This is a genomic window from Paenibacillus sp. J22P59 (genome assembly GCF_059383895.1).
Map to the genome: position 1 here is coordinate 57,672 of NZ_JBXENX010000007.1, position 115,343 is coordinate 173,014.

The 115,343-nt window shown below is 47.0% G+C and carries 110 protein-coding genes and 1 other RNA gene (2 of these 111 cut by a window edge); 32 read left to right on the plus strand and 79 right to left on the minus strand.

Annotated elements, in window-relative coordinates; translation table 11 throughout:
* Positions 1–609 carry the 3' portion of a zinc metallopeptidase gene (locus AC50YO_RS13610; protein ID WP_494847686.1) on the plus strand. Its footprint begins 78 nt before the window's first position, so 609 of the gene's 687 nt are visible here — the last part of the coding sequence; its start codon lies off the left edge, out of view; the stop codon is at positions 607–609.
* Between the two features lie 59 nt (positions 610–668).
* On the opposite strand, the gene gltC is transcribed toward AC50YO_RS13610, so the two are convergent.
* Together gltC and AC50YO_RS13620 are read right to left on the minus strand one after the other, a co-directional pair.
* On the minus strand, positions 669–1,568 hold the full coding sequence (gltC, locus tag AC50YO_RS13615) for a glutamate biosynthesis transcriptional regulator GltC (RefSeq protein WP_494847688.1): 900 nt from the start codon (positions 1,566–1,568) through the stop codon (positions 669–671).
* Positions 1,569–1,600: 32 nt separating this feature from the next.
* Complete coding sequence (locus tag AC50YO_RS13620) at positions 1,601–2,332, minus strand: rhomboid family intramembrane serine protease (RefSeq protein ID WP_494847689.1); 732 nt, start codon at positions 2,330–2,332, stop codon at positions 1,601–1,603.
* A gap of 5 nt (positions 2,333–2,337) precedes the next feature.
* Here AC50YO_RS13620 and tpx point away from each other — a divergent pair, with 5 nt between their 5' ends.
* Positions 2,338–2,856: a thiol peroxidase gene (tpx, locus tag AC50YO_RS13625; RefSeq protein ID WP_494847690.1), complete on the plus strand. Its 519-nt coding sequence runs from the start codon at positions 2,338–2,340 to the stop codon at positions 2,854–2,856.
* Positions 2,857–2,923: 67 nt separating this feature from the next.
* Here tpx and AC50YO_RS13630 read toward each other — a convergent pair whose 3' ends face one another.
* From AC50YO_RS13630 to cshA, 4 genes are all read right to left on the minus strand, one after another.
* Complete coding sequence (locus AC50YO_RS13630) at positions 2,924–3,310, minus strand: DUF1499 domain-containing protein (protein ID WP_494847692.1); 387 nt, start codon at positions 3,308–3,310, stop codon at positions 2,924–2,926.
* A 113-nt stretch (positions 3,311–3,423) separates the two neighbouring features.
* Positions 3,424–3,606, minus strand: a non-coding RNA gene (gene ssrS / locus AC50YO_RS13635) — 6S RNA.
* Positions 3,607–3,653: 47 nt separating this feature from the next.
* Complete coding sequence (locus AC50YO_RS13640) at positions 3,654–4,430, minus strand: YesL family protein (protein ID WP_494847693.1); 777 nt, start codon at positions 4,428–4,430, stop codon at positions 3,654–3,656.
* Between the two features lie 98 nt (positions 4,431–4,528).
* A complete protein-coding gene (gene cshA, locus AC50YO_RS13645) occupies positions 4,529–6,160 on the minus strand; it encodes a degradosome RNA helicase CshA (RefSeq protein WP_494847695.1) in 1,632 nt (543 codons plus the stop codon).
* Positions 6,161–6,327: 167 nt separating this feature from the next.
* On the opposite strand from cshA, the gene AC50YO_RS13650 reads away from it, so the two are divergent.
* The 3 genes from AC50YO_RS13650 to AC50YO_RS13660 all read left to right on the plus strand — a co-directional run bounded on the left by AC50YO_RS13650 (position 6,328) and on the right by AC50YO_RS13660 (position 8,908).
* A complete protein-coding gene (locus AC50YO_RS13650; RefSeq protein ID WP_494847697.1) occupies positions 6,328–7,167 on the plus strand; it encodes a YitT family protein in 840 nt (279 codons plus the stop codon).
* A gap of 158 nt (positions 7,168–7,325) precedes the next feature.
* Positions 7,326–7,520, plus strand: coding sequence for a hypothetical protein (locus tag AC50YO_RS13655; protein ID WP_494847698.1), 195 nt, complete (start codon positions 7,326–7,328; stop codon positions 7,518–7,520).
* A 191-nt stretch (positions 7,521–7,711) separates the two neighbouring features.
* The gene (locus tag AC50YO_RS13660) at positions 7,712–8,908 is read left to right on the plus strand and encodes a putative glycoside hydrolase (RefSeq protein ID WP_494847700.1); all 1,197 of its coding nucleotides are present in this window, start codon (positions 7,712–7,714) and stop codon (positions 8,906–8,908) included.
* A 147-nt stretch (positions 8,909–9,055) separates the two neighbouring features.
* Here the strand turns inward: AC50YO_RS13660 and pfkA are convergent, their stop codons facing one another.
* The 7 genes from pfkA to AC50YO_RS13695 all read right to left on the minus strand — a co-directional run bounded on the left by pfkA (position 9,056) and on the right by AC50YO_RS13695 (position 15,357).
* On the minus strand, positions 9,056–10,024 hold the full coding sequence (pfkA, locus tag AC50YO_RS13665) for a 6-phosphofructokinase (RefSeq protein WP_494847701.1): 969 nt from the start codon (positions 10,022–10,024) through the stop codon (positions 9,056–9,058).
* 31 nt (positions 10,025–10,055) lie between these two features.
* Positions 10,056–11,135, minus strand: a complete 1,080-nt coding sequence (locus AC50YO_RS13670) for a tetraprenyl-beta-curcumene synthase family protein (protein WP_494848110.1) — start codon at positions 11,133–11,135, stop codon at positions 10,056–10,058.
* A 26-nt stretch (positions 11,136–11,161) separates the two neighbouring features.
* On the minus strand, positions 11,162–11,473 hold the full coding sequence (locus AC50YO_RS13675) for a hypothetical protein (RefSeq protein ID WP_494847702.1): 312 nt from the start codon (positions 11,471–11,473) through the stop codon (positions 11,162–11,164).
* Between the two features lie 213 nt (positions 11,474–11,686).
* Positions 11,687–12,403 carry a YebC/PmpR family DNA-binding transcriptional regulator gene (locus AC50YO_RS13680; RefSeq protein ID WP_494847703.1) on the minus strand — a complete coding sequence of 239 codons (717 nt, stop codon included), beginning with the start codon at positions 12,401–12,403 and terminating at the stop codon, positions 11,687–11,689.
* Between the two features lie 61 nt (positions 12,404–12,464).
* The gene (locus AC50YO_RS13685; RefSeq protein WP_494847704.1) at positions 12,465–14,189 is read right to left on the minus strand and encodes a methyl-accepting chemotaxis protein; all 1,725 of its coding nucleotides are present in this window, start codon (positions 14,187–14,189) and stop codon (positions 12,465–12,467) included.
* A 191-nt stretch (positions 14,190–14,380) separates the two neighbouring features.
* Positions 14,381–14,578: a cold shock domain-containing protein gene (locus AC50YO_RS13690; protein ID WP_494847706.1), complete on the minus strand. Its 198-nt coding sequence runs from the start codon at positions 14,576–14,578 to the stop codon at positions 14,381–14,383.
* Positions 14,579–14,655: 77 nt separating this feature from the next.
* The gene (locus AC50YO_RS13695) at positions 14,656–15,357 is read right to left on the minus strand and encodes a class I SAM-dependent methyltransferase (RefSeq protein ID WP_494847707.1); all 702 of its coding nucleotides are present in this window, start codon (positions 15,355–15,357) and stop codon (positions 14,656–14,658) included.
* A gap of 175 nt (positions 15,358–15,532) precedes the next feature.
* Here AC50YO_RS13695 and AC50YO_RS13700 point away from each other — a divergent pair, with 175 nt between their 5' ends.
* The 4 genes from AC50YO_RS13700 (at position 15,533) to AC50YO_RS13715 (ending at position 18,730) form a co-directional block, all read left to right on the plus strand.
* Positions 15,533–15,766, plus strand: coding sequence for a hypothetical protein (locus AC50YO_RS13700; RefSeq protein WP_494847708.1), 234 nt, complete (start codon positions 15,533–15,535; stop codon positions 15,764–15,766).
* Positions 15,767–16,116: 350 nt separating this feature from the next.
* Complete coding sequence (locus tag AC50YO_RS13705; protein ID WP_494847710.1) at positions 16,117–16,263, plus strand: hypothetical protein; 147 nt, start codon at positions 16,117–16,119, stop codon at positions 16,261–16,263.
* Positions 16,232–18,022 (plus strand): oligoendopeptidase F, encoded by a 1,791-nt coding sequence (gene pepF, locus AC50YO_RS13710; RefSeq protein WP_494847712.1) that lies wholly within the window; start codon positions 16,232–16,234, stop codon positions 18,020–18,022. The genes AC50YO_RS13705 and pepF overlap by 32 nt, the downstream gene beginning before the upstream one ends.
* A 156-nt stretch (positions 18,023–18,178) precedes the next feature.
* Positions 18,179–18,730: a hypothetical protein gene (locus tag AC50YO_RS13715; RefSeq protein ID WP_494847713.1), complete on the plus strand. Its 552-nt coding sequence runs from the start codon at positions 18,179–18,181 to the stop codon at positions 18,728–18,730.
* Between the two features lie 71 nt (positions 18,731–18,801).
* Here AC50YO_RS13715 and AC50YO_RS13720 read toward each other — a convergent pair whose 3' ends face one another.
* The 12 genes from AC50YO_RS13720 to AC50YO_RS13775 all read right to left on the minus strand — a co-directional run bounded on the left by AC50YO_RS13720 (position 18,802) and on the right by AC50YO_RS13775 (position 31,880).
* Entirely contained in the window at positions 18,802–19,479 is a 678-nt protein-coding gene (locus AC50YO_RS13720; RefSeq protein WP_494847715.1) for a stalk domain-containing protein, read from the minus strand.
* A gap of 452 nt (positions 19,480–19,931) precedes the next feature.
* A complete protein-coding gene (locus AC50YO_RS13725) occupies positions 19,932–20,963 on the minus strand; it encodes a hypothetical protein (protein ID WP_494847717.1) in 1,032 nt (343 codons plus the stop codon).
* A 219-nt stretch (positions 20,964–21,182) separates the two neighbouring features.
* Positions 21,183–22,040 carry a DUF92 domain-containing protein gene (locus AC50YO_RS13730; protein WP_494847718.1) on the minus strand — a complete coding sequence of 286 codons (858 nt, stop codon included), beginning with the start codon at positions 22,038–22,040 and terminating at the stop codon, positions 21,183–21,185.
* A 33-nt stretch (positions 22,041–22,073) separates the two neighbouring features.
* Entirely contained in the window at positions 22,074–22,802 is a 729-nt protein-coding gene (locus AC50YO_RS13735) for a glycerophosphodiester phosphodiesterase (RefSeq protein WP_494847720.1), read from the minus strand.
* A 27-nt stretch (positions 22,803–22,829) separates the two neighbouring features.
* On the minus strand, positions 22,830–24,098 hold the full coding sequence (locus AC50YO_RS13740) for a CapA family protein (RefSeq protein WP_494847722.1): 1,269 nt from the start codon (positions 24,096–24,098) through the stop codon (positions 22,830–22,832).
* Between the two features lie 80 nt (positions 24,099–24,178).
* Entirely contained in the window at positions 24,179–25,636 is a 1,458-nt protein-coding gene (gene hemG, locus AC50YO_RS13745) for a protoporphyrinogen oxidase (protein ID WP_494847724.1), read from the minus strand.
* Positions 25,637–25,652: 16 nt separating this feature from the next.
* A complete protein-coding gene (gene hemH / locus AC50YO_RS13750) occupies positions 25,653–26,600 on the minus strand; it encodes a ferrochelatase (RefSeq protein WP_494847725.1) in 948 nt (315 codons plus the stop codon).
* Positions 26,593–27,663: a uroporphyrinogen decarboxylase gene (hemE, locus tag AC50YO_RS13755; RefSeq protein ID WP_494847726.1), complete on the minus strand. Its 1,071-nt coding sequence runs from the start codon at positions 27,661–27,663 to the stop codon at positions 26,593–26,595. Before hemE ends, hemH begins: the two co-directional genes overlap by 8 nt.
* 202 nt (positions 27,664–27,865) lie before the next feature.
* Positions 27,866–28,588, minus strand: coding sequence for a hypothetical protein (locus tag AC50YO_RS13760; protein WP_494847727.1), 723 nt, complete (start codon positions 28,586–28,588; stop codon positions 27,866–27,868).
* Complete coding sequence (locus tag AC50YO_RS13765; RefSeq protein WP_494847728.1) at positions 28,588–29,166, minus strand: hypothetical protein; 579 nt, start codon at positions 29,164–29,166, stop codon at positions 28,588–28,590. Before AC50YO_RS13765 ends, AC50YO_RS13760 begins: the two co-directional genes overlap by 1 nt.
* Complete coding sequence (gene pilM / locus AC50YO_RS13770; RefSeq protein ID WP_494847730.1) at positions 29,163–30,263, minus strand: type IV pilus biogenesis protein PilM; 1,101 nt, start codon at positions 30,261–30,263, stop codon at positions 29,163–29,165. Before pilM ends, AC50YO_RS13765 begins: the two co-directional genes overlap by 4 nt.
* A gap of 15 nt (positions 30,264–30,278) precedes the next feature.
* Positions 30,279–31,880 carry a hypothetical protein gene (locus AC50YO_RS13775; RefSeq protein WP_494847732.1) on the minus strand — a complete coding sequence of 534 codons (1,602 nt, stop codon included), beginning with the start codon at positions 31,878–31,880 and terminating at the stop codon, positions 30,279–30,281.
* A 72-nt stretch (positions 31,881–31,952) separates the two neighbouring features.
* On the opposite strand from AC50YO_RS13775, the gene AC50YO_RS13780 reads away from it, so the two are divergent.
* Both AC50YO_RS13780 and AC50YO_RS13785 read left to right on the plus strand, forming a co-directional pair.
* Positions 31,953–32,444 (plus strand): type IV pilus modification PilV family protein, encoded by a 492-nt coding sequence (locus AC50YO_RS13780; RefSeq protein ID WP_494847733.1) that lies wholly within the window; start codon positions 31,953–31,955, stop codon positions 32,442–32,444.
* 18 nt (positions 32,445–32,462) lie between these two features.
* Positions 32,463–32,957: a hypothetical protein gene (locus AC50YO_RS13785; RefSeq protein ID WP_494847734.1), complete on the plus strand. Its 495-nt coding sequence runs from the start codon at positions 32,463–32,465 to the stop codon at positions 32,955–32,957.
* Here the strand turns inward: AC50YO_RS13785 and AC50YO_RS13790 are convergent.
* The 5 genes from AC50YO_RS13790 to AC50YO_RS13810 form a co-directional block, all read right to left on the minus strand.
* The gene (locus tag AC50YO_RS13790; RefSeq protein WP_494847736.1) at positions 32,954–33,721 is read right to left on the minus strand and encodes a prepilin peptidase; all 768 of its coding nucleotides are present in this window, start codon (positions 33,719–33,721) and stop codon (positions 32,954–32,956) included. The two genes, AC50YO_RS13785 and AC50YO_RS13790, sit on opposite strands and share 4 nt — an antisense overlap.
* Before the next feature lie 63 nt (positions 33,722–33,784).
* The gene (locus AC50YO_RS13795; protein WP_494847738.1) at positions 33,785–34,183 is read right to left on the minus strand and encodes a prepilin-type N-terminal cleavage/methylation domain-containing protein; all 399 of its coding nucleotides are present in this window, start codon (positions 34,181–34,183) and stop codon (positions 33,785–33,787) included.
* A 62-nt stretch (positions 34,184–34,245) separates the two neighbouring features.
* Complete coding sequence (locus AC50YO_RS13800) at positions 34,246–35,457, minus strand: type II secretion system F family protein (RefSeq protein ID WP_494847739.1); 1,212 nt, start codon at positions 35,455–35,457, stop codon at positions 34,246–34,248.
* Between the two features lie 21 nt (positions 35,458–35,478).
* A complete protein-coding gene (locus AC50YO_RS13805) occupies positions 35,479–36,522 on the minus strand; it encodes a type IV pilus twitching motility protein PilT (protein ID WP_494847740.1) in 1,044 nt (347 codons plus the stop codon).
* 27 nt (positions 36,523–36,549) lie between these two features.
* On the minus strand, positions 36,550–38,217 hold the full coding sequence (locus AC50YO_RS13810; protein ID WP_494847741.1) for a GspE/PulE family protein: 1,668 nt from the start codon (positions 38,215–38,217) through the stop codon (positions 36,550–36,552).
* A 284-nt stretch (positions 38,218–38,501) separates the two neighbouring features.
* Between AC50YO_RS13810 and AC50YO_RS13815 the strand changes: the two genes are divergently transcribed.
* Positions 38,502–39,713 carry an MFS transporter gene (locus AC50YO_RS13815; protein ID WP_494847743.1) on the plus strand — a complete coding sequence of 404 codons (1,212 nt, stop codon included), beginning with the start codon at positions 38,502–38,504 and terminating at the stop codon, positions 39,711–39,713.
* A gap of 84 nt (positions 39,714–39,797) precedes the next feature.
* Here the strand turns inward: AC50YO_RS13815 and AC50YO_RS13820 are convergent, their stop codons facing one another.
* A complete protein-coding gene (locus tag AC50YO_RS13820) occupies positions 39,798–40,427 on the minus strand; it encodes an O-methyltransferase (protein ID WP_494847745.1) in 630 nt (209 codons plus the stop codon).
* 122 nt (positions 40,428–40,549) lie between these two features.
* On the opposite strand from AC50YO_RS13820, the gene AC50YO_RS13825 reads away from it, so the two are divergent.
* Positions 40,550–41,686 carry a THUMP domain-containing class I SAM-dependent RNA methyltransferase gene (locus tag AC50YO_RS13825; protein WP_494847747.1) on the plus strand — a complete coding sequence of 379 codons (1,137 nt, stop codon included), beginning with the start codon at positions 40,550–40,552 and terminating at the stop codon, positions 41,684–41,686.
* 27 nt (positions 41,687–41,713) lie between these two features.
* The gene (locus tag AC50YO_RS13830) at positions 41,714–43,705 is read left to right on the plus strand and encodes an LTA synthase family protein (RefSeq protein WP_494847749.1); all 1,992 of its coding nucleotides are present in this window, start codon (positions 41,714–41,716) and stop codon (positions 43,703–43,705) included.
* A gap of 773 nt (positions 43,706–44,478) precedes the next feature.
* On the opposite strand, the gene AC50YO_RS13835 is transcribed toward AC50YO_RS13830, so the two are convergent.
* The 12 genes from AC50YO_RS13835 to AC50YO_RS13890 all read right to left on the minus strand — a co-directional run bounded on the left by AC50YO_RS13835 (position 44,479) and on the right by AC50YO_RS13890 (position 52,823).
* Entirely contained in the window at positions 44,479–45,915 is a 1,437-nt protein-coding gene (locus AC50YO_RS13835; protein WP_494847750.1) for a PDZ domain-containing protein, read from the minus strand.
* Positions 45,916–45,994: 79 nt separating this feature from the next.
* Positions 45,995–46,216, minus strand: a complete 222-nt coding sequence (locus AC50YO_RS13840; RefSeq protein WP_494847752.1) for a DUF1450 domain-containing protein — start codon at positions 46,214–46,216, stop codon at positions 45,995–45,997.
* A gap of 41 nt (positions 46,217–46,257) precedes the next feature.
* Positions 46,258–46,560, minus strand: a complete 303-nt coding sequence (locus AC50YO_RS13845; protein WP_494847753.1) for an iron-sulfur cluster assembly accessory protein — start codon at positions 46,558–46,560, stop codon at positions 46,258–46,260.
* A 39-nt stretch (positions 46,561–46,599) separates the two neighbouring features.
* On the minus strand, positions 46,600–46,830 hold the full coding sequence (locus tag AC50YO_RS13850; protein WP_494847755.1) for a hypothetical protein: 231 nt from the start codon (positions 46,828–46,830) through the stop codon (positions 46,600–46,602).
* Positions 46,831–46,906: 76 nt separating this feature from the next.
* Positions 46,907–47,800 (minus strand): M14 family metallopeptidase, encoded by an 894-nt coding sequence (locus tag AC50YO_RS13855; protein ID WP_494847757.1) that lies wholly within the window; start codon positions 47,798–47,800, stop codon positions 46,907–46,909.
* A gap of 151 nt (positions 47,801–47,951) precedes the next feature.
* A complete protein-coding gene (racE, locus tag AC50YO_RS13860; protein WP_494848111.1) occupies positions 47,952–48,761 on the minus strand; it encodes a glutamate racemase in 810 nt (269 codons plus the stop codon).
* A 147-nt stretch (positions 48,762–48,908) separates the two neighbouring features.
* Entirely contained in the window at positions 48,909–49,934 is a 1,026-nt protein-coding gene (locus tag AC50YO_RS13865; protein ID WP_494847758.1) for a copper amine oxidase N-terminal domain-containing protein, read from the minus strand.
* 147 nt (positions 49,935–50,081) lie between these two features.
* The gene (locus AC50YO_RS13870; protein WP_494847759.1) at positions 50,082–50,528 is read right to left on the minus strand and encodes a YtxH domain-containing protein; all 447 of its coding nucleotides are present in this window, start codon (positions 50,526–50,528) and stop codon (positions 50,082–50,084) included.
* Between the two features lie 43 nt (positions 50,529–50,571).
* Positions 50,572–51,015, minus strand: a complete 444-nt coding sequence (locus AC50YO_RS13875) for a DUF948 domain-containing protein (protein ID WP_494848113.1) — start codon at positions 51,013–51,015, stop codon at positions 50,572–50,574.
* Between the two features lie 155 nt (positions 51,016–51,170).
* Positions 51,171–51,872 (minus strand): helix-turn-helix transcriptional regulator, encoded by a 702-nt coding sequence (locus tag AC50YO_RS13880; RefSeq protein ID WP_494847761.1) that lies wholly within the window; start codon positions 51,870–51,872, stop codon positions 51,171–51,173.
* Positions 51,873–51,961: 89 nt separating this feature from the next.
* Positions 51,962–52,381: a DUF86 domain-containing protein gene (locus AC50YO_RS13885; RefSeq protein WP_494847763.1), complete on the minus strand. Its 420-nt coding sequence runs from the start codon at positions 52,379–52,381 to the stop codon at positions 51,962–51,964.
* Between the two features lie 154 nt (positions 52,382–52,535).
* On the minus strand, positions 52,536–52,823 hold the full coding sequence (locus AC50YO_RS13890) for a Dabb family protein (protein ID WP_494847765.1): 288 nt from the start codon (positions 52,821–52,823) through the stop codon (positions 52,536–52,538).
* A 103-nt stretch (positions 52,824–52,926) separates the two neighbouring features.
* Between AC50YO_RS13890 and AC50YO_RS13895 the strand changes: the two genes are divergently transcribed.
* Entirely contained in the window at positions 52,927–53,184 is a 258-nt protein-coding gene (locus AC50YO_RS13895; protein WP_494847767.1) for a hypothetical protein, read from the plus strand.
* Between the two features lie 47 nt (positions 53,185–53,231).
* On the opposite strand, the gene AC50YO_RS13900 is transcribed toward AC50YO_RS13895, so the two are convergent.
* The 6 genes from AC50YO_RS13900 to AC50YO_RS13925 all read right to left on the minus strand — a co-directional run bounded on the left by AC50YO_RS13900 (position 53,232) and on the right by AC50YO_RS13925 (position 59,764).
* The gene (locus tag AC50YO_RS13900) at positions 53,232–53,621 is read right to left on the minus strand and encodes a cupredoxin domain-containing protein (protein WP_494847769.1); all 390 of its coding nucleotides are present in this window, start codon (positions 53,619–53,621) and stop codon (positions 53,232–53,234) included.
* Positions 53,622–53,751: 130 nt separating this feature from the next.
* The gene (locus AC50YO_RS13905; protein ID WP_494847771.1) at positions 53,752–54,114 is read right to left on the minus strand and encodes a YhjD family protein; all 363 of its coding nucleotides are present in this window, start codon (positions 54,112–54,114) and stop codon (positions 53,752–53,754) included.
* A gap of 75 nt (positions 54,115–54,189) precedes the next feature.
* Entirely contained in the window at positions 54,190–54,597 is a 408-nt protein-coding gene (locus AC50YO_RS13910; protein WP_494847774.1) for a phage holin family protein, read from the minus strand.
* Positions 54,598–55,674: 1,077 nt separating this feature from the next.
* Positions 55,675–57,555 carry an ABC transporter ATP-binding protein gene (locus AC50YO_RS13915; protein ID WP_494847776.1) on the minus strand — a complete coding sequence of 627 codons (1,881 nt, stop codon included), beginning with the start codon at positions 57,553–57,555 and terminating at the stop codon, positions 55,675–55,677.
* On the minus strand, positions 57,552–59,279 hold the full coding sequence (locus AC50YO_RS13920) for an ABC transporter ATP-binding protein (RefSeq protein WP_494847779.1): 1,728 nt from the start codon (positions 59,277–59,279) through the stop codon (positions 57,552–57,554). The genes AC50YO_RS13915 and AC50YO_RS13920 overlap by 4 nt, the downstream gene beginning before the upstream one ends.
* Positions 59,273–59,764, minus strand: coding sequence for a MarR family winged helix-turn-helix transcriptional regulator (locus tag AC50YO_RS13925; protein ID WP_494847781.1), 492 nt, complete (start codon positions 59,762–59,764; stop codon positions 59,273–59,275). Before AC50YO_RS13925 ends, AC50YO_RS13920 begins: the two co-directional genes overlap by 7 nt.
* 291 nt (positions 59,765–60,055) lie before the next feature.
* Here AC50YO_RS13925 and AC50YO_RS13930 point away from each other — a divergent pair, with 291 nt between their 5' ends.
* Positions 60,056–60,541 carry a C40 family peptidase gene (locus AC50YO_RS13930; RefSeq protein WP_494847782.1) on the plus strand — a complete coding sequence of 162 codons (486 nt, stop codon included), beginning with the start codon at positions 60,056–60,058 and terminating at the stop codon, positions 60,539–60,541.
* A 294-nt stretch (positions 60,542–60,835) separates the two neighbouring features.
* On the opposite strand, the gene AC50YO_RS13935 is transcribed toward AC50YO_RS13930, so the two are convergent.
* Positions 60,836–61,765, minus strand: coding sequence for a manganese-dependent inorganic pyrophosphatase (locus AC50YO_RS13935; RefSeq protein WP_494847784.1), 930 nt, complete (start codon positions 61,763–61,765; stop codon positions 60,836–60,838).
* 249 nt (positions 61,766–62,014) lie between these two features.
* Between AC50YO_RS13935 and AC50YO_RS13940 the strand changes: the two genes are divergently transcribed.
* Positions 62,015–62,791 (plus strand): Cof-type HAD-IIB family hydrolase, encoded by a 777-nt coding sequence (locus AC50YO_RS13940; protein WP_494847786.1) that lies wholly within the window; start codon positions 62,015–62,017, stop codon positions 62,789–62,791.
* Positions 62,792–62,861: 70 nt separating this feature from the next.
* Here the strand turns inward: AC50YO_RS13940 and AC50YO_RS13945 are convergent, their stop codons facing one another.
* From AC50YO_RS13945 to AC50YO_RS13965, 5 genes are all read right to left on the minus strand, one after another.
* Positions 62,862–63,242 carry a VOC family protein gene (locus AC50YO_RS13945; RefSeq protein WP_494847788.1) on the minus strand — a complete coding sequence of 127 codons (381 nt, stop codon included), beginning with the start codon at positions 63,240–63,242 and terminating at the stop codon, positions 62,862–62,864.
* 87 nt (positions 63,243–63,329) lie between these two features.
* Positions 63,330–64,085 (minus strand): AraC family transcriptional regulator, encoded by a 756-nt coding sequence (locus AC50YO_RS13950; protein ID WP_494847789.1) that lies wholly within the window; start codon positions 64,083–64,085, stop codon positions 63,330–63,332.
* Positions 64,086–64,088: 3 nt separating this feature from the next.
* Complete coding sequence (locus AC50YO_RS13955) at positions 64,089–65,993, minus strand: hypothetical protein (protein WP_494847791.1); 1,905 nt, start codon at positions 65,991–65,993, stop codon at positions 64,089–64,091.
* The gene (locus AC50YO_RS13960; protein WP_494847792.1) at positions 65,983–67,587 is read right to left on the minus strand and encodes an SAM-dependent methyltransferase; all 1,605 of its coding nucleotides are present in this window, start codon (positions 67,585–67,587) and stop codon (positions 65,983–65,985) included. Before AC50YO_RS13960 ends, AC50YO_RS13955 begins: the two co-directional genes overlap by 11 nt.
* Positions 67,588–67,863: 276 nt before the next feature.
* The gene (locus AC50YO_RS13965; RefSeq protein ID WP_494847794.1) at positions 67,864–68,646 is read right to left on the minus strand and encodes an SDR family NAD(P)-dependent oxidoreductase; all 783 of its coding nucleotides are present in this window, start codon (positions 68,644–68,646) and stop codon (positions 67,864–67,866) included.
* Between the two features lie 147 nt (positions 68,647–68,793).
* Between AC50YO_RS13965 and AC50YO_RS13970 the strand changes: the two genes are divergently transcribed.
* The 3 genes from AC50YO_RS13970 (at position 68,794) to AC50YO_RS13980 (ending at position 71,961) form a co-directional block, all read left to right on the plus strand.
* On the plus strand, positions 68,794–69,654 hold the full coding sequence (locus tag AC50YO_RS13970) for a VOC family protein (protein ID WP_494847796.1): 861 nt from the start codon (positions 68,794–68,796) through the stop codon (positions 69,652–69,654).
* A gap of 145 nt (positions 69,655–69,799) precedes the next feature.
* On the plus strand, positions 69,800–70,483 hold the full coding sequence (locus AC50YO_RS13975) for a response regulator transcription factor (RefSeq protein WP_494847798.1): 684 nt from the start codon (positions 69,800–69,802) through the stop codon (positions 70,481–70,483).
* Positions 70,480–71,961: a sensor histidine kinase gene (locus AC50YO_RS13980; RefSeq protein ID WP_494847801.1), complete on the plus strand. Its 1,482-nt coding sequence runs from the start codon at positions 70,480–70,482 to the stop codon at positions 71,959–71,961. Before AC50YO_RS13975 ends, AC50YO_RS13980 begins: the two co-directional genes overlap by 4 nt.
* Before the next feature lie 65 nt (positions 71,962–72,026).
* On the opposite strand, the gene AC50YO_RS13985 is transcribed toward AC50YO_RS13980, so the two are convergent.
* Positions 72,027–73,253: a purple acid phosphatase family protein gene (locus AC50YO_RS13985; protein WP_494847805.1), complete on the minus strand. Its 1,227-nt coding sequence runs from the start codon at positions 73,251–73,253 to the stop codon at positions 72,027–72,029.
* 179 nt (positions 73,254–73,432) lie between these two features.
* Here AC50YO_RS13985 and AC50YO_RS13990 point away from each other — a divergent pair, with 179 nt between their 5' ends.
* Genes AC50YO_RS13990 through AC50YO_RS14000 form a run of 3 tightly spaced genes read left to right on the plus strand, consistent with a single transcriptional unit; the run spans position 73,433 to position 76,741 of the window.
* A complete protein-coding gene (locus tag AC50YO_RS13990; RefSeq protein ID WP_494847808.1) occupies positions 73,433–74,149 on the plus strand; it encodes a polyphosphate polymerase domain-containing protein in 717 nt (238 codons plus the stop codon).
* 3 nt (positions 74,150–74,152) lie between these two features.
* Entirely contained in the window at positions 74,153–74,863 is a 711-nt protein-coding gene (locus AC50YO_RS13995) for a DUF4956 domain-containing protein (protein WP_494847811.1), read from the plus strand.
* A 15-nt stretch (positions 74,864–74,878) separates the two neighbouring features.
* Positions 74,879–76,741 (plus strand): CotH kinase family protein, encoded by a 1,863-nt coding sequence (locus AC50YO_RS14000; RefSeq protein ID WP_494847812.1) that lies wholly within the window; start codon positions 74,879–74,881, stop codon positions 76,739–76,741.
* Positions 76,742–77,626: 885 nt separating this feature from the next.
* Here the strand turns inward: AC50YO_RS14000 and AC50YO_RS14005 are convergent.
* Both AC50YO_RS14005 and AC50YO_RS14010 read right to left on the minus strand, forming a co-directional pair.
* Positions 77,627–78,268: an NAD(P)-dependent oxidoreductase gene (locus tag AC50YO_RS14005; protein ID WP_494848114.1), complete on the minus strand. Its 642-nt coding sequence runs from the start codon at positions 78,266–78,268 to the stop codon at positions 77,627–77,629.
* A 450-nt stretch (positions 78,269–78,718) separates the two neighbouring features.
* A complete protein-coding gene (locus AC50YO_RS14010; protein WP_494847814.1) occupies positions 78,719–79,603 on the minus strand; it encodes an ATP-dependent DNA ligase in 885 nt (294 codons plus the stop codon).
* A 149-nt stretch (positions 79,604–79,752) separates the two neighbouring features.
* Here AC50YO_RS14010 and AC50YO_RS14015 point away from each other — a divergent pair, with 149 nt between their 5' ends.
* A complete protein-coding gene (locus tag AC50YO_RS14015; protein ID WP_494847816.1) occupies positions 79,753–79,959 on the plus strand; it encodes an alpha/beta-type small acid-soluble spore protein in 207 nt (68 codons plus the stop codon).
* A gap of 189 nt (positions 79,960–80,148) precedes the next feature.
* The gene (fabV, locus tag AC50YO_RS14020) at positions 80,149–81,339 is read left to right on the plus strand and encodes an enoyl-ACP reductase FabV (protein ID WP_494847818.1); all 1,191 of its coding nucleotides are present in this window, start codon (positions 80,149–80,151) and stop codon (positions 81,337–81,339) included.
* A 58-nt stretch (positions 81,340–81,397) separates the two neighbouring features.
* Here fabV and AC50YO_RS14025 read toward each other — a convergent pair whose 3' ends face one another.
* Together AC50YO_RS14025 and AC50YO_RS14030 are read right to left on the minus strand one after the other, a co-directional pair.
* Entirely contained in the window at positions 81,398–82,150 is a 753-nt protein-coding gene (locus tag AC50YO_RS14025; protein WP_494847819.1) for a DUF3891 family protein, read from the minus strand.
* 97 nt (positions 82,151–82,247) lie between these two features.
* Positions 82,248–84,023 (minus strand): stalk domain-containing protein, encoded by a 1,776-nt coding sequence (locus AC50YO_RS14030; RefSeq protein WP_494847821.1) that lies wholly within the window; start codon positions 84,021–84,023, stop codon positions 82,248–82,250.
* A gap of 202 nt (positions 84,024–84,225) precedes the next feature.
* On the opposite strand from AC50YO_RS14030, the gene AC50YO_RS14035 reads away from it, so the two are divergent.
* Both AC50YO_RS14035 and acnA read left to right on the plus strand, forming a co-directional pair.
* Positions 84,226–84,597, plus strand: coding sequence for a globin domain-containing protein (locus tag AC50YO_RS14035; RefSeq protein WP_494847823.1), 372 nt, complete (start codon positions 84,226–84,228; stop codon positions 84,595–84,597).
* A gap of 1,019 nt (positions 84,598–85,616) precedes the next feature.
* Positions 85,617–88,325, plus strand: coding sequence for an aconitate hydratase AcnA (gene acnA, locus AC50YO_RS14040; protein WP_494847827.1), 2,709 nt, complete (start codon positions 85,617–85,619; stop codon positions 88,323–88,325).
* Between the two features lie 56 nt (positions 88,326–88,381).
* Here the strand turns inward: acnA and aroC are convergent, their stop codons facing one another.
* Positions 88,382–89,437 (minus strand): chorismate synthase, encoded by a 1,056-nt coding sequence (gene aroC / locus AC50YO_RS14045; protein ID WP_494847831.1) that lies wholly within the window; start codon positions 89,435–89,437, stop codon positions 88,382–88,384.
* A 104-nt stretch (positions 89,438–89,541) separates the two neighbouring features.
* Between aroC and AC50YO_RS14050 the strand changes: the two genes are divergently transcribed.
* From AC50YO_RS14050 to AC50YO_RS14060, 3 genes are all read left to right on the plus strand, one after another.
* Positions 89,542–90,432 (plus strand): LysR family transcriptional regulator, encoded by an 891-nt coding sequence (locus AC50YO_RS14050; RefSeq protein WP_494847833.1) that lies wholly within the window; start codon positions 89,542–89,544, stop codon positions 90,430–90,432.
* Positions 90,433–90,549: 117 nt separating this feature from the next.
* Positions 90,550–91,476 carry an oxygen-dependent tRNA uridine(34) hydroxylase TrhO gene (gene trhO / locus AC50YO_RS14055; RefSeq protein ID WP_494847836.1) on the plus strand — a complete coding sequence of 309 codons (927 nt, stop codon included), beginning with the start codon at positions 90,550–90,552 and terminating at the stop codon, positions 91,474–91,476.
* A 1-nt stretch (position 91,477) separates the two neighbouring features.
* Positions 91,478–91,729 carry a YuzB family protein gene (locus tag AC50YO_RS14060; RefSeq protein WP_494847838.1) on the plus strand — a complete coding sequence of 84 codons (252 nt, stop codon included), beginning with the start codon at positions 91,478–91,480 and terminating at the stop codon, positions 91,727–91,729.
* Positions 91,730–91,800: 71 nt separating this feature from the next.
* On the opposite strand, the gene AC50YO_RS14065 is transcribed toward AC50YO_RS14060, so the two are convergent.
* The 4 genes from AC50YO_RS14065 to AC50YO_RS14080 are packed head-to-tail and all read right to left on the minus strand — an operon-like array spanning position 91,801 to position 95,955.
* Positions 91,801–93,141, minus strand: coding sequence for an LLM class flavin-dependent oxidoreductase (locus AC50YO_RS14065; RefSeq protein WP_494847840.1), 1,341 nt, complete (start codon positions 93,139–93,141; stop codon positions 91,801–91,803).
* Between the two features lie 30 nt (positions 93,142–93,171).
* Positions 93,172–94,023, minus strand: a complete 852-nt coding sequence (locus tag AC50YO_RS14070) for an ABC transporter permease (protein ID WP_494847842.1) — start codon at positions 94,021–94,023, stop codon at positions 93,172–93,174.
* Positions 94,016–94,891, minus strand: a complete 876-nt coding sequence (locus AC50YO_RS14075; protein ID WP_494847844.1) for an ABC transporter ATP-binding protein — start codon at positions 94,889–94,891, stop codon at positions 94,016–94,018. Before AC50YO_RS14075 ends, AC50YO_RS14070 begins: the two co-directional genes overlap by 8 nt.
* A gap of 26 nt (positions 94,892–94,917) precedes the next feature.
* Positions 94,918–95,955, minus strand: a complete 1,038-nt coding sequence (locus AC50YO_RS14080; RefSeq protein ID WP_494847845.1) for an ABC transporter substrate-binding protein — start codon at positions 95,953–95,955, stop codon at positions 94,918–94,920.
* A 413-nt stretch (positions 95,956–96,368) separates the two neighbouring features.
* Between AC50YO_RS14080 and AC50YO_RS14085 the strand changes: the two genes are divergently transcribed.
* Positions 96,369–97,787 (plus strand): DHA2 family efflux MFS transporter permease subunit, encoded by a 1,419-nt coding sequence (locus tag AC50YO_RS14085; protein WP_494847847.1) that lies wholly within the window; start codon positions 96,369–96,371, stop codon positions 97,785–97,787.
* A 116-nt stretch (positions 97,788–97,903) separates the two neighbouring features.
* Positions 97,904–98,848: a ribose-phosphate diphosphokinase gene (locus tag AC50YO_RS14090; RefSeq protein WP_494847849.1), complete on the plus strand. Its 945-nt coding sequence runs from the start codon at positions 97,904–97,906 to the stop codon at positions 98,846–98,848.
* Positions 98,849–99,026: 178 nt separating this feature from the next.
* On the opposite strand, the gene AC50YO_RS14095 is transcribed toward AC50YO_RS14090, so the two are convergent.
* From AC50YO_RS14095 to AC50YO_RS14160, 14 genes are all read right to left on the minus strand, one after another.
* Complete coding sequence (locus AC50YO_RS14095) at positions 99,027–99,452, minus strand: SRPBCC family protein (RefSeq protein WP_494847851.1); 426 nt, start codon at positions 99,450–99,452, stop codon at positions 99,027–99,029.
* Between the two features lie 214 nt (positions 99,453–99,666).
* Positions 99,667–100,746 (minus strand): efflux RND transporter periplasmic adaptor subunit, encoded by a 1,080-nt coding sequence (locus AC50YO_RS14100; protein WP_494847853.1) that lies wholly within the window; start codon positions 100,744–100,746, stop codon positions 99,667–99,669.
* 52 nt (positions 100,747–100,798) lie between these two features.
* Positions 100,799–102,157, minus strand: coding sequence for an ABC transporter permease (locus AC50YO_RS14105; RefSeq protein ID WP_494847855.1), 1,359 nt, complete (start codon positions 102,155–102,157; stop codon positions 100,799–100,801).
* Positions 102,154–102,867 carry an ABC transporter ATP-binding protein gene (locus tag AC50YO_RS14110; RefSeq protein WP_494847857.1) on the minus strand — a complete coding sequence of 238 codons (714 nt, stop codon included), beginning with the start codon at positions 102,865–102,867 and terminating at the stop codon, positions 102,154–102,156. Before AC50YO_RS14110 ends, AC50YO_RS14105 begins: the two co-directional genes overlap by 4 nt.
* Before the next feature lie 257 nt (positions 102,868–103,124).
* Positions 103,125–104,006 carry a PIG-L deacetylase family protein gene (locus AC50YO_RS14115; RefSeq protein WP_494847859.1) on the minus strand — a complete coding sequence of 294 codons (882 nt, stop codon included), beginning with the start codon at positions 104,004–104,006 and terminating at the stop codon, positions 103,125–103,127.
* 11 nt (positions 104,007–104,017) lie between these two features.
* On the minus strand, positions 104,018–105,055 hold the full coding sequence (locus AC50YO_RS14120) for a sugar phosphate isomerase/epimerase family protein (protein WP_494847861.1): 1,038 nt from the start codon (positions 105,053–105,055) through the stop codon (positions 104,018–104,020).
* Entirely contained in the window at positions 105,039–106,634 is a 1,596-nt protein-coding gene (locus tag AC50YO_RS14125; protein ID WP_494847863.1) for a response regulator transcription factor, read from the minus strand. Before AC50YO_RS14125 ends, AC50YO_RS14120 begins: the two co-directional genes overlap by 17 nt.
* The gene (locus AC50YO_RS14130; RefSeq protein WP_494847865.1) at positions 106,631–108,445 is read right to left on the minus strand and encodes a sensor histidine kinase; all 1,815 of its coding nucleotides are present in this window, start codon (positions 108,443–108,445) and stop codon (positions 106,631–106,633) included. Before AC50YO_RS14130 ends, AC50YO_RS14125 begins: the two co-directional genes overlap by 4 nt.
* 73 nt (positions 108,446–108,518) lie before the next feature.
* Positions 108,519–109,349, minus strand: a complete 831-nt coding sequence (locus AC50YO_RS14135; RefSeq protein ID WP_494847867.1) for a carbohydrate ABC transporter permease — start codon at positions 109,347–109,349, stop codon at positions 108,519–108,521.
* A gap of 25 nt (positions 109,350–109,374) precedes the next feature.
* Positions 109,375–110,247 carry a carbohydrate ABC transporter permease gene (locus AC50YO_RS14140; protein WP_494847869.1) on the minus strand — a complete coding sequence of 291 codons (873 nt, stop codon included), beginning with the start codon at positions 110,245–110,247 and terminating at the stop codon, positions 109,375–109,377.
* Positions 110,248–110,314: 67 nt separating this feature from the next.
* Positions 110,315–111,643 carry an ABC transporter substrate-binding protein gene (locus AC50YO_RS14145; protein ID WP_494847871.1) on the minus strand — a complete coding sequence of 443 codons (1,329 nt, stop codon included), beginning with the start codon at positions 111,641–111,643 and terminating at the stop codon, positions 110,315–110,317.
* Between the two features lie 228 nt (positions 111,644–111,871).
* Positions 111,872–112,867 carry a biotin synthase BioB gene (gene bioB / locus AC50YO_RS14150; RefSeq protein ID WP_494847873.1) on the minus strand — a complete coding sequence of 332 codons (996 nt, stop codon included), beginning with the start codon at positions 112,865–112,867 and terminating at the stop codon, positions 111,872–111,874.
* A gap of 1,381 nt (positions 112,868–114,248) precedes the next feature.
* On the minus strand, positions 114,249–114,788 hold the full coding sequence (locus tag AC50YO_RS14155; RefSeq protein ID WP_494847875.1) for a chromate transporter: 540 nt from the start codon (positions 114,786–114,788) through the stop codon (positions 114,249–114,251).
* A gap of 31 nt (positions 114,789–114,819) precedes the next feature.
* A protein-coding gene (locus AC50YO_RS14160; RefSeq protein ID WP_494847877.1) for a chromate transporter crosses the window boundary here: on the minus strand, positions 114,820–115,343 show its 3' portion. The gene runs 100 nt beyond the window's last position; only the last 524 of its 624 coding nucleotides appear in the window; its start codon lies off the right edge, out of view — the gene reads right to left on this strand; it ends in the stop codon at positions 114,820–114,822.

Sequence of the window (115,343 nt, forward strand, 5' to 3'; positions counted from 1 at the left end):
GGAACATTTAATAAATGGGCCGAGGTTCGTTCCATGAGCGGCATGACCGGATATGAGGCCGCTAGACGAATGCTGGATGCGAATGGCCTTCAGCATATCCCAATCGAGCCGGTACGAGGAAGATTAACCGACCATTACGACCCGATTCACAAAGTAGTCCGCTTGTCGGAGCCCGTCTATTATGAGAATTCGATCTCCGCCCTCTCCGTGGCTTGCCATGAGGTCGGACACGCGATTCAGCACAAAGAGAGCTACCCTATGCTCGTACTTCGCCACCGGATCTTCCCGGTCGTTAATATCGCATCTGGTATCGCACCATTCTTATTAATTGCCGGATTCCTATTCAGCGCGACTGGACTGATTGGTCTTGGCATTATCTTCTTCTCGGTTGCCGTAGCTTTCCAGGTTATTACACTGCCCGTTGAATTCAATGCCAGCAATCGCGCACGTGATTTGATGATTTCCGAAGGTTTCATCTCCAACGATGAAGAACGCGGCGTAGCCAAAGTACTGAATGCTGCCGCACTAACCTATGTAGCAGCAGCGCTCATCTCGCTTCTTGAGCTCATTAAGTACATTATGATCTTCACTTCAAGAAGCAACGATTAATCGTTAGTGAAAGAGCAACAAAAAAGCTGAGCATCTGCTCAGCTTTTTTTGTTGCTCTTTTATTTGTCCAATCGCTCATTGAAATATCGAATTAAAAAACCATGAAACACTTTTGCAACCAATGGAAGCTTTTCATTAGAACGATGAATAATGCCAATATTACGTGTCACTCGAGGATTTTGCACACGAACTTTGGCAGGCTGCAGAATGCCTGAATGCTGCAAGGCCATCTCAGGCAGCAGGCTCACGCCCATACCGGCCGCAACCAAGCCCCGTATCGTCTCTGTCTCCTCGCCTTCAAAGCCGATCTTAGGCGTAAACCCGGCTTCCTGACAAGCATCCCATACAATAGGACGGAGCGAATACCCTTCACTAAACAGAACGAACTTCTCATCCTTCAATTGACTCAGATCTATCGTCTCCTCACCTGCCAAGGCGTGATTAGGAGGCAGGATAGCATAGAGCTCTTCTGTCAGCAGCACCTCACCACAGACATGATCATGCTCGTCTGGAAAAGGCGAGATAAAGGCCAAATCAATTTCTCCCTTGACCATATCTCTAATTAGCGAAGGATACATGCCCTGCTTGAACCGGAATCTTACATTAGGGTGCAGCTGCCGGAATGCCGCAACAACCTGCGGAATCAATGATACCCCCAAGCTATGCGGAAAACCGAGCCTGATCTCCCCTTTTTCCGGGTCAAGAAACTCATGAATTTCAACAACTGATCGTTCCAAATCAGCGAGGATCACTTCCATACGTTTCAAGAACAGCTGTCCAACCGGCGTCAGCTGCAAATTACGCCCCTTCTGAAGGAATAGCTTAACACCAAGCTCCTCTTCGAGCTGATGAATTTGTCGGCTTACGGCCGATTGAGCCACATGCAGCTCCTCAGCTGCCTGTGTAACATGTTCTTTCTTGGCTACTTTTACAAAATAGTAGAGCTGCCGAAGTTCCATAATATCCCCTGAGTCTCCCCTGTACCCTCATACTAACGAAAACGTCGCTTCCTAACCATGGCACGATCCAGCAAGCCGTATAACAAAAACCCTGCCAGCAAGCCTCCGATATGTGCCCATAGGTTAATTGTCGACATCATAACAGAATATATGATACCAAACACTAAAATTGTGTAAACTGTTTTGCGCGAGCCTTCGTCAAGCCATGCCTTACGGAACACGGCCAAGAACAGAAAAGCTCCATATACACCGTATATAGCCCCGGAAGCCCCGACCGAATGAACGCCTGGCTCCTTGAGAAGAACCGCTACTAAACTGCTGAAAAAGTTCGCAAACACTCCACAGCATAAATAAAAAACGAAGTACTTCACAGGACGGAGCAAGCGTTCAAGCGGTGGTGCGAATACAAGTAGTGAAAACATATTGAAGAACAAATGCTGAAGTCCGCTGTGCATAAACATCGAAGTGACATACCGCCAAGGCTGTTCCATGCCATACGGATCATACGTCGTATCCGCATAGAACGAGCCGTATTCGTACAGATGCTCCCCCTCAGTCGTACTGCCGGTCACAGCAACGATAATAAAGTAAATAAGGTTAAGAGCAATTAAACCAACTGTCACCGGATAAGAACGCAAATAAACACGGAAACTTTCGTATCTCAAGAAAATCATATCATCACTAACCTCCCAATCATTGGACAATGCCATTTCATTACGATTATAATTAATTTGGTAATGACCATTCCATATAGAGGAGGACATATAATATGTCACAAGAACGTACTGGAGCTGCCACATTCAAAGGCAATCCTATAACTTTAGTCGGACCAGAACTGAAAGTAGGAGACCAAGCTCCTGATTTTACAATTAATAAATCGTTAGTTGAATCCGCTTCGCTTAAGGACTTCGCAGGCAAAGTAAAGCTAATCAGCGTCGTACCTTCCATCGACACAGGCGTGTGTGATGCCCAAACTCGCCGTTTTAACGAGGAAGCTGCTTCCCTAGGCGACAACGTTATTGTACTTACCGTTAGCGTAGATACACCTTTCGCTCAATCCCGCTGGTGCGGAGCTGCGGGCGTAGACAAGGTTGTTCTCCTGTCGGATTACAAAACGCATCAATTCGGAGAAGCTTATGGTGTATACATTAAAGAATTTGGCCTAGATATGCGCGCAATATTCGTTATCGACGCTAATGACAAAATTCAATATGTTGAATATCTGTCCGAAATGACAGAGCACCCGAACTACGAGCAAGCGATCAACGCAACTAAGGCACTGATCTAAATCTATCTGCACAAACAAAGCGAGTGAAGGGAAACCTTCCTCGCTTTATTTGCGCCTAATGCACCTGTTATGAAATTCGATAAGAGGCAAGTTTCTTATCCAGTGCACGATAGATATCAAGAATGACACGATAATTAGAACCTAGGTCACCTAGTGAGCCTCGTGAAGCAGAGTAAATATCGACTGCTGCATTAACAGGAGATACACTAATGACAGAGACGGTTATGTCCATCGTTCTACCAAGCGCTGTACGCTTCTCAAGCACGATTTCCCCAACCGATTGCACTTCATGGAGCACCTTATAGCCTTGCATTTTTTTTAAGGTGGATACAACCTCTTCCCAAGCTTTTTCTTTGGATAGCTTGTAGAAATGAGATTTGAGCAGTGGATCTTTGGCTTTGTCGCCTGTCTGTTCTTGACTGCGTAGCAGCCCGACTAGGGTCCGCTTCAACAACAATGATCTCCCCCTCCGACATCTATGTACGTCAACTGATATTGTAACATGATTAAGCCTATGAAAAAAGAGCTCTGCGCGACATTCCGCAACAGAAGCTCTATAATGACAATTGGATTCCCGCCTATGCCGTCCGACCTACAAGTTTCTGAACCCGCTTACGCAGGTGGGTGACCGCAGAAACGAATTTGAGATCCCTTATTCAGGGCGTGTCAGCCTCGTTACGATATTGATCTCCCGTGAAACAGCCATTGGTTCAAAACAATGAAAAGCCGAAACGAACATCGCAGGATGTATTGCTATTATAGACGTAACCGCCACAAAAGTAAACGTTATAGGCCTGTTATTTATTGGGCTTGTTATTATCTGTATCTGTAAGATCCGTAAATTCCACTTCATCAAGCTGATTAGCCTTCTCTTGTTGCTCTTGAAGCTTCAGATAGATGAGATGGAAATTCCAGAAGGAAAGATAAGCAACTATGCTTCCCATGAAGAAAACGACAAGAAATCCGAATTGAAAACTAATAAATACAACTGCCGCACACATTACAGCTGTCGACAATGAACGAAACGGGCGACCGATTGTAATCAAGATGGAATTCTTCAACAATTGAAACGTTTTCATATGGTAATGTACAGTCATTGAGAAAAAATTAAACGTCGATATAATCAATAACAATAAAAATGCGAGGAAAATATAAGAGACCCAAGCGATCTGTTTCTGATAGAATACAAAGTTCACAACCATGATTATGCATATCAGAGCATAAAAAAGTCCGCCAATCATGCTTTTTACATAATTCTCTTTGTACCCGCGGAAAAATGTTTTGAACAATGGTGCATCAAGCTCGCCCATTACCCACTTGCGGGCAACTGTGAACATCGCCGCTGTAGCAGGGAAGAAAAAGAACGGCGCTACAAGCGCAACCAAAGACATATTATAGATGAATTGGTATATATTATCGGCCGGTATCTCAGTCGCTGGACTTAAAAAAAACACGACTATAAGAATAAAAAGAAAAGGTATCGAACAGATAAGCCATAAAATATTAATGACTGACAAGCGCATAATCCATTCGGAGATACGGTAAAATCCTCCCATTAGACCTCTTGGTTCCACTCAATCTGCCTCCACTATTGTCAAATGGTTAGAAATAAAAAAACCGGCGAAGCCGAGGACGCCCGCAAGGCATCACGGACTTCACCGGTTAGTTCTACTTAGTTATTAACGAAATCATCGGAGCTCTTCGGACGACGCGGCTCGCTGCTGCGGCCTTCCGTACTGCTGCTGCGACCTTCGCTGCTGCGGCCTCTGTTAGCACCGTCACGGTTTTTGCCTTCATAGCCGCGCGAACTGCCGCTGCGTTTGTCATCGCGACCGCGATAACCGCCACCGCCAGTGCTGCTGCCGCTTCCGCCACGGTAACCGCCACCAGTGCTGCCACTGCGATTGCCACTGCCGTAAGAGGAAGAGCCGCTGCCAGAGAAACGACGACCGTTCGACCGAACATCCGGCTTGCGCTTTTTAGCGCGAAGCGGCTCTTCTGGCGTCAACTCAACATTGATATCCTTCTTCTCGCCTGTAAGCAGCTTGATTGCTGCTGCAAGCAAGTGAACGGAATCATATTGCTCAAGCAATTGGATAGCAATTCCTTTGTATTCGGAGAACTCGTCGCTTTGAACGACTTCAAGAATACGCTCAGCCGATACGCGTTGTTTGCCTTCGATCGCTTCTGCAATGCTTGGAAGCGGCTTCCGGTTAATACGCTGGCGAGTTACCTTCTCGATGAAATGCAGGTGATCCGTCTCACGCGGTGTTACGAATGACCAAGCAGTACCCTCTTTACCTGCACGGCCAGTACGGCCGATACGGTGAACATAGCTTTCAGGGTCTTGCGGCAAGTCAAAGTTAATAACATGGGTTACGCCGGATACATCTAGACCACGAGCAGCTACATCCGTTGCTACCAGCACATCAATGCTGCCATCACGGAATTTGCGCATAACATTGTCGCGTTGGTTCTGCGACAAGTCACCGTGCAGGCCATCAGCGGAATAACCGCGTTTTTGCAGGCCTTCACTTAGCTCATCTACACGACGCTTGGTACGACCAAAGATAATAGCAAGCTCAGGGGATTCCATATCAAGCAAACGGCTTAGGGCATCGAACTTCTGACGCTCATGCACTTCAATATAAGCTTGATCGATCAAAGGTGCGGTAATGTTCTTAGGAATAACCGACACATGCTCCGGATTTTTCAGGAACTGTTGTGCAAGCTTTTGGATGTTGGCAGGCATTGTTGCCGAGAACAGCAGCGTTTGGCGCTCCTCAGGCACTTGCTTCAGGATGGATTGAATATCCTCCATGAAGCCCATATCCAGCATTTCATCCGCTTCATCAAGAACAACCGTCTGCACATCTTCCAAACGAATCGTCTTACGGTTAATGTGGTCAAGCAAACGTCCTGGTGTACCAATAATGATTTGCGGCTTCTTCTTCAAAGCGCGAATCTGACGTCCAATTTCTTGTCCGCCATAAATTGGCAACGAACGAAGACCCTTGTATCGAGTTAACTTCCCGATTTCCTCGGCTACTTGAATAGCGAGCTCACGGGTCGGCGTCATAATTAATGCGACAATGCGATCCTCACTAGTCGGAATTTTATTAATTAGCGGTATTCCGAATGCAGCCGTTTTACCTGTACCTGTTTGCGCTTGGCCAATCATGTCGCTCCCTGACATAGCGATCGGGATGGACTTGTCTTGGATAGGGGTAGATTCCTCAAATCCAAGCTCGGTAATTGCCTGCAACACTTTCGGTTCCAGGCCAAATTCAGCAAATGTTTTCAAACTTTCTCATACTCCTTTTATCTGCAGCCTACTTAAAAAATATCCAAACCATTATAGCACATAACAATAGACGAATACCAGCAAAGTGAAAAAAGGCATACTAAGCAGAACAAATTAACGGTCTTGGCGCTTCTTTTGGCACTTCGGCCACATCAGGAGAAAAACACATGAAGTGGTATGCCTACCCTAACCTGTATACAGCTTTAACCATGACCCTCGGCTCGATGCTCATCGCGGCGGGCTTCAATTTATTTCTAATCCCCCACCAACTGCTAAGCGGCGGTTTATCAGGAATCGCCATGATGATCGGATATATAACAGAAGGTAATATTGGTCTTCTGTATTTCCTGCTTAATATCCCCGTCCTTGTCTGGGGGTGGTTCATTGTAGGACGCCGATTCATCCTATGGAGCATGTTCACTGTAATAGCATCTACACTGTTCCTGCAGCTCATTCCTGTCGTCGCACTTGCCGAGGATATTGTTCTTGGCTCCGTGTTTGGCGGAATTATTCTTGGCTTCGGAACAGGCCTGACTTTGCGCTATGGCGGTTCCTCCGGGGGCTTTGACATCATTGCCTCTATCGTGAACCGCAAGCGTGATCTGCCGATCGGCATGATTATTTTTGTGCTGAATGGATTAGTCATCGCAGCGCTAGTCTTATTTTCTCAAGATTGGAATCTGGCCCTGTATTCGCTTGTTTCCATCTTCAGCGCTGGTAAGGTGGTCGATCTCATTCATGTCAAGCATATTAAGGTGACCGCCTTCATCGTCACGACCAAGACAGAGGAACTCCTCAGCAAGCTGCTGATTCATCCTCGGGGAATTACGATTATTAAAACGAAAGGCGCATTCTCTTCTGCCGAACGGGACATGTTAATGACAGTTCGAACGAGGTATGAGTTGTCTGAGCTCCGCAAAACGATTCAGAGCGTAGATCCAAAAGCCTTCGTCAATATTGTGGAGACGGTCGGCGTTCTGGGCGACTTCTCCAAACCGAAGGAATAAAGGATGGATTGCTGCAAGCGGTATATGGTCAGATATGGAATCATATACATATCTCTATGTTTTTGCAAAAGTACCTGTTATAATGTGGTTATCCCGTTCGTTAAAAAGTTTCATGCCATATGATTTGCCCTGAACCTAGATGAAAGGGTGATGCTCAGGTGGATATAGAAACCGTTACGTTGTCACAAATTGTGGAGAGACTCGCACCAGAATTAGGCTCTTTTCTAACTCAGCGTGAATTAGCGATCAATATTGTACTGCGGGATGGACTCGCTGTATTAGAACCAGCGGATGCCATGGAAATCGTCCAGCACAGTATATGCGAGCATCAAAGAGAAGCTTTGTTGCAATGACCCTTCGGATAATCAAATTTCACAATTTTCATCCGCCTGCTGAGATCATTCTCAGCAGGCTTTTTTGTCTTCTGGACGCTTATATGAAACATTTCCCTAGTTAAAAACTAGAGCTTTAGAAAAAAATAAGTGTCATAGACGGCTATTCTGCTTTATAATTTGGTAAGAAAAGCTAGCGAGGAGAGAGCATAATGGATGTTATTTTTTCAACTTTGATGCTTTTGTATGGCTTATTAACAGGCACCGGGGAAGAAAATATTGCAGCTAAGCACATAGCCGCCTCTGTACTCAATACAGCAGCAGGACAGACTGTCGTGGAGACAGATCCTGCATTCGGAGGAACAACTTCATCGGAGCAGACAGAGCCTGGGGTGAAGCAGGACCCTCAGCCAGATGCCCCTGCCGTAAAGGGGATATATGTAACTGCACACAGTGCGGGCGGTGCAAGAATGGCGTCGCTTGTCAAGCTATTGGACGACACCGCTCTGAACAGCATGGTAATCGACGTCAAGGACGATAACGGCTACATAACCTACCCAACCCAGACGCCTGAATTGCTGGAACTCGGCACGCCGCAGAAATACATTCGGGATATCAACGGACTAATGACTACTTTACAACAGCATGAAATTTATCCAATCGCACGCATTGTTGTATTTAAGGATACCGTCTTGGCCCGTAAGCAGCCTGAGCTGTCCTTCCGTCACGAGGATGGAACCATATGGAAAAACGGACGCGGAGAGAGCTTCGTTAACCCTTATCGAGAAGAAGTATGGAAATACAATGTCACCATAGCGAAGGAAGCTGCTCGACTAGGCTTCAAAGAAATTCAATTCGATTATGTGCGCTTCCCGGAGGGCTTCGAGAACAAAGCAGACTCGCTAACATTCGATAAAAAAGAAGAAGAAAGTCGCGTAGACGCTGTAGCTGGCTTCGTCAAATATGCCCGGGAGCAGCTGGAGCCTTTGGGAATTCGAGTATCCGTGGATATATTCGGCTATGCTGCATCAGTTCCAACAGCAGAGGGCATCGGGCAGGATTTCGTCAAAATTTCCAATGATGTCCACGTCATATCTCCTATGGTCTATCCAAGTCATTACAGCACCGGCTGGTTCAAGCAAAAAGATCCGGATAGAAGCCCTTACGCAACGATTAAGGGAGCTATGGAGGACACCCATGAGAAGCTGGAGTCAACTGGTGATCTCAAGCCTATCATAAGGCCGTGGATTCAAGATTTTACGGCAAGCTGGTTAGGCAAAGGGCATTATATCAAATATGGCAAAATTGAGGTCGAATCCCAGATCAAAGCACTGAAGGATACAGGAATCGAAGAGTTTCTGCTGTGGAATGCAGGCAATAAATATTCCGCTGGCGTCAAATATGAATAAAGCCATCTGAAGGCGCAGGAGACTCTCTCCTGCCTTCTACGTAAGAATTCAACCTTGTGTACCAATCCATAGCAAAGAGGCCAGAGCAACCGCTCTGGCCTCTTTGCTTGCTATTTGCTTACCTATTGCATCATAGTCGTTGACGATTTACTGAGAAAGACGAATCGCAAGCTCATACATATCCATGTTGAACGGCTTTTTGGAATTAACAACCGTATCGATATCCGTTGTTACCAGCTCGCCGCGTACAATTCCGCATGCTTTGCCGGATTCTCCAGCGAGCAGCTGATGTACAGCGAAATCACCCAAACGGCTTGCCAGAATGCGATCGACAGCCGTCGGCGTACCTCCGCGTTGGATATGACCGAGAACGGTAACTCTTGGCTCAAGACCGCAGCCATTCGTAATTTCACGTGCTACGTCCTCGCCCTTGCCAGCTCCTTCAGCTACAACGACAATACTATGGCGCTTGCCCTTAGCAAAGTTAGCCTTCATTCGTTCGGATACCTCCGATAGATCTACCGGCACCTCTGGCACGATAATCGTCTCGGCTCCGCTTGCAAGTCCTGCATGAAGAGCAATGTCGCCACAATGGCGGCCCATAACCTCTACAACAGAAGAACGCTCATGCGAGGACATGGTGTCACGAATTTTATTAATAGCATCAACCACGATGCTGACAGCCGTATCAAAGCCAATTGTGTAATCCGTGAATGGAATATCATTATCAATCGTGCCAGGCAAGCCCATCGTCTTAATGCCAAGCTTGCTTAATTTATTCGCTCCTTGATAGGAACCATCGCCGCCGATAACAACAAGGCCGTCGATGCCGCGCGCACGCAGTACATCTGCACCGCGCTGCTGGCCTTCAGCCGTTGTGAATTCCTTGCAACGAGCTGTTTGCAGAAACGTGCCTCCACGTTGGATAATATCGCCTACACTGCGCAGATCCATCTGACGCAAATCATCGTTTAATAGGCCTTGAAAGCCGCGCTGTACACCGTAGACCTCAATGCCATTGTAAATTGCACTGCGCACAACAGCACGAACTGCTGCATTCATTCCTTGCGAATCGCCACCGCTGGTTAATACTGCAATTGATTTCACAGAAGTCATAACTCATTCCTCCAAAAAGTATAAATAATAGTTAAGCCTGTTGCCTTCGTATCCACATGCTGTTAACGAGGAAAAACAGACGGGTAAGCGGACTTTTTCTCATAAGCTTGCGGGTCACAATACGAACCTCTGACTGAGCCCTAACTTTGGGATCAGACAAATACAGCGCAAGCAGACCCTCTATAATAAGGCGATGGAAGCGATAAGCCGGCAGCTTCTTCACATCCTCGCGCGCACTGCTTGCAATAATCCCCATTCTCTCCACTAGCTGACTCTCGCTCTCATAGTAGCGGCAGAAATTCAAGTCACCGCCTTCAATATCCTCTGCTTGATCAATTAAATAATCGAGCAGGATATGCAGGCTGCAAACATGGGGGAAATAAATATCTTTAATTGCCGCTGCATCTTCCAGCGATAAACCTTCGTCGCTCGCAGCGACGAAGAGCATAAACATGCCCAAGGTTGACCCTGTTGCTGCAGCAAATTCATTCCATTGCAGATTCGGATAGCTGGACTGATGTTTATTCCACCAAGCAAGCAGCTGTGGCTCTCGCAATTCCTTGCGAATATGCTTGTACACCTGCAGATCCACGTATAACGACACGAGCTGCGTAATGCTTGGCTGAGCCATCGCGTAAGACGGCAATTGCGCAGCATGCAGCTGACAGGTCGATACAAGATGCTGCAAATATCCGTTATCTTCCTTTTCTTTATGTAACGCATAATAAGACTTCATTGGCGCATTTGGATCAATGGCATCCAGCATAGATTGATGCAGCAGACGGAAATCATCTGGATCAAGCGAGGTGCTTCGATCGCATAGGTTATCCAAATAATCGCTTATCGTCTGTAGCGCCACAATAAGCGGAATCAGATGATGTCTCTGTTCCAGATTGGCGCTGGCATACACAGCCCCGCCTTGACAGTGGAATTTCTTGCTTGTCATGCTGTCAAGCGCTTGTGTGCGCAGCTCAGGATCAGGAATCAACTCTGCTAAGCCTCTCAGCCTGCCAAGCTCTGCCTCTACTTCAGGCAGCACATATTTATATACCCGATGCATCAGCTTTAATGGGCCTTGAGGAGCGCTTCTGCCTAATAAAGTTGTAACCATCACGTTGCACCCTCCTATCATGGTGTTTATGAATGCGGGCGTGATGCTAGCTCCTGATTAATGCGATACCAAATATGCAAATCGTTAATACGGCTGGCATATTCCGCAATTGTCGAGTTAATACGACAGGATTCCTTGAAATTTTCTTCTTCACTCAGCGCAGTTTGCAGTTGGTTAATTATACGTTCAAATTCCATAATTCGATCAGGAATCGTACCGCGGATCATCTCCCATTGCTCTACCATATCTGATTGCTCGCTAGAATCGTAGTGCTCCCATTCCTGCTCTATGACTGGCAATGAGATACGAAGGCGTTCATTCCAAAGAAACATCTTCATAGTAACCCCCACACATAAATGTACCATTTCGACAAATAATAATCCAGCGTTAGATCTTCTGACATTTCGTATGTCATAGATTCTACCATCTACCCCATGGCAAGCTCTACGCTATTGCGATTGGATTCATTAATAGTACGCTTCTTTTCTGTATATATAAAGTCCCCCTGCAGACTAATGGCAGCCTGCTGGGGGACCTTCTGTGCAAGAAGCTTATTCGTTCATTTCGAAATTGGTATATACGTCCTGAACGTCATCATTATCTTCGAACGCATCCATCATTTTGCCCAGCTTGTCCGCATTCTCGCCTTCCACTGCTACCATCGTCTGCGGCAACCAGCTGATACCTGCATTCACAAAAGCATAGCCTTCCTTCTCCAGAGCCGACTTTACCTTCTCGTACTCGCTTGGCTGTGTAAGAATCTCGTAGCTATCTTCATTCACGATAAGATCCTCTGCACCCGATTCCAGGGAAAGCATCATCATCGTATCCTCATCTGTATCGTGCTGCTCGCGATCTATAACGAGAAGCCCCTTATGGTCGAACATATAGGATACACATCCGCTCTCACCCATGTTGCCACCACGTTTGTTGAAAGCAGAACGAACATCTGCCGCTGTCCGGTTACGATTATCTGTCAGGCAGCGAACCATGATGGCAACTCCGCCCGGGCCGTAGCCTTCATACATAATTTCCTCGTAATCAACAGCATCCCCGCCTGCCGCTTTTTTGATCGCGCGCTCAATATTATCATTGGGCATTTGCTCCGCACGAGCAGCGGTAATCGCATTCTTCAATCCAAAGTTCGAATCCGGGTTAGGTCCACCCTTGCGTGCCTGCACGTAAATTTCACGCGACAGCTTAACGAACTTGTTATTTTTAGCCTGATCGGCCTTTCCTTTGCGGTCCTTGAACAATTTAAATTTCATTGTAATTCGCTCCCCTGACAAAGTTTCCAATGATCAGTTTATCACTCAAGGACGCCTGTGGTCAAAGCTTAAAATGCGAGACCGACTGATTCAATTGTTCGACAACAGCCTTTAACTCTCCCGCTGAACCAGACATCTGCTCCATAAGGGCCAACTGCTCTTCCGTCGTTGCTGCGACGGATTGAATCGTATCTAAATTATTGGAAGCAGCAGCAGAGGATTGTTCCATCGAAGCCGCCACTTCCTCGGAGCTCGCTGACATTTGCTCCGTTATTGCTGAATTCTCATGGAGCTGCTCACTCATAATTTGGATAGCGTTAATAATCTCCGTCAGCCCTTCCTTCACTTTCATCATCGGGTCCATGCCCAGCTCCATCTGTTCAACGGTTGCTGCCATGTGCGAAGACGCTCCATTGATATCAAGCCGCGTTTTTTCAACCAGCTCATTAATCTCTTCTGCTGATTCCATAGATTGCGCAGCGAGCTTGCGGATCTCGCCAGCAACAACGGCGAAGCCTCGTCCTTGCTCCCCTGCTCTAGCCGCCTCAATAGAAGCGTTCAGAGACAAAATATTAGTCTGCGCCGCAAACGAAGTAATCCGTTCGGAAATTTGTCCGATCAGCTTCGACTGCTGCTCCAGAGAATGGATGTTGACCGCAAGCTCGGACATTACCTGCTTCACACCCAACAGATGCCCTACAAAATGATTGAGTTGTTCTCCACCTTCCTTGGAATGGACCGAGGTTGTTGTAGACTGATCAGCCATCGCTGCTGTATTGCTGGCAATACGCTGAATTCCAATGGTCATCTCCTCAATCGCTTTTGAGGTTTCCTCAGCGCTCCGTGCCTGTACCTCTGTCCCTTGCGTCACTTCTTGAATATTAGTAGCTACATGCTTAGAAGAAATGGAGGTCTCCTGTGTCGCTGTAAGAAGCTCCTCCGACGCTATTCTAACCTTAAGCGCATTGTCCAGCACGCCGCCGATGAGCTTTTTCATATTCATAATCATAGCGTCCGTTGCTTCCATAATATGGCCTAGTTCATCCTTCGCATATTTAGCCTCAGGTTCAACGGTAAGGTCACCCTTCATGACTCTAACCGTCTTACTTACCGCCCTTTTGAGCATGACGACGAAATTTCTCAAAATAATAAAGGCGAAGACGGCCATTACACCTGTGATAACGAATGCAACGACAATTGAGAAGATAGTTCTCAAATCATTAGCCTTCATTATATCTGTTGTACTTATGCTGACATGATTCTCAATTGTTTCGCTAAGCTCATCCAGCCCTGACCGGCTTTGCGCGAACAGCTCAGCAAGTTGCTTGTCATTCACATCATTGGTGCTATTGCTAATATTTTTCGTTGCTCCGGCAATCCATTGCTGCAAGTTCGTTTCGAAATGCGCAATGACCTCTCCATTCGTACGCTTGCTCGTTGGGTGAGCAAGCTCTAATAAGCCTGCTTGCGCCAGCTTACTTTCGGCTTCTTCCATCCGGGAGAAAGCCTGTTCTACATTTTCCTGTACGTCTTTCTTGGCTTGTGTAAGCTCAGCACCCGAGATGCTGCCTGACTCAATAAGCTGATAAGCCGTCAATGCCTGATACATATCACGATCAGCATTCACAACATTATCGTTGGATACGTATGCCGTATCATACAGCATCGTTTTGATGCTTTCCATCTCTTTGGAGTAGGACAGCGGCAAAAAAATCGTCGTAAACAGATAGAACAAAATCGGGATAGCCAATATCGTAATCAGCTTAGTCTTAAAGGTTAGTTTCATCATAATACTTCCTTTCAGCGTTAGAACGCTAATCTCTAAGCTATATATCGGCACTTCTCACGAAAAAATAATATTTTGTTACGTAATATATTCTTTCAATTATTTACACACATCGGCAGTGAAAAAGCGTACAAAAAACCCCTTCGGGTGCCCGAAGGGGTTGCGGTGCTCAATAAAAGTAAAGGCTATTCTTATAATTTCACAACGTTAGCTGCTTGCTCGCCGCGATTGCCATTTGTGATGTCAAATTCTACGGGTTGGCCTTCTTCCAATGACTTGAAGCCTTCGCCTTGAATAGCTGAGAAATGAACGAATACGTCTTCGCCGCCCTCAATTGAAATAAAGCCATAGCCTTTCTCCGCATTGAACCATTTCACTGTACCTGTCAAATAAATAACCCCCTAAAATGACTGTCGTTTCAAACGACGAGTACCTCTATTATATATTCCATATTTGGAAAAATCAATCATATCGAAATGTGCAGATACTCATTCGAACCAGGGATGAATGGAAGCTTGGAAGATCGGATCTCAGGCTTGCCTCCATACTCTATAATTGCTTGAAGCAGCTGCTCCATATCCGGATACGGCTCCCAGCGAAGCGAATAGATTGGATAGATTCGCACATCCCCGCCTGCCTGACAAACCCTCATTAGCTCCAGTACAGACTGTTTATGAAATTCAAAATTAAATTGATCGGCATAAAGAAATAAAAAATGGCTGCAAAGAACCGTTGAGAAGGTTCCACTGTCAAAGGACAGCTCAGGCAATGAGGCCGCTTGATAGCATTCCTTTCCCGCTGCCGTGCTCAAATGCTCGCTAAACCGAGCGAGCGAGGTTTCCCTTCCAGAACGATGCTGCTCCGGACTGCCATAGTAGCTCCAGTCGAAGGAATCGGCAAGCTTAACGATCTTGGAGGTAGAGACAGCAATTTCTCCCGATGCTTCCTCTATCCATTCCTGCGCGCTTCTAGCATACCTTGGATCAATAGCCTTGGCTTTATAACCGCGATTGTTCAATTCTGCCGTGAATGAAGAAGCGCCGCCAGCAACATCAAGCACCGTCCCCTTAGCCAAATCTGTCTCACTCAAATCGAACATTCGTACATACTCGTCATATCCTCGGCATGTCATTGCTACGCCTACCTGTTCATACGATTGCTTGTTCATCTCTTGCACTCTCCTCAGCTCATCTCAACTCGTCTCAACTTGTTCACAATCTGCATGATACGCTTGTCACACAGGAACAATATCCTGATTCTACCATCAATTATTATTGATTTCCACCCCTAATGTTGGCTATGATGAAGAGTATACGATTTTAGCAGCGAAGGGTGGAGCTACCATGTTCAAGAAACATGAAATATTCAAAACAGATAAATACAACATGCTGACCGTAGAGGTACAAGGCAAGACATTGGTGCTGCGTGAAATTTCCGATCAATGGGGCGAAGAATGCCATATTTTTATTAGCCGTCCCGAAATGATGCACTGGGCGGAGAACCGCTTCCGCAAAGCAGATTATGAAGGCCGTGAGGAAGAACTCGCAGCGATTATGGCTGCCTTTAAAGAAGTTTAATCATTTTTGTAAAAATTTTGAAGCGGGCGGGAGGATAATTTCCTTAATACGGCGAACTTAACGTTACGACGTACCGCATACGCTCATACAGGAGGCTTTCATCCAAGATGGATCCTATCCCCAATATTATTTTTATTATTGCTGCCTTCGCACTTGGCGGAATCTTGATCCTAAAAAAAGATTCCATAGCCCCTGGCCTGCGGCGCGGACTAGCTATTGTATCAATAGCATTTATCGCATTTGCTTTCTTTCTCATCGTCTATAGTTTTTTTTCGATGGGAAGCTGAGTATTTGAGATTGCACCAGACCATACTAGAACAAATTATGTTCTAGAGGTGATAGCAAATGAAATGGCTGCCCATTCTGTTGACATTGAGCTTGGTGCACGGCTCTGCGGTACCTATTACCGTCAGGGCGGTCTCGCTCCAAGCTGCACCATCCATAACCGTTCCGAGGAGGAGTTCAATGAATCACTTACCGAAGCGTTCCCAGACTGATGTAGAAACCCGTTGGAAGCTAGAGGATCTATTCGCGAATCAAGCGGCTTGGGATAAAGAATTTGCAGACGCCAAGAAGCTGATCAAAAAAGTAGAAGCCTTCCAAGGCAAGCTCGCAGACGTGAAGCAATTGAAAGCCTGCTTTGAGCTTGAGGATGAGCTGTCCCTCCATGTCGAACGATTATATGTATATGCGAATATGAAGCATCATGAGGATACGGCAGAGCCTGTCTATCAGGCGTTGTCTGACCAATCCAAAAAAATCAGCGTAGAGACAGGCGAAGCGCTGTCCTTCATTACACCTGAGGTGCTCTCCTTATCCGATGAAGCGCTGGATGCTATGATCAATAACAAAGAGCTTGCTGAATATCGGCATACACTGGAAGAAATGAGACGCCAGAAAGCCCATGTCCTATCCAAGAACGAAGAGGCTCTTCTCGCGCAGGTAGGCAATGTCAGCTCGGCTCCAGGAACGATTTTTAACATATTGAATAATGCAGATCTCAAATTCCCAACGGTCAAGAATGAGAATGGCGAAGACGTAGAGCTGACTCAGGGCCGTTACATTCAATTTCTGGAGAGCAAGAACCGTGAGGTTCGCAAGAATGCTTTCAACACCATGTATGATACATATGGCAAGCTCAAAAACACGCTGGCCACTACATTGAATGCCAACGTTACCAAAAATATTTTTTATGCTCGGGCACGCAAATATCCATCTGCATTAGATATGTCTCTGTATGGCGATAATATTCCGCAGAGCGTCTATACGAACCTGATTGACACGATTCACAAGCATTTGCCGCTCATGCATAGATATATGAATTTGCGCAAAAAGCTGCTAGGTGTCGATGAACTCCATATGTATGACCTTTTTGCTCCGCTAGTCGATGAATTCGATATGGAAATCTCTTATGCGGATGCGAAGAAAAACGTTAAGGAAAGCCTGAAGCCGCTCGGCGAGGACTACTTGTCCGTGCTGCAGGATGGCTTCGATAACGGCTGGATTGACGTCTATGAGAATGAGGGCAAGCGCAGTGGAGCTTACAGTTGGGGAGCATTCGGCACACATCCATATGTGCTGCTGAATCACAAGGATAATCTGAACAGCATGTTCACCTTGACTCACGAAATGGGCCATGCGCTGCACTCCTACTACTCCGACACGAATCAGAATTATCGGGATGCGCAATATACGATCTTCTTGGCGGAGGTTGCTTCGACGTTGAATGAAGCGCTTCTGATGGATTATTTGCTCAGCAAATCAACCGATCCGAAAGAAAAAATGTATCTTCTCACTTATTATGCCGACCAATTCCGGACGACCGTATTCCGCCAGACGATGTTCGGCGAGTTCGAGAAGATCATTCATGAGAAGACAGAGCAAGGCGAGTCGTTAACGCCGCAAGAACTTAGCAAAATCTACTATGATCTTAACCTGCTGTATTATGGGAAAGACATGGTCGTAGACAAAGACATTGAGATGGAATGGGCACGTATTCCTCACTTCTACAACAGCTTCTACGTCTACAAATATGCGACAGGCTTCTCTGCCGCAACAAGCTTCTCCAAGCAAATTCTGGAGGAGGGTGCGCCGGCTGTTGACCGTTATCTAGGCTTCCTGAAGAGCGGCGGCAGCGACTTCTCCATTAATATTCTCAAAAAAGCTGGCGTTGACATGTCCTCACCAGAGCCGATCGAGCAAGCGATGAGCGTATTCGAAAGCTTGATCGAACAGATGGAGCAATTGACGAAGTAATCCGTTCAATCGTATGGGCGGCAAGGATTAAGAAAAGGACAGCCGCGGCTGTCCTTTTTTTTATTTGTAACCCTTACTATTGCTGAAAGCCGCTAAATGATCTCATTTTGATTTTATTGGCAGTAGAGTCATGTATACTATAAATGAGGTGATAATATGATACGATTGGCTAGCTTCATAGTGATACTGACAACTCTTATGTTAGCTGCGGGCTGTACAACAGCTAACAACAGCAACATACCACTATCTAATCCAGAGCAAAGTGCGAACGGCTTAGTAATAACAAGCGAGGGACGAGCCCAATGGGATGAAGACAGCGATGCTTTGCCCTTTGAGGAGATTATTAGGAAGGCTCCGTTTGCCGTAAAGCAGCCTGTGATCCCATTCGTGGCAACTCATAAAGCCGCAAAACGATTTGATCATTCCTTTACTCTAATCGAATTAAATTACGCAAATGAAGAACAAGGACTTCAGTTAATTATTGCACAATCAAACTCCAAAGATAATTCTCCACCGAGAGGCGATCAAGGGCCTCAGCTACAGGATGGCACAGAGACCTGGATTCAAGGGGATTCCAGCACAAGTGCCTTATATTGGAAAAAAGAAGGCTTGACTTATGTTGTAGCTTCTAACCAAATTAAAGACAAAGCCTTCGTTCCCTTATATGATGCCTCTCAATTGGCCGAAATTGCCAATACCATGCTCTAAAGAGGAATCGCTATACAGAGAAAATAAGCCCCCTGCGCGTATACGGGCATTGAGGGCTTATTTGCTTAATCTTACTTGTAGATTGAAGTATCTAAAGGAATAATGAATCCGCCGTCAACAGCTTGAGTCACATTTATTGCGATGTTCTTTACTCCAGAAATAACTACCTCAATCGTCTGGAGACCACTATTAGGTGAAATTTTCTCTACTTTTTTAAGGAGCACATTCTTATCATTATCTGTAATTTCAAGAGACTCTACTTCCTTGCCGACTGCAGCGAATTGCAGAACAAGCTTCTGATATTTGCCGTTAGGGCTGAGGGCGGTATATTTAATATTGGAATGAGGTGCGCTGTACAGAACTTCCTTATAGCTCTTGCCGCCGTATTTGGTCAGTACAGGGTCCTTGGTATGCAGACTGGTGTTAAAATCCTCCTTCATTACGGGAACACCTGCCTGCTGTTCGCCAATAATCACCTCTTTGGCTTTCCCGTCATAATTCACCGGAATATCCAGTAGCTCAGAAACAGATCGTACCGGAAGATATGTAGTTCCTTTATAAGTTATGGGAAGCAACGCTTTACCATTGCTATCTTTGAGAGGGGTAATCTCCCCATTCACTCTGATTTTTAAATCTCCATTTAACAACGCTTTAATCTCTTGGAGATGTGAGCTTGCTAAAGCACCTGTGCCCATGCCAACCAAAAGTATCATGGTACCGCATAAAGTCGTAACAACCTTCTTCTTCATTTCTGTTTTCCTCCTCTTGGATATCTTCAAATCCAGAAACTACTGAAACACCGGTTATTGAGAAATAATTTCTGAAAGCTGACGCTACATATGGGATAGCCTCTGAATTTTTGGAGTTGAAGATTTTACCTCATTATATCATAAAGCCCAATTCTTCATTTCTATTACTCCGTTTTTCCAAACTGCTTGCTATTTCATTGAAGCAACGTTTTCCGTTAGCTTATTCTTTTGTCGTCCGTCGAAAGGGGATTTTGTTGGATAGATCAGTGCCCTTTACTCGTTCATGCGCTTCGATGATCTCAGGCACATTTTCTTTAGTAAGAATCAGTCCGCTTATTGTATTGCTGATAACAACTAATTCAGATTGATTAAACGTGTTAAGCTCGGAAATTAAATTTTGAATCCGCCTCTTAAAGCCTCTTATTAGTCCATCAACAGCTCACAGTGGAATCTTAATGCTCCTTGATTCCTGCTTTAAGACAGATTCCCCAGCCGAACACTGTTTCTTTACTTGTCAGCTCTGCCCGAATGGTATTGACACCCTTCTTCCAAATAACAGGCATCATTATATGATCTGAACGTATCCGGCCATCATTATTCGGCGGGTCCCACATCCAGAGTCCATGGTATACTTCCTCTTCGTTTATCCAAAGCCGCAGCTCATCACTATAGCCGAAGGAAATGCTAGATTCCGTTTCACTTGACAAGTTAAGGGTACTCTTAATTTGGACGATTTTTTCTTTTTCTGATGAAAAGAGTCTATTAATATTCAAGATGCCATTCTCTTCGGTTGATGCTGCTATCCATTTAAGCTCTTCAGGCTGGGAATCAGCGGAATAGGGCTCACATACCAGCCATTCATTGATAAACTCATCTTTTTTTCTTTCAGCAAAGGATGGAGAGCTACTCGGCATTGTCTCGATAGATAAGTCGCGTACATATACCGGCAGATAGCCCCAAACCCCAATATTTCCCGAAACCTTCCCATGCTGAAGCTTTGGAATAATTAATTGCGGAGCGGAGAAATCATCGCCAATATAGATGGCTGCGGATTGTTGATCAACATCAATGGTAAGCTTAACCCAATCGCCGACAGTATAGTGGGTGGAGGCTAAGTAATCTGGCCCATTATATATTTGCCACGTTGTTGATCCGTTCATTACGGGATCATACTGGATCTCTCCTGTTCCATCGCCATCGCCGGGGGACAGATAAATTAACTCATAATTAGCTGAATCACGTGCCCCGAACGCTAAGCCAATAAACCCAACAGCTTCAGGAATCGCTACTAAAGCTTGAATGCGGAACGATTCCGATTGAAAATCATGGTTTATAAAAGCAGCAGTACCTGCCTTTTTTAGATACAATGCTTTCAAACCTCGCCATTCTCCTATACTCGCATCAGATTCTCCAAGTTCAAGTACCGAGAAGTCCTCTACTAAATTCCAAAAACGCTTATCATCTAATTCTTTGATCTCACTCATTCCACCGCTCCTTCACACTTGGAATTATACCATAAATTGTAAAGAACGTTTGTTCCCATGTCAATAGGAGAAGGTTAGCGCATTAGTTCAACTAAGGGATGCTCCCGCATTTTCGCTTGCGCTAAGTCCTCCTCATGGTAGTTTCTTTCCTTTATATTCTTTAACAAAAAAATACCCCTGTGCACTGCCGAATTCATGCAGTACACAGTGGTATTTTCTTTAGAGAAGCAGTAAGCCTAGCAGCCAGCCAACTACCCCGGCTAGCACAGAGGACAGCAGGTTCACCCTGTCATTATTCAAAAAGCCGAAGCCGCGGATTCGCTCCGCAGCAGAGCCGCAATGGTTGCTGCGCTCGATCTCGCTGCCGCAGACCCGGCAACGGTACATCGCCTGCCCTGTCGCACCAAGCAACGAATCCGCGAAGCAGCCGGCCAGGCCTGCTATGGCAGCAACGACTATGAAAGCCACTGCACCGCCTAAAGTGTCCGCAGCAGTACCAGCTTGTTGTGTGAGCTCCAGCAGCACGACAGCGACAACGCCGATGAAAGCCGCACCGGCGAATGCTGCCGAAGAACCGAGCAGCGTAACCGCGCCGCTCGTACCAGGCGTCACTCGCTTGCCGCTTATAATCGAGCGAGGAGCTGTTCGGCTCAAGGCGCCAATCTCTGTCGCCCAAGTATCCGCATTTACTGCGGCCATTACGCCAATGTACGCGAACAGCCAGCCGTCATGCGGCCAAGCAGCATGAGCTGCGCACAGCAATAGGCCGATGCCTCCATTGGCCCACACTTGTCCGGCATCCCTGCGCCCAGTCTTCTCATATTTAGCTTCAGCTGCTGCCTTGGCACGATGCCTTTTTTTCCACTTCGACCATATCGTTGAGGATACAAAAAAAGCAATCAGGCAGCCAAACCAGACCGGCTCTCCTAATGTAACGAAGCCCGTTCCCATCACTCCGGCGGACCAAGCTCCCGATCCTGACAGAGAGCGGGACCGATAAGCTGCGGCAGCCATAAAGCTGCTGCCGATTAATCCGATTAACAGCCGCAGCCACCATTCATCAATCCATCCAACCATATCCACGCACTCCTCTATAGGCATGACTCCGGATTAAGTCATTGCCTTATGCCATCGATCTACATAATTCGTACAGATCATCAGCTCCGGGTCCAATGCTGCCGTCTTCCGGATGGAACGCTCATCGTTAATCGTCCATGCCATCACTTGAATATTCGCTTCTTTCAGCAGTCTCAGACGTTCTTTGTTCAATCTGCCATATTCAATGGATAAAAAATCAGACTCCGTCTGCTTGAGCTCCGTAATCAGCGAATTACGCCAGCCGTCTATTATAAGTCCTGTCCGTACTGAGCCTTCTGATAGCTTGAGCATATTATACAAGGCTCCAGCATGGAAGGACGTAATAACGACCTGATCTTCCAGCTGATGCGCGCGAATAAGCTCCAGCACCCGCTCTTCCAATTGTGGATATCGAACGCCGTCGGTTTTCAGCTCAATATTCATTTTGCAGCGTCCGCCGCACTCTAGAAGCACCCGCTCCAGCGTAGGAATCCCCTCACCTTTATAGAGAGGCGAGAACCAGCTTCCCGCATCCAGCGAAGCAAGCTCCGCTGCCGTCCAATTGCGGACTTCCCCTCTGCCATTGGTCGTTCTTCTCAGCCTGTAGTCGTGAATGACAACAGGGACATGGTCCTTAGACAACTGCACATCAATCTCAATCCAGTTCACATCCGGCACATTAATAGCCATATGAATAGCTGCAAGCGTATTTTCCGGCGCACGGCCGGACCAGCCCCGATGCGCTACGCACGGATTCTTCATTGTAGCGATCACCTTCCCTCTAGCGCTTTACTTCGCCTGAATCGTGCCATCTTCACGAAGCTTGACACCATAAGAAATCGAGGTTAACCGCTCCAGCAGCGTCTGCGCTGTATCTGGCGCCATTGGCGCAGGCTGAGCCAGCTCTGCGAGCATCGGATAAAATTGCAGCTGGCAATCACCCGATTTCGTACATACAGCATCCAGCACACCTGTCTCTCCAGATTTCCCCTTCGGATACATACTAAAAATGAAGTTCCCTAAACTGTATGCAATCCATTTTCCCTTATATGTCTCAAATCCTTGCAAAACATGAGGATGGCTTCCGATAATCAGGTCTGCCCCGGAATCAATATATTCCCGTGCGAAGTCACGCTGATACGTTTGTGGAATATCCTCTCTCTCTTTACCCCAATGGACCATAACAACCACAATGTCAGCTTCTTTTTTTGCTTTCTTGATCGCTGCATTCGCTCTGGTCGTATCATAGGTCTCCGCTACTCCGGCAACATTCTTATCCGCTTTCCAGGAGACTTCCGGCACCACCTTGCTCAGACCAATATAAGCAACTTTAACGCCGCGGATTTCCTTAATTACAGGAGTAAAGGCTTCCGTATCGTTATTTCCTGCTCCCATATGGGCAATGCCCGTCTTATCCAGATGCTTCATCGTATCCAGCAAGCCTTCAACACCATGATCTAGTGTATGATTATTTGCTAGACTTACGACATCAAAGCCCGCATCTCTTAGTGCAGGAAGAGCTTCTGGCGATCCTTTGAATACGAAGGATTTGTCTGCCGGCATTTCGTGATCCGTAACGGGATACTCCAAGTTGCCTGCCGTAATATCAGCCTCGCTCAAATAGAGCAGAGATTTCTTATACGGGTAATCATAGCCTTGCTTATTAAGCGCTTCGCCAACAGTAGCGCCTAACAGAATATCACCCACAAATGACAATCGTACCTGCTGATCATCGGGCACCTCGGGATTCGTACTCGGTGTTGGCTCCTCCGGCTCAGAGGATGGTTCTGGATCTGGATCAGATCCAGAATTATCAGCTTCGCCATCAACATTTGGATTGGTCTCTTCAGGAGGCGGCGGCGACTGCTGCTCCTGCTGTCCGCCCTTATTATTATCAACTAGAGAATCGTATAGTCCGCCATCCTTCATCGAGAGCCATACGGCTAACAAAATAATAATAAGACCTAGCATCGTTAAATTAATCGTTAGTAAGCGACGAAATTTGCGCTTCCGCTTGCGTTTATCATGCTGTCTTGATTCCGAACGGGATACGTACATGGAAAGCTCCTTTTTCAATATAATTCAAATCAAAGAGAGACTTATCCATTATAGCAAGGTTCCTAGCAATTTGCGAAATTTCATAGACTTGCCAGAATCGCTTGCGCTGCTACCTTACCCTGCCTAATACAATCCGGGAGTCCGACACCATCAAAAGCCGCTCCAGTCGCATAGATGCCCGGCAATTCTCTATCCATACGGTCTCGAAGCTGCTGTATATTCGTCAGATGGCCTACTGGATATTGCGGCATTGAACGTGGGAGCCTTGTAATCTCGGTGAAAATCGGCTCGGCAGATATGCCCATCGTCGTCCGAATATCCGCTAGCACCGCCTGCTTCAATTGCTCATCAGGAAGCATAGCTGACTGTTCTTGTCCTGCACGGCCCACATAACAACGCAGCAGCACCTTGTCGTCAGGACTCGTATGCAGCCATTTATTCGAGGTCCAGGTACAAGCCGTTATATGAAGCCCTTCTGCTGATGGGACCAAAAAGCCCGAGCCGTCAAAGGAAAGCCCGAACGTATCCTTCTCAAAGCCCATAACTACATTGGCGACTGATACATAATCCACTGCCCGCAATTCTTGTACATCTATATGCGGCTCCAGCAAATCCGCTGCATGATAAGCTTGTGCAGTAACGACAACCGCATCAGCAGACAGCCGTTCTCCCGAAGACAAGACAACCTCATAGCGCGTCCCCTGCTCAGAGCCGCTGGATTCTTCCAGCTTGTTAATAGCGGCAACTGTACTTCCAAGCCTTCGTTCCGTACCCTGCAAAGCTCGATCCAGTGCATCCACCATCGTAGACAAGCCATTCTTGAAGCTAAGAAATACGCTGCCCTTCACTTCCTCCGGTATCCCTTCGGGGGCAGCCTGAGGTTTAGCAGCTTGCTGCTGCAATTGCGTACCTCGAATGAGGCTCCCATGCTGCCTTTCCGCTTCCGCAAACTGAGGGAATGTCGCCTGAATGCTCAACTTGCTCAAATCTCCTGCATAGATACCCGCAAGCAGAGGCTCCGATATATGCTGAACAATCTCAGGACCGATACGACGCGACAGGAACCCGCCCAATGACTCATCTCCATCTGGTGCCCCGCTTGCCATCTCAAGGTCTTCCATTGCCCGCTGCTTGCCTTCCTCCGACACCAAAGCGCTTTGCATAAAAGCATCCAGATCGGTAGGGATGCCAAGCACTAGCCCTTTGGGCATCGGGTGCAGCTTGCCTTCCCGCATAATATAAGCTGTTTTGCCTGTCTGATTCTGCGCCGTCAATTCATTCTCGATGCCAAGCTCTTTGGCCAACTCAATTATGGGCAGCTTACGAGACAAGAATGAATCTGGTCCCCGCTCAATGACAAAGCCATCACGCTGCAGCGTATTAATTTTCCCGCCAAGGCTGTCCGCTCCATCTACAATCGTCAGATGCACCTTCCGCCCTTGCCGCTCCGCTTCCCGCTGCAAATAAAAAGCGGAGCTCAGCCCGCTGATGCCTCCGCCAATAACGACAATTTGATCAGCCATTCCGATTCTCCGCATTCTCATTCTTCCTTTCTTAAAGGACTGCTTCAACTACTGACTCTGCTAAAGTCTCCATATATAGAGGATCACGATTAAGCATCTTGATTCTATCGAGTGTCATTCCAAGCTCGCTGGCTGCTGTCTTCGCTTCAATATCCAGATCATACAGCACTTCAAGATGATCCGACACGAATCCGACCGGAGCGACCAATACCGCTTGTATTCCTTCATTGGCAAGCGTCTGGAGTGTATCCAGAATATCAGGTCCGAGCCAAGGCTCCTTCGTCCGGCCTGCGCTTTGCCAAGTGAATTGCCACTCGGATGCATCTATGCCTGCTTGTGCAGCTACAGCTTCGGAAGTCTCCATAAGCTGCTGCTCATACGGATCGCCAAGCTCACGAATTTTTTCAGGCAAGCTGTGTGCGCTGAACAGCACCTTCACTGGCTTCGCTCCGTCAGATGCTTGATCCAGGCGAGCCAGCCCATCTGTCACGCGTTCCGTCAATGCCTTGAGCAGCTTCGGATGCAAATGATACTGCTTCACAAACGACATCGTAATGCCCAGTGCCTCCGCCTTCTCCTGCGCCCGCTTTACATAAGAGCCAACGCTCATACTCGAATAATGCGGCGCCAATACAATACCGACAGCTTTGGTTATGCCATCACTTGCCATCTGCTCAACGCCGTCCTCGATATAAGGACTAGCATGCTTCAAGCCTTGATAACACGCATATTGACCTGGAGCCAACTGCTCCAGCTTATCTTGAAGCCCTGCTACTTGGCCGTTCGTATTCTCACGAAGCGGGAACACCCCTCCTACAATTGCCTCATAGCGTCCCGACAGATCTGCTAATTGCTCAGGTGTAGGCGGGTGGCCCCGTCTAATATGCGTATAATAGGCTTCCACATCCTCCAAACTTTGAGGTGTTCCGTAGGACATGACCAATACGCCAATTTTATCGTTTACTTTCGCTTCAGACATGACTGTTCTCCTTCCCTGAACGCTTGTTGATCGCTTGCTCGGAATACGTATGAATGAACGCTGTCAGCTCGGCAAGCTTCTCTAATGAAGCTTCTGGGAAAAGACCGTGTCCAAGGTTAAAAATAAAGCCAGGCTGCTCTAAGCCCTGCTCAATAATTTCGGCTGCATACGATTCGATAACAGACATCGGTGCCGTTAATACCGTAGGATCGAGATTGCCTTGAACGGCAAATTTGCCATCTAGACGACGACGCCCCTCCGGAATTGAGATCCGCCAATCAAGGCCGATAACGTCTGTCTGCAAGGTCTTGAGCTCTGGCAGCAATTCACCGGAGCTTACACCGGGGAAGTAAACTTTAGGCTGCTGCAAATCTGATAGTTCTGCAAATATTCGCTCAATTGTAGGCCATACATAGGTACGGAAATCTGCTGGCGTAAGAGCGCCTACCCAGCTATCGAACAGTTGGAAGGCTTTGCCGCCTGCTGCAATATGAGCGCGCAAATAAGTAATGACCATATCGCCGAGCTTGTCCATTAGCTGATGCCATACTTTAGGCTCGCTGTACATCAGAGCTTTGGTCCGCAAGTAATTTTTAGAAGGCTTGCCCTCAATTAAATAGCTTGCAATCGTAAACGGAGCTCCTGCAAAAGTAATGAGAGGAACCTCAAGCTCTCGATCCAGTATGCGAATCGTCTCCAGAACATGCCCAAGATCGCCTTCCACATCAATAGGCTTCAAGCGTTCAACATCAGCTGTCGAACGTATTGGGTTGGCAATAACCGGTCCGATATTCGCAACAATATCAAAGTCAATGCCAATAGAAGCTACTGGATTCATAATATCGGAATATAAAATAGCCGCATCAACGCCAAGCTTGCGTACCGGCATCATCGTTACTTCGGCAGCTAGCTCTGGCTGTCGGCAAATCTCTAGCAGAGAATATTTTTCTTTAATCTTGCGGTATTCGGGATCGTATCGTCCCGCTTGACGCATATACCATACGGGTACTGTGTCTACATGTTCCTTCCGGCATGCCCGAATGAAACGGTCGTTATAACTCATTGCCGTTCCTCTTTTCTATAGTTTTTCTTTAAATTCCATTATGCCCGTTTTCCCAACCTCTAACAACTGCCCTCGTCCGACTTCCTATGACAATAGTATGACAATAAGCTCTCTGCTGCATGAAGAAGAGATGAATCATGCTAGAAAAGCAAAATCGACCGAAGCCGTCTCGGTCGATTCACTCGGTCTTCATCCGTATTCTTTAATCCCACTTGATCGTTGGGTACTTGTCTTCAAGAGGCGCTAAGATTCTCTCATTGTTCACTTGCGGCTTCTCTTGCCCAAATAGGTCTGCCAATTGAGGCAGAGAATAGAATTGCAGCGTAACGTTCATCGTATACACTGGCTTTTGCTTATCAATAAAAGGAGAACTGCGCAAATCAGCTGTAAGCTCTGATGCATTAGCTAGTCGAATGGTCCATCTTGGACTAGCAATCAACCATTCACTTCTCTGAGCATTTTGCAGGAATTGCAGCTGGTTTTCCAAGTTTGCCGCAATCGTCACGTTAATCTCGCTTTTCATTACTTCAGGATTGGACTGTGCGTTCTCTCCAGCATCAGCAGCATCAGCAGCTTCCGCCTTGTCTTCTTGCTGAAAATCCGTTAGCACAGCTTTGGACTGAAGAACAAGCTGCAGCAGCGAGAGCAGCATCGCTGAGTCTTTCTTTTGCAGCGGGATCTGACTCGCTAGCTCTGTGAGCTGTTGCTCCGTAATCGTCTCCATCGTATATTCCAACTGCGTCGTAGCAAGCGCTTCTTGCGAATTCACTGCTTCTGCTTGGGTATCCCCAAGCTTGGTCCAAGCGGGCAAAAGAAAAATCAGAGCAACTGCAATATTCAAGAGCAGCAGACCGGCAATCATAATCATATTGCGAGTAGGTCGTTTGAGCGAACGCACAAACGAGGCTTTCCATTGCAGCTCCATTATGGCGACTCCCCTTCCCCATCTTTTAAGGCAATATTTACGAGCACTTTGTATACCGGCTCTGCCTTTGTTACATTTTCAGCCAGAGGGGATTCTTTGGTTAGTTCTTTCCGGTAGGTCGTCAAAGCGATTTTTTCGAGTAGCGGAGCTTCCTCCAGCTGTTGGATATAAATTAGGCTCTCTTCGATCACCTTGAAATCAATCTCGGCTTGCATAGACCGGCCATCCTCTGCAGCACCGATATAGACAGCCGTTGATTCTTTTGGCATATAACCAACAATAGAGGCAAGATAGGGGATCCATTCCGGCCGTTCATCACGCAGCTGCTGCACGCTTGCGCTGATTTGCTTGAATTGATTAACTTTAGCCAATGACTCGCCGTTGGTACGCAATTCACGAATCTGCTGTCTGTTCTCTAATGCCGCCAATTGATTCGCATTAGACTCCTTGCTCCATAAGCTCGCATAGTACCACTGAGCTCCTAACAGAACAGCCATCAGTACGAATAATAGCGGGACGAGCATCGCATTCTTCTGCTGTTTGGATACCTTTGGAGGCAGCAGGTTGATAGACTTCATCCTTCCTTCCCCCTTAAAGCAAGACCCAGCGGTACAGAGAGCGCAGATAGGCTCGCTTCCGGCTCATTGCCTTCTGTTGCAATCATGCTCCAATCCATCGTTACGACCATCTGGCTCAGGCTTCCCGCCATTACTTCTGCAAGCCTGTTCATGCCAGAGATGTCACCCGATAGCAAGATAGATTGGACTTGACGGTCACTCTTGTTCACCACATACGTGTAGAAATTCATAAGCCTCTCCAACTCCGATATCAAGTCCTCCGAAGCTGTCGTGAATATTTGATCAGGGGAAGAGAAATTAGCAAGCCATTGTCTATTATCATCATTCGCTTGATGCTCCATCGTCCGGAAGGACACCTCGACGTTGCGCGTCATGCGGAATACGCCATCCTCTATAATTGTGAATTCCGAATTCGTCTCATTCACATCTACAATAATATGAATGCCCTCCATTCTAAGACGGCTGCGTTCTACTAATCGGATTAGAGAGAATGCCTTTATCTCAAAGCTGACCGGTATCAGCTTTAACTGCAGGAGCAGCTCATTATATTGCTGTAGAACATCAAGTGGAGCAGCAACGACCAGCACCTCACACAGGTTCTCCTGAGCCTGCTCAGCAGGGGCTTCTTCTGCAGCGGGATCGTTCAGCTTCGCTGGCTCCGGCTCATTAGACACAGCCTGCACCCCGGATTTGGTAGCTGGGAGCTTAATGAAATCATAGTGCGGCTTATCGAAGGCAAGCTGAAGATTATGCTTCATCTCGAATTGGACAAGCTTGCTAAGCTCGCTTTGTGATAAATCCGGCAGCTTCAGCATTCGAACCATCACAAGAGGACTCGGTATAGCAAAATGAACGTATTTCGAGCTGAGATTCGCTGTGGCTAGCAAGCCTTGCATAATTTCCAGCAGCTCAGCTTGCTTCATAATACGCCCGTCCTGTATCACTCCTGCTGGCAATGGCGCCGCCGTGTACTGATCGATACGAGTGAGCTTATACCCGTTCTCCGAAATTCCGCATAGCTTTACCTGTTCATCTGTCACTTCGATGCCTAACGTGTGATGCCCGCTCTTTAATTTACGCAGTAAAGATTGACTCAACGTCGCTCCCCCTTCCTATCCCGTAATGCAAAGCGTATTATCATAATCATAATATTGAAGGCTGCTGGCGAACGTTGTTGCTCCGCCAACCATGAAGCCTTTCATCCCATTGCTCGGCTGATTGCCGCTTCCTTTTAGTTTGGGAATCTCCTTGAAGGCCGCATCCCCAAAAACGATGAAATAACCATTGAGCTTCATGCTTTCATTAATCTGGTTGGCGCTTTCAAAGTTTTTGTTAACGATAAAATCTCTGCCGATTGTAATCTTATCCAAGCCTTGCCCGCTGAAAAAGCTGCCTCCAATAACGAAGGAATCTCCTACAGCTAAATGCTTGATATGATTTTGGAACCGTACATCCACTTTAACGATAAAATCCCTCTTAATTGTCAGGCTGTTAACAGAGTTGTCTATGGCTACATTCCCCCGTACAAGCACTGAGCCTTCAACCTCCATATTGACGGTATTCGTTGCAGTTAAAGAGCCTCCAATAATCAGATCCCCTTTAATTTGGAGCTTCTTAATCGAGTTCTGGAATTTCATGTCTCCGCCGATTACCATATCGCCATCTACAATCAACTCATCCAATACCCCTTTTGTTCCTAGCGATACGTTCCCCTTGATATAAGCATCCCCGAATATATTCAGCCTGCTGCTTGCGCCAGGAGCTTTGCCTGTCATGTCGATCTCCGCGATTTCAAGATTTTTGCCGACGATTACCGCTCCCTTGAAGGAGGTCTCCAAGATCGAACGACTAATGAACAGATCTCCCGTCGTTCTAACCGACATTGCTGGTGATGCTGAATAAATATCGGTTACGCTGCCATGGCTATTAATCTGTACATTCCCTTTATATTCGCCTACCTCCTGTGTTCCGTTAACGATTAGAGTAGAGGGCTGAGTATCACTGTTATTAATCTCTGACACCAGCTTCAGCTTATCCTCTGTCCTCGATTGAAATTGATCAATCAAATAATAATCGGCGTAGCTGCCGAATTCATTCCGAAAGTTCCCTTGGTAATTATTATCTATAAAGTCCTTTGGTGCCGCAGTAATAACAGCATCCGGATTGCATTCACAGAACAGGTTGTTGAATCTGGGATTATTCTGAATGACTTTTTTCGCACTGCTTAGGACAGGCGGCGTAGGAGTTGGCGATGGTGTCACAACCACTGGAGGTGTCGGGCTGGACTCCGGTGTTGGTACAGGCATCAATTCATAACGCAGCTTGCTGCGCCTAACTTGATTGCCAGACCCGCTCTCCGCATAAAAGGTGACGGCGACAGGCAGTCCGCCCTCCCTGATAACAGCAATCTCTTTTACACCAAGCTCCGTCTTAATGCCATCAAGCTCTTGCACGAGCTGGTTAATATCCTCTTCTGTATAAGGGAAGAAGGGATTGCTGTTATTCTCCTTTAATTGCTTATACATTCGGTCAAATACGGTCCGAGCTGATTCTGCCTGATTAAAAGCCTTCTCCTTGTTGCCTCCAGTCTTCACTTGCAGCAGTCCCACATTAGCGTTCGCGGCGAGAGGCGCAATAATGATAGCCATAATTACGATGAAGCCAAGCACCATCAGAAGCGTATTTCCTCTTTCTGAACGAAAATATTTTTTCATTGCCTTTCCCTCCCAATCCGTATTATTCTAATGTAAATCTATGCGAATACTATTATTTTCTGGAGGAAGCCTATGAATAACGAAAAAGGACTATCGCTTATTGAAGTGCTCGGCTCAATCGCTATTCTGGGCATTGCTGTTCTAGGACTTGCCTTCATCCTTCAGCAAGGTGCGGCCCATACCAAGAGCAATGAGAGGAAAGGCAACACCGTGCAGCTGACAAGAAACGTTATGGAAGAAATTAAGGAAAATATAAAGGATCAGCCCAGTGTCACTGTATTCGGGCAATCATTGCCTCTTGCTGTGCTGCGAGACCATCCTAGTGCTTCTCTGGCCCCACTCTACTATCCGAGCCAAGCAGACAAGCAATACGAATTTCAAATTAAAACGAGCAGCCATTCCCTCGGATCGATTAATTTGCGCAATGGCGTTGCTGCAGAAGACAATCTGCCCGTATACGAGAGCTATAATACCGCTGATTTATTCAGGTATGTCGTCATTACATGCAGATCCTTAGCCAGTAATGACGAATATGAGCTGACCGCTTACGTCGCTTATCAATAATAAATGGAGGTGAAGATGATGCTGAAATGGAATAACGAAAAAGGACTGACCTTGGTCGAAATCACTGCAACGCTTGTACTAACCATTCTCATACTAGGCTCTCTCATCTACCTGCTTAACCAGACTAATCTTGGCGTCACCCAAGTAAGCAGCCGTGAATCCATCTTGCAAGAATCAAGGGTTATCATGGAGCACATTGTAGATTCCGCCCGTCTTGGCGGGTTCACCGCACAGCAGCCAACTAGCCGGAGCCTGCTGCTGCAGGGCTCAAGGGATCAGTTCGTTGAGTATACCTTCGATGCTTCCGCTTCTAAGCTGGACGTAGCCTATCGGCTGGCTGATAGCAACGGCAATGTTCCTGCTGCGACTGCTTACATGACATTATCCAAACATGTGAACGATGTAACGATCCATAGGACCGGCTCTCAAATCGAAATTGAACTGTCTATGAATCTACCCGGCAAACAGATTCATTCGACCTCAACCGTCGTCAATCTAGTCAAGAGCAGCTAGAAGCTAATTAGACTCAAATACCAATCCACGATACCGTTCCCCCAGTAATAAGCCGTCAGCGCTCCAGCGGCTATGTAGGGCCCGAACGGTATTGCTTTTCCTCTCGTATTTGTCCTCATTAATGCAATTCCACCGATTAATCCAAATAAACTAGCGAGAAACAGACTGAGCAGGGTCAGCTTGATCCCTAGTATCAGACCAATGAAGACGTACAGCTTAATATCGCCTCCACCCATCGTTTCCTTCTGCAGCAGCTTGCTGCTGACCATTCCTATCACGAACAAAAAGCCGCTTCCTGCAATAGCCGCTGCAACATAATTCTGCAGGGGAAGCGGATGGATCAGTAAGCGAGCCAGCAGTGCGCTTGCAGCGCCAACCGCCACCACTTTATTTGGAATAATCATATCGGTAAGATCAGTCTGCACGATAATGATGAGAATGCTGATGAGCAGCAGCGCTGGAATCAGCTCCGCTTGCCATCCTATTTTATAGCCGGCCATGGCGAATAACAGTGCTGTAACCGCTTCGCCTGCCGCATAGCGCCATACAATAGCATTGCCGCAAGCCCGGCATTTCCCTTTGGAGAAGAGGTAGTGAAGCAAGGGAACCGTCGAATAGGCGTTAAGCCTATGGCCTTGCTCAAGGCAATAGGACGGGGGGTACACCGAAGACAGACGGTTATCCCAGCGTATAGCAATTGCATTCAATGCGCTGCCTGCCAGCAAGCCTAGCAGCATAGATAAGAGCGGCAGCCACACTAGCATGTGATTTCCTCCTTCGCATAGGTAAGAAAGGCAACCCGGAAGGCTGCCTTTCTTGTGAATATTTTAAGGTGTAGCTGGCGGAGTTGCTGTCACAGTTCCTTTAGCTGTATAGGTGCCATTATCTGCTTTTGTAAGTACAATTGCATTAAACTTGTTGGCTTCAACTTTACCTTGCCATTTATAATCATTGATATATCCACTCGATTTCAAAGTCTCAACAGTAATAGTTGTACTCTCAGGGGTACCTGTTAATTTATCTTCTACTTCTTTCTCATAATCCAGCGCATACCTAAGTGCAGCCTCTTCCAAAATTCTCCCTGTCGTGATGTCTGACTTGTCTTTCGACTTGGAGATTGTACTTCCGATTGCCGGGATTGCGATTGCTGCGATGATCGCGACGATGACGAGCACCGCCAAAAGCTCGATCAAGGTAAGACCCTTTTCATTTCTTTTCAATGCCATTAACATAATAAATCCCCTCTCTCTTCTTCATAATTAATCTATTTGGTGAAGCAATGAAACCACTATAAATAACTCTCCATCATCTTGAAGGACGGCGTCATAACGGCAAGAACGATAACCCCGACAATTGCGGTCAGAATAACGATCATCAGCGGCTCCAGCAGTGACTTCAGGCGTTCCGCCAGCTGATCCACATCCGCCTCGTAGAAGTCTGCCACTTTCTCCAGCATGTCCTCTATCGCTCCTGAACGCTCGCCAATAACGAGCATCTGTGTAACCATCGGCGGGAATAGCTTGGATTGCTTCAAGGGGTCGGACATCGGCTCGCCGCTTAGCACCTTCTCACGAATATCGCCAATCACCTTCCCAATTGCTTCGTTGCCGACAACATGTGAGACGATCGATAAGCCTTGCATCAGGGGCACCGCCGCTGCAACTAAGGAGCTGAACGTTCTGGCGAAGCGCGCAATGGCCTGCTTGTGCCAGAGCTTGCCGAATACGGGCAGCTTCAGCTTCATGTAATCGAGCTTTTCCCTGCCGGCAGAAGTACGTCGAATCAGCTTGAGAGCAAGAGGCGGGATAAAGGCAGCTACAATAAGAACATACCAATAGCCTTGGATGAATTCACTTGTCGCCATCACAATACGCGTAGGCAGCGGTAATTCAATTCCCATATCCTGGAAGGTCATCGTATATTGCGGAATAATGAAGAGCATCAGGAAAATAACGACGATGACCATTAGAATAAGCATAATGACGGGATATACCATAGCCGACTTTACCTTTTCCTTCGTATTCCGCTCCTTCTCGAAGAAGACCGCCAGACGCTCCAGCATGACATCGAGATTACCTGCTAATTCTCCGGCATGCGCCATATGAACGAAGATGGGCGTGAATATCGTCGGATGCTTCCCTACCGCCTCAGACAGCTGGGAGCCGCCCTTCATATCCTCTGCAACACTCAGCAGCACCTTGGCAAATGTCTTGCTCGATGTCTGCTCACTCAAAATTTGCACGGCTTCAACAATACTGACCCCGGCTTTGTACATCGTCGCCAGTTGTCTGCAGAAGACGGTGAAGTGCTCGGTGTTGACCTTGGGTCCGCCGAATGAAAGATCACGGTGCAGGACGCTGTCATTCGTATCCTGAATTTCAGTTACCCATAGCCCCTGCTCATTAAGAGATTCTCTGGCACGCTGCATGGAGATGGCCTCAAGCATGCCCAATGACTTCTTCCCTTGCGCAGTTACCGCTTTATACCGATACTTAGGCATCGCTTGTCCCCTCCATTCCCCTTACAACTCGCCAAATCCGAACATGGCTTCCTTGGCTTCCTGCCAGGTAACCGTCCCTCGCTGGACAAGCTCACGCAGCGAATTCTCCATCGTCTGCATGCCATAGCTCCGTCCTGTCTGCATAACGGACCGAATCTGAAAAACCTTCTCCGAGCGAATCAGATTGGATACAGCTGGCGTATTGGTCAGCACTTCGAAGGCCGCAACCCTGCCGGTGCCATCCGTCTTCGCGAGCAATCGCTGGGAGACAACGCCCAGAAGTACCGCCGCTAGCTGAATACGAATCTGGGCCTGCATTGCAGGAGGAAAGACGTCGATCATACGATCAATCGTCTGCGGAGAATCTGCTGTATGCAAGGTGCCTAATACGAGATGCCCCGTCTCCGCTGCAGTAATTGCCGTACTAATGGTCTCCAGATCCCGCAATTCTCCGATTAATACAACATCAGGGTCCTGCCGCAGCGCTGAGCGCAGACCGCTGGCAAAGGAAGGCGTGTCCAAGCCGATCTCACGTTGATTGACCATCGACCTTTTATGGTCATGGATGAACTCGATTGGATCTTCGAGCGTAATAATATGTGAGCTGCCGCTTCGGTTCAAATAATCAATAATCGAAGCCAGCGTCGTTGACTTACCGCTGCCCGTAGGTCCCGTCACAAGCAGCAGCCCCTGCGGCTTATCAGCGAATTCCTTCACAATACCCGGCAGTTGGAGCTCCTCCATCGTCGGAATTTGGCTCGGTACAATCCGAATCGCCAGCCCGACGCTGCCTCTCTGCTTGTAGGCATTAATCCGGAAGCGTGCCAGCCCTTGAATGCCGTAGGAGAAATCAATGTCACTTTGCTCCAGAAATAACTCATATTGCTCGCCGGTCATTAGCTGTCTCGCTATTTCCTCTGTATCCCGCGGCTTAAGCCTCCGCTCATCATAGGGCTTCAAGCGCCCATGAATACGGAATACTACAGGAGAGTTCACGGTAATATGTATATCTGACACCTTGTTGCTATGTGCCAGCTGAAGTAGCTCCTGAGCTGTCATATCCATTTCCTAATCCATCTCGCCTTCTGCATGTCAATCGCCTTTCCCAAGCACGCGGAACACCTCGGAAAGTGTTGTGCGGCCTTCCACAGCCTTGAGCAAGCCATCCTCCAGAATCGGAATCATTCCAAGCTTCAAAGCATGGGAATAATATTCATGATCCGATCTTTTGGCAAGAATCATGGAGCGTAGCTCATCATCTATAAATAACACCTCATGAATCGCCAGTCTTCCCTTGTAGCCAGTAAGGCCGCAATCTCCACAGCCCTCCCCCTTGTACAAGCGCTCGGCTTGAATGCCAGCGGCTGCCATTATCTCCAGCTCTTCCGGAAGCGGGGAGTAGCTCTGGGAGCAGTGCGGACACACTCGCCGAACAAGCCGCTGGGCGACGATGCAATTGACAGCGGATGAGATTAGAAAAGGCTCCACTCCCATATCAATCAGCCGGGTAATTGAATTCACGGCATTGTTCGTATGCAGCGTACTTAGCACGAGATGTCCGGTCATCGCTGCACGTATGGCAATCTCTGCTGTCTCTGTATCCCGAATCTCGCCTATCATGACAATATTCGGGTCCTGGCGCAGAATCGAGCGTAATCCCCTTGCAAAGGTAAGTCCTGTTACCATGTTGACCTGTACCTGATTGATCCCCTCCAGCTGGAATTCAACGGGATCCTCCACCGTAATAATATTGACATCCTCGTGGTTAAGATGGCCAAGGGCAGAGTATAAGGCCGTAGATTTGCCGCTGCCGGTAGGTCCTGTAATCAACACAACACCGTTAGCCGATTCAATCGCCTTCATGAAAACTTCCTGATTGCGCTCAGATAACGTCAGCTTCGATATATCGGCAACCGAATTGCTTAAATCCAGCACCCGGATAACAACTTTTTCCCCATGGATCGTAGGCAGCGTGGCGATCCTCACATCCACCTTGCGATATTCAATCTCCAGCTCCACGCGTCCGTCTTGCGGCAGCCGCCGTTCGGCGACGTTAAGGTTCGCCATAATTTTTATACGGGCTACGATAACCCCATGCATATTAGGCGGCAATGTCCGCTCTGTGCGAAGCACGCCATCCACCCGGAAGCGAATACGGAAGCTTTTCTCTTGAGGATCAAGATGAATATCGCTTGCGCCAAGAAGAACAGCCTGCATAATAATTTGATTGACGGTCTTAACGACCGGTGAGTCTTCATCTTGAATGACCCGTTCATCATCCATATCCTTCAGTTGAAGATTCTGGCTGATCTGCTCCAATGTCTCAGACAAGCCGTAGTAGCGGTTAATCATGCGCGTCAGCTCATCGCGGGAAGCAATAACGGGCTCGACTCTTAAGCCCGTCGCAATACGCACTTCATCAATAGCAAAAAAGTCTAGTGGATCAGCCATCGCAATAACAAGCTTATTGCCATCCATTCGGAGGGGAAGCACACAATGATGGGTTGCCAGCTTCTGGGTAAGCAGCTGAATCGTATTGGGATCGATCTTCTGCCGATAGAGCTGTACATGCGGGATGCCAAGCTGAAACTCCAGAGCTTCAATAAACTGCTGCTGGGTAATGAAGCCATTCGTAATGAGCAAGTCACCTAAGCGGGCTTTGGTCTCTCGTTGCTGCTCCAAGGCAAGCTTGAGCTGAGCTTCGGTAATGACGCCTGACTCGAGCAGCAAATCACCAATTCGTTTGCGGGCACCAGACATAGCGGCTCACCTGCCTACTCTATTTTTCTATACAAAAAGTCAACTCTCGTAATTAGCAAATATATGAAACTACTGAAACTGCTTCTATTAAAACAACAATAGGTCTTTAAGTCAAGGACTATAGACCTAATTAATCCTATTAATTACCTTTTAATGTCATTAAACAAAATTTTACCCCTAATTTAAAACGATTTTAGCCCTTTAGCACCATTAAATAATTAGGACTTAACCACCCGACCACCTGCGTTTTAATAATTCGACACGTATTATGCTATACTTTCAACATGGTACAATGGAAAAAAAATCTCGTCGTGATGTGGTTCGGACAATTTCTTGTCAACGCTGGAATGACTATGATCATTCCTTTCTTATCGCTGTATTTGCAATTTGATCTTGGCCTGACTGATCCGCATGAGATCGCGATGTGGACAGGCTTTATCTTTGCAGGCAATTTCGTTACAGCGTTTATCTTCCAACCGATCTGGGGCAAGCTGGCCGACAAATACGGGCGTAAAATGATGCTGCTCCGCTCCGGCTTCGGGATGGCGATCGTCATGACGCTTATGGGCTTCGCTACAGAGCCTTGGCACTTGCTTCTCCTAAGGATGCTGAACGGGACGATCTCTGGCTTCAATCCCGCCTCAGTCGCCTTAATTTCGGCAACGACTCCGAAGGATAAGACCGGCTTCGCTATGGGAACGCTGCAATCGGGAGGCATTGCGGGAACGATACTTGGTCCTTTTATTGGAGGCTTGCTTGCAGATGCTGTCGGGTTCAGGCCGATCTTCTACATTACAGGCAGCCTGTTGTTCGCGGCATCCATACTCACTCTTCTCGTAGTGAAGGACCCATTCAACCGCTCCAAGGCTGCAGCACAACCGCAGGTATCCATAACGGCAGGATTTCAGCAGCTGCGCGGCATTCCTCAGCTTACCGCGCTGTTTGCCGTCACCTTCCTCATTCAATTCGCGATGCTCAGCCCGATGACGATCATGCCCCTGTACGTACAGGAGCTGCATGGTACAACGGCGAACCTCGCTTTTTGGGCCGGCTTTGTCGGATCAGTATCAGGACTGTCCAATATGATCGCTTCTCCTCTCCTCGGCAAGCTTAGCGACCGGATCGGGGCAGAACGAATACTTGGGCTGTGCTTAATAGGAGCAGCCATTACGTTCATTCCGCAGGCACTTGTATCTACGGTCTGGCAGCTGCTGCTTGCGAGGTTCGCGCTCGGCATCTTCCTCGGAGGGCTTGTGCCGACTGTCAATGCGCTCATAAGAAAATATACACCGGAGGGAATGGAATCTCGGGCATACGGCTTCAATAGCAGCACATTGAGCTTGGGCAACATGATCGGCCCCATTACAGGCGGCGCATTATCCGGCTCAGTCGGTATTCAAGGACTGTTCCTCCTGTCGGCGGGACTCCTGCTACTTAACGCATTATGGGTCCGTCATTCCCTGCTGAAGGGAATGACGAGGAAAGCCTCCCACTAATTATGTACGGCAAAAGGCCGCCTGAATGAGCTTCATTGCTCATTCAGGCGGCCTTTGCGTTTCTATAGCCTATATCGTTCATTCTTACTTCACAATGGCAATAGCAAGCCCATCGTAGCCCGGCAGTATCGTACTTGAGAGCCGCTCGTCCGAAGCGATGCGCTGATTGAAGGAGCGTACGGCTTGAACAGATGGGCCTGCCTTGGCTGGATCAGTCGTCCGTCCACGAAGCAGTATATTATCGCCTATAATAATGGCGCCGGGATTGGCCAACTCAATCGCATAATCCAGATAGATGGGGTAACCTTCCTTATCGGCATCAATGAAGAAGAAATCGAATTTCTTCCCTTCTTCCTTGAGCTTAGCCAGACTATCTCTTGCATCGCCGATCCTATATTCAACTGCATCGCCATGCCCGGCAGCTGCCATATGCGCCATAGCAACTTCTGCGAACTCTGCCTTCAGCTCAAGAGAGGTAAGCCGTCCGCCAGCCACCAGCCCGCGAGCCAGACAGATGCCGCTGTATCCGCCTAAGGCACCGATCTCCAGCACCTGCTTCGCACCCGACATCGTAACTAGCATCGTAAGCAGTCTTCCGTAGCCATCCGCTATCGAAATATCCGGCATGCCATGTGCTGCAATTCCTTCTTTTGTCCGATCCAAATCGCTATCTCTACTATAAAGACCATCTACATATTGCTCTTCTATCGACATGATTCAATCTCTCCAATATTACAATTTGTAAAAGCAGGCCGCTTTGTCCTATACTTGATTGTATGATTTTGACCGCGAGGATACAACTGCGTCTTTACAATTAAGGGAGAGAATAAACGATTATGACAAGAATAAATTTAATTGCAACCGCACCAATGGGATTAGAAGCGGTTGTTGCAAGAGAACTAAAAGAACTCGGCTACAACGATCTTCAAGTCGAGAATGGCCGCGTACGATTCACTGGAGAGCCGATTGATATTTGCCGCACCAATCTGTGGCTTCGTTCAGCCGGACGGATTCTGATCAACATGGGTGAATTCCCAGCAACAACCTTCGAAGAGCTGTTCGAAGGAACGAAGGCGCTTGATTGGCCGGAATGGATACCTGAGGACGGCGAATTCCCCGTTAACGGACGTTCCCAGAAATCACAGCTAACTAGCGTGCCTGCTTGTCAGAGCATTGCCAAAAAAGCTGTTGTAGAAAAGATGAAGGAACGTTACGGCACAGAATGGTTCCACGAGGATGGCGGCCAATATGTTATTGAGGTCACCCTCATGAACGATCATGCTATGCTGACACTCGATACGACTGGAGTTGGCCTGCATCAGCGCGGATACCGCAAAGCGGCGACAGAGGCTCCCATCCGGGAGACGATGGCCGCAGCACTCGTCCAGCTTAGCCGCTGGAACCCAGAACGTCCATTGTATGACCCATTCTGCGGTTCGGGCACGATCTTGATCGAAGCCGCAATGATTGCCTGGAATATTGCTCCGGGACTTCGCCGCACCTTCAACAGCGAAGGCTGGCCGCTCGTTCCTGAAGAGCTATGGGAGCAAGCACGCGAAGAGGCATTTGATGCGGTTAAGGATAATGTTCCACTTCAAATTGCAGGCTCTGATATAGATCCTTATGCTATAGAAATTTCACAGGCTGCTGTCAAAAAAGCCGGCTTTGGCAAAGAAATCAAGCTAAGCGTGCTGCCAGTAGCCAGAATGAAGCCGGAAGGCGATTACGGCGTTATCATTACGAATCCACCTTATGGGGAACGGCTTGGTGATGATAAAGAAGCAGAGGCTGCCTTGAAGCAGTTCGGGCTCTCGTCCCTGTACTATCCGACATGGTCCTTCTTTGCGATTACTCCCGCTACGAATGTCGAGCATTATTTCAGCCGGAAGGCTGATAAAAAACGCAAGCTGTTCAACGGGCGTATTCAATGTGACTACTATCAGTTTTTCGGGCCTTTGCCACCGCGCCGTTAAACGCCTAAGGAAAGGAATTGGCTCGATATGATGCGTGTAAGCTTCATACGACGGATCATGAAGGCGACACTCGAATGGCTTGTACGTTTGAAGATCGTCGACATGCTCTTATTTTTAAGCGGGATGTTATTAAAAGTATATTGGTTCGACAAACTCATCCACGTTCCCAATATGGCGATGAATGACTACGATACTAAGGTAGCCATTGGCACTCTCGCTCTGGTCAGCTTCTGGACACTATGGCTGCCTGCACGTGGACGCATCATCGCACTAATCTCGCTTAATCTCATCCTTACCTTTGTCATCTACGCAGACCTGATCTATTTCCGATATTTCCAAGACCTCGTATCCGTACCTGTCCTGCTTCAGGCCAATCAGATTAATTCTTTGGGAGAAAGCATTGGAACCCTGATCCATGCCAAAGACTTCCGTCTTATGGCAGATTGGCTTGTTGTAATTCCCTTCCTCATCTATGTCTTGTGGAAGGGCAAGGCCGATCTTAGAGATACTGCGGCTATGCGAGCTAACCGTAGCCCCGTCTGGGGCAAGCTTGCTCTTCGGTTCACGCTAGGCCTCATTCTTTGCATAATCGGCCTCACGATGACTATGGGCAATATTAATCAAGCCAAACGGACATGGGCGGCTGGATTATTCGATGGCAACTGGTGGAATGTATCCCTCTATAATGTTACCGGGGTCATCGGATTTCACGGGTATGACATTTACCGCTATGCCAAGCTCAATTGGTTCGATTCCACTACCATCACCGCGGAGGAGACAGAGAAAGCCTTCCTTTGGTCAAGCAGACGGGGCGAAGCACGCAAGCAATTGGAAAAAGACCCCTCCTTCGGCGCTTATAAAGGCAGCAACGTCATTATGGTCCAAGTAGAAGCTCTGCAAAACTTCATGGTTGGCCGCTCATACGAAGGTCAGGAGATTACGCCTAATCTGAACAAGCTGGTGAAGGAAAGCGCGTATTTCAGCCAGTTCTATCATCAGACTGCGCAGGGACGAACATCCGATGCTGACTTCTCAAGCAATTGCTCGCTGCAGCCGCTAGCTAGCGGATCGGTATTCATTCAATACGCCGACCATGCCTTCAACTGCATGCCTCAGACCTTGAAGGACAATGGCTACCAGACGTCCGTCTATCATGCTTATGAAGGCGGCTTCTGGAATCGCAACACGATTTACCCTAATATAGGCTACGATCATTATTATAGTAAAAAGCATTTTAAGATTGATGAGCCTCTCGGATGGTCTCTTGGAGACAAGTCTTTTTTTCTCCAGTCAACCGATCGCATGGTGGAACAGAAGCAGCCTTTTTATTCCTTTCTGATCACATTAAGCAGCCATCATCCCTTCACCATGCCAAAGGCAGAGCAAAAGCTTGCGCTCGGTGAGTTGGATAAAACGATGATGGGCAACTATATGCAGTCTATTCATTACGTTGACAATGCCTTAGGCGTGTTCATTGATCGGCTCAAAGCAGATGGGCTATGGGATAACAGCATATTTGTGCTTTATGGAGACCATGATAATTCAATCAAAGACTGGAGCCAGTTCGAGCGTTTCCTTGATAAGCCATTAACGGAACTTGACGAACAAATGCTTCTGAAGCAGGTGCCTTTTCTTATTCATTTGCCAGACGGCAGCTATGCTGGCACCCGAAGCCAAGTAGGAGGACAGCTGGACGTAACGCCTACCTTATTACATTTGCTCGGCATTTCGACCGCTGACCAGACACTCCTTGGCATGCCGCTTCTAACTACACAGCCTCCTCAGAGCGACAGGCTTATCGTGCAGCGTAATGGCTCCTTCACAGACGGGAAGGTTTATTACATACCTTCCAGCGATGGCATCGCCAAGAACGGGACTTGCTGGAGCATTGCCAACAATACAGTCGGTGATATCGAAGCTTGTATGCCTGCTTTTGAAACTGCACATGAAGAACTGTTAATGTCAGATCGGATTATCCAGAATGATTTGATCAAAGCCTTTCGTGCAAATTCCAAATAAAATGCAACAGCAGCTTATCGCTAAGCTTGTGAGATACTTTTTCTATTGGGACTGAGTTATACCAAAAGAAGGACTAGCCAAATCGTTGTAGTGATATCTCACTTTGAACAACGGTGCTGGAAACCATTAAAAATAGCAGTTCAGGACATATTCCTGAACTGCTATTTTTCTAATCATGGCTAGATAGCTTGCTTCATAAATTATTTCCTCATAGGGAAGCATCTGATCAACAGCATCTGATCTTCAATCCACATCAGCTCATAGTTCTCTTGTTTATCTTATCTCATGTGTTCCATGAATTTCTTCAATATTTGAACTCGCGGTGCTTGAATTTAAGCAAAAAATAGGGAAGTTTACGACAGCCTTAGCGGAACTACATTCCGTAATTAATCGTATAGTTTATTTATCTGGTGAATTAGCGGTTCTGCGTTCCGCTATTATTCGAAATTCATTCCGTTTTGGGCTTTTGCTTCTAAACTAACGGATCTCCGTTCCGCTATTCAATTTATTACAGGACCAATGCATCAAATAGAGGAACGCCATTCCGCTAAGCTCGGCTTCAACCAAAATAAACTTTGAAATCATAGTTCCTCATGATTCATAGTACAGAATAGGCATCTCGGAAAAGTCTTCACAACTGTGAGGATGACATCCTTTTCTCAAGTGAAAATCAATACCCCATTAAAAAATTATTGACAGCTTAAAAGGGAGAGTACAGGCGTTACTGCCTTGTATCCTCCTTTTTATGAGCTACATAAGCAGCTTACCGACCGCTAAGACAACTCTTTAGCCGGATGCTGCTCCAACCAGCTGATAATCTCATCAATTGTATTGGCAGGAACGACGTTCAGGCTAGGAGCGGCTTCCTGTGCAGCTGCAAGCGCTTGGGCTGGGACGAAGAATACCTCGGCATCAGTACGGCTGACAGCGTAAGCCTTCTGAGGAATGCCTCCGACCATACCTACCGACCCATCAGCCTCAATCGTACCTGTACCTGCTACTTGCACTCCGTTGGTTACACCGCCGGGGATTAACTGATCAAGCAGTGCAAGAGTGAGCATAGCCCCATGTGAGGGCCCGCCGATATGGGCAATATAATGACGATAATCCACTTCCAGCGGGATATCAGCCTTCCACTCATTATCCACATAAATACCGAACACTGGACGGGCTGGCGCCGAATCTGTAGCCTCTGCGAGCCTTGTCGGCACGTCTACCGTTTCTGTATGCCCTTCTCGGAGAAGCCTCACGCTGACGGTGCTTCCAGGCTCTACTGAATCATTCATATACGCCGTCATTTCCTCAGCTCTGGTCACCTCATGATTGTTCAGCCCAACAATGATATCTCCGGGCAGCAGCAAAGCATTCGCCGGGCTTGCCTTATCGACTCCAATGACTCGAATGCCAGTGAATATAATGCCTTTGCCTAAACCCGCCTTCTCCATTGCGATTGCACTTGCAATTCCATTTGCCCCGGTCTTCATAGACACCACCTGTGTATAGGACTCCGTTAGCGGCGGTTCATCTTCCGGTTTCTCCACGAAGGTATATTGCGGCAGCAGCTTGGCATACAGCCGATCTGCCAGTACCGCAGGCCGTTCAAATACGAGTACGCCGCTAATACTGCCATGCGGGGTACCGCCCTCTACATGCGCATAACGATTCATTCCCATCGTCATGGCTGGGTATGTAACTAGATAAGAAGTCGGGTAAAGCAGGAAAACATACAATACAGCGAATATTAATAATCCAAGCATGCTGCGCTTCGGAAACTTAAGCTTGTGTGTATGCTCCTGGGAAGCCGAAGCGCATATCTCGCTTACCGTCATATCGACAATTCCGAAGAGGAGACCCACTAGAATAAGTGCAATCATTCCGATCAAGCCATCCGAATTCAAAAAGATCCATAAGACGGCTGCTGCATTAACTGCAATAACGCTGCAACGGAGCAGCTTCAGCAGAGCCCTTCTCCTCCTGCTGGATTGCAGCATGTTATCGTGCTTACGCTGTGCAGCCAATCCTCTCCAAGCTCCGATTGCGACTACTAATGGAATGCTAGCCAGCAAATACAGCAATCCGTCAATCATATCGATCCAAAGACTGCCGCCAGAAGTTCGAAAGGGTGCAGGCAGCCAGATCAATTCGGCGAAAATAATGAATATTACGCTCAACGCCAACGCAGCAATATAATAACGGTTATGGCGACTCATACTCATCCAGCCTCTCAGGTGTATTCCTTTGATCAAAAAAGACCCCACATCACTGGGGTCTTATCTTGCAGTTAATGCTCTATTTCAAGAAGGGAATCGCCTTCTCTATAGCTTCATCCTCCGAAGCTGCCTTCAAGTACCTGCCGTTAATAAATAAAAAAGCGTAACGCGCACATGGCCCGCAATAGGACTTGCATCCAACGCGAATCTCTTCATTTGGGACAAGCTTCTGCAACTTAGGCAGTATCGTCTTGAGTTGAACATGCTTGCATTTGTCGCATACACGTATATCGTTAGCCATAAATAATCTTCCTATCCGCTTTGTATAATGACTAGGGTTAATTAATGTTCGCCATGGTTTCCTTTGGAAGGGTTCGTAATAGCAAAGCCTTCTTCAGGCACATAGAAATAATCAATTCGCACGCCATCCAAGAAAGCATTATCCTTCTCCATAACAACGTCGATTTCTTTGTCAGTCGAGACAACAATATCTTTGTCCGATGGCACGTCGATCCCCATTCCGTAGTGGGCATGATCGCCATGTGCATGCGTAACGTATACGCGGAGCAGCTTGCCCTCATTCTCAGGCTTGTCCAATTCCAGCTTCAGTACTTTTGCAGCGTTGCGAGTAATTTTGACATTCATCGTTCGATACACTCCTTATCAAATAGGCCAGTTGGCGATTTAATTATTATACTTGTTCTCCATTCTTCCGGCAAACCAATTGGCAGCAAGCATCGTTACTCCAATATCATCAATTGGCAGAAGTGGCATTAAATCAGGCAGCACCCAATACAGCAACACGGGAACGACAAATATCAGCTTATCCATCCAAGAAACATTCTTTGACTTCAGCAGCTTAAAAACTCGTACGAACGTATTCCGCCAATGTCGAAGCGATAACAGTTTCCGCATGAGGCGCACCACCTTTACCATGAGCTTTATTGCCTATTATAGCATAGGTGCGCCTTTAACACATCTCAAAGAAAGGCTACCGATGAAGCCTCAGCCCCTCTGTTAGCAGCGGCTGGACAGACCGATATATTTCGTCGAATTGTTCCATCGGAAGGGGATTAGCCCCTAATCCCGCTTCTACCGTGAAGCCAGGCTTGCCGAAGCGTTGAATAAACCAATCTTTATAGCCTGCATCGCTTCCTGTCAGCTTCACCGGCTTATATCCGCTGGCAGCGCCGAGCCTCTCTGCCAATCTGCTAGCCTCCTCTGGCTCATAGCCGCGATAGTTCCAATAAATTTCTTCCCCTTGCGTATGCAGTGCAATAACCGTATCGAATTGCATCGTTTCCGTTAATCTTGCTAGTGCCATAGCTTCCGGCTCACTAAGCGGATAGGGCCCTGGATAATCTCGTGAACTTGGTCCATCTGAGCCTCGCCGCTCACATTCCTCTTCCCAATGGGCAGGAAATTGATCATTTAGATCGACACCGCGTACGTTAGCTTTCCATTGATCGAACTGATCCGAGCCACTATTCCACTCCACGAGCTGGCGACCCATCGGGTGCGAAGGCGATATGCCTTTGAGCGCCAGTTCGACGCCATCGGGATTGACCATCGGAACAATCCATAGAGTCACCTCCTCATAGATTCGACATGCCCGTTCACCGTTCAGCTCTCCATCAGAGGAACAGCCCTCCGCTAAGTCCTCTGCGAACCGCATAAGAAGAGCAGACGTAATCCACTCATTGGCATGAAAAGATGCATTCATATGAATATTTCTTGAACCTGATCCACATTTCAGCGCGATAATCGGCCTTCCAAGCACGCTATGTCCAATTATGTATCCATTCAAGAAGGGATATATTCGAAGCAGCCTATTGCAATCCGCAACCAACTCATCATAGCCATACTGTGACCCTATTCTCGTCATATTCTTCCTAGCCCCCGTCCCGATAATCGAAATAAAGCAATCTTTACATGCTATTCGAGAGCTTTTCAGGTCATTCCCTTAGTATTGCTGAAGCACAAAAAAGCTGATAACGGATCAACACCGCCATCAGCTTTTTTGTAGATTATTAAATTCAGCCAATTCTTGGAACCTGCCATACAATTGGCGTCAATTCTATCTGCTCCCCCAGCCATTGCTGGGCTATTGAACGAAACATTCGGGGATCGCCGCTGCAACAAAACTGATGGACAGGCAGCACCTCACCGCGGGACAGCTTACCTTTATCGTGAAGAATCGCACTGATCTCGCGAGCTGTCTCATCTGCCGAACTGATCAGATTAATGCTTGAGCCCATAACCTCGGATATCACCTCGGACAAGAAGGGATAATGGGTACAGCCTAGAATCAGGCTATCCATCGGATATTGCCGCAGATGCCCGATGGAACAACGAATCGTCTCGTAGGTTTCTGCGGATCGGAAGTTCCCTTGCTCGACTAACGGTACGAAGGAAGGACAGGCCCTGCTAATGACATGCACATGAGGAGACAGCTCTTTTAGAGCTTGCTCATAGGCACCACTCTTAATCGTGCCCTCCGTTCCAATAACCCCCACACACCCCGTAGTCGTCAAGCCAATCGCTGCCCGGGCTCCTGGCTTAATGACACCAACGACAGGAATGAGAACGCGTGACCGAATATCCTCCAAAGCAACGGCGGTTGCCGTATTACATGCTATTACAATCATTTTGGGTCGAAATTGAATTAAGTAGTCTACGATCTCCCTTGTGAAACGAACCACTTCTCCCGAATCCCGGGGACCATAGGGCGTTCTCGCCGTATCACCGAAATACACGATTTTTTCGCGGGGCAGTTGGCGCATGACCTCTCTAGCAACAGTTAAGCCGCCTACGCCAGAATCCAGTATCGCAATCGGTTGCTGCACAATCACACCGCTTTCCTGAACATAGTTGTTAGTGGAGACCTAAAGCTTCAATAGCATATGAATCAGGTCACAAAAATGTACCTTTATCTTATCTCAAATGCGGACTGCGTTCAAGAAAGCAGGAAAGTATACTAGCGAAAAGCAAAGCTATTGTACAACGATTTTCCAAGCTGTACCGATTGGAGGAAGGCTTCTGGTCAACGTAGCGCCGTAGAAGGCAAGCACCTCGTCACCTTTTTTCAAATCGGCAATTTGAATCGCTTCGCCTGCACTGTTCACAACAAGCGTCTCCGGAACCGCTAGCAGCTTCACTTCGGCTGGAGATTGCTCCGTCATGCCGAGCCCTTTCACTAGGACATATACGTCGCCATTCTCTACTTTCGTTACTTCTTCAATTGTACCTGCCGTCCCGATTAGATCTTTTGCTTCCTTATCTGTCTTTACCGTAATTTCATAAGCGGCAGTTTGAGGAGGAAGGCTTAAAGTCATCGCATTGCTATGCACGACAGCAACCTCAAGTCCGAGGCTTAATTGATCTGCGGCAAGAGCATTGCCATCGGCATCCTTAATAACGGTATTCTCATCTATATGAAGGACAGTTCCTTGAGTGCCTGCCCCGTTCACTTGAATAGAGGTGCGACCCTCCTGCTTGCGAACTCCTGTAATTGTCCCTGTTAATTGTACCGTAGTCTCCGCCTCCGATTGAATGGATATTTTATTTCCTTCGATAGTCGTTGCAGCATGCAGAACCTCGCTTGCGAATGCGATCGGTACATACATCGTTCCGCCTTGCTCCTCTGGTTCTGCACCAAGAGTTTTATACATTTTATTAATCGAGTAGCGGTCTACGCCTTTGGAGAGCTGCGTCCAAATCAGCCCTTTAGTCAGCTCCACGGTACCGTCCTTTTTCCAATCCACTTTGAAGCCGAGAGCTTCTCCTACTTGACGAAGCGGGATCATGACGAGATCACCCTTCACATAGCCCTGGCTATTCATCTCCACGCCATTAACCGTGACCAAATAAGTCAAAACGGCCGAAATCGGGACAGCCGTCTGCTTGTCCAAAACTGGCGATTGTGTGACCTCATGAGGGGCTGCAATTGCTGTAGCGCTTCCTGTAACCGCCATAACAATAGCTAATGCTGCCGCTTGCTTCTTCATCCTGCTGTTCATCTTCATCATCCTTCTTAGTTGTGAATTTTAACCATCCACTATTTAGACGCCCCAGGCAAAAACAATGTTGCTAAAAAAAGCGCTGCTATTAGTCATTTCAACATAAAAAATCCGAATCCTCATTAAACGAGGATTCGGATTCTTGAATCAATAACTGCCCACCAAATGATTGTTCTCCAGCTGCTCTTGATTGATCTCATCCTCTGTCTCACTGCTCGACTCCAGTACTTGCGACTCCGCATCCGTATGTCCTTCTGCAATCACTTCGTCTGACGCTACAGCTGCCACAGCAGCTCCTTCATCCGTTCGGCGAGCTTTCACGCCTCTTGTTGTCACGGAGCTTGCCGCATGCTTTGCCTTATCCGCCATTTGAGCAGCCTGACTGCCGATCTGTTTCGCAATCCGACTTGTTGTTTGGCTTACCTGTTCTGCTGCTTGCACCGTTTTTTCTTGTACTTTCACAGCACCTGCTGAAATATCCTGACGAAGCTCTTTGCCTGCTTTAGGGGCAAGCAGCAATGCTGTTATTGAACCAATAACTCCTCCCGCCAATGCCCCAAAAAGAAATCCCTTTGTTTGCTTGCGATTTGCCATCTGTATTTGCTCCCTTCGTTCTTATGATGCCTTCGCCCTTCTGCTACGATTCGGATTCATCGCTTTGGCTCTTGCGATTAGTGTGCCATAGCTGCCACGCCGCCATACCTAGCTCTGCCCAATCCAATGCTTCCCCCAATTGACGATGAGTAGCAGCACGCTCTGCATGGTAAACGGCAGATTGTGCCAGTACAGAAGAGACACGACTAACGGCTGATGTCGTACTTTCGATCGCTTCACCAACATGGCTGGCTGCAGCAAATAATTGATTCACCGATTGCAGCTGGCTGTGGGCTGTTCGGATGGTCTGCTCCGCGGGTTCCATCAGGGCATTGACTTTGCTTGAGACTTCCTGCACATCCTGCTGCACCAGCTCGGCTGAAGCCTGCATAGCTGTTATTCGGATGATCATCGTCCGCAAACTAATAAGCAGCCCTGCCACTAGAACGACAAAAGCAATTGCGACCATCATTGCACTCCACTCCATCACGCTCATCCTTCTCCACACCTGCCTCACCAAAGCTTATGAACCATAGACGCAAGGGCGAATGCCCATTTCGTAATGCCATTATAAGCAGCATAGGCTTGTCATGACACAGCTTGAAAACAAAAAAAAGCCAATTCAACCTACCGACCCGAAGATCAATAGAATGAATTGGCAGTACGCTTATTTGATTCAGTATGGTTCCCAATACGGTAGCTGCATTTACTGCCGCCTTTGGCCAGGCATTCTGTACGTTCGACATGCGTCTGCAGCAAAGCTTGGAACAAAGACAGCTCACAGCTGCAGGCTTGCTGATAATGCCCAGCAACTTGGGCAATGGGGCAATTATATTCGTGAAGAATATAATCTCCATTCCCTTCCTGCTCTACTTCGGCCATATAGCCTCCAGCATTCTGAATGGAAGCAAGCTCTGTCACCTTTTGCTCTAAGCTTTTGCCAATCATGCGAGGCTCATAGCGATCAAGCAGCTTCTGCTGGCGACCTTCGAACATCGTTGTGATCAGACCTGCAGTAATCGGGTCCTCTGCAAGCTCTCCCAGCAAATCAAGGGCAAGCATACTGTAGTTTTTGGGAAAACGTTCATTCGCAAGAGCTGTGAGCTCATACGCATGAAGCGGACGGCCCATTGGCTGTTTTATAGATATAATTTGAACACTGCCTTCACGCTCAAGCGCATAAATATGTCTTCTTATCGCCATCTCCGTCAAGTCAAGCTCGGCTGCGAGCTGCGCAGCGCTTAACCGACCTTTGGTCTTGAGCAGGAGTACAATGCGCCCTCGTGTAGAGCCGTCAACGCTACGTGTTTCCGGGGCCTGAACGATATTGGTATCCAGCTTCAACCCATCACCACCCTCGAAGGCTCGTTAGGGCCATTGTAGCTTATTTTTGTCATCTCTTACATCACACAGTTACTGGATATTATTCAGGCTTATAGCTCTTGCTTCAAATAAGCCTCAACCGCTTCCTTGAAGGTAAGCAATTGTCTAGGCAATTCGAGCGTTGCAGGATGAAGCGCTTCTCTTGGCCAATTGTAATAATCTTGTACAAGCGGTTTGCGCAGCTTCACAAGCTCGATTAGCGAGGCTTGCAGCTCTGGGGAGAATACCCCTTCACCGCCAGTTACTTCAATAATATCTTCATAACTGCTTGCATCGCGCATAATAAAGCCATCAATCAGATAATTCCCGACATCTGTAACGGTCTCAATAGCAAGATGAAGAGCGCGTTCCTGTGCAAGCCCTTGCAATAAATCACCTTTCCAATCCGTAATAAGCAACTGGAGCGCATTCACAATGTCCGGAATAGCATTCAACCTTAACGCAATTTGTTCCTGGTTAACATAGTACATATCGTATCAGCCTACTTTCAGCCCTGCTTCTTTTTTGCTTTTCTCTTCAACCAAGCAACCATGACAATACTGCTTATAATAATGATTAGCAAATAAGTTAACATTTCGTATACGTCTCTCATTGCCGCTAACTTCCTTTTCTACTCAAATAAAATCAGCTGTAATAATCAACAGCAACAGAAGCTTCACGCACCTGGGACATGTGCTCAATCACTTTTTGGTGAACCGGGTGTATTTGATAAGCATTCAATGCTTCCATTGATTCGAATTTTGTAATCAGGGCGATGTCGTAAGAACGATCGGAATGAAGCACGTCAATGCCAACCTCAATTGACTTCAGCTCTTCGATCTTGCCTTCCATATTGCGAAGTACTTGTGCAGTGCGTTCAACACTCTCTGCACTGCCATCCTTTAATTTAAAAAACACGATGTGGGTTAACATGTATGTATTGCTCCCTTCGTCGAATGACAAGATTCCTTTTGTCACATAATAACCTAAGCAGTCCTATTACGGCAATGTCTAGTTAAGAAAGGATGGGTATGTATTGCGCTTTCCCGTTACCATTGTCGCCACTTTGATTGGGCTAGCTTTATGCTTGTACAATTCCACCGGCTATGACCCGCATAACTTTGTCTTCTTCATGTTCAGCATTCCCGCATGGTTCGTCGATCTGTTCATTGACGTCCATGACGTAAGCGTCATGCTCATGTATGTGCTTACCGTATTGAGCTGGGGCCTGCTCGGCTTCATCGCCGATGTTCTTATTGCACGCGGGCGACGCAACCGTACCGAAGCAAGATAAGCACAAAGAGCAAAAGAGGAGCCTAAGGCTCCTCTTCTTTTCTACATTTAAGCAGCTTCTACCACTAATTTGGTTACCATCTCGGCATGACCTACACCGCAAGGAATCGAACAATGAATTTCATATTCGCCCGGCTCGTCAAATTCCAAATTCGTTTCTGGATTCTTCTCATCCAGTTCTACGCCAAGCTTCTCAATCTTAATACCATGAATACCGGTTTTGTTGTGAAGTTTCAGAATAACTTTGTCTCCGACTTTAACTTTGTACTCTTCTTCACCGAATGTGAAGTCAGAGTTAGCCTCAACCTTCACCAATACGGTACCTTCCGGCAACGCTGCTGACTCATCCACTGGCTTTTCTGGAAGGCCGAATGTGAGCAAGTATACGCCCAGAAGTGAGGCAGCTGTAAATAAAACGAACATAATCCACTTATGCATGACGTGCTCCCCTTTACGATCATTGTGTTTATCTCTTATATTACATAAGATCGTCCGAAGTTCTCAACCTTAAACTTCCAAAGGGAAAAACTTTTTTTCATATTATGACAAAACAATGAACTTTATCCTGTCAGGCTTGCAAATATGTTTTCAATACTCTTTCAGATTCTACCTTGACCAAGCTCCACGACGTGAAAAACCGATGATGATAGCCTCTGCACATATACTGTGCATCTAATCCATCTTTGCTACGCTGCTCGCCTAGCAGCTTAATTCCAGCTTCGCGAAACTTCTTGCGGATTCCAGCCAGGTCGAGCAGTACACGGTCCTGCATTCCACGTAGAATGGATTCATACAAACGAGGCAGCTTCATTGAAGTTCCTCCGATAACCCTTATATCATGATCAAGAATATTCATCACAATTCCAAGCAGCACGTATTGTTTGACTAGTTCCAATTCCTTCTCTGTCTGAATCGGTGCTTGTACCGCCATTGACCATCCCTCCAAATAAGAACGTATGTTCTTATTATAGCGATGCAGGAGGATTTTATGCAAGTGGAAAATAGATTACTTTTTATCCTTAAGCACTTCGATTATTTTGCGGATTCGATCGGGGAGCGGCAATCCCATTCTTCCATAATTTTCTGTTATTGAAATAAGCTCATTAGCAATGTAGAAATGAATAGCAGCCCCCATCGTCACCCAATTTGTTTCAAGTAATACGTCAATCCGATGTGCCAATAATATGACCAAAAGCATTAAGCCTTTCCTTGCCAATCCCCATGATCCGAATATACTGCTGAGCCCTTTTCCTTCTTTGAGCGATGCTAGCAATCCAGACACATAGTCAATTCCCATCGCTACCACAAGCAGGGTCAACGATTCCTTCCAGCTTCCAAACGCAAATGTAATCACCGAACCAATAAGCGCACTAATAGAACAAACCGCAATTAATGACAATGTCCTCCACCCCATTTCCACTTTTTTTTGGCTTTTTACATACTCATAAATCTGAATAGCTGCAAGACCAAGCTCTTACGGCTGTTGGCAAGCCCAAGGATAGGCTACTCCTCGCCGCTTCCACTCTCTCTTATCAGATCACTTGATTATCTCTCTACCCAAGCGGCAGTTAAGGAGCAGAGCCAATGCTATCTATGATAATTTATGCAAATATAAGAGGGTTTGTCCGTTCAATGGCACAGGCTTTACATCTATATTCGTAACCTGTGAACGCAATAATTTGATGAATCTAACCCTCGCTGACTCTGAATGATCAGTAAAAGGGATACACGTCATTTAGCTCGAAATCGAATGGCTTACAGTAAGCTTTTCAAATAGCTCTGCTTTCTACTATTTATTCAATTAACTCCTCAACTACGTGCGCACCGCAATAGCCTCACTTTTATATGAAGCTATACTCACCCCTACACCCTCTTCTCCCATGCAAAACAGCTTTGTATGAGGCTAGCCTCATAGCTCAAGATCCTAGCTTCCTGAGGAATGAGGTTTGCCTCATACTTGCCCGCTTTACTCACCAAATGCCATCATTATAAGCATTTCTACTCATACCTATATGAACTTGCCTCATACCGGCTAACTCTCTCCTAGCTGACTGCCTAATCCTGTTTAGACACCGTTTAAAATTTCACTATTCACTGCTGCTCTTTATCGACTGTTTACAATAGCAACATGCCTCATAGTTCCATAGCGTTATGACTCGCACTAGCCGATACACCTCACGTTCCTCACTTAAGCAGGTCAACTTCGCGCCCATAACGCAATGACTCTCACTAATCGCACACGACAAGTTATTTAATTAGCCAATTACTTAACTAACGAATGATCAACTCAACTGCGGGCACCAAAGAAGATCCAATAGGGTGCTGGGTGAAAGATGCCCTTACATACAAAAAAACCTTCAAAACCACTGTAAAAGTGGAAATGAAGGTTTCTTTCTTAACCTAGTACGCACAATACCAGCCTGCCTAATCTCAATACATAAGTATTTGCAAATTGGTGTGCTTATTTAATTATTTTAGCGCATCGCATAAGTCATATGCTTTCCGTATGCAATGCTTTTCCAGTGAACTGGCTATTATAGAGGTCCGCATAAAAGCCCTCTTCTGCAAGCAATTCCTCATGGTTGCCCTGCTCAATGATGGAGCCGTTATTCATGACAAGAATTAAATCTGCATCACGAATTGTCGATAGTCGATGCGCGATAACGAAGCTCGTTCTGCCTTCCATGAGATCGCCCATCGCCTTCTGAATGTAGACCTCAGTTCTCGTATCGACACTGCTGGTCGCCTCATCGAGAATAAGAATAGACGGATCTGCCAATATTGCCCGGGCAATCGTCAGCAACTGCTTCTGGCCTTGTGATATATTGGAGGCTTCCTCGTTCAAGACCGTGTCATAGCCATCGGGCAATGTCCGAATGAAATGATCCGCATGCGCCGCCTTGGCCGCCGCAATGACCTCCTCCTCCGTCGCTCCTTCGCGTCCGTAGGCAATATTGTCTCTTATTGTGCCGTTGAACAGCCACGTATCCTGCAGCACCATGCCGAACATCCGGCGCAGATTGCTGCGTTTTAAATCTGTTATATTAACGCCATCGATCATAATACGTCCGCCGTTAAGCTCATAGAATCGCATAAGCAAATTAATCATCGTTGTTTTGCCGGCTCCTGTTGGACCAACAATAGCTACCGTCTGCCCCGGCTTCACATCCAGATTCATATGCTCAATCAGATGAACATCAGCTTTGTAGCCGAAGTCCACATTCTCAAATCGAACGGCACCATTAGGTTTCGCAATAGATTTGGCTTGCTTGGACTCAGCCACTTCCTCTTCCTCATCCAGCAGCTCAAACACCCGCTCTGCCGAAGCAATTGTCGATTGAATAACGTTGGATATGTTAGCAAGCTGTGCAATTGGCATCGTAAATTGCCTTGTATATTGAATAAAGGCAAGGATATCGCCGATCTCAATTGCTTTTTTCGTTACGAGCAAGCCGCCTACAATACTGACCATAACATAACCAATATTACCGATGAAGCTCATGATCGGCATAATGATGCCCGAGATGAATTGGGCGCGCCAGCCTGAATCATAGAGCTTGTCGTTCATTTCATTAAATGCTGCAATAGATTGGTTCTCTCGTCCGAATGCTTTAACAATACGGTGACCCGTGAACATTTCCTCGACATGTCCATTGAGCTTGCCGAGCTCTGCCTGCTGCCTTGCAAAATACACCTGGGAACGCTTCGCGATCAAAGCCGTCGCTACCAAGCTGACGGGAATCGTCAGGAATACGATCAGAGTCAGCATAGGGCTAATAGTAAGCATCATAATAATGACGCCCAGCAGCGTAATAATGGAGGTTATGAATTGAGTCAAGCTTTGCTGCAGCGTTGTACTAATATTATCGACATCATTGACTGCACGGCTAAGGACCTCGCCGTTCGTCTTGCCATCGAAGTACTTCAACGGCAAACGGGCAAATTTATCATTTACCTGCTTCCGTAGATCATATACCGTACGCTGAGCCACGCCAGCCATCAAATATTGCTGCGCATAGCCGAACAAGGAGCTGACAAAATACAAAACAACGAGTATAAGCAGAATTTCATTAATGGCATTAAAGTCTATACTCGCACCTGGAACGTTATTCATCTTGGCAAAAAAGCCTTCTGATAGCTTGGTTAACGCATTACCCATAATTTTCGGACTGACAACACTGAAGACGGTGCTTAATGCCGCCATAATCAGAACCAGCAATAGCTTCATTCTATGAGGCTTAAGATAAGCCATCAGCCTGAAAAGTGTTCCTTTGAAATTTTTGGCCTTTTGAACAGGCATGCCCATGCCGCCCATTCCCGGAGGTCCCATTCCTGGTCCCTTGGAAGGCTTTTGCTGCTTCTGCTCACTCATGCCAATTCCTCCTCTGACAGCTGCGAGGCTACTATTTCTTTATACACAGCGCAGGATTTCATTAATTCCCGATGGTTGCCGATTCCAGCAACTCTGCCTTCATCCAATACGATGATACGGTCTGCATCAAGCACCGTACTAACCCGTTGGGCAACCAACAGAACGGTAGAAGCAGTCGTCTCCGATCGCAAGGCGGCGCGAAGCTTCGCGTCTGTCTTGAAGTCCAATGCCGAGAAGCTGTCATCAAAGACGTAAATCTCCGGCTTTCTGACTATTGCTCGGGCGATAGATAAGCGCTGCTTCTGTCCGCCTGATACGTTGTTGCCTCCTTGAGCAATGATGGAATTGTAGCCCTGCTCCATCTCACCTATGAAATCAGCGGCTTGGGCAATAAAGGCGGCATGCTGCACCTCTTCATCGGTTGCGTCCTCTTTGCCGTACCTGATATTGTCGGCGACAGTTCCTGTGAATAGGACCGCCTTCTGCGGAACGAACCCGATTTTATCCCTCAAGCTCTTCTGTGACAGCTCCCGCACATCCACACCATCAATAAGGATCTGACCTTGCTCAACATCATAGAATCTTGGAATCAAGCTGACCAGCGTCGACTTGCCTGATCCGGTTCCTCCGATGATAGCCGTTATCTCACCAGGGCTAGCATGAAACGTGATTCCTGATAACGCTGGCTCCTCTGCTCCGGGATAGCTGAACATAACGTCTCTGAATTCGAGCTCTCCTTTTACTGTTCCTGTATCGCGTACAGCTTCCTTATCGCGCATCGTAGGCACCATATCCAGCACTTCATTGATACGAGCTGCTGACGCTTGAGCTCTTGGGATCATTACCAGCATCATAGATACCATCAGCAGCGAGAACATAATTTGCATCGCATATTGAATGAAAGCCATTAGAGAACCGATCTGCAAATCTCCGTTGTCAATGCGAAGACCGCCAAAGGCGATAATAGCGATAGTGGACAGGTTCATCACCAGCATCATTAAAGGCATCATAATCGCCATTAATTTGTTCACTTTCACCGCCGTATTCGTCAAATCGGAGTTGGCTGCATCGAACTTAACGTTCTCATACTTCGTTCGATCGAAGGAGCGAATAACACGAATACCTGTAAGCCCTTCACGCAAGACGAGATTAAGCTTATCAATCTTCGCCTGCATCGCTTTGAATAGCGGCATTCCTTTGCGTACGACAGCAAAAATAGCGCCTGCCAATATAGGCAAGGCAAATACAAGCACGAGAGACAGCTTGGCATCCTTGGATACCGCCATAATAATACCGCCGATACACATCATTGGCGCCATAACCATCATTCGCAGAATCATAATAAGAACCTGCTGCACTTGTGTAATATCATTAGTTGTTCGCGTAATAAGCGATGCTGTTCCGATACGGTCAAATTCTTGCAGAGAAAAGTTCTCCACATGCGTAAAGACCTTCGTCCGCACGGTTCTTCCGAAGCCAACAGCCGCCTTGGATGAATAATAGCTCGCTGCAATCGCGCATATGCCTCCGCCTGCTGCTACGAGCAGCATAAATCCGCCTACCTTCCATACATAAGAGGTGTCACCATTGGCAACGCCAATATCAACGATGTCCGCCATCAAGGTAGGAAGGTACAGATCCGATAAAGTCTGCATAAACACAAATACGAGCACCAAAATGACAAATAAACGATAACGCTTTAGAAAGCGGAACAACTTCAACATATTTGATCATCTCCACTGGCTTCACATTGATTCAAGCCATCAAAATAAACTTTCACCTTGCCTAACAAAACTGCTAGCTGCTCGCTTTCTGCTTCCCCTAGATAATTAGTCAGCCCCTGCATGCGCTCTACGAAAATGTCAGTCGCTTGAAGCGCAAGAGCTTCTCCCGCTGTCGTCAATGATACCCTCACTGCTCGGCGATCATGAGGATCAGCGCTTCGCTCCACCAAGCCCCCCGCCTCCATACTATTAATCAACTGTGTAATCGTAGGCGAAGTTACTTTTAGCATGCGGCTTATATCCGATATTTTCATTCCCTTGCTGTCTTGCTCCGCATTCCTCTTATGTCTCACACACATTAACACCTGAATTTCGCTGAACTTGCAAGAACCCGTCGGCCTATGCTGCCAGTTCGACTTGCTGAACTCCATGAATGCTTCAATAAGACGCTTGCTAGCGGCGTTCTTGTCTGCACCGCTTTCCATGACAATCCCTCCTTGAAAACAAATAGGGAACCTATATATTTAGAACTTTAATAATAGGCTACCTATCTAATTTAATTGCAAAATATAGCAATGTCAAATCAACATTTTCTCATTTGAAACATTTCTGAGCGGATTCTCATTTATTTCTCATAAAGGTGAATAGCCGTATGTGTAACAGGAATTACACTCTAATTGTAAATAAATATGGTATTTGCGATGTGTTATAGTAGCTTTTGTCGAGATGGACCTCAGATTCGAATGAAATGGAATACGAAAGGAAACCATACAACAATGAAAAAACATATCTCTTTTATAAAAATAGCTAAATTAGGCCTTTGCACAGTAATCGGATTATCCGCTTTTGCTTTTGGCGCTTCCTCCAATCGTGCAGATGCTGCAACAGCTGAATCATTAAAACTAATCAGCAACGGCAAAAATTATGTGGGCACCCCTTACAAATATGGAGCACCAGCAGGCGTTACTTATGCCTTTGACTGCTCATCCTTTACGCAATATATGTTCAACGGACTAGATGTCTCTCTGCCTCGTACGGCGAGCAGCCAAGCTACATTAGGAAAAAAAGTGGCAAAAGCAGATTTAAGCGTAGGCGATCTTGTCTTCTTCAAGACAAATGGCAAAAGCATCAGCCATGTAGCGATCTATGCAGGCTCCAGCAAAATTCTACATAGCGCCAGCAGTTCAGGAGTAACGGTATCCAACATGAACTCCTCTTACTGGAAAAGCAAATATGTAACAGCACGTCGTGTATTAAGCTAGTTCTTCTTGGGTAATAAAAGCAAACAACATGGATGCTTAGCTCATCCTTGCTCGCTTAAGAAACAGGTTACCCCCATTTTGACCTAGATAGAGGAACCGTATTCCGCTAATGCATACACATCCTTGGATGATGCAGCTTATAGCGGAATACGGTTCCTTTATTTGCAATGGCAATTAGGAGTCGAGCAAACGAATACGAATACCCTTGCTGGCCTTCCTAAAAGGCATATGAAACAACAAAAAAAGATGGAGCAAGGGAAACCTCCCTGCCCCACCTTTTTTATTATTGGCTTACTATTTGCTCAACGTTTCAGTCAATACAGGTACGATTTGCGATTTGCGCGATACAACGCCCTTCAGAACCGCTTTGTTATCTACCAGAGTTACGTTATACGCTTGCTCTACTGCTTTTGCCGAATTGCCCAGCGCAAGAGCTACAGAATCGCTGTTCAAGATATCCGTTACAACGAATACGAACAGATCCAAGCCTTTGTCAGCAATGATCTTAGCAAGTGCTTCTTCAATCTCAGGTTGGCGAACCAATACATCATTCGTATCAACCGCATTCACTTGTGCGATTTCGACTTTATGAGTACCCATTTGGAACTCTTTCGCATCCAGTGAGATCAATTGCTCAATCGTCTTGTCTCTCAGGTCAGCGCCTGCTTTGAGCATCTCAAGGCCATAGCTCTCGATCTCAACGCCAGCAATGTCAGCCAGCTCGCGAGCTGCTGCTACGTCTTGCTCCGTGCAAGTAGGGGATTTGAATAGCAAGGAATCAGAAATAATAGCAGAAAGCATCAGGCCAGCGATTTCTTTGCGAATCGCAACGCCATTTTCTTTGTACAATTTATTAAGAATCGTTGCTGTGCAGCCAACAGGCTCTGCACGGAAGTATAATGGCTGGCTTGTCTCAAAGTTAGCGACACGATGATGATCGATAACCTCTGCAATACGTACTTTATCAATGTCGGACACACTTTGCTGACGCTCATTGTGATCGACCAGAATAACATTATTCACTTCATTGGATACCGTCTCAACCAATCGAGGAGCTTCGGTCTTGAAGTGGTCAAGCGCATATTGCGTTTCACCGTTAACGTCGCCAAGGCGCACCGCTTCTACGTCAAAGCCCAATTTCGATTTCAATTCAGCGTAGGCAATTGCAGAACAGATTGTATCTGTGTCCGGATTTTTATGCCCGAAAATCAATGTTTTTTCCATCATTCATTCTCCTTGTTCATCATATTAGAGGCTGCCTTCTTGGCTCAAGCCTCCCTAATCTTAATTCTCCATGTCGATTATATCGCATTATCAGCTTTATTCCTATTCCTTTACACAGATTAATTCAAATTTTTCCTTATTTCGACAACGATATTCCAGCTGCAATAAGCTTGCCTAACAGCCAATCGGATGTTATATTACAAGACAATCTATAAACATACGACTATAGCAAGATAGGAGTCCTTAACCATGTCTTATAAAATCGCTTTTTTTGATATTGACGGTACACTTCTTGATGAGAACAAACAGATTCCACAGGATACGATTGATGCTATTCGTGAGCTTCAAGAAAACGGTGTTGAAGCCGTAATTGCAACAGGCCGAGCGCCTTATTTCTTCGCTCCGATTGCCGAGCAGCTTGGCATTGACTCCTTCGTCAGCCTGAACGGTGCTTATGTGGTCTACCAAGGCAAGCCGATCTTCCAGCGTCCAATCCCGCGTACCAGTCTGGAAGTACTTGTGAATCATGCAGCAACCCATAATCATTCCCTCGTATTCGAAGGACATGGCGCTTTCTTCGCTAATGCTGAGGCCCATCCGCATATTATCGGATCTGTAGACTCCTTGCGTGTCGAGCAGCCTGGTTATGATCCTGATTTCTGGAAAAAAGAAGATGTCTATCAAGTATTCCTTCATTGTGAGGAAGAAGAAGAGCATCTTTACGATCAAGCCGTACCTGACCTCCGTCTAATCCGCTGGCACAAAACAGCAATGGATGTGCTGATTAGCGATGGCTCCAAAGCACTGGGCATCGAAGCTCTGCTTCGTCTGCTGGACATTAAGCCAGAAGAGGCCGTTGCCTTCGGAGACGGCTTGAATGACAAGGAGATGCTGCAGGCTGTTGGTCTAGGGATTGCGATGGGTAATTCCCATGCGGAGCTTATGCCGTATGCTGACTACATTACGACTCATGTCAGTGAAGGCGGAATCCGCAATGGACTGCGTCATGCTGGCCTGATTAAATAAACTGCCATATTAAAAAAAGCGGCAGCCTGAGACTCAAACAAGTCTTGGGCTGCCGCTCTTTTTAAGTGATTTATTTTTTCTCAAGAATAGCAAAATAATTATTCTCATGATCGGCAAAGTTGAACACTCTGCCTGAAGGCATGCTTACCAATTCACCGACGGTGATGTTTTTATCCTTAAAATCTTTATACATGGCATCGAGATTATCCGAATATAGCAGGATAGAAGGCGTATTAAGATTTAATTCAGGCTGCATTTTTGCAATTAGCTCTTTGTTATGAAGAACAAAGCTTGTCTCCGCTTCTTTAGTCGGAGCGATTTCAATCCAGCGTAAGCCTTCCCCATTATCTTCTTCAGAAATGACGCTAAAGCCCACTTTTTCTGTCCAAAACTTCACAGCCTCATCCTGATTATTTACATAGAGCATAATTTGTCCAATTTTATTGATCATCGGCTTGTCTCTCCTTCTAAATAATGGCGTTCGTATAGGTACCCTTGATGCTGAACACCCGCTTAGTATTCAAATTATAACCTATAGCTATTCCATAGAAAAGCCGTCTTGCCGTTGCTTTATCCCTTCAATGAGCTTCAAATATTGCAAATCCCCCAGGCCATATTGAGGGAACAGTTGGAATAGCTGCTTCAATAATTCATCCTGAGGCTTATCCAGATGCTTGCTAATATAAGCTGTAATTTCATTGTCCTTCTTCAAGTACTCTAGATATAATTCTATACCCAGATACAAGACTGGCATTACCTGCACGGATGGAAGGCGATGCTCCACTAATACCTGTTCATAGATTTTCTTACACCCTTCCGGGTCTATCGCCGTTACCTCCACCTCGTAAGTCGTTTCCTTAACTATATGGAAGTACACTTTTCCCTGATAGCTCACTTGATCCAGATAAGCCAGCACAGTCAGCAGATTCAACTGGCAGAACATATCATCACCAAACCACAGAACAATGCACTTATAACGTTTCTCGAACAATGGCCATAAAGGGGCAATCGTAATATTCTCATATTGCTGGAGGGATACCTGATGTCCCGCAGATCTTACCCTTTTGAATTCATCGCTGAAAATGAACTTATGCGTAGCATGTGAACACATCGCTTCATTAAAAGGAACGTAATCGCTTTTGCCCATTAACTGATGGGTGCAGAAGAGCTCATACATCATTTGTCCATTGAGGATATGCAAGACTTCCTGATCGAATTGACTATGAATATGGTCTTGCAGCATCTGAATTTTTACTTTCTGTGAAATATCCAGCATACCCCTTGTCCCCTTCATATATTAATCTCTTCCTGCTCCTTTCCCTTTAGCTCCACCTCCTCCTCCCGTTCGTTTTCCTACTCCTATTCCTGCCCCTCCTCTTCCTGTCCCGCCTCTCCCTCTTCTACCGCGTCCACGTCCACGACCTGGACCAACGGAGCCTTTTTTCAAGCTCTTATTTTTAGATTTCCCCTCCTTGCCATCCTCACCTTCATCTTTCCCATCACTGTCATCGCTTCCGTCATTACCATCACTGCCATCGCTTCCATCACTATCTTCTCTTTCATCGCTTCCATCACTATCTTCTCTTTCATCGCTTCCATCACTATCTTCTCTTTCATCACTATCTTCACTTTCCTCACTCTTAACGCTTCCATCGCTCTCTTCACTTTTAACGCTTCTACCACTTTTCACTTTGTTGGCTATAGCTGTTACTCTTTTTTTATCCTGCTTATCCATATCAGCCAAAGTCACTGTCGCAACGTCTACTTCCGACTCACTGTCTGAATTATATTCCGCTGTAGGTGCAGAACCTTCAACCTTTGTATATACCGATACGCCCATAAATGGTGCAGCATGCTTTGCAATTTTTTCAACTTGCGTACTCGTTAAATCCTGAACCTTCGTGCTTTTTTTTATTTTTTCCAATTTTAAAATAGAAGAAAGGGCTGCTTTACTAACCCAAAAAGGCCCCGTACTTAAAACATCAATCCCTTTACTCTTCATGACAACAGCACAAGATACACAGGGTCTTTTCACTCCAACGGGGTCGGCAAATCCTTCATCAATTAACCGAAGCTCCGCATGCAAGCCTGCCGTACCACCAGTTGGAACAGCAATTGCGGAATAGGTATCAAGCTGTCCATGCTTATCTATTAGCAGTTTGGCACAATGACGAAGCGTTCTTATTTTATCCCCCTTACTCTTGAATAGCTCGGGATTCGACTCACTTCCGTCAATGAGCTCTCTTGCCATCTTTTTAACATCCTCTATGCTGCCAACATTTTCTTTTAGATGCTTGTTCGTTTTGTTATCATTAGAGGACAGTCCTAATACTTTTGTTCCTGCCGCAGCTCTTGCTCCCTTCTTGCCCTCCTTCGACTCTTTCAAGGCAGTCTGGATCTCCACCGGGTTCTCTTGCGCTATTAAACTTGCATGTTTAAAGACCGCTGTAGATATCCATCTCCTGGCTTGATGCTCGCGGAAATCATCAAAGGGTTTTGGTCCTACTGCTTTTTTCTCACCATCGCCATTAATTGCTGCTATCTTATTGCTTATGCCGCCCACAAGCTTTATCCTCTGTTTAGTTCGCTCATCCAGTTCAGCAAACAGATGTTCAGCAAATCCTTTCCGTTTGGCATAGCCTTCCCGTGCTTCTTTCTGTTTTTTTGTATCCTTCTTTTTCTTTTCCTTCTTGGGACGCTTACTTTCCTCATCGTCTTCTTCACTGTTCTCATCGTCTGCATCTACAACTTCACTCTTGGCATCATCTACATCTTCGCTCGTATCTACATCTTCGCTCTTGGCATCATCTGCATCTGCATCGTCATTGTCATCATCATCAGATTTCTTCCTTTTCTCTCTTTTCTGTTTCTCATCATCCTGATCGGAGTCTTTTGTCTTCCTCTTGCCCTTGCCATTTAATTGAATAACAGCACTCTCCTCCACAAACAAGCCGCTCTTCAACTGCATAGCTGGCTTCTCTCTCCTTTGTGCAGAAGGCATACTGCTTCTCATCAATTGGGTCACTGCTTGGTTGCCAAGCGTTTGCTGCAAGTTCAGCAATTGAGCAGCAGAGAGTTGTCGATTGGAATCCACAATAGAACTGGAATTTGATCGTGCTTCAGACACAGGCTCTGATGCAGCTGTGGGACTGCTCGCTTTTACAGAGGCTGAAGCTTTAGCTTGTGGTTGATCATGCTCCATTAGCAGACCTCGTTTTACTTGCAGCTTCAAGCGTTATTTTTATTTCATGGGCTTGGAAGTGCTCTGGATCGAGCCTTAAACAATAATCAATGTACTCGGATGCCTTAGCATCATCCAGAAGCTGATAATAGCAGGAGCCCAAATTGTAAAATGTCGCTGTCGTTTCACCATAAAGCTCATGTGATTGCATAAAGTAGTAGATCGCCTCCTCATAACAATCCATTTGATAGAACAATATCCCTAATTCAAACGCAAGATCCTTTTCCTCTCCAATAGGGTAATACTGCTGCCAGACCTTAGTTGTCAAAGCCTTCAGATCTTGTTTTTGCGTGAAGCATAAGCTGCCTGTAAGGTCGATTAAACGCGGAATGCTCTGTTGATAAATACGAGCGTCATATCCGCTAAGCCGATAAATCGACATCAGCTGTTCAAACGTCATTTTGCTCCATTCGCGCTCTACAAATTTTTTCAGGGTGAAAAAATCATCAGGTCCATAACGAGCAACAAATCTTTCATAGGCCAGGTCTGTCTCTGTATAATTCTTGCTCTCAGGAAACATGAGAATGGCAGACACATTAAGATGGCTATGATAATGGGGAGTATAAAAAGCAGTTCCCCCATCGCGCTCATAATAGCTTTTTAGGGCATGATAATTAACCGATAAAGAGAAGCTGCCATGGCATACCAAATCGGGTGGCCCATTCCCTTCTAGTTCCTCCAGCCGATGACTTCCCTTGTCCGCAGACAGCAGCAGGAAGCCCTCCTTCGAAAGCTTCCTCAGTCTTTCCATACAACGCAGTCCCACATGCGGGAACAATACATGCGAATCTTCCAGCGTATTCTTGTATATTTCCAACAGCTTGTTGAAACCATTGTCCTCATAAGCAAAAGAGTGGACCGCTTGGTATTCATAATCCAAAGCTATCTGTTGAAGCTGCTGTGCAGGCGATCTATTGTGACGCTTGGGTCCGTTCTTCATTCTCACTCTGCATTCATAAGCTTTGCCTTGATTAAAAAAATAAAGCTCCTGAGGAATACTATCAAATAAATAGTTGGCAATAACGACGATAGGATGAGAAAGCGAATGAATGCTTATCGTATGCTCGGCAAGCAGAAGATGAACTTGGTCATCTCGCGTTGCATCAAAGGATGCAAAATCAAGTTTTCCTTGCAAAACAAACGGCTTCAAGCGGGGATGATTTGTCCAAAACTCTATATTTCTATGGGGCAAATCACTGAGTATGTAGCAATAAGAGGGTACTGCAAAGGAGGCTTTCTTACATAATAATTCCAAGTAGTTGAGAAAATGAAAGGCCAGTCGCCCAGTTCCACCACCTAGTTCAAGTATATAAATCGGCTCTGAAGAAGCGGCCGTCAGCTGATGGCGGTCTCTGAAAAAACCAAAGACCATCTCCGCATAAGCTTGTGCCAGCACCGGATTGTTCGTTACATAATGAGGAACCTCCCAGCTGCGCCAAGCATCGATCCCTTTTTCTACAAAATACGCTCGTTGAAGCGACCATATAGGGGATTCTGAAAAGAGCGCAGCCTGATTCCTTGACTTCGTTATTTTTCTAGATCTACGCAGCTTCATCAGACCTCCACACCATAATATCTACTCCTTAACCCTACAGTAATTTTCTATAAAATACCATAATTTTATAATCCCAATCTCGTATAATTGTTGACTAATAAAATCATGCCTGCACGACTGCAGGCGATGATGTCCGCCATCATTGAAGCATGCACTCTCATTATGCTTTTAATCTTAAAGCGAATCAGAGTACAGAGACTATCTAGTTTCCCTTCCAGCCTCTGTACTCTAATCTCGCTCCCTTGGATATGCAGTTTAGACAGAGGCAGCCTCTGCTTACAATACTGCTGCTTTGCCTCCATCTATATTCACCGAGGTTCCCGTTACATAAGAAGCGGCTTCTGATACGAGAAAGCCAATTACATTGGCTGCTTCTTCTGCCCGTCCGATTCTTCCCAGTGGGATATCATGACGCGAGTCTGCGGCGAATTGCTCCCAGCTTAGTTCAGGCGCAGTCCTCTGCCATACCTTTTCAATTTGATCACTGCGAATGAGGCCAATACATACGGCGTTCACGCGAATGCCGCTGCCAGCCAGATCCTTGCTCATTGCTTTCGTTAGAGCTAGTCCCGCTGCTCGACTGACGGACGTTGGCAGAGATGACGCTCCGGGTGTTTTGCCGCCGATTGCCGTCACGTTGACGATCGCTCCCCCGCCAGCTTGCCTCATATACGGAAGTGCTGCTCGCGAACAGTGGACTGCACCGAGCAGCTTCAAGTCCAGATCTGCGGTCCACGCCTCCCCTTCTACCTGCTCGAATGGCTTAGCTGCCGCAGTTCCGGCATTGTTAACGAGAATATCCAATCGTCCGAACTGCTCCACGGTCTGTGCCACAGCAGACTCACACTGCTCCTGCACGGTTACATCGGCAGATAGGCATAGAGGCTCTATTCCTGTCTGTTCTTTAATGACTGCCGCCGCTTCCTTCAACTGCTCAATGCCACGAGCAGCAATGGCGATCTGTGCGCCTTCTTTTACCAATAACAGAGCTGTAGCCAAGCCAATTCCCTTGCTTCCTCCTGTAATCAAAGCGGTCTTTCCATGAAGTCCCAAGTCCATACGTGAATCGCCTCCTAGCTTTTATATCAAAATAGTACCATACTTGATGGCTCTATCGCTTCCCTCTCTCCTTATCAATTACTTGACATCACATAATATATAAACTATATTTAATTACAAAAAGTAACTAATTGGAGGCATCATATAATGGCAAATTCCATACATCCAGATACGGTTCTCGGACCAGTCAAACTCAAAATCAGTCATTTGCCAACATCCATCCGTTTCTATGAAGACGTTGTAGGGCTAAACGTGCTCCGCCAAGATACAACTACCGCAAGCCTAACGGCAGATGGGGCAACTGTTCTTCTTGAGCTTGAGCAGATACCGAATGCTGTCATCTCGCAGAGAAGAAAGACGACTGGACTATACCACTTCGCCCTATTGCTGCCCACGCGCCAAGCGCTGGCATTCGCTCTAAAAAGATTGATTGCTTCCGGCATTCACATTGGACAAGCCGATCATCTTGTCAGTGAAGCCTTATATATTGCCGACCCGGACCAGAACGGCATCGAAATTTATGCGGACCGCCCAAGATCGGAATGGGCGAAGGAGCCTAATGGCGATTATGTCATGGCATCTAACCCGCTTGATTGGAAAGGCTTGCTGGAAGAAGCCGGAGAGCTTACCGAAAGCAAGATGCCTGCAGGCACCATTATGGGGCATATCCATCTTCATACTGTAGGTATTCCAGAATCGAGAGCCTTTTATAACGGTCTGCTTGGCTTCGATATCGTCGGGGATTACGTTGATTTCAGAGCGCTATTCGTCTCCGCAGGCGGTTATCACCATCATATTGGGCTTAATATTTGGGCTGGCATCGGTGCTCCGCCACCAGCTCCTGACGCGACAGGGCTTGATTATTTCACCATTGTCTATCCGAGCAGCGCCGAATTTACGGCTGTATTAGAGCGCTTGCTGACAGCCGGTGTGCGCGTAACAGAGAAAGACGGCGCAGCCTTCATCATCGATCCTTCCCGTATTCAGATTAAGCTAATGATTCAATAAATCCAGTTCAAACCTATACGGAATGGTTAAGCTGCCTCCCTCACATATGCGGGAGGCAGCTTATTGCTACTTGTCCTGACCGCCTTGATTGTTCATAATAAAGTCATTCTGAACATGATATCGCTTAAGGAGGCTATTAGACAGCATGTCCACTACTGGCATTAAATTATTGCTCGCTGATGATGAGCCGCATATTTTACAGTTTTTAGAATTAGGACTTATTAACGAGGGCTTCCATATAAAAACTGCTGCAGATGGCATTGCAGCCTTGCAGCTTATTCGTGAATTCCAGCCACATATCGTTATTCTCGATATTATGATGCCATTGCTGAGCGGCTTCGAGGTATGCGAGCAGATGAAACAAGCTCATATAGATGCCGCGGTTATTATGCTTACCGCCAAAGATGAAGTTGAGGATCGTGTCAAAGGATTGACACTCGGCGCAGACGATTATATGGTGAAGCCATTCAGCTTCGAGGAGCTGCTAGCGCGTATACATGCAAGACTACGCAATCAGTTCCCCCATTTGCTGGCAGCTGTTTCCTACGGCCCATTCCATATCGACGAACGAAGAAAAGAGTTGGCTTACCAAGGCAAGGTGCTGGAGCTGTCCCCTACCGAATACGAGCTGCTGAAATATATCGTCATGAATCATGGCGTAGTCTTAAGCAAAGCTACAATTCTGGACAAAGTATGGGGGTATCAATTCGGAGGAGAAGATAATATCGTCGAGGTGTACATCCGCTCCTTGCGAGACAAGCTGCAAGACAAGAATCATTCGCTCATACGCACACTGCGTGGAGCCGGATACAGGGTGGATCTGCGATGAGCGCTCGCGGCTTGTTATCAAAGCTGCTGCGTCCCGGCTCTTTGCGATACCAGCTCCTCCAGCGCTCTTTGCTCCTGCTTGCCGTTCTTCTCATTATGATCGGAACCTTGCAGTACCTATTGATGAAGGACTTCATTTATAACAATAAAGCGGATGCGTTAGTGGCCCAACTTCAGGCTTGGCCTAAAGTATGGCCGGTTCCTCCTCCTTCTAACGATGCTGCAATGCTTCCTCCGCCAGGAAGAGCGCCGGAGCCGGAGCCCACTCTGATCTATCAGCCGGGCTTGACGCTCGCTGTTATCGACAGCAAAAGGGGCTTTATCAACCTCACCATGCCAGGAGCCGTCAAGCCGCCTCAATTATCGGCACAGCAATATGCCCAGATCAGAGAGGCGCTAATCAATCACGAGCAAGCCGCCTATCAGATTATTGACAATGCCGATGGCATCGAGCAACTTGTCGTATTCCGCATGCAAGGACCGCCTGACCGCTCGACCACCTTGCTGCAAGCAGCAGCGGAGACAGCCGCTCTCAAGAACGTGCTCCATACTCAGCTAGCCATATTCTCCGGCTTGTCCTTACTTGCTCTAGCTGCCGGGCTGTCACTCTATTTGCCTCTCCTTCGCAAAACGCTGCAGCCCCTTTCTCAAATTATAAAGGCTGTAGGCCAGACCAATGCAGGCAATCTGACACAATCGCTTCCTCTTCACCAAGGGCAGCATGAAATTGAACAGCTATCAGCGGCTTATAAAGATATGCTGGAACGGCTCGATACCTCCTTCGAAGCCGAGCGCAAGACGACAGCACTTATGAGGCGATTCATTGCAGACGCTTCCCATGAGCTGCGCACACCGCTGACCTCGATACAAGGATTTCTGGAGGTGCTGCTTCGCGGTGCTGCGAGCAATCCTGAGCAACTCTACAAAGCGCTGACAAGCATGCAATTGGAATCGCAACGAATCAACCGGCTGGTGGAGGACTTGCTGCTGCTTGCCAAGCTGGACCAGATGCCTGCGATGACTACAATGACTATCAGAATCGATTTATGGCTACGCGAAATGGAGGCTGAGCTTGATCTGCTGGCTGGCAGCCGAACCGTTCAGCTTGACCTCATGACAGGTGCTGAGGCCATCTGCAACCCTGATCAAATGAAGCAAGTCATTCTCAACCTATTCCTGAACGCCGTTCAGCATACTGATTCCCTCACGGGCATCATAACCATTTCTCTTCGAGGCGATGACGATAGCCTTGAGCTTGCCGTTAAGGATAACGGTACGGGCATACGCAAGGAGCAATTGCCTCATCTGTTCGAGCGTTTCTATCGAGGCGAAGCCTCCCGTGTGCGGACAGCAGGCGGTGCAGGACTCGGATTAGCCATTACAAAAGCAATCATAGAGGCGCATGGGGCTGCAATTACAGTAGAGAGTGAAGAAGGCAAAGGGAGTATTTTTCGCATACAAATACCCCGTCAGCCTTAAACGAGGCTGCGGGTGAACAAGCAGGCAAAGAAAAGTGGCTCCACCTTTCTTTGCCTGACAATCGCCTAGTGCTTAATTACAAACTCGTCCAGCTTCTTTCCCTCTACATCATAAGCCTGATAAATCAATTGATCGCCATTCACTGTAATGCCAGCGAACATTTGCTTCTCGTTCTGAAAATGCACCTGATGGTACCACTTATCTTTTTTCTTCTCATTAAATTTCTGTCCAGCCGTATTCGTAACGACATAGACGGTTCCAGCTCCATCCTCCGATATTTCTCCATTCCGCAGCGGATAGGATCTCGCATATTCATGATTATGCCCCTGAAGCACCAGATCCACCTCGAATTCATCCAATACTTCCACCCACTCTTTAACTTTTGAATAAGCATTCCCTCCATAAGCACCGCGGTGCATCGCCACGATTGTCCAAGGTTTGTCTGTAGCAGCAAGATCCTCTCGAAGCCATTCGAGCTGTCCCTTGAGGTTAGACTCTGTATTCAAAACAATAATGTGAGCACCACCATAATTATAGGAATACGTAGTCCCAGGTATCGAACCCTCCGCCCCATTGGCTGGCAGGTTGAAATGAGAGACGTAGCGATCAGCATTGCCTTCCACCTCATCATGGTTGCCCGTTACCGGCATGAGAGGAACTGAAGTCACCCATGGGCGAGCTTGTTCAAAAAAGGCAGTCCACGCGTTCTCGTCCGTTGGCTCCTCCGTCAAATCGCCATTATGGAGGATAAAGCTTGCCCGAGGAAAAAGCTCAAACGCTTTATCCAGCGTGTTCCCCCATAGCTCAAAATCCTGCTCCGTAACGCCTTGTGAATCCGTCACATTAATAAAGGAAAAAGCCTCATCCTCCTCCGGCTCCGTCCAGAAGCTCGCATTATCGCTCCAGGCGCCATCCGCCCCGCTCCCTACTCGATACACATATTCCGTTCCCGGCATGAGACCTGTTGCCTCTGCTTTATGAACGGCTGCCTGCTTTCCGCTGCCAACAGCAATCCACGAGGTTGTCCCCTTAATGGTAATGGCAGCTTCGGCTTGAAAGCCCTTTGCAGTCTCGTTATTCGCCATGACCTGCACAACAGCTGCCGCATCCAGATTGTCCGTATACCAGGTGAATGCCCGGCTATTGCTCGCATCTCCATTCCATGTCGTTACAAGCGAATAAGGCTTGCCCGAGTCAGTCTCCTGATTGAACCAGCTAATTCCTGCAACGATCAGAACGAGCAATATAACTAGCCCCGCAAGAATTAGAATGTCTTTACGACTATTGAACATATCTAACTCCTCCCTTCAATGCTCTATACGATAAAGCTCCCTATAGAGCCAAGTCAAATGCATTCAGCATTCTTTCAGCGGGCATTAAGATAAGAATCAGTAAATATCTTTACAATAAATTTATGAAAGTCAAGAGGACAGGCTTCTTGGAAGCATGATCAAAGAATCGAGGTGGGCAGATGAACAGCAGCAATCTAAAGTATCGGCATGAGTTGAAATTTTTCATTAATCACCATCAGCATTTAATGATCAGGCAGCGGCTCAAAAGCATGATGAAGCAGGATGCGAATGTAGGGCCGTCAGGCGAATACCATATCCGCAGCTTGTACTTTGATGACATCAGCAACAAGGCGCTTCATGAGAAGCTGGGCGGTGTCAGGGACCGATCCAAATATCGAATTCGTATTTACAATCGCTCGGACAAGGTAATCCATCTTGAGAAAAAGATCAAATTCAAGGATTATATCGCCAAAGTAAAAGAACCGCTAACCAGAGAAATGCATGATCAAATAATAGCCGGCGATTACGAGGTGCTCAATGTAAAGGACAAGCCGCTGTTGCTTGAGCTGTACAACCAGATGAACCAGCAGCTGCTGCGTCCCAAAGTCATTGTTGATTATGTCCGTGAGCCTTATGTATGCCCTAATGGCAATGTTCGGATTACCTTCGACAAGGAATTGAGGACCGGGCTGCATGCGATCAATATATTTGACCAAGCGCTGCGGCCTGTTCAAGCACTAGATAACAATTTGATCATTCTGGAAGTGAAATACGATGAATATATTCCCGCTTCTATCCAGACTGCTCTACAGCTCGAAGGCTTGAATCGGCAATCCGCTTCGAAATACGTCATTTGCCGCAAATATTTGAAAACTAATTCTTGGGAGGATTATTAAACCATGGAACCTACAGCAACGCAAACGAATCAAACGTCAAACAGCTTCACCGATCTCTTGAAAAATTCAGTTACGGAAAATTTCACTTCGGATATTTCGTTATCCAAAATTCTCATTACTTTAGCTATTGCCTTTCTAGTCGGTCTATTTATTTATACCCTATACAAGCGCATCTTCAGTGGTGTCTTATATTCCAAGAGCTTCAATGTGTCGCTGATCGGAATGACGATGGTAACAGCCGTAGTCATTATCGCCGTTAACTCCAACCTTGTGCTGTCGCTTGGTATGGTCGGCGCTCTGTCCATCGTTCGCTTCCGTACACCGATTAAAGATCCTACCGATCTGATCTTTTTGTTCTGGGCTGCCGCAGCGGGCATCGTTACGGGCGCTGGCTTCTTCACGCTCGCAATTATTGGCTCGATCATTGTTGGCCTAGTCATGTTCTTCTTCGTGAAAGGCGGTTCTGTTGAAAATCCTTATTTGCTCGTTGTGAACTGTGAAGGCGACGATAGCGAGAAAGCTATTCATAGCCAAATGAACAAGCTCGTGAAACGTTACAATGTGAAGCAAAAAACAGTCATGCCAGGCAATATTGAGATGACGCTGGAAGTTCGCTTGAAAGAACAAGAAGGACGCTTCGTCAACGTGCTGTCAGCGCTCCCGGGTGTGAAGAATGCCGTTCTGATCAGCTACAACGGCGATTATGTATCCTAGGAGGTGCGCACGGAGATGAAAGCGAGAGTTATAGCCTTATCGCTCCTGTGTATGTCGCTCCTGATTATTGGGCTAACAGGCTGCTCCAGCATCCCTGCTGCCCTAGAGTCGCAGCCAGCGGCGGCCGGGAAAACGACGAAGAGCGAGCAATTTTTGGATGAGACGGTATTTCCAAAGGACAAAGTCATTGACGTAAAGATTACGTTGGACGAGGCCGATTTTCAGGATATGCTCGATAACGCAAGAGATGAAGAATTTAAGACGGCAACGGTGGAATATAACGGTCAGAAGTTCGATAATGTCGGCATACGCACCAAAGGAAATCTGAGCTTGCAAAGTGTCGTTAGCATGACCGATTCAGACAGATACAGCTTCAAGCTGTCATTCGATGAATATTTGAATCAGACACTCGGCGGCATCAGCAAAATCAATCTCAATAATAATTTCAGCGACGCCTCCTATATGCGGGAATTTCTAAGCTATGAGCTGGCAGAGCAAATGGGGCTTCCTACTCCCAAATATTCTTATGTCAACGTCTACGTCAATGGCAAGCTATGGGGATTCTATCTGGCTGTTGAACAGATCGGGGATGCCTATCTGAATCGCAATTTCGGCAATGCCTATGGTGCGCTCTACAAAGCTAATGGCGGTACCGGGAGCGAATTGAGTTGGCTGGAGTCGATTGATGCCTATACGGGGCTTGATTTGAAATCGGAGACCTCCAATAAAGATATTCTTCTCAAGATGCTCGATGAGCTGAACAATGGCAGCCAGTATGAGCGTGTGCTAAATGTCAAAGAAGCATTAGGGTTCATCGCCTTGAATGCAGTGACGGGCAATATGGACAGCTATTTATCGGAGAAAAAACATAACTATTATTTATATGAAGATGATGGCGTATTCTCTATCCTACCATGGGATTACAATATGTCCTTTGGTGGCTTTGGCGGGTCCAATATTTTAATTGATGAGCCTACGACAGGCACATTGGCTGATCGTGCGTTGGTCGCCAAGCTGTTACAATCAGAGACCTATAAGGAGCAATACCACAGCATTATAGAAGAAATGCTCAAAGGCTACTTAGCTGAATCTAGCTTCGCAGCCCGAACGAAGGAGCTCAGCGAGATGATCTCCTCCTACGTCAAAGAAGACCCTTCCGCCTTCTACACCTACGAACAATATGAGAAAGGTGTAGCTCAGGTCGTTGCCTTCAATAAACAGCAGACCAGTTCAATCGCCCAGCAGTTGGCGGGTACTATCCCTTCCTCCGGCGATGGCTCCGGCAGTGGCAGCGGTATGCAAATGGGGGGTAATGGCAAAGGCGGCGGAATGCCTCCTACAGGCGAGATGCCTGCGGCGGGCAGAACTCCTCCTGCGGGCCAAATGCCTACGGCAGGTGGCACCACTCCTAATGGCGAGATGCCTGCGGCGGGCGGAACTCCTCCTGCGGGCCAAATGCCTACGGCAGGTGGCACCACTCCTAATGGCGAGATGCCTGCCACAGGGGGAAAGTCGTCTACCGAGAACAACACTGCTGCTAATACAGCATCGGAGAATGCTCCATTAGACTCCTCGAATGGACAAGCAAATGGAAATAATGATGCCGCACCACCTGCAAACACCGATGGACAGCAATGGCCGAACAGACCAAACGGTCAGATGCCAGACCAGCAAGGAGGAATGCAAGGAGGACCTGACCGAATGGGCGGCGGATTTGGCGGCGGTGGATTCGGTGCTGGGCCTGGAGGTGGCGGCCCTGGCGGGCCAACCAACCAGCAGCAAGGCAGTACCGAAGCTGCCATTACAACAGGTATCGCTATTGTGATTTTGTTGCTGGCATGTTTATTTATTGCCCTGTACAATCGCAAGCGTTTGTAGACGAACGAACAATCTCCTCCTCGAAGTATTTATCAAGAGGATATTCCAAAAGCTTCAGGCTTTTGGAATATCCTCTCCTTATCCATACGTCCCGTTCGATAAGCATGATATGAGGTTAGCCTCTTAGCTCAAGAGCCTAGCTTCCTAAGGGATGGGTTAACCTCATCCACCCCAGTTTCCTTTACTGTTCCCAACAAATATAGGCGCCTTCCCTCCTACTTATATGAATCTGCCTCATAGCAACGTTCTCCCCATCTACTTAACTCAAAATCCTCTATCCCCCATACTATGATCGACGACTCCAACTTCTGCTTCTGCTTCCCCTTCTGCTTAAATGCTACATTACCCGCACAAAATCCGCATATCGCATCTTTTAACTAACCTACGGAGCGTTTTCTTCCATTCACCGTACTTCAATTGCAAGCATACGAGTATCCTCACGCTTATATGAAGCTAGCCTCATTCATAAGATGTGATCATCCTGCTCGATAAGTATTGTATGAGGCTAGCCTCATAGCTCAAGAACCTAGCTTCCTGAGGTATGAGGTTACCCTCATACCTTCGAAATTCCTACGCTTTTCGCAACAATTATAGAAGTTTTCCCTCATACTTATGTGAATTTGCCTCATAGCCACGCGTCGCCCCATCTAATTAGCGAATTACAAGCGTTCCGGAGGGACCTCCAACAAGCCAGACGAATTATTCAAAAAGAATCACTACATTCCTTAAATAAAACCCTTATCTAAAAAGAAAGAACCTTCGAACCCACTGAAAACGTGGATACGAAGGTTCTGATATGCCGTCGCTTAATTAATACAAACAAGCTGAGATTACAATCCTACAGGTAACTCTCTGTCAACCTGCTGTTCTCACTCTGTAGCCTTACTATTCATTCTCAGAAGCTACGGTGAATCTTCCGTTCTGGTGCTGCGGATTCTCGATTTCATCGACAATTGCTATCGCATAATCCTCATAGCTTACATAGCTATTGCCCTTTGCATTCACCAGCAAATGATCTTTTCCCTTCAAATAACTGCCTGTGCGCTTGCCTACAGCGAATTCTGCCGAAGGGCTGACGAACGTCCAATTGATGCCTGTTGTCGACTGCAGAATCTCCAGATTTTTGCCTTGGTTCGATGCTGTTGGCTTGAACATATCAGGAAAGCCGGGCGTATCAATGACTCGTATTGTTTTATCCGGATCAACGAATAGGCTGCCCGCTCCACCAACAACGATTAATCTAGTGCCAGATGCTCCCTGTTGAAGTGCTTCAATTAATATGTTGCCAGCATCCACATGCAAATGCGCTTCATCAAGCGGTGCGCCAAAAGCATTGACAACTACATCAAATGCATTCAAATCTGCGGCAGTAAGAGCGAAAATATCCTTCTCAATAACCTCTGCCCTGCTATCTTGTACTTTGTTCGCATCTCTTACAACTGCTGTTACCTGATGCCCTCTATCCAATGCTTCTTTCATAATTGAGCTTCCTGCTTTGCCGCTTGCCCCTATCACTGCTATGTTCATCATGATCGACCTCCATTAATTTAAATACTCTACATGTAACTATCATAGTTACATGTAGAGTATTTGTCAACTCAGACCTTATATAGTCTGCCAATCTCTATTTGATTATGTAGTATGCCAATCCCTATTTGAATCTAACCGAATAACCCTATTGATTGACAGCGTGTAAAATTGCTTGTTGCGAAGCTTGTCCCACATCCGCCGCTTTCCAGCCCAAGTCACTCAGAGAACAATTAGCCGACATTTACTCTATTCACAAGCACTCAACCGCCTATATAAAAATAGCCCCACTTTTCAGTGAGGCCATTCTCTCTATAAAATGTTCACCCTGCTCAACGAAACCATCCTCACCATTCACGAGTCTAGACTTCTAATGAAGACCAATAGGCACAAAAAAACTGTATAACCACCTTGTATTAGAAATAGAATATGTGCCCATTAGCATCTAATTTAGAGGAAATTCGAATTTCTAAAACCTGCTCTCGAAACTTTCACTTCAGCATTCTTATAAAAAAACAAAAGCTCCGGCTTACGAAGCATGCCCTCCCTTGTCCAATTGCGATAACGAACCTTCGCTCGCAAACCATGCTTGTAGTAGGTATAATTGCGGTCTTCCCCCTCTAAGACAGCGGCTCTATGAACATATTCTTGCTGTTCCGATGATACAGCATGATCTATAATTGCTACCTGACGGCCTTCTTGCTCGGCTAACCACCCGAACTGGCCTTTGCGTGCAGCTGTAATAGCAAGGTCAGCGTATTGATAATTGATGATTTTACTCCAGCTGTTCGCCGCCCCATCCATCCCATAAGCGCTGTCCAGCGGCTTCATGGCTACACCTTCGAGCTTCAGCTGCTTGACCGCATCGAACATTGCAAGACCTTTATTCTCAACATAAGGCATCTTATAAAAGAATGCATTATTGTCCATAAGCTCATTCAGCAATTGTTTTCGCTCAAGCAGCGTCCATTGCCGCACGTCCTCGCCTTTATAATACAGGATATCAAACACATAATAGCGAATCGGATGCCTGGCTGCACCTTCACGAATCCGCGCTTGCCCCTTCAGGCGATAACGATCCATTAGCGTCTCGAATTCTATTTCATTCGTCAATGGATTCAGGTAAGCAGCTTCTCCGTCCAATAGGACATCAATCGGTTCCCGCAGAGGAACATTTATAAGCTCGGGATACTGCCTCGTTACCTCATTCCCATGCTTTGTATACAGGCGAACTCGCCTCCCGACAAAAGACAAGAACATCCGATGACCATTAATCATTGGCTCGAACAAGCAATTGGCATCATCATGCGCTTCCGCCCGCCCGGCCATTCCCATAGACTCTATATCCACAAAGGCTCAGTCCTTCCATCTACCAAGTGTAACATGATCTTTCTGTGAAAAAATCCGGTAATATCAGGTCAACGAGACGAATAATCCCCTTTCTCGCTTCACATAATAGAGTGCAAGAAGGAGGCTGAGAACAGATGGCTAGAAGCAACCAACTATTAGTTCCTCAAGCACGCGCAGCACTTGAGCAGATGAAATTCGAAATTGCGCAGGAGTTAGGAATCCAACTTCCCGCAGACGGCTACTATGGACACATGACGACCCGCGACATGGGCTCTATTGGCGGCTCTATTACGAAAAGGCTGATTCAGATGGCTGAACAACAAATAGCAGGCCGCATCTAAATGATAAGCTAGCTAGCGAGGGCTGGCCCGAAAGCGGATACATCCGCCTATACGGGAGCAGTCCTTGTTTTATTTATAGTAACCACTTCTAATAAACTTCCCTTTAGCGTTAAAAATCGGTAAAATGGGATAGAGTTGTCCTCATCATGTCTATACTCACGAATTTCATTTCAGAAAGGAATATCCCATATGAACATTCAACCGAAAACACGCGGCTTCATCTGCACAACCGCGCATCCTGAAGGCTGCGCCAAGCAAGTGCAGCGCCAAGTGGACTACGTACAAGCGCAGCCTGCTATCGAGGGCCCGCGCAACGTGCTCGTAATCGGCGCTTCGACCGGTTACGGACTCGCTTCGCGTATCGTTTCCTCATTCGCTGCAGGAGCAAATACAATTGGTGTTTATTTCGACAAAGCTGCTGAAGGCTCACGCACTGCTTCGGCGGGCTGGTACAATTCGGCTGCCTTCGAGCAGGCTGCTCAAGAAGCTGGCAGAAAGTCTTACAGCATCGTAGGAGATGCTTTCTCCGATGATATCAAGGCTCAGACCATTGATCTGATTCGTTCCGAATTCGGCAAAGTGGATCTGGTCGTCTACAGTGTAGCTTCTCCACGCCGCACGCATCCGAAGACAGGAGAGGTATTCTCTTCCGTCATCAAGCCAATCGGTGATACTTACTCGAACAAAACCGTTAACTTCCATAACGGAGAAGTGTCTCAAGCAGTCATTGAACCCGCATCCGAAGACGAGATTCGTCAGACGATTGCTGTTATGGGCGGCGAAGACTGGCAAATGTGGATGGACGAGCTGCAAGCTGCAGGCGTTCTCGCTGAAGGCGCGACAACAGTGGCTTATTCCTACATCGGTCCAAAAATTACGCATGCCGTATACCGTGAGGGTACGATCGGCCGTGCGAAGGATGATCTGGAAGCAACTGCTCTTCGCTTGAACAAGCAGCTTGGGGAGCATGGCGGCCGTGCATTTGTCTCGGTCAACAAAGCGCTCGTTACCCAATCAAGCTCGGCAATTCCGGTTGTACCGCTGTATATTGCAGCTTTGTACAAAGTGATGAAAGAAAAAGGCTTGCATGAAGGCTGTATTGAGCAAATGTACCGTTTGTTCAACGAACGCTTATATGGCAAGGAGCAAGCTCTCGTAGACGACAAAGGGCTCATCCGCGTTGACGATTGGGAAATGCGCGACGATGTTCAATCCGAGGTAGCCAAGCTTTGGGCAGATCTGACCACCGAGAACGTATGCGATTTGTCTGATCTTGAAGGCTATCGCCGCGAGTTCTTCCAGCTATTCGGCTTCGAGACCGAAGGCGTGGATTATGAAGCGGACACGAACCCAGATGTAGCGATCCCGAACTTGAAATAATAGATTACAACAAAAGAGCGAAGCATCGGGCCATGGCCAAATGCTTCGCTCTTTTGTGCTATATGCGCTTGCGAATCGTTACATCCAACTGCTGCCGCTTCGCCTGCTGATAAGCCTCAGCTATACCTTCTTTTGCAACTGCCGCCTTGCTGACTTCCTTGTAATAAAGAATGGTGTTTACCGTTCTGGAGAATGGGAAAGGCTCCAGCTCTACTGTGCTCGACCCTTTCCACTCTGCCATCAGCCTGTCCTCCTCGAACTCCGGCAGGGATAACGGAAACCCTTCTGCAAACCATTCATGCTGCTGCGTTGGTGTGCCCGGCTCCTCCATACATAGAAATAAGGAAAGCCCATCACATAATACCAGAGCCTCATGATGTTGATGTACTTGTGAGGCATCTAAATTCAATTTATCCATAATAGCATGCTGCCTTGTATATTCTTGCTCTAAAAAACGTCTGATATCTTCATTGTTATACTTCTCAGCCAGCATCGAATATAGCTTGCTGCCGAGCAAGGCCGCATATTCATTCGTAAGCTGAAGCGCATCTAATGCTTTGGAGTAAAACACAAAACGAATAGTATGAGGAAAATCTTTAAAAGAATAAGGGCAATGTGCAGCGTCATTCCAGAGCGGCCAATTGTCCAGCTCTAACCAGCTTCGATCATGTTCATAGGCTGCAATAATAACATCCTCTGCCCTAGTTTCTGAAGAGTTCCATAACCAGGCCGACATCAAGTCGCCAGAGATTCGAGCATGATCATGCTGCGCAATTAAGACATAGGACTCTTTTGTTTCGTACACAATCATTCCTAATCAACCTCCCCTGCAGCGGCTATTTAAGTGGTAGCTCCATTCTACTTCCTCATAGGCTCATAGGCAAATCATACCAGTACAGCACAGCTTCTTATTTGCTCGGAAGTGGCAGGAACAGCATATGAATAGGGAGATTACTGCCCGAGGCTGGCGAGAAGATAATCTTTACAGTCTCTTCGCTATTCCCCGTGCGGTATAATACGCCTGCTTCACCTGAATTGGTTAAAATGTTAGCGTTGGTCATATAAGTCAGCTTGCCATTCACCAGAAAGGCTCCACCGTAATGTCCCCCGCGCGCATTCAAGGCAATAACCGTATTTGGGCTTACCCTCTTCAGCGTCAGCTCATAGTTGACTCCATAATTCCCACTATTAATGACTGCTTCGCCTGTAGTGGCGTCAATTCCCGGCAAATAAGAATCGAAGGTCTGATCAGCCAGCACCATTCGAGAAGAGGTTGCGCCAAGCGGCTCACTCACCGTGATTGAGCGGTTACCTCCCTCGAATGTACCGCGAGCATGCTTGCCATCCCATTCCAGTACGGAGAGCATTGGCAAAGATTGCAGCACGTCCTTACCGTTATCCAGAATGACAACGGACAGCTTAATCGGAGCAGAGGCAGCAATATCCGCATGTGTCGTTATTACTTTACCCGGACCCAATATCGTATTGCTGAGTTCTTGTATTATTACCCGGCTTTGGCCAGGTGGAATCCTCGTCATTGTATTCGATGGCGTTGCTTCCAGATAACGGGCCAGTGACATTTTCCCAGTAGCAGATACATAAGTCGAAGGACCTCCGATACCTATTTTCCCACCTTGGACGGATACCTCTTGCTCACTCTCATTGGTCGCTACAACAGAAATACGAACAGGTGTCGCCCGCTTGTTCTGATGATGCACAAGGAAACGAACATTGCCGTTGACCGTATCTTGATAATAAATGCCTTCTTCATAAATAGATTCGGGGCTGTTGGCTCGAATCAACGTTTGCTGACCTTGACTGATAGGTGTATAAGCAATCGTCGGCAGCTGCAAGACGCTGGCAGAGGCAATTGGGAATTTATCACCAATCTTCGTATGGATGAGATCATACTCTTCTTTGGTGTAAAGAACCTCGTCCATTATTGTAATAGTCTTCGAATAGTCGGAGACCGCCCCCTCCTTATCGGTTACACGAAGTGAAATGGTCTGCTGACCTGATGTGAAAAAGACGGATTCATTATTCGTCCATTCTGTTTTGACAATTCCGTTATCATCCGTACTCTGATCCACATATTGGATCGTCTCTCCAATTCGGTAAGCCTCCTTATCCGTTACGAACATCGCGACAGGCGCTTCATTCGGAGTTGGAGTTGGCGTTGGCGTTGGTTGTTCAACCTCACCTTGCTCTCCATTGGCCTTCCAAGCTAGCACGATCTGTTTATTTTTCGAATCTAGCCGAAGTGTCATACTTAGCGGATTGACTAGCGTGCGCAAAGGCAGCATCAATGATCCATTCTGTATGTAAGGAGCACCTGCAGCTGTACTTTTGATCGAATTCGCCGTATAGCTCTTACTATTCACTTTATAACGTATTTCCATTTGTTTATTTGAAAATTTATATTCCTTTGTCGCCGATAAATATTGAATGGTTAGACCAAGACGATCTGCGATAGAGCGGCCCGCTACATAACTTACACCCTTTTTTTCGGTCGTTGGCTGACTTGCTGTATATATCTTCCCTTGCTCGTCGATCATCTGCTTGGATTGCTGCTTCAGGGTTAGCTGTTTCTGCTGCCCTGCCGCGAATGACCGTTGCCCGGTAATGACTGCACTGCCTGCCAAAACCACAATAACTAACATCATTGCACTAAATCTCTTAACCATATCAATCTCCTTCTGCTTACTCTAGTTGTCTATGCCCTAGAGTCTTAAACGTTAAGGAGATTGAAAAGTTGCTGTATTTCGACGATCCCCAGTACCTTCCAGCAATTATATCGCTTGCTTTACCGTCGATAATATACGATAACTATAAGTAAGCATTAAGAATTGCTTTAACTCTATTAGACAGAAGGGGAGGAAAACATAGATGTCTTTATATGAAGCGCTTGGAGGAGCTAGCGCCATTCGTCAGCTAGTCGAGTCCTTTTATCCCAAAGTAGTGAAGGACCCGTTGCTTGGACCGCTGTTCCCACCAGAGCTTGATTCAGTGATTGATAAACAAGAGCTGTTCCTCACTCAATTTTTCGGCGGCGATCCATTATATACGGAGCAGTATGGGCACCCGCGGATGCGGGCACGCCATATGCACATCCCCATTACGGAAGCACATGCCGCCGCCTGGCTGCACTGCATGGAGCTCGCATTGTCCGAAGTAGTCGAGTCGGAAGAGCTGCGCCAAGTCGTGCTGGAGCGACTATCCGGCAGCGCCTATTTTTTCGTAAACACGCCCAGCAGCTAGTCCATTATGAAAAAAGCAAAAAGGCGGGTTCCCGCCTTTTTGCTTTTTTATTGTAGCGACGCTTCATAATAGCTGACCGCTCGTTAGCGGCACCAATTTCCGCTATTCGGCGCAATTTGCCTCATTTCACCTTTTTAACGGAAGAGCGTTCCTCTATACTCCCATCTAACCGCGATTTTGCCTTCTGACCGCTCGTTAGCGGCACCTGCTTCCGTTATTCGTCGCAATCTGCCTCATTCCACCATTTTAACGGAAGAGCGTTCCTCTATACTCCCATCTAACCGCGATTTTGCCTGCTGACCGCTCGTTAGCGGCACCTGCTTCCGCTATTCGGCGCAATCTGCCTCATTCCACCATTTTAACGGAACAGCGTTCCTCTATACTTTCATCTAACCGCGATTCTGCCCGCTGACCGCTCGCTAGCGGCACCAATTTCCGCTATTCGGCGCAATCTGCCTCATTTCACCTTTTTAACGGAACAGCGTTCCTCTATACTCCCATTAAACCGCGATTTTGCCTGCTGGCCGCTCGTTAACGGCACTCGCTTCCGTTATTCGGCCCAATCGGCCTCATTCCACCACTTTAACGGAACGCCTTTCCTCTATTTTCCCCTTCAAACCGCGCTTCATCCAACCTCACACCCGCTAACGGAATACGATTCCACTTTCGACCTCAGCATGACCCTTTCCACTCCTGGATCGAAACATCCTCCCACATTCCTGCAAATGTCTAATATCCTAACGAAATAACCCATCAGCGGCACTAAAAACACCAATATTTCTGAATTTCACCCTTAACCTATAAGATGAATTTATTGATAACGTTTCGCAATGAAAATCCATTATTGCCTACCCGTTTCTACTTTACGAATTGTAGTTGTTCACGCTATAATAGAGTCATAAGCGATTTTTGAAATTGGGTTTCATTAAGTGAAACTATGAAGTGATGGACCCTCTCATGCAACCGGTGAGCAACGAAATCGTCCCATTCCTATTCATTCAAAGGGGGAACTCCTACAGATGGCAAATCAAGATCATTATTCCGTGAAATCGAGCCTTGAAGTTGGCGGCAAGTCATATTCCTACTACAGCTTGCAAGCACTTGAAGCACAAGGTTTGAGCCAAGTTTCGAAGCTTCCATTCTCTATTAAAGTATTGCTTGAAGGTGCTGTTCGTCAATTCGACGGCCGCGCAATTACGAAAGAACATGTCAAGCAACTGACAGATTGGGCAATTAGCCGCGACGATAAAGAAATTCCTTTCATCCCAGCACGTATCGTACTGCAAGATTTAACTGGTGTACCAGTTGTCGTTGACCTTGCAGCAATGCGTGAAACAGTGAAAAAAGCAGGCGGCGACCCTAAGAGCATCAACCCGCTCGTACCTGTCGATCTCGTTATTGACCACTCCGTAATGGTCGATGCATTCGGTTCGCCAGATGCGCTTGAAATCAACCAACGCATCGAATTCGAACGTAACGCTGAGCGTTACCGTTTCTTCCGTTGGGCACAAACTGCGTTTGACAACTTCCGTGCGGTTCCGCCGGATACAGGTATCGTTCACCAAGTTAACCTTGAATATTTGGCATCCGTTGCTGCGACTAAGACAGTTGATGGCGAAACTTTCGTCTTCCCTGACTCTCTCGTAGGTACGGATTCACATACAACAATGATCAACGGCCTGGGTATCGTAGGCTGGGGCGTTGGCGGTATCGAGGCTGAAGCTGGTATGCTTGGCCAACCGCTCTATTTCGTAACACCAGAAGTTATCGGCTTCAAATTGACTGGCAGTCTGGCAGAAGGCGCTACAGCTACTGACCTTGCACTGACAATCACACAAATGCTTCGTAAAAAAGGCGTTGTCGGCAAATTCGTCGAGTTCTTCGGCTCCGGCTTGTCGAATATCGGCCTTCCTGACCGTGCAACGGTTGCCAACATGGCACCTGAGTATGGCGCAACAGTTGGCTTCTTCCCAGTTGACGTAACTACGCTTGAATTCTTGCGCCAAACAGGCCGTACAGAAGAGCAAATCGCGCTGGTTGAAGCTTATTACAAAGCACAAAACATGTTCCGTACAAATGACACGCCAGATCCTGAGTTCACAGAAGTGGTTGAACTCGATTTGTCGACAATCGTACCGAGCCTTGCAGGTCCAAAACGTCCGCAAGACCGTATCGAACTGACTTCCATGAAGGATGCTTGGAACGATATCGTGCGCACACCAGTAGACAAAGGCGGCTACGGCCTCGCTGATGCTAAGCTGGAAGAAGTCGTTGAAGTGAAGCATGGCAATGGTAAAGTCAGCAAAATGAGCGCAGGCGCAGTTGTTCTTGCGGCAATCACGAGCTGTACGAATACTTCCAACCCTAGCGTTATGATCGGCGCAGGACTTGTTGCTAAGAAAGCAGTAGCTCGCGGCCTGGTTAAACCAGAATACGTGAAAAGCTCGCTGACTCCAGGTTCCCTCGTCGTTACTGAATATTTGATTAAAGCGAACCTTCTGGAGCCGCTTGAAGCTCTTGGCTTCCACGTTGCTGGCTATGGCTGCGCAACTTGTATCGGTAACTCCGGTCCGCTTCCTGAAGATGTTAGCCAAGCAATCGCTGACAATGACATGACGGTAGCTGCTGTATTGTCTGGTAACCGTAACTTTGAGGGCCGTATTCATGCTCAAATCAAAGCGAACTACCTGGCTTCACCACCGCTTGTTGTCGCTTATGCGCTTGCAGGTACTGTGAACATCGACTTCGCTAGCGAGCCAATCGGTCAAGATCAGAACGGCGAGCCGGTATTCCTGAAGGACATCTGGCCAACTAACCAAGAAATCGCTGATGCAATGGGCGCTTCCTTGTCGCCAGAAATGTTCCGTGCGAAATACGAGAATGTTTACACACAAAACGAGCGTTGGAATGCCATTCCAGTTCCAGAAGGCGAACTGTATGAGTGGGATCCGAAATCCACTTATATCGCTAACCCGCCATTCTTCGAGAACCTGGCTGATGGCATCCGCGATGTAGAAGATATCAAATCAGCAAAAACTTTGCTTTTGCTCGGTGATTCGGTTACAACTGACCATATCTCCCCTGCAGGCAGCATCCGTCCAGATGCTCCAGGCGGCAAATACTTGATCGAGAACGGCGTTGACAAGAAAGACTTCAACTCCTACGGCTCCCGTCGTGGTCATCACGAAGTGATGGTACGCGGTACGTTCGCTAACATTCGTATCCGTAACCAAGTTGCACCAGGTACAGAAGGCGGATTCTCGACTTACCAGCCAACTGGCGAAGTAACTTCGGTATACGATGCTTCGATGAAATATCAAGCTGACAAAACGAACCTTGTTGTAATCGGCGGTAAAGAGTACGGTACAGGCAGCTCGCGTGACTGGGCAGCAAAAGGTACTTTCCTACTCGGCGTCAAAGCGGTTATTACAGAGAGCTTCGAGCGTATTCACCGTTCTAACCTTGTTGGTATGGGTGTTCTTCCACTCCAATTCCAAGAAGGTCAAGGCTGGACTGTACTCGGTATTACTGGCCGCGAGACATTCGACATCGTTGGCTTGAACAATCATGTACAACCAGGCGATAAAGTAACGGTTGTTGCCACTCGTGAAGATGGTACAACATTCGAGTTCCAAGTTATCGTTCGTTTGGATTCACTCGTAGACGTAGATTACTACCGTAATGGCGGTATTCTGCAAACCGTTCTTCGTCAAATGATCCAAAAGTAATCGTTAATACAACAAAGAAGGAGCAGCCAACTGGCTGCTCCTTCTTTGTTGTTCTATTAATAATGCAATGCGCCTTGGCGCTTGTAATGATCCTCAAGAACGAGACAAGCCATCGCTTCAATAACGGGAACAACACGCGGACATATGCATGGATCATGCCGACCTATCGTCTCAATCGTATGCTCTGCTCCAGACTCATCAACCGTCTTCTGTGGAAGCGAGATCGAGGACGTTGGCTTCACAGCAACTCGGAACACGATATCCTGTCCTGTGCTAATGCCGCCTACAATTCCTCCTGCATTATTCGTAAGGAAGCCATTCTGATCCATCGCATCGTTATGCTCGCTGCCCTGCATAGAGGCAGCAGCAAATCCTGCTCCGAATTCAATCCCTTTCACAGCGCCGATAGACAGCATCGCCTTCGCGAATTCAGCATCAAGCTTATCGAACGTAGGCTCGCCGATACCAGGATCAACACCGCGAATGATGCACTCAACGATCCCGCCGCAGCTATCCCCTTTTTCTGCTAACGCCTCGACTCTGGCAACCATCTTGGCAGCAGCGACAGGATCACTTGCTCGCATTGGATTCTTCTCAATGACGCTCTCGTCAAAGGTCTCGCAAGCGATACCGCCCGCTTCTTTCGTGTAAGCGACAATGGACACCCCTCTGCGCTCCAATAGCTTGCGTGCTACTGCACCAGCTGCAACGCGCCCTGCCGTCTCCCTGCCGGATGCTCGTCCGCTTCCGCGGTGATCACGATGCCCATACTTTTGTACATAGGTGAAATCGGCATGACCCGGACGGAAAAGAAGACGATTCGCATCATAGGCGGATGGACGCATATCCGTATTATTGAGCATAATACATAATGGAGCGCCTGTCGTCTTGCCTTCAAATACTCCCGACATGATCTGAATAATGTCATATTCCTTGCGCGGAGTCGTAACGGAGGATTGCCCCGGCTTGCGTCGATCCATCTGAACTTGAATATCCTGCTCGGTTATTTCTACATTCGGCGTCACTCCGTCAATGATTACGCCGACGGCCATTCCATGTGATTCTCCGAATGTCGTTATTTTGAATCGTTCTCCAAATGTGCTTGCTGCCATCTTACATCTTCCTCTCTGGTTGACTCTATTCGATAGTTTCATTATAATTCCTTCATAGCAATAAATGAAATAACAATTAACATGATTAGCAATAGAGAGGATCTATGACTCGTCCAATGAACAATATGGAGAGCTACCGCATATTTCTGTATACCGCCCAGATGGGCAATTTCACGAAGGCCGCGGAGGCGCTGCACATTACACAGCCATCTGTCAGCTACGCGATCAAGCAGCTGGAAGAAGCTCTAGGCGTCAAGCTGTTCGATAGACAGGCAAGAGGTGTCCGATTGACCTTGGAAGGACAAGAGCTGCTGAGCTATGTCGAGCAATCCTTCGCGCTTCTCGAACGAGGAGAGCAGAGGCTTATTGAACTAGCTCGCCTTGATGCAGGGGAACTCCGAATTGGAGCCAATGGACCTATCATCAAGCATTTGCTCATGCCAGCGCTTGCTCAGTTCCATGCCAGCCACCCCCATGTTCGCATTCGGCTGTTCCAGAACAAGACAAATGAGATTACCCGGCGCTTGCAAGAGGACGCGATCGATCTTGGCTTTGTCCATCTGCCGATTGATGCTCCTACGCTGGAGGTTAATCCGGTTCAGACTATTCAAGATGGCTTCTTCGTGGGCGAAGCTTATCGGGAGCTGGCTGCTGAGCCAATATCATTGAAGCAATTAGCCGATATTCCACTTCTCCTTCCTACCGCCGAGAGCAGTACAAGGCAATTCGTTGAGCATTGGCTGGCATCGCATGGCGTATTCAAGGAGCCTGACATTGAGCTGACCAGCATGGAGATGATTGTCGAATTTGCTCAGCAGGGCTACGGAGCAGCTTTTATAACGAAGCCCTTCATTAATAAAGAGCTGGCTGCCGGCACCTTATATGAAGTAAGTCTGCAGGAGAGCGTCCCCTTGAGAACGATAGGCGTCATCACACGCAGAATGATGCAGTTACCTGCTTCTGCAGCTGCTTTTTTGAAATTATTGAACCAATAATTTACATTAATTCACAAGGATCGCCTGTAATTAATGGTTTACTAGATATTCATATTGACTAAGTGAATTAAGAGGTTTAGCATAAGATGATAAACTTTTTAATATTGGAGAATCGACATGAGCGAAAATAAACCTTATCGTATCTTGTTATTTTACAAATACGTAACGATTGAACAATATGAGGAATATGCAGCTGAGCATTTGCAATATTGCAAAGATCTCGGCATTAAAGGACGTATTCTCATTGCTGAGCAAGGCATTAACGGAACATTATCCGGCACGATTGAACAGACTGAGGCGTATATGGCCCATATGCGCAGCAATCCGTTATTCACTGATATGGTATACAAGATCGATCCTTCTGATTCGCATGTATTCAAGAAGCTATTCGTTCGCCCGAAGAAAGAGCTCGTAACCCTTCGTTATGAGAAGCCTCTTGACCCTAACGAGAAGACAGGCAAGCGCCTGTCACCGAAGGAATTCCATGATCAATTGCAAAGAGATGATGTCATCGTACTAGATGGTCGTAACGACTATGAATATGATATCGGCCATTTCCGCAATGCCATTCGGCCTACTGTTGAGTCCTTCCGTGAATTCCCCGAATGGATTCGCAAGAATCTGCCGGAAGACAAGGAAAAGCCGATTCTGACTTATTGCACAGGCGGTATTCGCTGTGAGACTCTGACAGCTGTCCTGCTGGAAGAAGGCTACAAGGATGTTGCGCAGCTTGAGGGCGGTATCGTTACTTACGGGAAGGATGAAGAGGTAAAAGGCAGACTGTTCGATGGCAAATGCTATGTATTCGATGAGCGGGTGTCTGTTCCAATCAACCGTACCGATGAGGATATCGTTGTCGGAATCTGCTATCACTGCGGCAAGCCAGAGGATCGCTACATTAATTGTGAGGATGATCTCTGCCATCGCCAGCATATTTGCTGCGAGGCCTGTGAAGAAGAGCATGAAGGCTATTGCTCGACCGAATGCAATGAAAATGACGAACCTGCCCGGCTGTTGAAAGTATTGCAGCAAATAGGCGGCTAAGATGAGTCTTGGGCTTGTCGTTGTTGAGGTCTGTAATCGGAATGCGCTGGCAGGCTTGCCTTTGGAAGAGCTGGAAGAGAAATTTCCAGAATGTGCAGTTATGCGAACCGATTGCTTGAATATGTGCAATATGTGCAGAGCGAGACCTTATGCTATGGTGAATGAGAATCGCATACATGCCCAGACGACAGAGGAATGTCTCGAGCTTGTGGAGGCAGCCGTTCAAGAGGAAATTAGGCAGTTTTTCGAATAAAATAAGTATCATTAGACAAAAAGGTCTTGTCAGACAGTGCTCTGACAAGACCTTTTTAATTTGTATATCCTCTACTGGGATACGGCAAGGCTGGCGAACTGATTAACAGGTCTAGGCAGACCATAATGCTCCCGCAGCGTACGCCCTATATATTCCGTACGGAACAGCCCTCTCCGCTGCAGCTCTGGCACGACTTGCTGGGCGAACTCCTCAAGCCCGCCTGGCAAATACGGCGGCATAACGTTGAAGCCGTCACTTCCTCCTTGGGTGAACCATTCCTCCAGCTGATCTGCTACTTGAATCGCCGTACCGGCGAAGGTTCGATGCCCTCTTCCTCCTGCCAATCGGTGAATAAGCTGACGAATCGTCAATTGCTCTCTGCTCGCCAGATCAACTACGAGCTGATATCGGCTTTTATTCCCATTAATTTGATCAATGCCCGGCAGCTCTGGCAACGGCCCGTCGAGCGGATAGCTGAACAAGTCGACCTTGAGCATATGCGACAATTGGTTCAAGCCGTATTCGGGAACGGTTAATTCATTCAGCTCCTGCTCCCGCTCCTTCGCCTCTGATTCCGTCTCGGCAATAATCGGGCAGATGCCTGGCAATATTCTTATTTGCTCAGGCTGTCGTCCATATTTGCCCAGTCTCGCCTTCACATCAGAGTAGAACTGCTGAGCCTCGGCAAGAGTTTGCTGCGCAGTGAAGATTGCTTCCGCATAACCCGCTGCAAATTCCTTGCCATCCTCCGACGAGCCTGCTTGCACGAGCAGCGGGTAGCCCTGCGGCGATCTCGTAATATTGAGCGGGCCTTGCACCTTGAATGAATCTCCTGCATGCTTGATCGCACGCACCTTGCTCGGATCGGCGAATTGCCCTGTGCTCCGATCTATAATCAGCGCCTCGTCCTCCCAGCTGTCCCATAGCCCTGTCGCGACATCAAGGAACTCTTTGGCCCGCTCATAACGCTTGCTATGCTCCAGATGGGTATCTCTATTGAAGTTTCTTGCTTCGAATTCACTGCCGGAGGTTACAATATTCCAGCCCGCACGCCCATTGCTAATATGATCTAATGAAGCGAATTTGCGGGCAACGTGGAACGGCTCATTATAGGTGGTTGAGACGGTTCCAATTAATCCTATATGCTCGGTGACAGCAGCAAGGGCGGACAAGAGTGTGAATGGCTCCAGACCTGTATAAGCACCATGCTTAATATTTTGACTAACCGCCAGTCCATCTGCTAGGAAAAGAGAATCAAACTTCGCTTGCTCCGCCACTTGCGCCAATCTCTGAAAATAACGGAGATCCGTAATACGATGCGGCTCCGTTCGCGAATCACGCCATGCCGCCTCGTGATGCCCCACATTCATTATGAACACATTCAAATTCATTTGTCTTTTCACCGTACTCATCCCAACCACTCACCTTTCAATAGTAATCATTTATTCACTGTAAACCGGCTTCCAAGACGTCAGCTTCCTCTCCAGAAAGACGAACAAATAATTAATCAACAGCCCAATAACAGAGATCGAGATGATACCTGCATACATTTGCGGAATTTGAAAGCTGAACTGCGTATATTGAATCAAATAACCGAGCCCCGACTTTGCGCCCACCATCTCTGCAGCTACCAATACAAGAATGGAGCCTGCTCCAGCCTGCCTAATTCCTACGAATATCGTAGGCAGTGAAGCGGGAATAATAATTTTGCGGAACAAACGGATGGAGGAAAGCCCCATTGAGCGAGCCGATTTGATTAGCAAGGGATCTACGTTGCGGACACCGCTAATCGTGTTCAGCAGAAGCGGGAATACGCAGGCGTAGAAAACAATTGCGATCTTCGACGTTTCTCCAAGCCCAAGCAGCAGAATAAAGACTGGCAATATGGCGAGCGCAGCCGTGTTGCGGAACATCTCCAGCAAAGGATTCAAGTATGCGGCTACCGGCTTCCACCAGCCAATGGCTAGGCCGAGCGGAATACTAACGATAATCGCCAATAGAAAACCGCTGACAGAACGAGTCAAGCTCGCTGCTGTATGTGCGGCAATGTCCCCTGACACAAAGAGCTGCCACCAAGCGCCTAACACTTCGGTAAAAGGAGGAAAGAAGGTGCTGTTCACAAAGCCTGTCTTCGGCGCAAGCTCCCAGACGAATAAAAAAGCAATAATAATGATGCTGTTCTTCAACAACTTGTGCAGCAGCGCCCTCAAGGACCGGATAAAAGTAAATTCTCTTCTCCTTCCCTCCACTGGCGCATAATGGACCAGTGCCTCTCCTCCATTCCCATTAGCCATCGGCTGTCACTCCCCTTCCTTTTCCTTTTATCCCAGCTGCGCTGAGGCTCTTGCTCTTCTCCTGCTGCTGCGCCCGGTGAACTTCATCCTTAAGCAGCTCCCAGATTTGATGGCGAATCTTCACAAACTCAGGATCGGACCTTAGATCCTCCTCCGACGTTCGCGATTGGAACGGCACGTCTATGACGGTCTTAATCGTACCGGGACGAGAAGTCATAACAGCGACACGCTGACCGAGATAGACCGCTTCTTCAATGCCATGGGTAATGAACAGAATGGTCTTTTTGGTAGATTCCCAAATACGAAGCAGTTCGCTCTGGAGCGTCTCTCTTGTCTGGGCATCAAGAGCTGCGAATGGCTCATCCATGAGCAGCACCTCTGGATCATAGGCAAGGCTTCTAGCAATGGCTACACGCTGCTTCATGCCCCCAGACAGCTCATGCGGATAACGATTCTCGAAGCCAGCCAGACCAACCAATTCGATAAATTCCATGGCTATGCGCCGCCGCTCTTTCCTCCCTACCCCCTTCGTCTCCAGTCCAAATTCAACATTGCCAAGGGCAGTCTTCCATGGAAATAAGGCATATTGCTGAAATACGATGCCCCGATCGAGATTCGGCCCGGCGATTGGCTTGCCATCAAGCAGAATCTGCCCGCTGCTTGGCTTCGACAGCCCTGCTAGAAGATCCAGCAAGGTCGACTTGCCACAGCCGCTCGGCCCAACAATAACCATGAACTCCCCCTGCTTGACTTCCAGATTAATATTGTTCAGGGCAGATAGCGGCCGATCAATCTCCTTCAAATGGCTCAGATTGCGCTTGACCCGGAATGATTTATTGACTTGCTCCAATTTTATTTTCACCGTCATCAACAAGCCCCTCCTTATTACAAATTTTACTTTTGTTCATTGGCATAAGGATTAAATTCATTCGTGTACAAGGTCTTCCCGTCTAATTGCTTTTCTTTCAATGTCCCTTCAGAAACAAGCCAATCCACCCAAGTTTGGAATTCACTCTCTGCAATGAGGCCCCCCTTGCCTGCGATGCCTGTACTCTTCCAAAACTTCACCGCCGTTGCATCTTCCTTGCGTCCGCGTTCCTTAATAATTTTCTCGTAACGAGCCACTACCTCATCGCGCGGCGTCGTTCGTGCCCACTCGATTGCTCTAGCTGTCGCATCAATAAATTTACGGGTCGCCTTCGGATTCTGCTTGATGAATTTATTGGTGAGCACATACGTGCCTGCACTGAAATTACCGAAAAGCTGCCTATCCGTAAATAAAGGATGGATTCCGCCTCTATCAAGTGCTTTATCCCGCAGCAATCCGCCTAGCGCTGCAACATCAATCTGCTTCGCGCGCAGCGTCTGCTCACTCGTTACTGGAGGAACAACGACCAAAGTTACCTGCTTGATCTCATCGGCTGTCAGCCCTTCCCGATGCAAATATTCTTTAATAACGAATTCGTGATGAGCACCGAGCGTATTTACCGCAATTCTTTTGCCGATCAGATCCTTCGCTGTTGTAATCTCGCTGCCGTCTAGCACGTAATAACCCGTCCATGTGTGATCATCAACACCATAATAAGAGATCACCGGTGTGATTGGTGCTTTAGCTGCGAGGAGCTTCACAACAGCTCCATTAAAGGCACCGCCAAAATCCGTATCGCCTGTTACTACAGCTTGAATATCCTGAGGCCCGCTAATCGTATTGCCAATGAAATTCAGCTTAAGAGGCGCTAAGTAACCGAGATCCTCAGCCAATTCTGGATAAGTCACCGCTCCTACGCTTCCTTGATACCTTAGCTCGGATACTTCAAGATCGGTACGCTTAGCTCCATCTGCTGTCGCTTGCTTGTTGGAGCCGCAAGCGGTTAGCGCTAATGCGGAGACTACTAAGCTGACAAGCACGAGACTAACAGTCGTTCTATTCATCGCTGAACCCCCATCCCTATTCATTCGTATTGTGCTGCCATAAAAAAAGACGCAGGCATCACACAGGATGCTACGTCTTCTCCGGAAGTCCGGTCGAAAATACTAATTTGCTATTAACCAATCGTCTTACTTGGATTTGAAAAACATCTTACCCTTCTCCTGCCGAGAGTGTCAATAGTCATTTTTTCACCTTTTTATCTGCGACAAATCCCGACAAAAAGCAGTGGATAGCTGCGATGAACAGTACCGATTGACACCATAGATAGAGACTGGTACTATTAATCCACAGTTATTCGATTGGAATAATAACTACCGGACCGCCGGAGACATGGGCATTCACTTGCCATGTCTCTTTTTCGTGCTAGAGAGAAAGGGTGAGCGAGATCAGCCAATTAGCATTAAACAAACCCGAAGTGAAAGAGATTTACTGGCCTGTGTTAAGCATTCTTATATTAGGCTCGTTTATTTCTATCTACAATGTCGTGTCTATGAATGTAGGCCTCCCTGCTTTTATACGCATATTCGATTCTGACCTGGCGACGGTTCAATGGCTAATGACCGGATTTACATTAACGATGGGAATCGTGATGCCCCTTAGCAGATACCTGGGAGATCGTTATAGCCAGAAGAACCTGTTCTTGTTATCGATTGCCGGATTGTTAATCAGCTCTATTCTCTGCTCGATCGCGTGGAATATTTATGCCCTTATTTTTTTCAGAATGATACAGGGCTTATTTTGCGGGTTGATTCAGCCAATTACGCTTACGATTATTTTTCAGGTTATCCCGCAATCCAAACAAACGATGGCAATCAGCCTATGGTCCACCACAACTATTCTAGGACCTGCCCTCTCCCCGACGATTAGCGGCTGGCTTATGGAGCATAATTGGCATTGGATGTTCCTCGTGCTTGTCCCGCTTTGTTTGCTCACCTTAATAATGGGCTCTCGTATTCTTCCTTTTTACCGAATTCATGCCTCGTCTAAGCTGGATGGCCTGGGATTAACCTATGCCATTATAGGCAGTCTAGCTTTATTATTATATTTGGGGAAAATCTACGAATGGGGCTGGCTCTCTTGGCGATCAGCCTCGCTGCTAGCCATAAGCATCATTATGCTGCTGTTATTCATTAGGCATGAGCTTCGGGTCAAACACCCGCTGCTCCAGCTGCGCTTATTCGGCAATCGCATATTCGCCGCAAGCATCTGTGTATCCGCGGTTCTCATCGTGGGCCTATATTCCGGCGTATATTTCATTCCGCTGTACCTGCAAGAGATCCATCACATGTCCCCCTTCCATGTCGGCTTGCTGCTTCTCCTGCCTTCGCTTACTCTTGGCGTTGCTACGCTAGCAGTTGGACATTGGTATAATCGGATCGGACCGCTTCGTCTCGTGCTGATTGGCGCCTTTCTCGTCGTGCTTGCCTCATGGAGATTCAGCTTCTTGCAGCTGAATACGAGCTATACCTATGTAGCTCTGTGGATGGCTGTTCGGTATATCGGAATTGGCCTTTCTATGACACCAGCGATGAATGCAGGCATGCAGGCTGTCCCTGCCGAGCTCTACAGTCACGCTTCTGCCTTGATTAATTGGCTCAGACAAATATTCGGTGCACTAGCGCTAGGCTTGTTCACCTCCATCTTCTATGCCCGTATGAATTCGCATATGACTGAGCTCGAAGAGACGGCGGCTAATCCTGGCCTTGGCACAGAATGGATTCATTCTACAGCCTATACACTAAGCATCAACGATGCTTTTCTATTTGCCGCTACCTTTGCATTAGTCGGTCTGCCTCTGGCTTTATTGCTGAAAAGAAACGCTCCAGCCTTATAAACCTTTCTTACAATAATATCCTTCATACAATTGGAGTTTGAATATCAATTTCAAAAGGTTATACTAGAGAGAGCTTAATCATCTTTGAAGTGTTTTTCTCTGTAGGAGGGTCATTCATGTATAAGGTCAAAATATTTGCCGGTACCTCGAACAAACCGCTCGCACAAGAGCTATGCAAGCAATTAGGCGTACCGCTCGGCGATGTCGCTATTTCACGTCATCAGAGTGGAGAGGTCCAACTGTCGTTCCAAGAGTCTGTCCGTAACTTTCACGTCTACATTGTGCAATCGCTGTCTGATCCCGTTAACGAGAACTTAGTCGAGCTAATGGTTATGATTGATGCAGCTAAACGTGCTTCGGCCAAGACAATCAATATCGTAATGCCCTACTACGGCTATGCTCGCCAAGAGAGAAAATCAGCTCCACGGGAACCTATCTCAGCGAAGCTGGTTGCTGATATCCTAACAACCGTCGGTGCAGACCGACTGATTACCGTTGATTTGCATGCCGATGCGATTCAAGGCTTTTTCGAAATACCAGTCGATCATTTGACTGCGCTTGATCTTATTACCGATTATTTGAAAAGCAAAAACATTACAAACCCTGTCGTCGTATCGCCAGATGCCGGGCGTGCCTCTACTGCTGAGAAGCTAGCCGATTATCTGGACTGTCCGTTCGCGATCATGATCAAGAATCGGCCTGCCCATAACCAGACAGAAATTACGCATATTATTGGCGACGTAGAATATAAAACGCCTATTATTATTGAGGATCTCATTGATACAGGCGGCACAATTGTTAATGTAGTTGAGGCACTCAAAAAACGCGGCGCCGAGGATGCTTACATATGTGCAACACATGGCTTGTTCTCAGGCAATGCTCTTGAGAAGCTTACGCATCCGAATATCCGTGAGGTTGTTATCTCCGATACGATTGCAATCGATCCTGCACACTCCGAGAAGTTCAAAGTATTGTCCATCTCGCCGCTGCTTGCAACTGCCCTCAAGATCATTAACGAAGGCGGCTCGATCGATACCTTGTTCAAGACGAGTCATTGCTAAGATTTACAAATAAAAGAAATGACGCACAAGTGAATTATCATGTGCGTCATTTCTTTTATTATAATATCGACTTGTCTGATTCCTAATCTGTATACCCTTTATATCTACACTTAGATTATATAGTTATTTATTAGGCGGTCTCTCTTTATCATACTCCTCTTGAACCTTCGGTTATTATTCAAAGCCCCTCGACCAATTGCTTAAGCGCAGACAATATCGGATTTCCATCCTCGTCTTCAGCTTCTGCTCTGCTGTCTTCTGGTCTGTTGTCGCTTTTTTCAATAATCAATACAGTGCTATCGCCTTCATTGCGCAGTACATAGCTCATAATGAAGTAATTGTCGGGCTCGTCCGCCAATCCTGGACGGGGAGCAAAGAGAGTGTATCTGATTCTCTCATAAGGGGTGACCTCCAGCACCTTTCCCCACTGCTCGTATACAACGCCTTCCCACTCACAATGAAAACGAATATCGCTGCCAATCTCCCAATTCGTGAGTAGTTCACTTCCATACTGCCACTGCTTAACGAGCTCAGGTCTCGTAAGCGCATCCCATACTTTATTTGCGGGTGCTTGAATGCTCATTGTTGACGCTTCAGTTGACATCGTAATCCCCCTATTGAATAACTATAATTGATCAGCAGCAGCACTTGTATGATGTGCCAATCGGAATTTAATTCCACACACACTCTCTTGATGATAACAACAAACCGTGGAATTCGCTATATTCATCACATAAATTATGTAAATAAATACAACGCTCTGCCTCTTCATAAAAAAAGCAGCATCCCCTTAACAATAGAAGATACTGCCTAGTCTATTAAGGAAGAACCACCTTGTCTCCTGCCTTCAAGCCTTCCCGCACTTCTGTCTTGTCTGGTGTCTCAAGGCCGATCTTAATATCTTTGCGCTCGTATACGCCATTGCCTTTATCCAGCATGACATAATAGTTCTCCTGCTCACGCATAACCGCAATGGTCGGAACGACGATGACGTCCTCCTGGCGGCTGACTTCAATATTTCCGTTCAGGCTCAAGCCTGCGATCAAATATTCATTAGGCTCAAGACTAATGAGAACCTCGAATTGTGCCGACTGCTCTGCATTGTCTTTGTCTGTTCCTGCCTTAGCGAATTTGGACACCTTCAGAACCTGTCCGGCCAGCTTAACCTCTTTCATAGCATTCATCTTTACTTCGACAGGCATACCGGCTTTTATCCGGAATACATCAGCTTCACCAACGTAGACGATGAGCTGCAGCTTGCCCAAATCAACGATTTTGCCGATATATTCATTATCACCGACTGCCTGAGGCACTTTATTCGCATTATCGAACAGGAAAATGCCTGAGGCAGGCGCGTTATACTGGGACTTGCCAAGCTGCGTTTTTTTGCGAGCCAGCACTTTCTGCTGAAGGCCAGTCGTTACTTTGTTCAGCTCCCGCGTCAAGCGCTCTGCTTCCTTCTTGGCAAGCGCCTGCTTTCTATCATTTTCAGTAGTTTCGAGCTGCTCGCTCTCATCCATTTGGCTCATATAAGCATTAAGCTTTTCTTCCAGAGCTGCCTTCTCAATGACAGCCTCTTCCTGCAGAATCTGATCCTTGAGCATCGTCTGATCAAGCTTGAAGAGCATTTGTCCCTTCTTCACCTGCTGGCCATCTTGAACGGCCCACTTCTCTATCTTCGCTCCGAAAGGGGCATAGACAAGCGTCTCCTGCTCATAAGCCGATTTGCCTTTTACTTCTACCGTGTTAATAATCGTCTCCTTCGTTACCTCGAAAGAAAGCACGTCACTGCCTGCTGTGTCTACCATCGGCTTAGACGGATTGGAGATCGAATACAGCCCCCAGCTTATCCCGATCAGCACCAATCCGATAACAATCCATTTTATTTTCTTCTTCATCCTAATCTCTCCCTCTACTGCATATAAGAACGGTTATTGTATTGTCATAAAGCTAGTCTCTTCTGATCGCGGTCAAAGCATCGGTTCGCGATGCGCTGATCGCCGGATAAATACCGGAGAGCACCCCTGTGAAGATCGCGAACGCCATTCCGATCGGAATAGCGGACAACGGAATAAAGATAAGAACCGCATCCTGCTCCCCAGACATGGAATGAATTAAGGCATTGATTCCCCATACAAGCCAATAAGAGAACATAACCCCGAGCAGCCCCCCCAGAAAACCTAGCAATGCTGCTTCTACAATGAACATATTGCGAATTTGAGCTAGATTAGCGCCCAGTACCTTCATGATTCCAATCTGCCGGCGACGCTGGTAGGTCGACATCGTCATTGCCACAACGATCGAAATCGAAGCAATAATAAGAATGAATACGCCGCCGCCTAGCGCAACCGCCTTAATAATAGTGAATTGCTCGGCCAATCGTTCTTTCTGATAGAGATTCGTCTGTGTGTTCAACGTAAGCTTTTGTAATTGCTTCTCTACCTGCTCTACATACTTCTGATCCTCTACCTTGACGATTACGGATTGGAATGTTTTGATGGAGGATGCCGAATTTCCATTCTTCATTCCCATCTCTTGCAGCAGCAGCTCGGCTGTTTCTAGCGATACATAAGCCTTCTTGTCATAAGCTACAGAATCCTCACTAGCTCCATCCGGCTTTTTCAGAACGCCTGCTACACGGATCGGGGAGCTCAGCTTCAATTTGCCATCTGTCGGTTGCTGGCTTTTGAACTGAACCTGTCTTTGATACAGCGAAGAAGGTATGCGATCCAAATTCCGATATTGCTTCATTAAGCTGTCGTCATAGGGATTCTTCTGAATCTGAGCGATCAGGTTGCTGCGTGTCTCCTCATCAACAAGACCAAGCGTTGCTCCATAGTTCAGAATGACGGCCCCGGTCGTATCTGAGACACTGCCTTGCAGCAGTGAATGCCCGAAATCACCTAGCACCGCCAAATCCGTACCAATTAATTGAATATGCGATCGGCGATCATCCGCCGTTATCATTTCGATGTAGCCGATATCCTGAAAAGGTGCAACGGCCTTAACATGCGGCAAGCCGTCCATGACCTTCAGCTTCTGCTCCGTCAGCATGCCGCGCTTCATAAAACTCTCATCCGGCGCGGAGTCGCCGCCTTTTACCCCTTCGTTAGCCGTTACCGTTATTTCATCCATCTTAAAAAACATGTTCATTTCTTTCTCGATGTAGCTCTGCGCTGATTCGCCTATACTCATAGCTACAATAATGGCTGCACAGCCAATGCTGATGCCAGCCGCGCATAATGCAGTAACGACCTTTCTCCGTTTCACCTGATCCCAGGATAAGCGGGTAATATCCCCTATTCTCAAGACCTCTCTCCTCCTGCTGCTACGGCTTTGGGAGAAGCTTCCGGCTCCGTCACCAAATACCCGTCCTTTAATGTAATAATATGCTGAGTATGTACAGCAACCTCGCGTTCATGCGTCACGATGATGAAGGTCGTCTTCATCTCTCTATTCAGCCGTTTGAGGATCGCAATGATCTCTTCCTCTGTCTTCGTATCCAGGTTGCCTGTAGGTTCATCGGCGAATATTACCGAAGGCTCCGTAACGAGCGAACGGGCAATACTGACACGCTGCTGCTGCCCGCCAGACAATTGAGAGGGGAACATCTCGGCTTTATCTGGTATGCCTACTTGTTCGAGCAAGGAGAGAGCCTTTTTTTTGCGCACTGAAGGAGCCACCGATTGAAAGACTAGCGGCAGCTCGACATTCTCGCGAACGGTGAGATTGGCAATCAGTTCATACGCTTGAAATATAAATCCAATATGTGATCGGCGGAACTCGGCAAGCTGGTTTTCCCCCATCTTGACGATATTATGATCAGCGATATAAATGCTTCCTTCTGTCGGCTTCATTAATCCCGCCATTAAATTAAGCAAAGTCGATTTTCCCGAGCCCGAGCTTCCGAGTAAAGCCACCATATCTCCCTTGGCAACTGAGAAATCAATATGATGAAGCACTGGTGTTGTTTCCGTGCCATTCTTGAAAGCATGCGACAATCCTTCCACACGCAGCATAGCTGTACCCCTTCCTATCTTTTACAAATTTCTAGTCTATCTACTAGTATATCGGATTATTCTACCCTTGCGTAACGTTTCAGAGCGATATTAACCTTACATTTTTGTCACCTTGGATAAGAGATTGCAAGAAAAAAAAGCCGTCCAACCGCTGAAAACAGAGGTTGGACGGCTGCAATAGCCTTTGCGCTATCAAAAAGTGGTAAAGCGTTCTAACGAGAAAACATAGAATAAGCTAAGCCTTGAATCTCACAATGCTAGACGATAAGCGTGCCGAACATTGGAAATAAACGCTCCATTTCATCCTGCTTCGGCTTGCGGCTGTACTGGGCAATCTCGAAAGGCTCGGCATAGACAACCTTGCCAGCGCGCTCTGAGCCGTATTCGGCATGCAGAGCCGGCTTCATTTCCTCCGATACATGGAAGAATGGCTGCCATTTCTCGAGCAGGAAGCTCCGTTTGTCTGCCCACTCCGTCGGAACCTCATCAAGAAAGCCTGATTGCCAAGGGGTATATTCGTAAAATTGGGTCGCGTGCGCATCACAGCCAAGCAATTTTTGCTCCACTACAGAACCGAAGTCGATGACAATATCCGGCTTATAGTAGGGACGCATGGAATAATCCGGCATCAGCAGGAATAACGGAGACTTATCCAAGCAGGGAACCTCTGGCAAAAACAACGGGGTCAGCGCGATAAACGAAGCTGCATCGCTGACCACCTTACCTGCATAGCGATTGTCAGCATGCCTTCCTCCCACTGGATGGAAAGTGATGACGATGTCAGCCTTCCACTCGCGGATCAAGCGCACGACCTCCTTGCGAGTAGCAATATCCGGCATCAGCTCCCCGTCCGGAATATCGAGCACCTCATATTCTAGTACGCCTAATCTCTTCGCTGCTTCTGCCGCTTCTTGTTTGCGGCGAGCAACAAGCTCAGCACCACTCTGCAAATAATGCCCACCGCATCCATTCGTCAATGAAACGAATTTCACCTTATGCCCCATTGAAGCATACAAAGCAGCGGTGCCTCCTGCATAAATATCCGGCTCATCCGGGTGCGCTCCAATGACAATAACACGAATTTCCTTCTCCATGTCCTCATCCCTCTCTTCTTGATTCAATAACAGCGGCCCATCCATTCAGGCACTGCCTATTCTTGCAATCCCAACTCTTCCAACAGCCCTCTCAAATAGCGTTGTGAGCTTGATAGGCGATGCTCTTTCTGGACATCGTAAGGAATCGCTTCATAAGCCTTCGGCTCCATAAGCTCTCCTGCAGCTATCCGCAGCTCGGTCAATCGAGCAAGGCGTACAAGCTCCGCCACCTCTGCCACCGACAAATCCGGATGTGCCTTTCTCCATTCTTCCTCATAAATATCAATGTGGTAGAAGCCCTTATGATCCTCAATCTGAATATGCAGCTCAGCGTGATATGGAGCGATTGCTTGCAATATTTCCTTATAATTCACGATCCCTTCTCCCGAGGGCCTCACTTGGCGCATTAGCCCTAGATCGGAAAAGAATAGAATGCAATCCTTTGCATGCATCTGATGAATATAGGCAGCAGAGCGCTTTGCAACGGCTACCGGCTCTTCTCCTCGCGCAACAACGTTAGCTGTATCCAGTGCAACGCCAACCGTGTCCTCGCCTACTTCCTCTATCAGACGAATAATTTCATGCGACGTAATTTCTTCATGAGTCTCCAGATTAATGCGTGTGCCGGTATCACGAAGAATAGGCGCGGTCTTTTGCAAAAAGCGTGAGGTAGCCTGCAGTTGCTCATCCCAGGTCACGTCCGTGCGGAAGCGATCATAGACATAATACCCGCTATGCTGTCCTTTCCAACCCGCTGTCACTCCGATGAATTCGCGTACGCCAAGCTCAGCGCCAGCTTGAATCATTCTCTGCACAGCCAGCAGGTAGTCTCCGCCGCCAAGCAGCCATACCTCCGGCGTCTCATTCGTATTGTAAGGATTGACCCGTCCGATTCCGCAATCGATATAAAGCCCTAATTCATCCGCGCATTGCTTAGCCGCTCTTAACTCGCCTAGATCCAGGCTTGTGGATATCGCCAGCGGATTTTTATAATAGACACCATCATAACCGTCCCTTTTCGCCTTCTCCAATGCCTTGTCTACAGGCAGCTGTTCATCATTATAGCCATGATGCATCTCAATGCCGATTTTCATCGTGACCTACCCCTTCTAATTGCGCAAAGCGCTTTCTGAAATCCGTCGGCGTAACACCCGTATGTGATTTGAAAATAGCAACGAAATATTTGTATTCCTTATAGCCCACTTTTTCCGCGATTTCGAACACGCGATCAGACGACTCTGCAAGCAATAACTTGGCCTTCTCGATACGCAGCTCATTGATATATTCTGTGAAGCTTTTTCCGGCGCTTTGCTTAAAGGTCATACTGAAATAATTCGGCGTCAGCTGCAAGCTCAAAGCGACATCCTGTGCCTTAATATCGCAATAGCCATGAGCCCGGATATACTTTTTGCTTTGCTCAATAATCCAGTGATTTTTACTCCCGCTTCTCGCAATTCGCAATATATTTTCGAAATCCTTACGAATCAGCTGCTCGACTGCCATGAAGGAATTATGCATATGCAGATCAATCTCCGACATATCCGCTACTTCCGCGGCCGCTTGCTCTCTAAGCAATTCGCTTGGCCATTTGTAATAAATGAATGCTCTAAGCTGTTCATAAGCCTGAAGCACTTCCCTAAGCAAATAGCCTTCTTCCCGATAATGCGCCAGCCAATGCTCGAATTGCTGTACAGCTTCCTCCTGCCCGCCTTGCAGCAACGCTTCAATCATGAGCTTCTCACTTGCTGGTAGAGGGAGATGCAGGCCAGCAGTCCTCTGCACTGCTTTATCTTCCGGACAAAGAACAAGCTTCGGAGCTGCTTGTACTGCATAATAAGGCAATACGCCGATTGCTTGCATGCAAGCCTCCTTGGCTTCATTGATATGGTTGAACCGAGAGGATACCCCCATATACAGCGTCTCAGGCCCTCCCCACCTGCTGGCTGTCCGCTCCGCCGCCTTCTTTAACGAGAGAAAATCGGCAGATGGCGGTACAATACAAAAGGTAAGCAGAAGGTTGCGATGGTAAAAGTAAGAAACCGGCCCGATCCCAACGCGCCTAAGCTCCATCTCGACCTGCTCTTGCCAGCAGTGCTGCAGTTGATTGCGATCAGACTCCTCTGCTCTATCCAGCCACTCCGCATAACGATTCATTTGGCTCGCTAGAATATGAAAGCTGCTTCCCTCAGGAACGTCTCCGAGAAGCGCCGATGCTCCTTCCATATAGGAAGTCTCGCTCTGCATGAGACTGCTTAGCCACTTTACCCCTTGCTCCTGAATAAGCTTCTTCTGCTCCAAGCTGGTCTGCTCGAATATTCGTGTTACAAGCTGCATTAATTCATCGACATTGACAGGCTTCAGCAAAAAGTCCTCCACGCCAAGCCTCATGGCATTGCGTGCATATTCGAATTCGTCATAGCCGCTCACAATAATAACTTTTACAGGAGAGGCAAGCCGTTTCAATTCTTTTGCAAGCTCCAATCCATCCATCTCCGGCATGCAAATATCGGTTAAGACGAGATCGACTTCTTGATTCTGTATAATCTCCAGCGCCTCTTGACCATCATAAGCTTCACCCACGACCTCCACGCCAATGCTCTCCCAAGGAATGGTAGATTGCAAACCCCGACATATAACAGGCTCATCATCTACAATCAGCAGTTTTATACTCATCGCTTTACCTCCTCAGTTGCCATGGCTAGTTCGCTCACCGTCAGCTTTGGCATTAACGGCAGCACGACACGGACGAGGCTGCCTTCCGATACCTGAATAATACGAATGCCATACTCCTTGCCTGCTACGATTACGATTCGCTCTTGAATATTACTTAGCGCATGACCTGCCCACTCTTCGCGGGTAGAGCCGTTCCTCAGCGCTTCTTGTACGATATCCCGCTGCTCGTCTGTGAACCCTTTTCCACTGTCAATCACATCTATCCATAATTGCCCAACGCTCTCATAGGCGCGGACTTGAATGGAGCCTCCACTGCGTACAGTGAAGCCATGCTTGATGCTATTCTCAACCAAGGGCTGAATGATTTTATTGAGAATCGGCAGCTCTGCCAATTGAGACTCTATATACAGCGTATAGGCGAGCTTGCTGCCTAGCCGTTTTTGCTGAAGCTTCAGATAAGACTCCACGAATATCAGCTCTTCTCGAACGGTAGTCCAGCGCCTCCCTCTCGACAGGCTCGTTCGGAAAAACAGCGACAGCGTCTCAATAAGCTGACTCGTTTCTTCTGCTTTCTCCATCCTTGCGGTCCAACGAATCATATCTAGCGTATTGTATAGAAAGTGCGGATCGATTTGACGCATCAGCATATTCAGGTCCGATTCACGCTGGCGGATTTCTAATTTATATTTGTAGTCAATCAATTCTCTCATCGTCACGACCATGCTGTTGAAGCGGCGCCCCAAATCGCCAATCTCATCCTGCCAGCGCACATCGACGTGGGCTTCAAAATCTCCTTTTGACAACCTTGCCGTTTGCCTGGATATCGCAACAATCGGCCTAATGATCGTCATATAAAAGCCGATTAAAGCAAGCAGCCCTAAGAGCACAATGGCGATGAGCATATAGCCTACTGATAGCTTCAATCCCTCTGTCTTCTTCGTTATGGTTGACTTAGGAACCATCGTGACCAGCTTCCAGCCATTAATCGACATATCGCGGTGAATAACCGTAAAGGAAACGCCTTCATGATTATAGGTGAGTACCGATCCCTCTTCCTTCATAAGCCTTTGCAGTAATTGTTCGTCGGGATATCTCTTGCTTATAAGCGACTTATCGTGATGAAGCAGAACGCTGCCGTCCTCCTTCAATATAAAAGCGGAATTCGGCTCATCCGGTATAACAGAGGCCATTAGCCCGGTAAATTCCGATTCATCCAATCGAACCGTCATTCGCCCGACAGGCTTAGTCAGCTCCTCATAGGAGTTAATCCAGCGAAGCATAGAGATGACGCGCTTCTGTCCGCTCCAGCCGCTAATAATCGAATAGGAATCGGTCCATATCGGAGCACCTTTCCTCTCAGCCGCTTGCTTAATCCAAGCCTGCTCTATGCCATCAATTGGCTCTCCAATATGAAGCACATTTCCGTTATCTCCTTCAATCGAGATCGATTTGATATAACGTTTGGATATGAGCTGGAAAGTGGCGAACCCTTCTACTAATTGCTTGTAATGATAATAGTCCTCCATCGTTGACGGAGTGAATGGCGTTGTCATGAACAGCCGGAATTCATCCTTATAGATCATGTAGTCTGACATATCCTGAATGGCTTTTATTTTATCAGTCAAATTCAACTCTACCGCGTGGAGATTATTGTCAGTCGTGGAGATGAACTGCTCTCGCAATATGTGATCATAACGAGTCAACACCAGACTGCTTACCAATAGAGTAGGAACGGTGACTAGCAGCAAGAATATAATGACCGATTTCCATTTCAGGTTAATTCTCTTGCTATAAGGAAAGCGCATTCTCATGATGGAGTCCCTCTCTTCAAAGCTTTTCCAACATCATAACGAAAAGCTTCCCAAATGAGAATGGAAGAAAGTGCTAGCCCTTCACCGCCCCAACCGTCATTCCTTGCACCAGCTGCTTCTCTAGCAGCAAATAAACCGTTAGAATCGGAATCAGTGCCATGCTGAGTGCCGCCATTTGCAGCGTGTAGCTGGTCGTCTCCTTGCTGGCAAAATTGGATAAGCCCAGCGGCAGCGTTTTTAATGCGGAATCATTGATTAGCACAAGGGCGAATAAATACTCGTTCCAATTATAAATAAAATTGAGAATAATGACGGTAGCAAGTGCCGGTCTCGTCATTGGAAGAATAATTGACCAGAAAATCCGGAATACGCCGCTGCCATCCATAATAGCCGATTCTTCAATATCCTTCGGGTACCCTTTCATGAATCCGACCAATATATAGATCGTCAAGGACAAATGAAAAGCAACATAAACAAGAATGAGAGACAGATGCGTATTCAGCAGTCCGATTTTGTTCATCGTAATGAAAGTCGGTATGATCGTTGCGTGAATAGGAATGACCATCCCGAGCAAGAAGATGCCGTAGACCAGCTTCTGTCCCTTGAACTCGAACCTCGACAAAAAATAAGAGGTTAATGCAGCGAGCAGAACCGTGGCTACGACCGCTACGAACGTAACAAAGATGCTGTTCCAGAAAAAAGCACCGAGCTTGGCGACCTTCCAGGCCTCTACATAGTTGCTGAATTGCCATGCCTTGGGCCAAGCAATCGGATGTGTCGAATATTCCTGCTCGCTCTTGAACGAATTCATCAGCATCCATAGAATGGGCAGAACATTGAATGCGCCAATAAGCGTAAGAAACGTATAGATAAGAGATTTTTTCCAAGCTGCTGTTTGTACCATACTTGGCCTCCGCTGCTATGTCCTATTATTCTTTTCGATTCGTTACTTTGTTAGCGACATAGATGGTAATCAAGCTGAATGCCAGAATAAAGATCGCCACCGCGCTTCCGTAACCGAATCTTAATGAAGTGAAGGAGTTATTGTACATATAAATCGTCATGACTTCGGTATTATGGGCCGGGCCCCCCGCTGTCATTACATAAATAAGGTCAAATACGCGGAAGCTGTTGCTGAGCGAGAACATAATGGTTACCCAAATTGTATCCTTGATCATAGGCAGCGTCACATAAAGCGTTCGCTTCCATCCGGTAGCCCCATCCATCTCCGCTGCTTCCATTACTTCACCAGAAACGCCTTGCAGCGCCGATAAAAAGATGACCATAAAAAATCCGCAGTTCTGCCAAATATACGTGACGCAAAGCGCGATAATCGCCCAGTTCGGGCTGCCTAGCCAATTCTGCTTCCAAGATTCCAGCCCAATTGCATCTAAGACGCTGTTAATAAAGCCGAACTCCGTATTGTAGAGCATCCCCCAGGTAAGAGACACAATAACGGATGAAATAACGACCGGGAAAAAACCAATGGTCCGAAATAGCTTTACACCCTTAAGAGGCTTATTAAGAAACAGAGCGAGCAGCAAGCCTAACGGAATTTGAAAGGCCAGACTGGCAACCATCATAATGATGTTATTTTTAACGCCGCTCCAAAAAATAGCATCCTTCGCAATCTCAATATAATTGTCCAAGCCGACGAAGGTAGCCGGTGAGAATCCGTCCCAATTCAGAAAAGAATAATAGAACGATATTACGATCGGCAGGACAGCAATGCCAACATAGATGACGAGTGCAGGCAACACCCCTAAATAGATCGCCATCCTTACATTTTTTAACGTATGCACATTGTATCTCCTCCCGCCATGGCAGTCCTAATCCAACCTGCTCTCAAGTACAGTCCCAAATAACCGGCTACGATTTGTTCAGCTTGTTCTGCGCAGCCTGGATTTCCTCCGCTACCTGTGAAGCGTTTTTTTGCTTGGTCAGAATAGATTGCAATCCATTTTGCAGCGATTCATTCACCGCCGTAGCAAGCGTCTGATCAATAATGGTCGTTGTACCTTTGCCATTTAGCTCAACCATCTCTTTCAAATAAGGGCTTTCTTCACTGCTGTTCTTGAGGATAGCAGGAACGATAATGCCATTGGCATGAAGCTCCTCATACATCTCTTGGCTATAGAAGAAGGTTAGAAATTTAAAAGCGGCTGCTTTTTTGGCTGGCTGGTTCTCTAGCTCTTTATTAAGCGCTATGCCGAACTGAAAATTGCCCGAAGAGGCTTGCGGATTACCCTTGCCACCTTCTACTGCTGGGAATAGGGCAATTCCAACGTTAGCTCCATTCTCGTTGTTGATTCTATATTTGGAATCGATCGTAGAGGTCGTCATGCTCATTGCGGCTTTGCCTTGAAGGAAGTAGTTCTGCTCCTGTACGGTATCAATCGTATTCACATCCAGATTGAAGGCTCCCAGATTGTTCAGCTCTTCAATGATGCCGAGCGACTTCACGAAATCAGGATCAGTGAATTGCGCTTCCCCAGCCGCTGCCTTTTCCAAGAAGCCGCTTCCTGCTATCCGATCAGTAATAATGGACATAAAGGAGGATTGCAGAGGCCATCTATCTTTATTGCCGACAACGATCGGCGTAATATTAGCTGCTTTCAATTTTTTGATCAGATCGATAAAGCTGTCGTACGTTGCCGGAAATTCGGTATAGCCGACCTTCGCCAGCAGCTCTTTATTGTAATAAATGACGTCCGCATACGTAAGCTTCGCCGGAACCGCATAGTGCTTGCCATCAATGCTGTAAGAGTCCAGTGCTTCCTGAGGCAGCAGACCTTCCCAATTGCTCAATATTTCATCAATCGGCATGAGGAGCCCGGCGTTTACGTAAGGCTTCAGAGCTGCGCGAGGTTGGAATACCGCTAGATCAGGAAGAGTTCTGCCCGTTGCCTGTGTCTGTAATTTAGTCGGATATTGCGAAGCTGGAACCTCCTCCACTTCAATTCTGATATCCTTATTCTCTTCTTGGAATTGCTCGATTCTCGCTTTGAAAATTTCATTATCGACATTTGGGTTCGTCCAATTATGCATCATCTTCAGCGTAACGGGCTTCTTGGAATTAGACTCCTCATTCCCCTTCTCGCCTGCTTGTCCGCAGCCTGTTAGCGTAACCGCGAGAACAGTCGTTAGAGTCAGGATGACAAGCTTGTTCGAGACATTCGCAAATCGTCTTTCAAACATAGAATCTACTCTCCTTGTTGTCGATTTATACATGTTTTCCGTGTACTCCTTCATGTATGTATTGATTATAAAATCATTATGAAAGCGTTTCCATACTATAAAACTATTATATTATCCTACAAATCTATACTCTTGCACAAAAGCTTGCTATAAAAATAGCCCCAGAGCCGCCTATTAAGAGGAACGGCTTTGGGGACATTGAATAATCATATAATAATAGCCTTTGTCTTATAAAGCGCACCGTTCGATTTCAAACCCCAGATCTTCGATCATCGCGTAATCAGTCGAGATATCTTGGCCTTGAGTCGTTAAGTAATCGCCGACGAAGATTGAATTAGCGGCATAGAGAGCAAGCGGCTGGAGCGTTCGAAGATTAATCTCACGCCCTCCTGCAACGCGTATTTCCTTCGATGGACATAATAGACGGAACAGCACGAGCACCTTCAATGCACGCGTCGCCTGAGTCCGTCCTGCTTGCTCTAACGGTGTGCCCGCAATCGCATTCAAGAAGTTAATCGGTATAGAATCGGCGTCCAGCTCCCGCAGCGCATAAGCCATCTCGACGATCTCCTCATTTGTTTCGCCCATGCCAATGATGACGCCTGAGCAGGGCGACATTCCATAGCTCTTGGATTTCTTGATTGTATCTACTCGCTGTTCATAGCTATGTGTAGTTGTTATAGCTGGAAAATTAGTTTTGCTCGTGTTCAAATTGTGATTATAACGATGCACTCCTGCTGCGGCTAAACGCTGCGCTTGGTCTTCTTTCAATAGACCAAGACATGCACAAATTTTGAGCGGCATCGTCTCTCTTATTTCTTGAACGGCTTCAATCACCTGATTCAATTCTTTGTCAGTGGGACCTTTCCCGGAAGCCACAATACAATAGGTGCCAGCCTGTCTAGCCATTGCCTCATGTGCGCCGGCAAGCAGCGTTTCCTTATCCAACAGAGCATATTTCTCCACGGGCGCGGTAGACACAAGCGATTGCGAGCAGTAGCCGCAATCCTCTGGGCATAACCCGCTCTTCGCATTAATAATCATGTTCAGCTTCACTTTATTGCCGTAATAATGCTTCCTCACTTGAAAAGCAGCCTGCAATAAAGCTAGCAGCTCATCATCCTGTGCCTCAAGAATATGCAAGCCCTCTTCCATCGTTAAGCATTCCATATTCAACGCTTTCTCTGCAAGTCCCATCCACTGGTTCACTATACTCGTTATCATTTTCTTTAAACTCCTCCATGCAACCCTACTATATGTTAACCTATAATTATTAATTTTAGTTAACATATTATCGCAATAGAGATTGTAACAGATAGCAGCTGCTGCTGTAAATAGTTGCCTCAGGTGAATAGCTATGAATGAAAATGAGGCTGTCCCAAATGCAGATCAGCTCACTTGAAGAGACCAGCTAGAGACAGCTCAACAATTAAAGAAATGGCGATGTTAGGGAGGTTATCCCTGCACCGCCACCTCTGTTTTTTGATCTATTCCTGTCTTCCTGGGCTAATTGTGGGCGATCGAAAGCCATCCTGTCTCAAGGCTTACTTTCAGCAAGCCTCGAGACAGAAAACTCCGTAATCCTCGGTTTTTCTTGATTTGTCAGAATACACACTTCGGTTCAATCCTTCTGCGAACCGCTAGCTGTAATTTTTACTTCGATAGTATCGCTTCTTTGCTTCATATCCGTTTTCTTGCTTTGCTAATAAAACAGCCGTTCTCGCCCAGCCGTGCACGTCCACGTATCGTCGTCTTCACTATACTGCCATTTGTCCAGCTTGCTTATACCTTACTGCAGCTTCTTCAATTCTTCATTGTGATACGTGTGCTTATTCATTTCTTAATTTGTGATACGTGCTGTACTCGTTAATTCTTCATTGTGATATGTGTGTACTTCACCACGCCTTCCAGCTGTTGACTTCCCTCGCAAGCATAATGCTCTTCACCGCCCCTGTAGATAATGAACTGATTTTCCATTCAGATTTGCACATTGTGACTGGGCTTGAGTTGATCACTAAGCATATGATCTTCTTTCATTGCAGGAAAGGTAGCGTCAGCATCGTTCTTCCTCTATCTATTCCAATCACGCCTTGAAAAAAGAATAGGCTGACCAAAAAGGCGGACTTCCAAGTTAGAAAAGGAATGTCATGTATAATTTAATGAATCCATTTGCTCTAAATCACTGCGCAGACAGGAAAAAAGGAGCAACAGTGAAGCTATGTTCATTAGTGGAGAAGGTCAGTTTCCGACTACTGAATATAGCTGACGTTATCTCCGATATGCCCCAGATTGTGACTATTATTACGAAAATCGCTTCATAAAATAGACTAAAATCCTCATATGCACCATCTGTAGCGTAAGGGATAGAGCTTCTAGTGGGTTTGGTGGGTTTGGTGGGTTTGGTGGGTTTGGTGGGTTTGGTGGGTTTGGTGGGTTTGGTGGGTTTGGTGGGTTTGGTGGGTTTGGTGGGTTTGGTGGGTTTGGTGGGTTTGGTTTTGGTGGTTTTGAATTTTGGAGGTTTTAGAGCCTAGAGCTTTAAAAGCTTTAAGCCCTTCTACCTATAAAAACATCTGGGAAGGATAGAGTCTGTCCACCTATGTGATGGTCACAACAATATAATACCCGCTAATGCGGAACCGATAATAATAAGCAGCGGATGGGTCTTATATTTCATCATCGCAATGATGGCCCCTACACAGATGGCAGCCGTTACAAGCGTTGACCAAGTAAATAACGCATCCGCGGTGCCCGAGGTTCCAAAATGAATAGCAGCAAAAACAATTAATCCCGTAACGACTGGCTTAAGGCCGTAGAAAAACGCTTTTACCCAGCGATAATGGCGAATTCGGAATAGAATAGAACCAAGCAATACAATAATAATTAAAGAAGGTAAAATAATGCCAACCGTAGCTACGGCCGCCCCAACAAATCCAGCGATCTGATACCCAACCATAGTGGTGGTATTCGTAGCAATAGGCCCTGGGGCCATTCCTGACAACGCAACGATCTCTTGAAACTGTGCAGCTGTCAGCCAGTTTCTGGCCTCTACCTCTCGCTGAATAACTGGAATAACGGCATAGCCCCCTCCGAATGAAAGCAGCCCTACCTTGAAGAAAAACAAAAATAATGTCAGCAGCTCTTGCAAACCCTCACCCCCTGTGAACAAACGACGTACTCTAGATGTAATATTCCACAACCCATGTCTGCTCGTTTGCATGGCTATCTCTTTGCTTTTCCATATGCACCTTCACGCCAAGCAGCATTTTCACTCTTACAAATATAATTCCGGTAAAAAGCCCTGCCATAATCAAGAATGCAGGATTCATATTCGTTGCCAGCAGGAGCACAACGGTTGTTATTGCTGTAATAGCCGTCGTCTTATCAAAGACAGCGGTCTTCGCCATCCGATATGCGGATACGAGAATCAAGGCAATAATAGCCCCTTGTATGCCCTTTAATGCTGCCTCCACCTTGTAGTTGTCAGCGAACTGAGCGTATACGAAGCTGAGAATGAACACAATGCCAAAGGTAGGCAGCGTAATGGCGATGATTGCAACAATCGCACCTAGCAGGCCAGCCAGCCGATATCCGATGAAGGCTGATGCATTAACACCCACTCCTCCGGGTGTAGAGCCTGCCACCGACAGCATCTCCTGCATTTCCTTTTCTTCAATCCACCCGCGCGTTCCAACCACTTCCC

Coding starts and splice junctions, on each gene's coding strand:
- AC50YO_RS13680 (WP_494847703.1), bottom strand. CDS start 12,403: ATGAAATTTAAATTGTTCAAGGACCGCAAAGGAAAGGCCGATCAGGCT.
- AC50YO_RS14025 (WP_494847819.1), bottom strand. CDS start 82,150: ATGATTGTGTACGAAACAAAAGAGTCCTATGTCTTAATTGCGCAGCAT.
- AC50YO_RS14030 (WP_494847821.1), bottom strand. CDS start 84,023: ATGGTTAAGAGATTTAGTGCAATGATGTTAGTTATTGTGGTTTTGGCA.
- AC50YO_RS13980 (WP_494847801.1), top strand. CDS start 70,480: ATGAGCGCTCGCGGCTTGTTATCAAAGCTGCTGCGTCCCGGCTCTTTG.
- AC50YO_RS14095 (WP_494847851.1), bottom strand. CDS start 99,452: ATGTCAACTGAAGCGTCAACAATGAGCATTCAAGCACCCGCAAATAAA.
- AC50YO_RS13955 (WP_494847791.1), bottom strand. CDS start 65,993: ATGGAGCATGATCAACCACAAGCTAAAGCTTCAGCCTCTGTAAAAGCG.
- AC50YO_RS14010 (WP_494847814.1), bottom strand. CDS start 79,603: ATGGGAATGGCCGGGCGGGCGGAAGCGCATGATGATGCCAATTGCTTG.
- acnA (WP_494847827.1), top strand. CDS start 85,617: ATGGCAAATCAAGATCATTATTCCGTGAAATCGAGCCTTGAAGTTGGC.
- AC50YO_RS14125 (WP_494847863.1), bottom strand. CDS start 106,634: ATGAGTATAAAACTGCTGATTGTAGATGATGAGCCTGTTATATGTCGG.
- AC50YO_RS14000 (WP_494847812.1), top strand. CDS start 74,879: ATGAAAGCGAGAGTTATAGCCTTATCGCTCCTGTGTATGTCGCTCCTG.
- AC50YO_RS13660 (WP_494847700.1), top strand. CDS start 7,712: ATGGATGTTATTTTTTCAACTTTGATGCTTTTGTATGGCTTATTAACA.
- gltC (WP_494847688.1), bottom strand. CDS start 1,568: ATGGAACTTCGGCAGCTCTACTATTTTGTAAAAGTAGCCAAGAAAGAA.
- pepF (WP_494847712.1), top strand. CDS start 16,232: ATGAATCACTTACCGAAGCGTTCCCAGACTGATGTAGAAACCCGTTGG.
- AC50YO_RS13700 (WP_494847708.1), top strand. CDS start 15,533: ATGTTCAAGAAACATGAAATATTCAAAACAGATAAATACAACATGCTG.
- AC50YO_RS13760 (WP_494847727.1), bottom strand. CDS start 28,588: ATGGAGCTGCAATGGAAAGCCTCGTTTGTGCGTTCGCTCAAACGACCT.
- AC50YO_RS13890 (WP_494847765.1), bottom strand. CDS start 52,823: ATGTTAACCCACATCGTGTTTTTTAAATTAAAGGATGGCAGTGCAGAG.
- AC50YO_RS13970 (WP_494847796.1), top strand. CDS start 68,794: ATGGCAAATTCCATACATCCAGATACGGTTCTCGGACCAGTCAAACTC.
- AC50YO_RS14075 (WP_494847844.1), bottom strand. CDS start 94,891: ATGACGGTGAAAATAAAATTGGAGCAAGTCAATAAATCATTCCGGGTC.
- AC50YO_RS13780 (WP_494847733.1), top strand. CDS start 31,953: ATGAATAACGAAAAAGGACTATCGCTTATTGAAGTGCTCGGCTCAATC.
- AC50YO_RS14060 (WP_494847838.1), top strand. CDS start 91,478: ATGAGTCTTGGGCTTGTCGTTGTTGAGGTCTGTAATCGGAATGCGCTG.
- AC50YO_RS13950 (WP_494847789.1), bottom strand. CDS start 64,085: ATGAAGGGGACAAGGGGTATGCTGGATATTTCACAGAAAGTAAAAATT.
- AC50YO_RS14135 (WP_494847867.1), bottom strand. CDS start 109,349: ATGGTACAAACAGCAGCTTGGAAAAAATCTCTTATCTATACGTTTCTT.
- AC50YO_RS13765 (WP_494847728.1), bottom strand. CDS start 29,166: ATGAAGTCTATCAACCTGCTGCCTCCAAAGGTATCCAAACAGCAGAAG.
- AC50YO_RS14080 (WP_494847845.1), bottom strand. CDS start 95,955: ATGAATAGAACGACTGTTAGTCTCGTGCTTGTCAGCTTAGTAGTCTCC.
- AC50YO_RS13905 (WP_494847771.1), bottom strand. CDS start 54,114: ATGGCGGTACAAGCACCGATTCAGACAGAGAAGGAATTGGAACTAGTC.
- AC50YO_RS13885 (WP_494847763.1), bottom strand. CDS start 52,381: ATGTACTATGTTAACCAGGAACAAATTGCGTTAAGGTTGAATGCTATT.
- AC50YO_RS13865 (WP_494847758.1), bottom strand. CDS start 49,934: ATGAACAGCAGGATGAAGAAGCAAGCGGCAGCATTAGCTATTGTTATG.
- AC50YO_RS13900 (WP_494847769.1), bottom strand. CDS start 53,621: ATGCATAAGTGGATTATGTTCGTTTTATTTACAGCTGCCTCACTTCTG.
- AC50YO_RS13730 (WP_494847718.1), bottom strand. CDS start 22,040: ATGGTTGGATGGATTGATGAATGGTGGCTGCGGCTGTTAATCGGATTA.
- AC50YO_RS14100 (WP_494847853.1), bottom strand. CDS start 100,746: ATGAAGAAGAAAATAAAATGGATTGTTATCGGATTGGTGCTGATCGGG.
- AC50YO_RS13790 (WP_494847736.1), bottom strand. CDS start 33,721: ATGCTAGTGTGGCTGCCGCTCTTATCTATGCTGCTAGGCTTGCTGGCA.
- AC50YO_RS13735 (WP_494847720.1), bottom strand. CDS start 22,802: ATGAAGAATCCGTGCGTAGCGCATCGGGGCTGGTCCGGCCGTGCGCCG.
- AC50YO_RS13875 (WP_494848113.1), bottom strand. CDS start 51,015: ATGGAGTGGAGTGCAATGATGGTCGCAATTGCTTTTGTCGTTCTAGTG.
- AC50YO_RS13695 (WP_494847707.1), bottom strand. CDS start 15,357: ATGAACAAGCAATCGTATGAACAGGTAGGCGTAGCAATGACATGCCGA.
- AC50YO_RS13785 (WP_494847734.1), top strand. CDS start 32,463: ATGCTGAAATGGAATAACGAAAAAGGACTGACCTTGGTCGAAATCACT.
- AC50YO_RS13820 (WP_494847745.1), bottom strand. CDS start 40,427: ATGTCGATAGAAGAGCAATATGTAGATGGTCTTTATAGTAGAGATAGC.
- AC50YO_RS13915 (WP_494847776.1), bottom strand. CDS start 57,555: ATGAGTGAGCAGAAGCAGCAAAAGCCTTCCAAGGGACCAGGAATGGGA.
- pfkA (WP_494847701.1), bottom strand. CDS start 10,024: ATGACTTCTGTGAAATCAATTGCAGTATTAACCAGCGGTGGCGATTCG.
- bioB (WP_494847873.1), bottom strand. CDS start 112,867: ATGATAACGAGTATAGTGAACCAGTGGATGGGACTTGCAGAGAAAGCG.
- AC50YO_RS13805 (WP_494847740.1), bottom strand. CDS start 36,522: ATGGATATGACAGCTCAGGAGCTACTTCAGCTGGCACATAGCAACAAG.
- AC50YO_RS14035 (WP_494847823.1), top strand. CDS start 84,226: ATGTCTTTATATGAAGCGCTTGGAGGAGCTAGCGCCATTCGTCAGCTA.
- AC50YO_RS13705 (WP_494847710.1), top strand. CDS start 16,117: ATGGCTGCCCATTCTGTTGACATTGAGCTTGGTGCACGGCTCTGCGGT.
- AC50YO_RS13935 (WP_494847784.1), bottom strand. CDS start 61,765: ATGGAAAAAACATTGATTTTCGGGCATAAAAATCCGGACACAGATACA.
- tpx (WP_494847690.1), top strand. CDS start 2,338: ATGTCACAAGAACGTACTGGAGCTGCCACATTCAAAGGCAATCCTATA.
- AC50YO_RS13850 (WP_494847755.1), bottom strand. CDS start 46,830: ATGCGGAAACTGTTATCGCTTCGACATTGGCGGAATACGTTCGTACGA.
- AC50YO_RS13975 (WP_494847798.1), top strand. CDS start 69,800: ATGTCCACTACTGGCATTAAATTATTGCTCGCTGATGATGAGCCGCAT.
- AC50YO_RS13800 (WP_494847739.1), bottom strand. CDS start 35,457: ATGCCTAAGTATCGGTATAAAGCGGTAACTGCGCAAGGGAAGAAGTCA.
- AC50YO_RS13925 (WP_494847781.1), bottom strand. CDS start 59,764: ATGGAAAGCGGTGCAGACAAGAACGCCGCTAGCAAGCGTCTTATTGAA.
- aroC (WP_494847831.1), bottom strand. CDS start 89,437: ATGGCAGCAAGCACATTTGGAGAACGATTCAAAATAACGACATTCGGA.
- AC50YO_RS13995 (WP_494847811.1), top strand. CDS start 74,153: ATGGAACCTACAGCAACGCAAACGAATCAAACGTCAAACAGCTTCACC.
- AC50YO_RS14130 (WP_494847865.1), bottom strand. CDS start 108,445: ATGAGAATGCGCTTTCCTTATAGCAAGAGAATTAACCTGAAATGGAAA.
- hemG (WP_494847724.1), bottom strand. CDS start 25,636: ATGCGGAGAATCGGAATGGCTGATCAAATTGTCGTTATTGGCGGAGGC.
- AC50YO_RS14070 (WP_494847842.1), bottom strand. CDS start 94,023: ATGGCTAATGGGAATGGAGGAGAGGCACTGGTCCATTATGCGCCAGTG.
- AC50YO_RS13775 (WP_494847732.1), bottom strand. CDS start 31,880: ATGAAAAAATATTTTCGTTCAGAAAGAGGAAATACGCTTCTGATGGTG.
- AC50YO_RS13715 (WP_494847713.1), top strand. CDS start 18,179: ATGATACGATTGGCTAGCTTCATAGTGATACTGACAACTCTTATGTTA.
- AC50YO_RS13840 (WP_494847752.1), bottom strand. CDS start 46,216: ATGGCTAACGATATACGTGTATGCGACAAATGCAAGCATGTTCAACTC.
- AC50YO_RS13650 (WP_494847697.1), top strand. CDS start 6,328: ATGAAGTGGTATGCCTACCCTAACCTGTATACAGCTTTAACCATGACC.
- AC50YO_RS13685 (WP_494847704.1), bottom strand. CDS start 14,189: ATGAAACTAACCTTTAAGACTAAGCTGATTACGATATTGGCTATCCCG.
- AC50YO_RS13930 (WP_494847782.1), top strand. CDS start 60,056: ATGAAAAAACATATCTCTTTTATAAAAATAGCTAAATTAGGCCTTTGC.
- AC50YO_RS14050 (WP_494847833.1), top strand. CDS start 89,542: ATGACTCGTCCAATGAACAATATGGAGAGCTACCGCATATTTCTGTAT.
- fabV (WP_494847818.1), top strand. CDS start 80,149: ATGAACATTCAACCGAAAACACGCGGCTTCATCTGCACAACCGCGCAT.
- AC50YO_RS13670 (WP_494848110.1), bottom strand. CDS start 11,135: ATGGTTACAACTTTATTAGGCAGAAGCGCTCCTCAAGGCCCATTAAAG.
- AC50YO_RS13965 (WP_494847794.1), bottom strand. CDS start 68,646: ATGGACTTGGGACTTCATGGAAAGACCGCTTTGATTACAGGAGGAAGC.
- AC50YO_RS14065 (WP_494847840.1), bottom strand. CDS start 93,141: ATGAGTACGGTGAAAAGACAAATGAATTTGAATGTGTTCATAATGAAT.
- AC50YO_RS13815 (WP_494847743.1), top strand. CDS start 38,502: ATGGTACAATGGAAAAAAAATCTCGTCGTGATGTGGTTCGGACAATTT.
- AC50YO_RS14090 (WP_494847849.1), top strand. CDS start 97,904: ATGTATAAGGTCAAAATATTTGCCGGTACCTCGAACAAACCGCTCGCA.
- AC50YO_RS14015 (WP_494847816.1), top strand. CDS start 79,753: ATGGCTAGAAGCAACCAACTATTAGTTCCTCAAGCACGCGCAGCACTT.
- hemH (WP_494847725.1), bottom strand. CDS start 26,600: ATGTCTGAAGCGAAAGTAAACGATAAAATTGGCGTATTGGTCATGTCC.
- AC50YO_RS14110 (WP_494847857.1), bottom strand. CDS start 102,867: ATGCTGCGTGTGGAAGGATTGTCGCATGCTTTCAAGAATGGCACGGAA.
- AC50YO_RS13795 (WP_494847738.1), bottom strand. CDS start 34,183: ATGGCATTGAAAAGAAATGAAAAGGGTCTTACCTTGATCGAGCTTTTG.
- AC50YO_RS13870 (WP_494847759.1), bottom strand. CDS start 50,528: ATGGCAAATCGCAAGCAAACAAAGGGATTTCTTTTTGGGGCATTGGCG.
- AC50YO_RS14115 (WP_494847859.1), bottom strand. CDS start 104,006: ATGGATGGGCCGCTGTTATTGAATCAAGAAGAGAGGGATGAGGACATG.
- AC50YO_RS13855 (WP_494847757.1), bottom strand. CDS start 47,800: ATGACGAGAATAGGGTCACAGTATGGCTATGATGAGTTGGTTGCGGAT.
- AC50YO_RS13825 (WP_494847747.1), top strand. CDS start 40,550: ATGACAAGAATAAATTTAATTGCAACCGCACCAATGGGATTAGAAGCG.
- AC50YO_RS13985 (WP_494847805.1), bottom strand. CDS start 73,253: ATGTTCAATAGTCGTAAAGACATTCTAATTCTTGCGGGGCTAGTTATA.
- AC50YO_RS13830 (WP_494847749.1), top strand. CDS start 41,714: ATGATGCGTGTAAGCTTCATACGACGGATCATGAAGGCGACACTCGAA.
- AC50YO_RS14145 (WP_494847871.1), bottom strand. CDS start 111,643: ATGTTTGAAAGACGATTTGCGAATGTCTCGAACAAGCTTGTCATCCTG.
- AC50YO_RS13990 (WP_494847808.1), top strand. CDS start 73,433: ATGAACAGCAGCAATCTAAAGTATCGGCATGAGTTGAAATTTTTCATT.
- AC50YO_RS13945 (WP_494847788.1), bottom strand. CDS start 63,242: ATGATCAATAAAATTGGACAAATTATGCTCTATGTAAATAATCAGGAT.
- AC50YO_RS13620 (WP_494847689.1), bottom strand. CDS start 2,332: ATGTCCTCCTCTATATGGAATGGTCATTACCAAATTAATTATAATCGT.
- hemE (WP_494847726.1), bottom strand. CDS start 27,663: ATGAGTTATAACGACCGTTTCATTCGGGCATGCCGGAAGGAACATGTA.
- AC50YO_RS13920 (WP_494847779.1), bottom strand. CDS start 59,279: ATGTTGAAGTTGTTCCGCTTTCTAAAGCGTTATCGTTTATTTGTCATT.
- AC50YO_RS14005 (WP_494848114.1), bottom strand. CDS start 78,268: ATGAACATAGCAGTGATAGGGGCAAGCGGCAAAGCAGGAAGCTCAATT.
- AC50YO_RS13725 (WP_494847717.1), bottom strand. CDS start 20,963: ATGAGTGAGATCAAAGAATTAGATGATAAGCGTTTTTGGAATTTAGTA.
- AC50YO_RS13845 (WP_494847753.1), bottom strand. CDS start 46,560: ATGAATGTCAAAATTACTCGCAACGCTGCAAAAGTACTGAAGCTGGAA.
- AC50YO_RS13740 (WP_494847722.1), bottom strand. CDS start 24,098: ATGTACGTATCCCGTTCGGAATCAAGACAGCATGATAAACGCAAGCGG.
- AC50YO_RS13810 (WP_494847741.1), bottom strand. CDS start 38,217: ATGTCTGGTGCCCGCAAACGAATTGGTGATTTGCTGCTCGAGTCAGGC.
- trhO (WP_494847836.1), top strand. CDS start 90,550: ATGAGCGAAAATAAACCTTATCGTATCTTGTTATTTTACAAATACGTA.
- AC50YO_RS13960 (WP_494847792.1), bottom strand. CDS start 67,587: ATGAAGCTGCGTAGATCTAGAAAAATAACGAAGTCAAGGAATCAGGCT.
- AC50YO_RS13675 (WP_494847702.1), bottom strand. CDS start 11,473: ATGAAGATGTTTCTTTGGAATGAACGCCTTCGTATCTCATTGCCAGTC.
- AC50YO_RS13835 (WP_494847750.1), bottom strand. CDS start 45,915: ATGAGTCGCCATAACCGTTATTATATTGCTGCGTTGGCGTTGAGCGTA.
- AC50YO_RS13720 (WP_494847715.1), bottom strand. CDS start 19,479: ATGAAGAAGAAGGTTGTTACGACTTTATGCGGTACCATGATACTTTTG.
- AC50YO_RS14120 (WP_494847861.1), bottom strand. CDS start 105,055: ATGAAAATCGGCATTGAGATGCATCATGGCTATAATGATGAACAGCTG.
- AC50YO_RS13940 (WP_494847786.1), top strand. CDS start 62,015: ATGTCTTATAAAATCGCTTTTTTTGATATTGACGGTACACTTCTTGAT.
- AC50YO_RS13910 (WP_494847774.1), bottom strand. CDS start 54,597: ATGGGGTGGAGGACATTGTCATTAATTGCGGTTTGTTCTATTAGTGCG.